Raw genomic sequence first — 113,482 nt, forward strand, 5'->3', positions numbered from 1 at the left:
TCGCCCGTCACCGTCGCCGTATTGCTGATGTTGCGCGACACATTGACCAGCGCCTGCGGCTCGATCGCCTTGCCGCGCAGCCGATCGATGATGACGGCCTCCACCTCCTGCTGGGTGCGGCCGGCGACCTGTATCCGCCCGGCGTAGGGAACCGTCACCGAGCCGTCGCGCCCGACCGTCTGATCGGGAATCGCCGCCGAGCGCGAGCCCGGACTGGTTCGGTCCGTCGCCGGCGAGGAGAACAGGCCGCCCGAGGCCGCCTCCCAAAGAGTGATCTGCAGCGTGTCGCCGACGCCGATCGGCTGCGAGGCCGGCGGACGATAATCGCCGAAGGAGCCGCGCAGGCCGGGCGCGCCATGCCTGGCCAGCGCCGCCACCACTTGGCCGTCGATCTCGACGAGGGCGAAGGCCGTCTCCGGCTGCGATTCGCTCGGCATGCCCGCGGTCATCACCGCATCGCCCGAAGGGCCGCTGCCCGGAAGCAGGCTGCAGCCCGAAAGCGAAGCAGCCGCCAAAACCCCGAAAATACGAAGCGTCTTCAAAACCACGCCGCCCCCGACCAATGCTCCGAGCCGCTCCCGGAGCTTCGCCGCGCGCCCAAATGACCCCGTCTCTTTGGCGAAGACAAGGCCCGACGCGCCGCGCCGGCTCTTTATCGCGCAGCTGTGGCCCGTTCGCTACAGGGCATGGTTAACAAAATGCAGGCGCCTCGAGATCGGCTGTCTCAAAAGGAATTCGGATTTCGGGCGCGAATTCCGACCGATCGGAGGATTTTCGCTCGCGAGAGAGCGCTCAAGCGGCCGCGACGGCGGCGTCCGTGAAAATATCACCATATATATCGATGGTGCGCCGAAAGCCCTCGGCGATGCCGATGCGCGGACGCCATCCCAGCGTCTCCAGCCGCGTCGTGTCGGGGGCGGAACGCTGAACCACGCTCGGCAGATAGCCCGAGAGCGGAACGCTCGAGCGCAGCGACAGGCCGCGCTCCGGATAGAGACCCACCAAAGTCTCGGCGAGGCTGCGGACGGAAGTGACCGCCTCGCCATTGCCGACATTATAGGCATGGCCGGCCTCGCCATTCAGCAGCACCGCGAAGAAGGCGCGCGCGGCGTCGGCGAGATAGCAGAAGGCGCGCTCGGCCGATCCGTCGCTATTGAGGACGATGTCCCGCCCCGTCACAATGTCGCGCACGAAATCCGCGAAGACGCGGCCGTCGTCGAGCCGCATGCCCGGCCCATAAGTATGGAAGGGCCGCACGATGACGGCTTGCGTCCCATATTGCGCGCAATGGGCGACGCAGAGCGTCTCCCCCATGCGCTTCGACTCGGCGTAGCAGGCGCGCTGCGTCGCCGGATCGAGCCGGCCGAAGACCGTCTCCTCCACCGGCTGGGCCTGCGGCGGCAGCGCGCCATAGACCTCCGAGCTGGAGAAATAGAGGAAACGGGAGGCGTTCTTGCGCCGCGCCAGATCGAGCAGGCGCGAGGTCCCGATCACATTGGGCGCCGCCGTGCCGACCGGATCGACTCCATAATAGCGCGGGCTCGCCTGGCTGGCGGCGTGGACGATCATATCGACCGCGCCGGGCGGATCGAAGGGCTCGACCACATCGCCTTCGGCGATCGTCAGAGCGCGATTGTCGAGATGCGCGCGAAAGCGGCGTTCGGCCTTTTCCCGCGAGCGGACCAGCGCCAGCACATTCGGGCCGATGTCGGGGCGGCTCTCGGCGAGGGCGAGCAGAGCGTCGACCATCATCGCCGGCAGAAAGCCATTGGCCCCAGTCACGAGAATGGTGCGCCCGGCGAGCCGCTCCCAGGGCAGATCGGCGGCGAGAATATCGGCGATATCCGCGCGATAGAGCGGATGATTCAGCAGAAGCGCGCCATCGGGAGCCGCATTCATGCGCGCGCTCCGATCTTGCGGGCGCCGCAGCCTGCGATGAGCGCGCGCGCCTGCGCGGCGATGGCGGCGGGATCGAGCCCGGCGCGCCGGCGCAGCGTCTCCGTGTCGCCGACGAGGCTCGGAAACGCCTGCGGAGCGGTGAGATCGACGAAGGCCTCGCCCATCCCGCGCGCGAGAAGAGCCTCCATGACGCCGACCGACAGCGGATTGCCGCGATAGCCCTCGAAGACCGACACGACCGGCGCGCCAGTCAGCAGCGCGGCGAAAGCCTCCATCGGGAAAGGCTGGACGATCGGAACGCTGACGACAGCGGCCTCGATCCCCTCCCCCGCCAAAGCCTCCGCGGCCGCGAGACATTGCGTCACCGAGCCGCCGCTCGCCGCCAAGGTCACATCCCCTCCACGACGCGCAGCAAAGGCCGCTGTCTGCGGCGAGAAGATCGGCGCGCCATAAGATGCGCCGCTCTCGCGGGCGATGCGGAAATAGGCGGGGCGCGGATCGTCGAGCAGCGCCGCGTAACAGCGATCGAGCTCGGCGGCATTGCCCGGATTGGCGACGACGAGATCGGGCAGCGCCGCCATGATCGTGGCGTCCTCGAGCGCGTGGTGAGACGGCCCCAGCGTCCCATAGGAGAAGCCGGCGCCGACGCCGATCAGCCGCACGGCCCGGCGCTGATAGCAGATGTCGTTGCGAATCTGCTCGAGGCAGCGCGCCGTCATGAAGGGCGCGATGGAATAGGCGAAAGGCCGGAAACCGCTGGCGGCCAGCGAGGCGGCGACCGAGACCATATTGGCCTCGGCGACGCCCATATTGACGAAGCGCTCGCCGAGCGCCTGCTCGAGCGGCTCAACAAAGGAGAAGCCGAGATCGCCGGTCAGAAACACGATTCTGGGATCGACGCTGGCGTCGGCCTCGATAAGCTCGATGATCCGCTTGCGCATCAGGCGAGCTCCAGATCCGCGGCGAGCGCCGGCTTGTAATGTGAGGCGACGGTGTTCTCTATGCGGGCGACGCCCTTGCCCTTCACCGTATGGGCGAGGATGACGCGCGGACGCCCGCGCGAGGGCCGCTCGAGCGCCGCGACGAGCGCTGCCCAATCATGGCCGTCGAGCTCGATCGTCTCGAATCCGAAGCTGCGCCATTTGGCGCCGAAGGGCTCGAGGTCCATCACCTCGCGCGTCGGCGCCAGCGATTGAATGTGGTTGTAATCGACGATGGCGGTGAGCGAGGAGAGCTTGCGCGCGCCGGCGAAGAGCGCCGCCTCCCAGATGGAGCCCTCGTCGCATTCGCCGTCGGAGAGAATGCAGAAGACGCGATGATCGCTTCCGCGCAGACGATGGCCGAGCGAAAAGCCCGTCGCCAGCGATAGGCCATGACCGAGCGAGCCGCTGGTGGCGTCTATGGCGGGGACCGCCTCGGTGAGGCCGACATGGCCCCAGAGCGGCGTGCCATTCTGCAGATAGGCGTCGAGCAGGCTCGGCGCGACGAGTCCATATTGCTCGAGCGCCGCGTAATAGGCCATGGCCGCATGGCCCTTGGAGAGAATGACGCGATCACGCTCCGTCGCGCGGGCGGTCGCCGGACGCAGATCGGAGACGGCGAGCACGGCGTCGAGGATTTCGACGACGCCGAGCGAGGAGCCGAGATGCGCGGAATTGGCGCTATAGGACATGGAAATGACGCGTCGCCGCGCTGCAGCGCAACGCGCGGCCGCCGCCGCGCCGTCCTGCGATAGGGGCGAATGTTTCCGGCCCCGCGCCGAGCCTGCTCTCGCCATCGGTCATGTCCTCGCCATTTTCACGGCCACTATGCCTTTCGAAAGGTTAACGCTTGGCTTAAGGCCGGCGACTCTCGCTCGGGCTTGCGCGCCGACGCCGATATGCGACAATGGTAAAATCGTCCGAAGCGCAAACGATCGAGCGGAGACAACCGCGGAGTGCGTCGCACATGAAGACCGCCGATCATAAGGCCGGGCATTATCAGAGCTTTCTGGCTCCGGCCGAACAAAGGCTCGTGCGCGCGATCGTGATCGAGCTGCCGGAATCCGTGACGCCTCTGCAGCTGACCCGCATCGGATTGTTCGGCGCCTGCGTCGCCGCAGTGGCGCTCATCGGCTGCCGCTGGTCGGCGCTGTGGATGCCCTTGATTCCGCTCGGCGTCTTTCTCAACTGGTTCGGCGCGGCGCTGGACGGCCGGCTGGCGCTGCATCGCAAGACCGCCGATCCGCGGCTCGGCCTCGTCGAGCACACATTCGATCTCTTCTCGCAAATATTGCTGATCGTCGCCTTCGGCCTCTCGCCCTTCTTGTCGATCGAGTCGGCCTTCGTCGTCCTGATCTGCTATCTGCTCTTCTCGGCCTATACTTATATTCGCGCGATCGTCCGCCACGTTCAGCAAATGGCCTATATCGGCCTCGGCGCGACCGAATTCCGCCTGCTGATGGCGCTCTGGCCCTTCGCCGCCCACGCCATGGGAATAGACGAGACCAATGACGTCGGCGTGTCCCGGCTCGACGCCGCCATCATGATTTTGGCGGGCTTCGCCATTTGCGGGCTCGCGATCAAGGCGCTCTCCGACGCGCGCCGCGTCGCGATGGACGAGAGCGGCCGGGGCGTCTGAGCCCCGCCGCCCGCCGCGGCCATCTCCTCCAAAAAATCGGCTTTGGCTCGAAAGTCTTCGCGCGCCGGCGCGAACGTCGCTATGGACGCCTGCCGAGGAGAGAGGAAAATAGTTTCCGAGCATTTTCTGATTCGCGTCCCGTCGGCGTGCATGTTTTTCCCGCTGGCGAGACGATGCGGATAGAATTGTCTCGGCGGCCGAGACGGGAGAGACGGACCAAGATGAAACTCGATTCGAGAAGCTGGGCTTTGGTCGCGGGCTGCGCGCTCGTCGCGGCTGCAGGCGTGTTCGCTCTGAGCCAAGCCGGCTTTTTCTCGACGCCGGACCCCTCCTCGCTCTGGTCGTGGTCGCTCGACAATTGGGAGACGACGGCCGTCGGCGCCTCCGGTGAGCGCTTTCGCGTCGCCCATGAGCCGCTCGCCCTGGCGCGCAATCTGGCGCTGATCTCCGTCGCCTTCATCGGCGTCGTGCTGGGAACGCCGCGCGTGGTGGAGATCGTCACGCGCTCGGGGCGCGGCGGTGGCGCAGTCGCAGGAGGGGCGCCGGAGGATTTCGCCAAGACGCGCCGGCTGATCGACGGCGAGCTCGGCACGATTCTCACGCTGGTGCGCTCGCATCTCGACAGCAACAAGACCTATTCCGCGGCCCTTGTGAAAGGCCATAAGGAGCTCACCACGACGACGAGCCCGGATCAGATCCGCGCCGCCATCGTGCTGCTGATCGCCGAAAATCAAAAGATGCTGCGCGAGACCGAGGAGCATCAGCGCCGGCTGGAGGACTCGCAGCGGCAGATCACCGAATTGCGCGCCGAGCTGGCCGAGACGCAGGAGCTCAATGTCCGCGACTCGCTGACGCAAGTTTTCACGCGCCGCCATTTCGACGACACGCTGGCGCGCGAGGCGAAGATCGCGGCTTCGTCGGCGAGCTCCTTGAGCCTCATCATGGCCGATATCGATCATTTCAAGAAGATCAACGACGGCCACGGCCATCTCATCGGCGACGAGGTGCTGAAGAACTTCGCCAGGACGATGACCAAGCATGTCGAGGAGAAGGACACGGTCGCGCGCTATGGCGGCGAGGAATTCGCGATCATCATGCCCGCCGTCTCCTTCGCCGAGGCGAAAATGGCGGCCGAGCGCATTCGCGCCGAATTCGAGAATAAGAAATGGGCGATCAAGGGCGGCGCGCCGATCGGCCGCATCACCGCCTCCTTCGGCGTCGCCCAGCTGGCCCCGCATGAGAACGCCGAGAGCCTGATCCAGCGCGCCGACGCCAAGCTTTATGTCTCCAAATCGCGCGGGCGCAATCTCGTCACTGTCGACGCCGATCTCTCGCCCCGTTGAATATTTCGACCAGACTGGTAGATTTATCCGGCGTGGCGCGCGAGGCGCTTTTTTCCACCGAAGGCGACGAGCATGGAGACGAGCCGTTCCGGCGCTCCGGCCGACAGCGCGGCGACGATCGCCGAGCTTTTCTATCTGAAGCCGACCGACACAAAGCCGGTCTCCTATACATTCGAGCCGCCGCCGGGCGCGGGCTGGCAGAGCGGCGAATATTTGCCGCAGCAGACCAAGATCGCCGATGCGCGCCGCCACGCCGCGGACGCCGCCATCGATCGCGAAGGATTCCAGCTCCTCGAGGCGCCGACTCTGGTCGAGGATTTCTGGAGCGAGGCGCAATTGCGCGCGATCTATTATCCCGAGACCGAGGCGCTGCTGAAGCGAGCGCTCGGCGCGCGCGACGTCCATATCTTCGACCATACGCTGCGCAAGCGCATGCGCCCCGGCCCAATGAGCTTTCGGCGCTCGGTCGACGGCTCGCCGCGTGAGCCCGTGGGCCGCGCCCATGTCGATCATACGCACCACTCCGCGCCCAAGCGCCTGCGCGAGATCATGGGGGATGCGGCCGAGCGCTTCTCGCGCCCACGCTTCGCCATCATCAATGTGTGGCGGCCTTTGTTCGGCCCGGTGGAGGATGCGCCGCTCGCCGTCTGCGACGCGCGCAGCGTCGCGCCGGGCGATCTCGTCGCCTGCGATCTCGTCTTCCGCGACCGGCGCGGCGAGACCTACGCCCTCGCCTATTCGCCGCAGCAGCGCTGGTTCTATTATCCGCGCATGCGGCGCGGCGAGGTTCTGCTGCTCAAATGCTATGATTCCCGCGCCGATGTGGCGCGCTTTTCGCCTCACACGGCCTTCGACGATCCGGCGACGCCGCAGGGCGCCCGCCCACGCGAGAGCATAGAGCTGCGCTGCTTCGTCGCTTTCGACGACTGACCCTCGCCGCGCATGCGGCCGAGCCTCGAGGACGAAAAATGAACGATATTCCCTATCGCGCCGCGCTCATCGTCGGCGCCGGCCCCGGCGTCGGCGCCTCGCTGGCGCAGCGCTTCTCGACCGCCGGGCTGAAGGTTGGCGTGGTCGCCCGCGACGCGCAGCGGCTCGCTCCCATCGCGGCGGCGACCGGCGCCGAGGGCTTTTCCGCCGACGCCACCGATCCCGCTTCGGTCGAGGCGCTGTTCAAAGCGGCGGAGGGCAAGCTCGGCGAGATCGACGTCGTCGTCTACAATGCCGGCGCGCGCATCCGCGGATCGCTCGCCGACCTCGATCCGGAGGCGGTGCGGCGCGCTTTCGACGTCAACGCTTTCGGCGGATTTCTCGTCGCGCGCGAGGCGGCCAAGCGCTTCGAGAAGCTCGGACGCGGCGCGCTCTTCTTCACCGGCGCGACCTCGAGCCTGAAGGCCTATGCGATCTCCGCCCCCTTCGCCATGGGCAAGTTCGCGCTGCGGGCGCTGGCGCAGAGCGCGGCGCGCGAATTGGGGCCGAAGGGCGTGCATGTCGCCCATGTCGTCATAGACGGCGTGATTCGCGACGCCGGCCGCGTCGATCCCGCCGACGCGACGCTCGAGCCCGACGCCATCGCCGACGCCTATGTCGATCTCTTGCGCCAAAAGCGCAGCGCCTGGTCCTTCGAGGTCGAGCTTCGGCCCTGGTGCGAGAAATTTTGACAAAAGCTGAATCTGCAGCGCGACAAAATGTCGCAAAGTGGACCAAGGCGTGTTATCGTGAGCCGTCGACCCAGGGCGAGCGCCCGCTAGGCACGGCGCGCTCGTCCCCATAACGACGAATAAAACGGGGAAAGCGCTCATGAACACGATTACGGCTATCCTATCGATCGTCGCGACCTGCGCCGCCGTCACTGCCGCGATCACCGCTTTCGCGAATATGTGACCGCGAATATCTGACTTTGAGCAGTCGTTCGGAGGGCCTGCGAGCGTTCGCTCCTTTGCGCAGCCCGCCTCATTCAGGTCTCGCCGACGCAGATGCGCCGGCGAGGCGCACGGCCGTGAGTTCGGCCCCAGCGTGTTGACGTCCGCGTCTTTTACAACCGCTTTCAGCTTGCCATCTAGCGAGAGCGACGAGCGGTCGCGGCTCAGGGAATTTCTTCCACATCCGCGAGCCAAGCCGCGGCGCTCGAATCGCTGGGCGCGCGCCAGTCGCCGCGCGGCGATAGAGAGCCGCCGGAACTGACCTTCGGTCCATTGGGCAGCGCCGAGCGCTTGAACTGGCTCGTCGCGAAGAAGCGCCGCGCGAAGACGCCGAGCCAATGCTTGATCTCCTCGACGTCATAGGCGCGGCGTTCATTAGCCGGAACATCGACGGGCCAGCGCCCGGCCGCGGCGTCGCTCCAGGCGTGAAAGGCGAGGAACGCCGTCTTGGACGGCGCGAAGCCGTAGCGCGTCGTGTAGAAGAGATTGAAGTCCTGCAGCGCATAGGGACCGACGACATCCTCCGTGCGCTGCACGCTCGCGCCCGGCACCAGCTCCGGCGAAATTTCCGTGCCGAGAATATCGCGCAGCACGGCGACCGTCTCGGCGCCGAAATGAGCGTCGCGCGCGCACCAGCGGATGAGATGCTGGATCAGCGTCTTCGGCACCGAGGCGTTCACATTGTAATGCGACATTTGATCGCCGACGCCATAGGTGCACCAGCCGAGCGCGATCTCCGAGAGATCGCCGGTGCCGAGCACCAGCGCGTCATGTCGATTGGCGAGGCGGAACAGGAGAGAGGTGCGCGCGCCGGCCTGCACATTCTCGTAGGTCGTGTCATAGACGGGCTCGCCGCGGGCGGCGGGATGGCCGATGTCCTCGAGCATTTGCCGGCAGGCGGCCGTCACATCGATCTCCTGCGCGGAGACGCCGAGCGCGCGCATCAGCCGCCAGGCGTTGGCCTTGGTGCGATCGGTGGTGGCGAAGGCCGGCAGCGTATAGGCGAGAATATTCTCGCGCGGCAGGCCCAGCGCGTCGAAGGCGGTGACGGCGACCAGCAGCGCGTGAGTGGAATCGAGCCCGCCCGAGACGCCGATGACGAGGCGCTGAAAATTCGCCGCCGCGAGCCGCTGGCGCAGGCCGTGCGACTGAATATTGAAGGCCTCGAAGCACAATTCTGCGAGGCGCGCCTCGTCATCCGGCACGAAGGGAAAGCGCGCCACCTCGCGCAGCAGGCCGAGATTCTTGTCGCGCGGCGCGTGCAGCTCGAAGGCGATGCGGCGAAAGCTGGTCGCGCCCGCCTCTATGTCCGCGCAATCGCCGAAAGTGACCTGGCGCATGCGCTCGGCGGCGAGCGTCCCTAAGTCGATGTCGGCGAGAATCAGCTGCGGCTCATCGGCGAAACGCTTCGCTTTGGCGAGCAGCGCGCCATTCTCATAGATCATCGCCTCGCCGTCCCAGGCGAGATCGGTGGTCGACTCGCCCTGCCCCGCGGCCGAATAGAGATAGGCGGAAAGGCAGCGCGCCGAATGGGCAGAGCAGAGCGTCGCGCGATAATCGGATTTGCCGACGATCGCATTGCTGGCCGAGAGATTGAGCAGCACGGTCGCGCCGGCGAGCGCCGCCCGCGTCGAGGGCGGGATCGGAACCCAAACGTCCTCGCAAATTTCCGTATGGATCACGAGGCCGGGAAAATCGCTCGCCTCCAGCAGCACGTCGGAGCCGAAAGGCGCAGTCTGGCCGGCGATCTCCATCTCCTCGCCGGCGATGAAGGCGCCGGAAGCGAAATGGCGCTTCTCGTAGAACTCGCGATAATTGGGCAGATAGATTTTCGGCGTGATGGCAAGTATCTCGCCGCGCCGCAGGATCACCGCGCAATTATAGAGGCGCCCGCGCCAGCGCAGCGGCGCGCCCACCGCGATCAGCGGCTGCAATGCGCGGCTCGCCTCCAGCAATCGCCCGATCGCCGCTTCCACGGCGTCCAGCAGCGCCGTCTGATGCAGGAGGTCGTCTATGGCGTAGGAGCTGAGCCCGAGCTCGGGGAAAAGAACCAGCGACGCGCCTTTCGCGTCCGCCTCGCGGGCCATGTCGATCGTGCGCGCGACATTGAAAGCGGGATCGGCGACGCGCGTGCGCGGGCCAGCCACGGCGACGCGAACGAAGCCATGCGAATGGAGCGAGAAGAAAGGATGCGTCATGCGCGCGATTATAGGGCCGCGGCGGCCATGACGTGAAGGCGCGGCGGCGCGCCTAATTCACTGAGATTAGTTTCGGTGAGATTATTTCGACCATGCGTCCAGCGCATCGGCGAAGACGCGCTCGCCGCCGGGGCCTTTCTCGAGCGAGATCGTCGCCGCACGGCCGTCCTCGAGCTGCAACGGCAGATCGAGCACCATGGGGGAGCGCAGCAGCACGACATTGCGCGCCTCGCGATTGCCGCGCAGCAGGCCGATGAGAAAGGCGTTGTCGGTGATCGGCACGGGAACGCCGGCGACCTGCTCGCCCGACTGCGCCTCCGGCCGGCGCATCTGAATCGGCCCGATCGCCTTTATGCGCTTCAGCTCATTGCCCGCCCCGAGATTGAACGACAGATTCACCGTATGCGAGGCCGAGAGCGTCGGATCGAGATTCTTCTGAATGACGATCGTCGTCTTCAGCTTGGCGGTCGGGAAATCGATCTCGCCGCGGATCGCCGGCGAGACCGGCTGGCCCGGTCCGGCCGGCATGCTGTCCAGCCGCCAGACGACGGTGCCGGGGAATGTCTTGACCTTGGCGGCCTCCTCCGGCGCGGCGACCCAGAGCTCGGCCTTTTGCGCGACGGCGACCGGCTGGCTCCGCTGCTCCGAGGGCGCGCGCGACGGCGGCGGCGACGCGTCGCTCTCGCCGCCGATGCGATCGGCCAGCTTGCCGCCCTCGCCGCTCTCCACGGCGGAAGGCTCCGGCTGCAGCTTGGCGAGATCCTCGGGCCGCTCGCGGAATTGAAGCGCCAGAACGGCGACCAGCGCCACCACAGCGGCGAGCACGCCGCCGATGACGATGACGCGGCGCGAGACGCTGGTGGGCTCCGGCAGAGGCGGCAGCGGCGCGGGAGGCCGCTGCGGCTGCGTCGGCGCGTCCTCCAGTGAAGCGGGCTTTTCGGCCGACGGCGCTTTCTCGGCGAGAGGCGCGTTCTCGACGGGGACAGGCTTTTCCGGCTTCGGCTCGACGGGCTCCGCGCTTTTGAGCGGCTCTTTCGTCTCCGGCTCGGGAGCGCGCTTCTCCTTGGGCGCCGGCGCGGCGACGGGCTCTCGCCCGCTCTGCTCGCGGACGACCTCGAGCTCGAGGCGCGCGATGGCCTCGTCCAAAGCGCGGCCTTCGGCCTCTATATCCTCCTCGGCGACGGGAGGCTGAATGCTGCGAAGCTGGTTGAACAGCGCCTTGCGGGCTCGTTCATAGACCGCTTGCCGCGATTCCGGCGCGGATTGCGGCAGAGCGGCGACCGCGCGGGCGAGCAGCGAATAATAGTCGGCCATGGGGCTTCTAAGACCACCTCGGGCGATTCTCGTCAATCCTCGAAAGGATTACGCACGAGAATCGTGTCATCGCGCTCGGGGCTTGTGGAGAGGAGCGCGACCGGAGCGCCGATCAATTCCTCGATGCGGCGCACATATTTGATGGCCTGCGCCGGGAGATCGGCCCAGGAGCGGGCGCCGCCCGTCGTTCCCTGCCATCCCTCGATCGTCTCATAGACGGGAACCACCCGCGCCTGCGCCGATTGCGAGGCCGGCAGGCGATCGATGCGGACGCCGTCCAAAAGATAATGGGTGCACACTTCGATCGTCTCGAGACCGTCGAGAATATCGAGCTTGGTCAAAGCGATCCCGTCGATGCCGGAGGTCTTCACGGCCTGGCGCGTCAGCACGGCGTCGAACCAGCCGCAGCGCCGCCGGCGCCCGGTGTTGGTGCCGAACTCATGGCCGCGGTCGCCGATCAGCGTGCCGATCTCGTCGTGCAGCTCAGTGGGGAAAGGCCCGCCGCCGACGCGCGTCGTATAGGCTTTGGCGATGCCGAGCACATAGCCGATCGCCCCCGGTCCGAGGCCGGAGCCGCTGGCCGCCGAGGCGGAGACCGTGTTGGAGGAGGTCACGTAAGGATAAGTGCCGTGGTCGACATCGAGCAGCACGCCCTGCGCGCCCTCGAACAAAATGCGCTTTCCGGCGCGGCGGAGATCCTCGAGCAGCTCCCACACCGCATCCATGTAAGGCAGCACCTGCGGCGCGACGGAGAGCAGCTCGTCGCGCACGCTCGCCGGCTCGATCTCCGGCAGACCGAGACCGCGGCGCAACGGATTGTGATGGGCGAGCAGGCGGGTGATCTTTTCGTCCAGCGTATCCGGCTCGGCGAGATCCATCAGGCGGACCGAGCGGCGGCCGACCTTGTCCTCATAGGCGGGGCCGATGCCGCGCTTGGTGGTGCCGATCTTCACGCCATTGCCGGACGCCTCCTCGCGATAAGCGTCGAGTTCGCGATGCAGCGAGAGGATGAGCGGGGCGTTCTCGGCGATCTTGAAATTCTCGGGGCCGATCTCGACGCCCTGCTCGCGCAGTCGCTCGATCTCGCCGACGAGAAAATGCGGATCGACGACGACGCCATTGCCGATGACCGAGAGCTTGCCCGGCCGCACTATGCCGGATGGCAGCAGCGCGAGCTTATAGGTCACGCCATTGATGACGAGCGTATGGCCCGCATTGTGGCCGCCCTGGAAGCGCACCACCACATCTGCCTCGAGCGAGAGCCAATCGACGATCTTGCCCTTGCCTTCGTCGCCCCATTGGGCGCCGACCACGACTACATTCGCCATGGCGCTTCAGTCTGCTTTCTCGCGTGAGCCCAAGAAAAAACCCCGGCGGGTAACGCCGGGGCTCGTTACGGCAATCGTTTAGCGCAAATCGCGGAAAGGGTCAAAGGCGGCTCGCGCGTGGGGCCGGCCGGACGCAGAAAGCCTGAGCGCGAACGCCGGATCAGAAGCGGCCGCTCTCGCGCCCCGGCGGCTGTGGCTCTTCCCCTTTGATCGCCGTGCGAGTCATCAATCTCCCACTCTCTGGATCATAGGGGGTCACGCGATGCATAACGCCGGTATTGTCCCAGATCAGCAAATCGCCGACCTGCCACTGGTGCCGATAGACATAGCGAGGCCGCGTCGCCCATTCCATCAGCTCGCGCAGCAGCATGCGGCCTTCATCCGTGTCGGCGCCGTCCACATGCGAGGCGGTGCAGCCGAGCATGAGCGATTTGCGGCCCGATTTTTTGGTCCAGACCAGCGGATGGACCTTCGGCGCATGACTGCGCCAACGACGCAGCTCCTCATAGGAGGGCGTGGGATTGACCAGCCATTGCGCCGTCTCGACATTGTGGACCACATAAAGATCGCCGACAGATTTCTTCACCGAGTCCGGCATTTCCTCCCAGGCGACGCAGCTGTTGCAGAATTCCGTCTGCCCTCCCGTCGTGGACAGCCGCTTCGCATTGAGGACAGAGGCGGCGGTCGGCGCATCGTCGGTGGCGCCGTCTATATGCCAATGGAAGGAGCCCTTCAGATATTCGGCCGCGGCCGGGTTCGCCGCCTGGTCGAGCGTTATCCGCAACAGGCCGTCATCGCCCTGCGGCAAGAGCTCGCCGATCGTTCGGGTGAAGGCGCGCTGCTGCGCGTCGTCGAGATGGAGCCCCCGAAAGACGAGGATGCCGCGTCGCTCCAAAAGATCGCGAATCTCTGCCGCATGACGTCCGCTCATCAGAGCCGCGACATCGATCGCGACCTCGGAGCCGATATGCGGCGTAAGATCCAAAACCTCCAATTTCGCTTCGGCCGAGGGCGACCTCATGGGATGATTCTCCTGGCGGCTGCGAGCCAGAGGGTCGGATCGGCGAGCCTGCCCGGCTCGAGATAGGGCGCGGAGGCGAGCCGGCATCGGCCCCCTCCTCGTCCGAGGCGGGCGCTCGCCCTTCGCCTCACTGCGGCAGGATTAGCACCCATCTTAAAAACCGTCTAGATGGTTTGTTTTTGTGGCAGCCGCATTTCTGCGGGCTTTCTCACATAAAATCAGCAGGCTGCTACTCTCTCGGCCCGGACGGCGCCGGGGAGCCATCGGCATTTTCGGACAGCTCGTCCCAAGAGGCCTCGTCGAGCAGGCGCTCGAACAAGCGGTCGCGCTCCTCCTCGCTGAGCGGGCACATGCCCAGCAGGGCGCTCAACGCCAAGCCGCGCGCCGCCGCCCAGCGCAGCAGCGCCAAATCCGGATCTTTCGCCTCCGCCTTGATCGCCTCCAAAGATTCCGCATCATTCTCGCGCGTGATGGCGAGGAGGCTCGGATCCTGCCCGAGGGCGCCGAAAATAGCGAAAGCCACGGAACGCGGCTCGATCAGCGTTTGGCGCAGCGTCGCAATTTGCGCGGCGAGGCGGGGCGCGGCCTGCCCGGCGCCGTGCTCGGCCATATAGGCGCGCGAAAAATCCGCGAAATATTCGATCTGATGCTCGAGCAGAGCCTTGAGCACGGCTTCCTTGGTGCGGAACTGATGCATCAGCCCGCCCTTGCTGACGCCGCTCTCACGGGCGATCGCGTCCAGCGTCAAGCGCCCCGGCCCGTCGCGCGCGATGATCGCCAGCGCGGCCTGGATGACCGCCCTGCGGGTTCGTTGCGACCTCGACGCATTATCCATGGCCCCTCGCGTGATCTGCGCCCGCGCCACAGGAAAGCCGGCGCTCTCGTACATATAGAGCACTCTGCGATCCTATTGGATCGGCGTTCTCACATTGGAGCCGATTCCGTTCGATCGGAAGGCGAAACATCACGGAAAACACTTACCGAAGGCCGCGAGCAGCCGTGGGTCGCCGCGCAGCCTGATCTCGAGTGTGACCAGCGCCCATAGCAGGCTCCGCTCCTTGCGCAGAAAGCGCAGCCAGCTCTGCGCATCGGCGCGGATCACGAGATCCGCCTTTCCGATCAGCCCCTCCCCGACCTCGAGCCGGCCATTGTCGATGCGCACGGTGAGGTCCTTGCGCTCCGCGCCGCTGAAGGCGAAGTGATAGACCGCCGAGAGGCCGGCCGCGCGCTTCTTCTGAAACCGCAGCGACAGGCCCCGCGCGAAGCTCGCTATGGAGGCGGCGCGCATGCCATTGGCGACGCGCTTCACCCTCTTGTGCGGAAAGCGGCGCTTCACATAATCCTCGGCGTCCGATAGCGGCGTCACATAGATTGTCTCCTTCTTCTTCTTCAGCGGATCGACGATGCTCTGCAGAAAACCGCTTCGATCGCCGCGATAAGCGCCGATCACATCCTCGCCCGCCGGACAGACCGCGAGACAATAGGCGGCCTTGTAATTCGGCCCATAGGCGAGGCTCTGCCACATGGAGACGCTCTCCGCATCCTCGACCTTCTCGCGATAGCCGGCGGCGCTTTTCGCATCGGCGATCGTCTCCACCCAATCCATGAAGCCGCCCATGAACTCGCGATAATTATGCGTGTAGCAGGCGGCAAAATCGAAGCCGCCGTCCGGCGCTATCGCGCCCGTCGGACAGACGGCGACGCAGAGCTTGCAGGAGAGACAGGGATTGTAATCGAGCGGGCGCGAATAGGAATCGAGCGCGACATCGACGACCACCGTCCCGAGCAGAATGAAATTGCCGAATTTCGGATGAATGACATTGCGATGCACGCCCATCTTGCCGAGCCCGGCGGCGACGGCGACGGGCTTATGCGAGACGACCCACATTTTGGCTGGCCAGCGCGCCGCCTCCATCGGAAAGGCCATTGCAGGATAGGCGGCGCGCACGCCCATATCCTCGAGCATTCGCGTCAGCCGATGCGACACCGCATCGGTCTCGTCGCCGACGCGGTGAAACTCCACATTGGCCAGCGAGCGCGCCGGGCTGCGGATATTCTCGCGATTCATCCGCATCACGAAAGAGACGAGCGTTCGCGCATAGGGAAAGGCGGCGAGAATCTCCGCGCGCTCGAAAGCGATCGCCGGATCGTCGATGGAGACGAAGCCGACATCATCCGCGCCGGCGGAAAGCGCCATCTCGCGCAAGCGTCGCGCCTCGAACGGTTCTCGCGCCGGCGGCGAAGCGATCTCATGAGCCTGCATAGACATGTGCATATGCCCCTTTTTGCGCGTGAGCCGTGCGATGCGCGCGCCTCACGAAAACTGGACCGCGAGCCTTCAGGCACGCTCTCGTTCGCCAAAGATACGCGTCAATCGTCCTGAACCGCCGCGGCGAGCGCGCGCAACTCGCCGACGAGATGCGCCAATCTCTCGGCGCCGAATTTCTCTTCCGCCTTGGTTTGCGCCGCGCGCCAAAGCGGCAGCGCAATGGCGAGAATGGCGCGGCCCTGCTTGGTCAGCGTCACCTCGCGCGTGCGGCGATCCTCGCCGGCCTTCACGCGCAAGAGCCCCCGCTTTTCCATCACCGCCAGATTGCGCGCGAGCGCGCTGCGATCCAGAACGAAAACCTCCGCCAGCTTGCTGACTGTCCAACCTTCCGCCAGCGAGCAGGCGACGAGCAGCGAATATTGCGTCGGCTCGAGATCGAGCCCGGAAAGACTCTCCGCATAGAGCTTGCCGATAGCACGCGCCGCGCGTCGCACATTGGCGACCGCGCAGCTCGCGGCGCAGGCTCTGACTTCGGCCGGATCGGGCTCGTTCATAAGATAGATGCATATGCCCCTATCGTGCCGACGTCAAGCGCGAGCGTCCGCGCCATCGACGAGCGAAGGCTCAGAACGGCAATGGCGCGCGGTCCGGCTCCACCCAGGCCCGCCGGGCGGCGACGCTGAACAGAGTCTCGCGACTCCAATAGGACAAGAGCCAGTCTGGATGACCGAGCGGCGAGGCCATGAGCGATAGAAGCACCGCATGAAGCGGCGCATCCGGGGAGTGAGCGCGCAAATGTTCGGCGGCGGCCCGCATCGAAGCCAGCGTGATGGTGTGATGATAGCCGCTCGCATCCGTATTGGCCGTGTTCGTCGCCTCATTGTAGCGCGTTATGATTTCGCGGATTTCCAGGGGCGTCGCGAGGTCGGGCCGGTTCCGCAAAAGCCATAGCGCCGTCGCGAAATGCGCCGCATGGGTCCATTCCGCCTTCGGCAAGCTTCGATCGATCACTTTCGAAGCGAGCCGTTCGATCGCATCGTCCTCGGATAAAGCCATCGCATCTGGTCCTCTATGAGGAGCCGCCCGTCCATCGTCACGAGCGTCGCGACGAAATCACGTCACCACCGTCAGCTTGCGCGCGGCGCGCGTCACGCCCGTATAGAGCCAGCGCGCGCGATGCTCACGAAAGGCGAAGGACTCGTCGAACAGCGCGACATCGTCCCATTGCGAGCCCTGCGACTTGTGCACGGTGAGGCAATAGCCGAAGTCGAACTCATCCGAATCCTTGCGCTGCGCGTAAGGAATCTCGGCGTCGCCGCCTTCGAAGAATTGCGGCAGCACGCCGACGCGCTGGAATTTCCCCGCCGTCTCCTCCGGCTCGACCAGCAGCCGCACCTTGCCGCGCCGCACCGCGCCGGCGCTCTTCACCTTGAACAGCGCGCCATTGAGCAGGCCCTTCTTGCGATTATTGCGCAGACAGACCAGCTTCTCGCCCGATTGCGGCAGCGAGCCTGTGAAGCCGCGCAATTGCCGCAGGCGATTATTATAGGCGCGGCGCGTGCGATTGAGGCCGACGAGCACCTGATCGGCATTGGTGATGAGCGCGGGATCGAGCGCGTCGCGCCGCACCACCTGCGTCTCGCCATAGACGCCATAATCGAGCCGTCCGCCCTCGCGAATGATCATGGAGAGACGCACGATCGGATTATCCGCCGCCTGGCGATGGACTTCCGTCAGCATCACATCCGGCTCGGCCTCGGTGAAATAGCCGCCGCCCTTCACCGGCGGCAATTGCGCCGGATCGCCCAGCACCAGCACTTTCTTGCCGAAGGAGAGAAGATCGCGGCCGAGCTCCTCATCGACCATGGAGCATTCGTCGATGATGATGAGCTTGGCTTTCGCCGCGTCGCTGTCCTCGTTCAGCTCGAAAGCCGGCTCCTCCGTCTCCGTATCGGTGGCGCGATAGATGAGGCTGTGAATGGTGCGCGCATCCTTGCACCCCTTGGAGCGCATCACCAGCGCCGCCTTGCCGGTGAAGGCGCCGAAGGCGACATCGCCATCGACGCTCTCGGCGATATATTGCGCCAGCGTCGATTTGCCCGTGCCGGCATAGCCGAACAGACGAAACAGCTGCGCCTTTCCGTCCTTCAGCCATGCGGCGACGGCCGAGAGCGCGCGCTCCTGTTCATTGGTCCAGACGGGCATGGGAAATTTTTCGACTCGATCGATTGTATCGCGGCCAGGATGGCGGAAGCGGCGGAGTGCGGCAAGTGTCAAAACAATTCACCGCGCCGAATGGACGCCCGCACCGCCCTTGACAAGCTGGTCCCGGGAAAATCAAATAGTTCAGGTTCAACAAAAATAGATTGAGAGCGGCCATGCGAAGTCTGTGGTGCGGAATAGCTATGCTTTTTGTGACTCCTCTACACGCCGACCCTGTCGATTTCGACGCGTTCTTCAACGAAGCAGCGAGCTGCCGTCAATCACAAGCTTTCACGACTCTCCATAAAAATATCGGAGATCGCTACGGCAATGACGCAGACTCCAAGAATACGAAAGTAAACCAGTCGGTTAGCGTAAAAATTCCTCCCGAGATAAGAGCCGGAATTGGCAAAGCGCGATCCGTCAACAAGGGAGAATATACGCAGGTCGTGGTGCCGCTGGACGGATTTTGGCGAGGACTCAAGTTGCAAGAGCTGGAGTTCGCAGTGGGAAATGAAAACGGCGTACAGCAATGGCGGATTCGATTCTCGGAACCGCGTTCCGCGGTGCTCCGCGTTTTCGGAACCGAAGTTTCGGCGGCAAACCGCGCTCTAAAGACGGACCCGGATCGCGCTCCCTTTGGTCATTCCGCCAAAATTCCGAAGGGATCCAGCGGCGAAATCGTCTGTGACTTTTCGACCTGATCAATAACAGAGACGAACGAGAGATCGCCTATCTGGGCGTTCCCTTCACCAACTTCGCTATTTGTTCAGCTTCCCCTTCACGACCTTCGTCCCCGCCTTGCCCGCCATCGACCGCGGCGCGGGACGCGACAGCGGCCGCGCTTCGCCGCCGCCGAAATTATGCGGACCCATATCGGCGTCGGTCGGCTTGTGCGCGCGTGTGCCGGAGATCGCAGGCGCCTCCCCTCCCCTTCCGCGCGGACGCATCAGCGGATTGGCCTCGGCGAGAAGCTCGGCGCGTTGCAGGCGGGAAATCTCGTCGCGCAGCCTTGCCGCCTCCTCGAAGGCGAGATCGGCGGCGGCCGCCTTCATGCGCTTCTCGAGATCGGCGAGCGTCGCCTGCATATTGTGGCCCGGCGCCAGCTCGGAGAGGCCAGCGTCCACCGTCACATGATCCTGCTCGGCGAGCGAGCCGAGAATATCGGCGATGTCGCGCTTTATGCTCGCTGGCGTGATGCCATGCTCGGCATTATAGGCCTGCTGCTTGGCGCGGCGGCGGTCGGTCTCGTCCATGGCGCGCTGCATGGAGCCGGTGATGTGATCCGCATAGAGGATCACGCGTCCGTCGACATTGCGCGCGGCGCGGCCGATCGTCTGCACCAGCGAGGTCTCGGAACGCAGAAAACCTTCCTTATCGGCGTCGAGAATAGCGACGAAGCCGCACTCGGGAATGTCCAATCCCTCGCGCAGAAGATTAATGCCGACCAGCACGTCGAAGGCGCCGAGCCTGAGATCGCGAATGATCTCGATACGCTCGATCGTGTCTATGTCCGAATGCATGTAGCGCACGCGCACGCCATTCTCATGCAGATATTCGGTCAAGTCCTCCGCCATGCGCTTGGTCAGCACGGTGACGAGCGAGCGATAGCCCGCGTCACTCACCGCCTTCACCTCGCCGAGAAGATCATCGACCTGCGAGCGCGCCGGACGTATCTCCACCGGCGGATCGATAAGGCCGGTCGGACGAATGACCTGCTCGACGAAGACGCCGCCCGTGCGCTCCATCTCCCAATTGCCCGGCGTCGCCGAGACGGCGACCGATTGCGGGCGCATCGCATCCCATTCCTCGAAGCGCAGCGGACGATTGTCCATGCAGGACGGCAGGCGAAAGCCATATTCGGCGAGCGTCGCCTTGCGGCGAAAGTCGCCCTTATACATGGCGCCGATCTGCGGAATGCTCACATGGCTCTCGTCGGCGAAGACGATGGAATTGTCCGGCAGATATTCGAACAGAGTCGGCGGCGGCTCACCGGGCCTACGCCCGGTGAGATAGCGCGAATAATTCTCGATGCCGGCGCAAGAGCCGGTCGCCTCCATCATCTCGAGATCATAGCGCGTACGCTGCTCCAATCGCTGCGCCTCGACGAGACGTCCGGCGTTGTTCAGCTCGCCGAGCCGCCCGCGCAATTCGTCCTTGATCGCTTTGATCGATTGCAGCAGCGTCGGACGCGGCGTCACATAATGCGAATTGGCGTAGACCTTCACGAATTCCAGGTCCTGCGTCTTCTTGCCGGTGAGCGGATCGAACTCGCAGATCGACTCGACCTCATCGCCGAAGAAGGAGACGCGCCAGCCGCGGTCTTCATAATGGGCCGGGAAAATATCGACCGTATCGCCGCGCACGCGAAATGTGCCGCGCGTGAAATCGGAGCCGATACGGCGATATTGCAGAGCGACGAGATCGGTGACCAGCTGACGCTGCTCCAGCTTCTCGCCCATGCTGACGCCGAATGTCATCGCCGTATAGGTCTCGACCGAGCCTATGCCGTAGATGCAGGAGACAGAGGCGACGATGATGACGTCGTCGCGCTCGAGCAGCGCGCGCGTGGCGGCGTGGCGCATGCGGTCGATCTGCTCATTCACCGAGGATTCTTTCTCGATGTATGTGTCGGTGCGCGGCACATAGGCCTCGGGCTGATAATAATCGTAATAGGACACGAAATATTCGACGGCGTTGTTGGGGAAGAAGCTTTTGAACTCGCCATAGAGCTGGGCCGCGAGCGTCTTATTGGGCGCCAGCACCAGCGCCGGCCGCTGCGTGCGCGCGATCACCTGCGCCATTGTGAATGTCTTGCCGGAGCCGGTGACGCCGAGCAGCACCTGATCGCGTTCATTCGCCTCTATGCCGGCGACCAGCTCCTCGATCGCCTGCGGCTGGTCGCCGCGCGGCTGATAATCGGAAACGAGATCGAATTTGACGCCGCCTTCGCTCTTTTGCGGCCGCTCCGGCCGATGCGGCGTCCAGGGCTTTTTCTCGCGCAGATTGGGATCGCCGAGCTTCAGCAGCTGCTCGAGGCTCTCCATCGTCGCCGAGACGCCGCCCGCGCCACCGAGATCGAGCCGTTCGGCCAGCTCCCCATCGACCGAGCCGACGTCATAGGCCGCCTGAGGCGCCTCCTCGAAGCCGGCCTGCCGCTCGGCGAGGCCGGGATTGAGCAGCGCCTGCAAATGCGGCGCGATCGGCGACACCTCGGGCTTGGCGGCCTTGGCGCGCGTCGGGCGAGCAGGGTTTTTCGGCTTTTTCGGAGCAGAGGCCATGGCCGCGAATATGGCCCCGGAATCACGAGGATGGAAGCGCGAAGAAACGCCCCGCGCCACCGCCGGCGCTACAGGCCGCCCAAAAGCTTGGCGAGCAGCCGGTCGAGAGTCTTCTGCTCGTCTTCCGTCAGCGCGGACAAGATCGTAGCTTCGGCCTTCACATGGCGGGGCAAGACCTCGTCGATCAGCGACCTCCCCTGCTCGGTCAGCCCCACCAACGCGGCGCGCCGATCCGTCGGATGCTTGACGCGCGCCACATGGCCGGCTTTTTCCAGCCGATCGATACGCGCCGTCATGCCGCCAGAGGAGATCATCGTCGCCTCATAGAGCGCCGTGGGCGTCAGCGCATAGGGCGGGCCGGCGCGGCGGAGCGTCGCCATTACGTCGAAATCCCCGTTCTGCAAGCCGAAAGCGGCGAAGACGGGAGCGAGCCGGTCGCGAGAGATCCGCGACGCCAGCTCGAGCAGCCGACCCAGCGCCTCCATCGGAAAAGTGTCCAAATCGGGCCTTTCGCGGCTCCATTGCCGAGCGGCCAGCGCAGCGCGGTCCTGGTTCATTTTGTGAGTCCGCCCATATATCTTGACATAAAGATACTTATCATCGAGATATTATCCGCCGAATGAATTTGCCGCAAGCGCGCCTCGCCTCCCTTGAAATTGCGAGTGAACACATGACCGTCCCAGCCGATATCGCCGCCGCCGCCGCTTCCGAAACCCGCGCCCGAAACGAGGGGCATGGCTTCACCCTGATCGCGATCCTGTGCCTCGCGCTCAATCTCCGGCCGATCATGGCCGGACTCGGGCCGATTCTCGACATTATCGAAAATTCCGCGGGGCTGTCTTCGGCGCAAGCCGGACTGCTCACGACCTTGCCGGTGTTTCTCATGGGCGTCGGCGCATTTGCAGGACGGCGTCTGACGCGGCTTCTCGGCGCGAAGACCGGCGTCGCGATCGGAATCGCGATCATTTCCCTCGCCTGCGCGAGCCGATCGGAATGGGCCGACGCCGCCGGAATGCTGATGACGGCGGCGGCGGCTGGCCTCGGCGTCGCCATCGTGCAAGCGCTTCTGCCCGGTTTCGTCAAAGGGCGCTTCGGAGCCGGCGCCGGCCGCGTCATGGCGCTCTACACGACCAGCATAATGGCCGGCGCGGCTTTGTCCGCCGCCACCGCCGCCGGGCTGGAGCGCGACTTCGGCCTGCCCGCCGCGCTGGCCGTCTGGGCGATCCCGGCTTTCGTCGCCGCGCTCGTCTGGCTGCTGCTCCCATTCCCCAGGAGAGGCGCCGGCGGCGGCGTGAGCCGAGCGACCGAGCCCCTGTGGCGTCACGGCCGCGCCTGGACGCTGATGCTGTTTTTCGGCGTCGGCACCGGCGCCTTCACGCTGGTCCTCGCCTGGCTGCCGCCCTATTACACGAGCCTCGGCCAGAGCCGCGCCTATAGCGGCTATCTGCTCGCCGGCGTTACCCTCGCGGAAGTGGCCGCGAGCCTCGCTGTCTCCGCTTTCATTGCGCGCTTTCCCGATCGCCGCGGGCCGCTTTTCGTCGTGCTGACGAGCATAACGGCAGGCTTGATCGGCGTGGCCGTGGCGCCTCTGTCGCTCGCATGGCCGGCGGCGATTCTGCTAGGACTCGGCCTCGGCGCATTGTTTCCACTGTCCTTGATCGTCACGCTCGATCATGTCGACGATCCGTCCCGCGCCGGCGAGCTCGCAGCCTTCGTGCAGGGAGGCGGATATATCATCGCCAGCCTGACGCCTTTCGCCGCCGGCGCGATCCGAGACCGTTTCGCCGATCTCACCGGGGCTTGGGAAGCAATGGCGGTCGGCGTTTTTCTGACGATCGCCATCGCTATGCGCTTTTCTCCGCAAAGCCGCCTGAGCGATGATCGCGGCGCGACGCCCCGCTAGAGTGTTTTCGAGCGATGTGGGAACCGGTTCGCGTGAAGAAAATACGACCGAACAAGGAGATCCAGAGTCATTCCGGTTCAATCTGAACCGGAATGACTCTAGCGCTCACGCGGGCAATTCCACCGTCTCGCGTCGCTCGGCCTCGCCGCGCGGCGAGCCTTCCTCATCCGCCTGACGCTGGCGGCGCCACATGGCGGCATAGGCGCCGTTCTTCTCCAACAATTGCAGATGCGCGCCGCGCTCCACGATGCGGCCGTGATCGAGGAACAGAATTTCATCCGCGTCCACCACGGTGGAGAGACGATGCGCGATCACGAGCGTCGTGCGGCCGCGCGAGACGCGCGCCAACGCCTCTTGAATCTCATGCTCCGTGAAGCTGTCGAGCGCGGACGTCGCCTCGTCGAGAATGAGCAGCGGCGGGCCTTTCAAAATCGTGCGCGCTATGGCGACGCGCTGCTTCTCGCCGCCCGAGAGCTTCAGCCCGCGCTCGCCGACCTGGGCGTCATAGCCATCGGGAAGCGAGCGGATGAAGCTGTCGATCTGCGCGAGACGCGCCGCTTCGCGCACCTCCTCCATGCTCGCGTCCCAACGGCCATAGCGTATGTTGTAGGCGATGCTGTCGTTGAACAGCACCGTATCCTGCGGCACCATGCCGATCGCCTCGCGCAGCGAGCGCTGCGTCACCGCGGAAATATCCTGCCCGTCGATGGTGATGCGGCCCGCTTGCGGCTCATAGAAGCGGAACATGAGCCGCGAGATCGTCGATTTTCCGGCGCCCGAGGGGCCGACGATGGCGATGGTCGCGCCGGGCTCCGCGGTGAAGCTCACGCCCTGCAATATTGGCCGCTTGCTGTCATAGGCGAAGACCACATCGTCGAAGACGATGCGCCCTTCCCGCACATCGAGGTCCGCGGCGCCGGGACGGTCGGCGATCTCCGGCTGCTGCGACAGAATGGCGAACATTTTCTCGATATCGACGATCGCCTGGCGCGTCTCGCGATAGAGCGTGCCCATGAAATTGAGCGGCTGATAGAGCTGGATCATCATGGCGTTCACCAGCACGAAATCGCCGACGCTGTTGCGCCCGCTGCGCACGCCCTGCACGCACAGGACCATCATGACCGCTAGGCCGATCGTGTAGATCACCGCCTGCCCGGCGTTCAGCAGCGCGAGCGATATGTAGGAGCGTATGCTGGCGTTCTCATAGATCGCCATGGATTTGTCATAGCGCTCCGCCTCGCGCCGCTCGGCGACGAAATATTTCACCGTCTCATAGTTCAGCAGGCTGTCGATCGCCTTCACATTGGCGTCGACGTCGCTATCGTTCATCGAGCGGCGAATGGCGATGCGCCAATTGGTGGCGATGAGCGTGTAGCCGAGAAAGGCGGCGATCGTCGCCATGGCGACCAGCGCATAATCCCAATCGAATTGCACGCTGAGCACGCCGACGACGAGCGCGAACTCGACGATGGTCGGGACCGCCGTCGACATGACGAGCCGGGTGAGCGTCTCTATGCCGTCGCGGCCGCGCTCCAGCACGCGCGTCAAGCCGCCGGTCTTGCGGCCGATGTGAAAACGCAGCGACAATTGATGCATATGCACGAAGACATGATTGGCGAGCCGCCGCACCGCATGCATGGCGACGGCCGCGAAAAGCGCGTCGCGCGCCTGCGTCAGCAGCGCATAGAGCGCGCGCAGCACGCCATAGAGAATGGTGAAGCCGACGGCGCCGCCGAGAATGCTCGGAACGGCGGCGTCCGCAGCGAGGCCATCCGCCGCCCATTTGAAGGCGAAAGGAACGGCCATATTCACCAATTTTCCGACGAGCAGCAGAGCGAGCGCGATCAGCACGCGTCGCTCGAGGTCGCGGCGGCCTTTCGGCCATATATAGGGCCACAGGTTGCGAATGGTCGCGACGATGGAATCGCGCCGAAGCGGCTGTTCCTGCGCCTCGACCGTCCCATGTAATGAAACTTGCGCCGAAACCTGTTCTTCTTCGCTATCGACCTGTCGCATCACCCTCTTCCGATCCTTCGCACGGAGGCGCCGCTATGACATCTGGCTTTCATATAAGGGGTTTGAAGAGCGAACGCACGAGCGCCACGCTCACGCCGGCGACATCCACCGGCCTTGACGCGGCCACACCGGCGGGCCATCAAGCAAAAATGAACGACATTCGAAAAATCGAACGTGTCTGCGTCTATTGCGGCTCCTCCACCGGCGATGATCCCGTCTACGCCCATGCCGCGGAAACGCTGGGCGCGGCGCTGGCGCACGAAGGCATGGAGCTCGTCTTCGGCGGCGGCTCCTGCGGCCTGATGGGCGCCGTCGCGAGAGCCACGCTGGCGCAGGGCGGCAAGGTCACTGGAATTATTCCGAGCTTTCTCGACGAGCGCGAAATCGCGCTCTCCTCCGTCACCGAGCTGGAAGTCGTGCCGGACATGCATACGCGCAAGCGTCTGATGTTCGAGAAGTCCGACGCTTTCGTGGCGCTGCCGGGCGGCATAGGCACGCTCGAGGAGCTGACCGAGCAATTGACCTGGATTCAGCTCGGCCGCCACAGCAAGCCGCTCGTCATCGCCGACATAGGCGGCTTCTGGAAGCCGCTGCTCTCGCTCTTCGCGCATATGCATAACGCCGGCTTCATCCGCCCTGGCTATGAGGTGCGCTATATGGTCGCCGAGCGCATAGAGGATGTGATCCCCATGCTGCGCGCGACGCGCGTCGCCAAGAGCGAAGGCGAAGAAACGGCGATAGAAAAGCATTTTTGATCGTAGCGCGCTCCCTTCTTCCACAAAGTGGGAGAAGGAAGAGCTGCTAGACCGCGCCAGACCTCACCAGCTTATAGACGATCGCGTCGACCAGCGCCTCGAAAGAAGCGTCGACGACATTGGGCGAGACGCCGACGGTGGACCATATCTCCCCTTTGGCGTCCGCGCATTCGACCAGCACGCGCGTCACCGCATCGGTTCCGCCCTGGAACACGCGCACGCGATAATCGACGAGCTTCACATCCTCGATGAAGGATTGATATTTGCCGAGATCCTTGCGCAGCGCGACATCGAGCGCATTGATCGGGCCATTGCCCTCGGCGGCGGAGATCGTCGAGCGCCCGTCGATGCGCAGCTTGACGATCGCCTCCGCGCCCGCCTCTTCCGCGCCGAGATTGGCGCCGAAGCGGCGATCCACGGCGACGCTGTAACGCTCAATGTCGAAATAATGCGGAACATCGCCGAGCACGCGCTTGGCGAGCAGATAGAAAGAGGCGTCGGCGCCTTCATAGGCGTAGCCTTGCGCCTCCTTCTCCTTCACCTCGTCGAGCAGGCGCGTCAGGCGCGGATCGTCTTTCGACAAAGCGATTCCCAATCGCCCCAGCTCGGCGACGATATTGGACTTGCCCGCTTGATCCGACACCAGCACGCGGCGCTGATTGCCGACGCTCTCCGGCGGCACATGCTCGTAAGTGCGCGGATCGGTGAGCACGGCGGAAGCGTGAATGCCGGCCTTGGTGGCGAAGGCGCTGGCGCCGACGTAAGGCGCGTGACGATTGGGCGCGCGATTGAGCAATTCGTCGAGCGCATGGCTGGTGCGCGTCAAATGCGTCAGGCTCTCGCGCGTCACGCCGATCTCGAAGCGATCCGAAAACTCGCTCTTCAGCAGAAGATTGCCGATGATCGTCGTCAGATTGGCGTTGCCGCAGCGTTCGCCGAGCCCGTTGAGCGCGCCTTGGATCTGCCGCGCGCCGCCGCGCACTGCGGCGAGCGAGACTGCGACCGCCTGCCCCGTATCATCATGCGCGTGAATGCCGAGCTTGGCGCCCGGAATGACGCGCGCGACTTCGGCCACGATGCGCTCTGCCTCATTGGGCTGCGAGCCGCCATTGGTGTCGCAGAGCACGATCCAGCGCGCGCCGGCCTCATGCGCGGCATTGGCGCAGGCCAGCGCATAATCGCGATTGTCCTTATAGCCGTCGAAGAAATGCTCGCAATCGACGAGAACTTCCTTGCCGCGCGCGACGGCGGCGGCGACGGATTGGCGAATGCCGTCGAGATTATCCTCGAGCGTGGAGCGCAGCGCGACGCGCACCTGATAATCCCAGGCCTTGGCGACAAAGGTCACGCAATCGCAATCGGCGTCCAGCAGGGCGGCGACGCCGGGATCATTGGAGGCGGAGCGGCCCTGTCGGCGCGTCATGCCGAAGGCGGCGAAATGCGCTCTCAAGGGCGGGCGCTTCGCGAAGAATTCCGTATCGAGCGGATTGGCGCCGGGATAGCCGCCCTCGATGTAATCGAGGCCGAGCTCGTCGAGCATTGCGGCGATCTGGCGCTTGTCGGCGAGCGAGAAATCGACGCCGGTCGTCTGCGCGCCATCGCGCAGCGTGGTGTCGAAGAGCGTCAGCCTCTCCCGTGTCATTGCGTTGCAGCCTTGCTCTCGAGTGTCTTCTTCATCGTGGTGTTGCCGAGCCATTCGCCGCGCAGCTCGCGCATGTTGCGTTGATGGGCGACATAGCCGCGCGCGGCGAAGAAATCGCGCGCTGCGTCGGAAGCGTCGACGCTGATCTCGCGCGTTCCACGCGCGGCCGCGAGCTTTTCCATCGCGTCGGCGAGCGCCGAGGCGACGCCGCGCCGAGCCGCGCGCGGATGCACATAGAGCATGTCGAAGAGCTTATTGTCGCGCAGCGCGGCGAAGCCAGCGATCTCGCCGTCGAGCGAGGCGACGAGTGTGAGCGCGCCGGCGAGCTTCTTGGCGAAAGCCTCTTCGTCATCGGCCGCGGCGGCCCAGGCGGAGAGCTGATCCTCGCCATAATCTTCGGCCGCCAGCGTCTCGACGCTCGCGCGAAACAATTGCGCGAGGCGCGGCGCATCGGTCGGCAAAAAGGGACGAAGCCCGGGAGCGGAAGCGGCGCGCGCCATGGCTAGATCAGCTCGAAGGCCGCGAGCACATGCCATGCGGCGATGGCTGCGAGCGCGAGAATGATGAGCTTGAACACGAGATAAGACGCCCAATGCCCCGGAAAGGGCAGAAATCTGCGCCAGTCGTTCTTAAGCATGGGCGTGGTCTCCTCTCACGAAAGACGGAATCTTCGTGCGCGTCTCCTTCTCCCACTCGGGGGAGAAGGTGGCCCTCGCGTCAGCGAGGGTCGGATGAGGGTCCGCGAACATAGCCAACGATTCCAGCCGCCGCAGCGAGCCCTCATCCGACCCGGCCAAAAGCCCGTCGCTTGCGACGGGCGTCCTCTCGGACGCCCTATGGCCGGGCCACCTTCTCCCCCAAAGCGGGAGAAGGAGTCGCGCGTCTTGATTATTGGATAATGCTCGAGCGCAGTGAAGCTTCATCGCTTCACCTCCCATGTCGTCGTGCCGTCCTTATTGTCCTTCAGCGCGACGCCCATCGCCGCGAGCTCGTCGCGAATGCGGTCGGACTCGGCCCAGTTTTTTGCCGCGCGGGCGGCGAGGCGACTCGAGATCAATGAGGAAACCTGCTCCGCATCGACCGCCTGTTTCGTCTCGCCTTCGACCCATTGCCGATAGGCGCAAATGTCTATGCCGAAGAGCTTCAACGCTCCGTCGAGCGCCGCGGCGTCCAGCTCATGCAGCGATGCGAGCGCGAGTGGCGTATTCAGATCATCGGCGAGCGCATTCAAAACCTCGCCCGCTGCCGCAGGCGCAGCGGAAACCGCGCCGATCTGCGCGCTCCATTTGCGCAGGCTCGCCTCCGCCTCCTCGAGCGCCTTCACGGTAAAATCGATCGGCTGGCGATAATGCGTGCGCAGCATGGCGAGGCGCAGCACCTCGCCGGGCCATTTCCGCCCGCCGAAATTCTCCGTGTGCAGCAGTTCGTTTATCGTCACGAAATTCCCCAGGCTCTTGGACATTTTCTCGCCCTCGACCTGCAGGAATCCATTGTGCATCCAGTAATTCGCCATCGCCTCGTGACCGAAGGCGCAGCGCGTCTGGGCGATCTCGTTCTCGTGATGCGGGAAGACGAGATCGATGCCGCCGCCGTGAATGTCGAACACCTCGCCCAAATGCTTCCACGACATGGCCGAGCATTCGAGATGCCAGCCGGGCCGGCCGCGCCCCCAGGGCGAGTCCCAGCCGGGCTCGCTCTCCTTTGACGGCTTCCACAGCACGAAATCCATGTCGCCGCGCTTATAGGGCGCGACATCGACGCGGGCGCCGGCGATCATCTCGTCGAGCGGACGACGCGACAAGCGGCCATATTCGGCCATGGACGGCACATCGAACAGCACATGACCATCCGCCGCATAGGCGTGGCCGGCGGCGATCATCTTCTCGATGAGCGCGATCATCTCGGCGATATGCTCTGTGGCGCGCGGCTGCACGCTCGGCTCGAGGCAGCCGAGCGCCTTCACATCCTCCTGGAAGATTTTATTGGTGCCCTCAGTCAGTTCGCGGATCGTGATTCCACGCTCGGCGGCGCGCGCGTTGATCTTGTCATCGACGTCGGTGATGTTGCGGACGTAAGTGACATGATCGGCGCCATAGAGATGGCGCAGCAGGCGAAACAGCACGTCGAAAACGATGATCGGCCGCGCATTGCCGATATGGGCGTAGTCATAGACCGTGGGGCCGCAGACATACATGCGCACATTCGCCGGATCGAGAGGACGGAACTCCTCCTTGGCGCGCGACAGCGTATTGTAGAGCTTCAGAACGGGAGCTTCGGACGACATGAATTTCCCTCGGCCTGCCGGCCCGGGGCGTCATTGCGTGTCATGAAGAGAGACGTGACGGCTCCGGCCAGCTTTTGCGCTAGCTGATAATGATCCGACAAAGGATGCAGGAGTGGAGCGTGCTCGTCATAGCGCTAACATGCGCGCTCCGGGGCCGTCCGTCAAGTCGCAGACTCGGCCCTTCGGTCCCTGCCCCAGCCCCTCGCCAGAACGCGCCGCAGCCGCGAGCGCGGGCTTGCCAGATACATCGTTACACGATATGAATTTGATCGTAGAACGACGCAATTGCTGGCGCGCTCCCGCGTCGGCGATCGCGCCCGTTCGCATCCTGACGGCTCATCGCCGGCGGCCGCCCGTTATTCCCTCTCCAGGCGACCGGTCCGCGGAGAAAAGCGGGATGTGGCGCGCGCCGCCTTCGACCGCCCCGCAGGTCGAAGGCGGCGCGCCTGAAACGACCGAAGAAGGCCCGGACGCCCTCGCGATCGTCGCGAGCGACGTTTCGAGAGGCCCGCAATTGGAGGAAACGACAATGAAAATTCGCCTCGTCTTCACCCTCGTCCTCATTGCCGCAGCGGCCGGCGCCGGCCTCGCCCAGGCGACGCCCCATCGGGTCGGCGACCTCGGCTTCTCGCCGCGGCCGATCGAAAAAGTGAGCTGCGACAATCGCGGCGACGACAAGCAGGCGCACTGCATGGAGAGCTGCGACGAGGTCTGGATCAAGGCGTCGCAGGCCTATAATGGCAATATCGACAAAGCCAAGGTCGAGAAGAAGTCCTGCGAGGCCAAATGCGGCTGCTGAGCCGCTGAGCCGTCGTCGCCTCGGGGGAAGGCTTTCCTTGATCCCTTCGCCGGAATAAGTCACAACAGCGCGCGCTGCGGCCCTGCGCCGCGGCGCGAGTCCTTTTTCCGGAACAGGGTCAAATGGCGGAAATTTTGCGCGTCGGCGTCGCGGGCTTGGGCACGGTGGGCGCTTCGGTCGTGCGGCTGCTGCAGAGGCAGGCGCAAGCGCTGGCGGCGCGCACGGGGCGCGAGATCGTCGTCACGGCGGTTTCCGCCCGCGACAAGGGCAAGGACCGCGGCGTCGACCTCGCCGGCGCGACCTTCTATGACGATCCGATCGCCCTCGCCGCCTCCGACGGCATAGATCTTTTCGTCGAGCTGATCGGCGGGTCCGAAGGACCGGCGCGCGTCAGCGTCGAGACCGCGCTCGCCAAGGGCAAGTCGGTCGTCACCGCCAATAAGGCGCTGCTCTCCGCCCATGGCTCGGCGCTGGCCGAGCTGGCCGAGAGCCGCCATGTCGCGCTCGCCTTCGAGGCGTCGGTCGCCGGCGGCATCCCCATCGTCAAGACGCTGCGCGAAGGCCTCGCCGGCAATTCGATCGAGCGCGTCTATGGCATTCTCAACGGCACCTGCAATTACATCCTCTCGCGCATGGAGGCGGAGCGCCTCTCCTTCGAGGAATGTCTGAAGGAGGCGCAGCGCTTGGGCTACGCCGAGGCGGACCCGACATTCGACATTGGCGGGTTCGACACGGCGCATAAGCTGTCGATTCTCGCCTCCCTCGCTTTCGGCGCGCGCATCGCGCCCGAGGCGGTCGAGATAGAAGGCATAGAGCGCGTCACCTTGGCCGATATTGACGCGGCCGGGGAGCTGGGCTTCCGCATCAAGCTGCTCGGCGTCGCCCAACGCACGGCCCAGGGCATAGAGCAGCGCGTGCATCCCACAATGGTGCGCAAGACCACCGCCATCGCCCAGGTGATGGGCGTCACCAACGCCGTCACCATAGACGCCGACGCCGTGCATGAGCTGACCTTGGTCGGTCCCGGCGCCGGCGGCGACGCCACCGCCTCCGCCGTCGTCGCCGATGTCGCCGATATCGCCAAAGGCGTGCGCTCGGCTCCCTTCGGCCTGCCGAGCGCCGCGCTACGCAAGCTCGAGCGCGCCCCGGCGGCGCTGCATGAGGGCGGCTATTACATCCGCCTCGCCGTGCCGGATGTGCCGGGCGCCTTCGCCGCCATCGCCACGGCCATGGCCGAGCGCAAAATCTCGCTCGAGAGCATCATGCAGCATGGCGCGCGCGCGGCGCGGCGCAGCGGCGCCGCCCATGTGGGCGCGCAAGTCGGGGTGATCCTCATCACCCATGCGACGACAGAACGTCTGGTGCGCGAAGCGCTCGACGCCATCTACGCCGACGGCGTCATCGCCGAGCCGGCGCAGGTCATCCGCATCGAGCGCGAATAGCGCATCGCCGGAGAAAAATGCATGGCGCGCCCCGCATCGGCCGCAGAAAAATCCCTCGATCGCAATCTGACCCTCGAGCTCGCCCGCGTCACCGAGCGGGCGGCCGTGGCGGCGGCGCGCTGGCGCGGGCGCGGCGATGAGATGGCCGCCGATCAAGCCGCCGTCGACGCCATGCGCAGCGAATTGGGCCGGCTGGCGATTCGCGGTCGCGTCGTCATCGGCGAGGGCGAGCGCGACTCGGCGCCCATGCTGTTCATCGGCGAGGAAGTGGGCGCTGGCGGCGGCCCGCGCGTCGATCTCGCCGTGGCGCCGCTCGAGGGCTCGACGCTCTGCGCCAAGGATATGGCGGGCGCGATCTCCATCGTCGCCATCGCCGCGGCCGGCTCGCTGCTCTATGCGCCGGATGTCTATATGGACAAGATCGCCATCGGCCCCGGCTATCCGCCGGGCGTCGTCGATCTCGACAACGAGCCGGGCGCCAATATCGCCGCCCTCGCCGCGGCCAAGGGCGTCGCGGCGCAGGACGTCACTATCTGCATTCTGGACCGGCCCCGCCATGCCGAGCTGATCGCGCGTTGCCGTGCGGCGGGCGCATGCGTGCGGCTCATCAGCGACGGCGATGTGGCGGGAATCATCTTCACCGCCCAGCCTGCGGAGACCGGCGTCGACATGTATCTCGGCGCCGGCGGCGCACCGGAGGGCGTGCTGGCGGCCGGCGTGCTGCGCTGCGTCGGCGGCCAGATGCAGGGCCGCCTCGTGCTCGACAGCCCGGCCAAGACGGCGCGCGCGGCCGAAATGGGCGTGCGCGATCCGCGCAAGAAATATGAGCTGGAGGAGCTGGCCTCCGGCGATGTGGTGGTCTGCGCGACCGGCGTCACCGACGGGCCGCTGCTGTTCGGCGTGGTCTTCGGCAAGGATGCGATCGAGACAGAGACGCTGGTCTATCGCTCCTCCACCGGCACGGTGCGGCGCATCAGCGCCCAGCATCGCGTGAGCGGGAAATTCGAGCTAGACTAAAAATCCTTCGCCCGCGACGCTTTCTTTTCCAGCCGAGGAATTGACGATTTCCGCGCCCATCTCCGATCGCACCGGCGAGCTTCTGCGCCACCTCGCCGCGAGGCCGGGCCACGATGAAGTGAAGGCCGATTTCCGCGAGCTTCTCGTCGAGGAGTTCGACGTCGAACGCAGCGCGCTCGAATTCGAGCGGCGCGTCCCCGAGGTGCGCGGACGCCTGGACGCCCTCATCGGCCGCACCGTCTTCGAGGCGAAATCGGACCTCGCGCGCGAGTGGCCGGATGTGGAACGGCGCATGCCGGACTATCTCGCCGACCGCGAGCGCGAGGAAAGGCAGAAATTCGTCGGCCTCGCTTCGGACGGCCAGAAATGGGCGGCCTTCGAGCTGGCCGAAGGGACGCTGACCCTCATCAAGGAAACGCTGCTCGACCCGGAGAGGCCCGAGGCCTTTCTCGCCTGGCTCGACGGCGTCGTCGCGCTGAAGAGCTCTCTGCCGCCGGACCCCATCACCATCCGCGCGGAGCTGGGCCAGGATTCGCTGGCCTTCCGCCGCGCCCATGCCGAGCTGGCGGCGCTCTGGACCGCGCTGGAGAACGACCCCGCCGTCGCCCTCAAGCGGCAATTATGGGCGGAGCTGCTCAAGCTCGTCTATGGCCGCGAGGTCGAGAATGAGGCGCTGTTCTTCCAGCACAGCTTTCTCGTCATCGTCGCCAAATCGATCGCGCTCGCCGTGCTGGGGCTGCGGGAGGACGATCCCGCCCGGCTGCTCTCGGGCGAGGCCTTCGGCGCCGCCGGCATTCAAGGCGCGGTGGAGAGCGATTTTTTCGACTGGGTGGTCGCCGATGCGCGCGGCCGGGCGCTGGTGCGCCGCATCATGGCGCATGTCCGGCGCTTTCGCCTGCATGAGGTCGAGAGCGACGTCCTCAAAATTCTCTATGAATCGCTCATCGACCGCGACGAGCGCCACGGCCTCGGCGAATATTACACGCCCGACTGGCTCGCCGCCAAGGTCGTCAAGACAGCGGTCGCCTCGCCTCTCGAGCAGCGCGTGCTCGATCCCGCCTGCGGCTCGGGGACCTTCCTCTTTCATGCGATTCGGCTGTTTCTGGCCGAGGCGGAGGACGCCGGCCTCGATCCGGCGCGGCGCGCCTTCGAGGTGTCGCAGCATATCGCCGGGACCGATATTCACCCGGTCGCCGTCATCATCGCCCGCGTGACCTATCTTCTCGCTCTGGCCCCGGCGCTGGCGGTGCGGGCCGGATCGATCTCCGTTCCGGTCTATCTCGGCGATGCGATGCAATTGTCGATCAGCCAGCTGATGGCGGGCAAGGAGCTGACCATTCGCGTGCCGCCGCCGCCGGCCGGCCAGGGCCGCAGCGGCGAGGTGGACGCCAACGGCCGCGAGCAATTGGATTTTCCCGACACTTTCTGCCGCGACCCGGCGCTGTTCGACAAGGCGATCGAACGTATGCGGACAGGCTCCGAGCAGAGCATGACGCGCGCGCAGATCGAGAAGGCGCTCTACCGCATCACCGAGCAGCATTACCGCGCCGATGTGACGCGCGAGCAGGAATTGGCCATCGCCGACCTCGGCAAGACCTATGTGACCTTCGACCGCCTGCGCCGCGAGGGGCGCGACTCGGTCTGGGCCTATGTGGCGCGCAATCTCTCGCGCCCGCTCGCCTATTCGGCCGGGGGCGGCTGGGCGCATGTCGTCGTCGGCAATCCGCCCTGGGTCGCCTATCGGCATATGAGCGTCGATCTGCAGAAGCGGTTCAAGGAGCTGGCCAAAGGCGAGCGGGTGCATGTGGCGCGCGTCCCGTCGCAGAACGACCTCTGCGCACTCTTTACCGTACGTGCGGCTTCGCTCTATTTGCGCTCTGCTGGTCGCATTGGCGTCGTATTGCCCTTGGCGGCATTGACCCGGGGACAATTCGAGCCCTTGCGAAAAGGGTCGTTTGAAAGCGTTCGGATCGCCTGGGACGCAGCTTGGACGATGGACGAGTCGGTCCAGCCGCTATTTCCCGTGCCTTCGTGCGCTCTCTTCGGACGACGACGTGCGACCTCGAGTCCGATCCCGGAAACGGTTCGCGCATATTCGGGAACATTGCCTTTCCGTGACGCATCCGAAGAAATTGCTGATGAGAGATTAAAAGTTGTCGAAAATGCACCGTCATTAGAGACGGCCAAACATCGAGGAGGCTCGCCCTACCGGACAGCGTTTCGAAATGGAGCTACTCTGTTTCCACGAATGCTCGTGCTCGTCGAACGAAAAAGCATGGGGCGCCTTGGTTCGGACACCGCCGCGCCTGTTGTCAAAAGCCGCAGGTCGACGCAGGAAAAAAGGCCTTGGAAGGACTTGCCTGGGATTGAAAGTCGCGTCGAGGCCGAATTCCTGCATCCCTTGTTGCTCGGTGAGAGCATATTGCCCTATCGACCGTGGAATCCATTGGAAGGTGTCGTTCCCGTCAACGAATCCGGTGTCGTGCTCGACTCAGAAGCAGCTCTAAGCCAGGGTTTCGACGGCTTAAACGGCTGGATGCGGAAGGCAGAAACGCTGTGGGATGCAAACAAGCGCTCGGAATCCGTGACGCTCGCGCAGCTATTCGACTATTTCGGTCAACTCACCGCGCAGTTTCCACTCGCTAAGCTGCGGGTCGTGTATGCAGCCTCCGGCTCGGCTCCCGCCGCCTGTATCGTGCGAGATTCGCCTGCCGTGATAGAGCACAAGCTCTACTGGTCTGCGCCCGCTTCCGAAGCCGAAGCGCGCTATCTCTGCGCTATTCTCAACTCGGAGACGACACGCGCCCGCGCGGAAGCTTGGCAGTCACGAGGCCAATGGGGCGCGCGCGATTTCGACAAGGTGATCTTCAACCTTCCCATCCCCCGCTTCGATGCGAAAGACGCCACCCATGCCGGTCTCGCCAAAACGGCGGCGAAGGCGGAAAAGCTGGCTGCGGGACTGGTTCTGCCGGAGGGCGTCAAATTCCAGCGCGCGCGCCGGCTGGTGCGGGAAGCGCTGGCCGATGCGGGCGTGGCGCAGGAGATCGACGCGCTCGTCGCCCATCTGCTCGACTCATAGGCTAGGGAGCTTTTCTTGTCCGTGAAATTTGTTCTGGCGCCCGTCTTCGCTCTCGTCGCACTCGCTCTGGGGCTGCTCGTCGCTCTCGCGCTGTCGCGCATTCGCGCGCTGCGGGGCAAAGTGGTGAAGCCGGCGGATATAGCGCTCAATCGGAACTGGCCTGACCAAATCGCCCAGCTCGCCAATTCCTACGCCAGCCAATTCGAGCTGCCCGTGCTGTTCTACGCGCTGGTCGCGCTGACGCTGGTCACGGAGAAAGCGGACCTTTTATTCGTCGCGCTGGAATGGGCCTTTGTCGCGACGCGTTACGCGCACGCCTCTATTCACGTCACCAGCAATCATGTGCAGCGGCGATTTTTCGCCTTCGCGGCGGGCTTCGCGCTGCTCGCCCTCATGTGGGCGATCTTCGCCGCGCGGATCGTCTTTTCCTGACGATCCGCGGCCGCGAGCTCGAGGCCGAATGACATTCGCTGGCCGCATTATTCATGTTCGGCGGAACATGAATAATGCCTCGTCGCTATCGACTAGAGCGCTTTCCGATCGAACGGAATCGTTCGATCGATCAGAACCACGCGAGAATCTAGCGCTTTTCCTGCCGAAGTGGATGCCGGTTCGGCGTTGGAAACGCGTCGATCAGGATCTTTCCGCGTTTCGATGAAACATGGAAAGATTCTTCTAGCCCCGACCGGCGGGAAAGGCGTTGCGCAGGCTCCGCTGGAGGGTGCGAACGGACACGCCCAGTTCCTCCGCCACCTCCTGTACCTGCGTCTTCTCCTGCCGTATGGCTTCGAAAGCGTCAGCGATCTGATCGGGGCTGAGCGATTTTGGCCGCCCGAGCGTGCAGCCGCGCGCCCGCGCAGCGGAGAGCCCCGCCCGCGTTCTTTCGCTGATGAGGGAACGCTCGAACTCGGCCAGCGCCGCCATCATATGGAACATCAGCCGGCCGCCCGATGAGGTCGTGTTGATGTTCTCGGTCAGGGACTGAAAATTAATCCCTCGCTTTCCGAGCTTATCCATCAACGCGACGAGACCTGGCAAAGACCGGCCGAGCCGATCCAGGCGCCAGACGACCAAAGTGTCGCCGGACTTCAAACTCTGCATCGCTTTCTCCAGACCGGCGCGACTGAAATCAAGTCCTGATCGCCCATGATCCGTAAAAATTTCATCACATCCTACCTTTTCTAAGGCTTTGAGCTGCAGATCGAGTTTTTGCTCGTCTGTTGATACTCGCGCATAGCCGACGATCATTATTTGTTCTCGTGTCTCGATGCCAAAACGGCGCTGCCACGTCGTAAAGAATCGGTTTTTGTCTACCAAACTATCTCATTACGAGACAGAAAGGCTTGACAAAATCGGTCCTTTGTGACCATAACTAGCGCGTAAAAATCCTGTGACATCGTGCGCATGTTAGCATTGTAATTACAGGATTATTTTAACCGAGCGCATATTTCAAGGCGCAGGCAAGAAAGGACCGTTTATGCCGCAGAATCGGGAGTTCGACGCTGCAGCCCTGCGCCGACGCGGGGATGAAAAAATGTCTTCTTTCCCTTCGAGCTTCGGCGGCGACGGGCTTGCAGTCCCGGACGAGCGCGCGGCCCACCGCGACCTCGAGGCCAGGGATATCCGCGTGTCTGACACTGTCACCGGAATGATGATCGCCGCAGTCTCCGGCGCGGTTGTCGGGTTTCTGACTGCCGGAGGAGTTGCTTGCGCGGCTCTGGTCTTCGTGTCGGCGATTGTCGGCGCCTATGCGGGCTGGCAGGCGCGAGGCGGCGAATGATGGCGGACCATTCCACACGCGGCTCCGGCGTGGCGCCTTTCGGACGGCGTGGCCTGCGCCGCGACGACGAGCCGGGCAGCCGGCGCCGATCCGGGGACGAGCAGAGCAAGTATCGGCGCGTCAGACTGCGGACGCTCGGCGCGGAGCTGACGCTCGTCTATGTCGCGGACTTTCAAGGCCTGGCGCCGCAGTTTCTGGTGCGGTTCGACGAAGACGGGCCATATCTTTCCGTCGGGGATCCAGTCGCGTTTTCACTGGCGTCGAAGGAAGAGCCGATCGGTCGTGAATCACCCCGCCGTCCTCGCGTCCTCTCCGACGCCGATTCCGAGCGGAACCGAATCCTGCTCATAGCCGGAGACGAAGACGCGATCGATCGCGCCGCCGCTCAGGCTCCTCAAAGTCGTGGACAAATTCCGCTCGACACAGCGGATATAGCCGTGGACATGCTCATCGGCTATTCGATCGAGGCCGTCGAACGGCGGCTCGTCCTGCGCACATTGCGCCGTTTCAACGGCGATTATCGACAGACTGCCTTCGCTCTGGGACTGTCCACGCAAGAATTGTCGGCAAAACTGCTGGCGCTGCTCTACGCGGACGCATCCTCGACCGCGGAATGACGCTGCGGAACGATCTTCGCCGCAGCGGATCGTCTTTTCCTGACGATCCGCTGCGGCGAAGCGAAGCTCAGTATTTGCGGCCGGTCTCGAGCTGCGTCTTGGCGTCGAGCGGCTTCTTCGGCGGCGGGGTCAGGTCGGGCTGCGACTGAGCCGCGCAGGCGGCCAGCGAGAGAGCGAGCAGAATAGCGGCGAACGGACGAAGAGAGCGCATCTTTGGCTTCCGACGGTGTGTGTGGAAAACGCCGTGGCTTTCGCGGCGCAGCATGACTTCAGCTAGGCCATTGGGGCCAGATTGTGGCCGTGAGCTCTACCATGGCGATTTTCTGAGACTTTTTGCTTTTCCATGCGCTATCTCACCTCTCGAGGCGCACTGGCGCTGGCCTGCCGGCCCGCGAGGCCGTAAAGCAAAAGCGACATGACTCCCGCCGCACAAGTCTCCGCCGCCATTGAAATCCTCGCCGAGCTCGCCGAGCGCCGCCGTCCGGCCGCCGATGCGATCAAGGATTGGGGACTTTCGCACCGATTCGCCGGCTCCAAGGACCGCGCGTCCATATCGAGCCTCGTGTTCGACACGCTGCGGAAACGCGCCTCGGCCGCTTTCCTGATGGGCGATGAATCGCCTCGCGCCGTCGTCATCGGCGCGCTGCGCGAATCGCACGGGCTTTCCGTCGATGAGATCGCGGCGCTGTTTTCCGGCGAGGGCCACGCCCCCGCCCCGCTCACGGCCGAGGAGCGCGAGCGCCTCGCCACAGCGACGCTCGAAGGCGCGCCGGCGCATATTCTCGGCGACTATCCCGAATGGCTGGCCGAGCGCTTCGACGCCGCCTTCGGCGCGGCCGCCGCCGAGGAGGGCCGCGCTCTCGCCGCGCGCGCGCCGGTCGATCTGCGCGCCAATATTTTGAAGGCCTCGCGCGAGGACGCGCTGCGCCGTCTCGCGCATCTCTCGCCGGAGCCGACGCCTTTGTCGCCGCTCGGCCTGCGCATCGCGCCGCCGGCCAAGGGCCGCGGCCCGGCGCTGACGGCCGAGCCCGCCTATGTCAAAGGCCTGGTCGAGCCGCAGGACGAAGGCTCGCAGCTCGCCGCCCTGCTCTGCGCCGCCGAGCCGGGCGAGCAGGTTTTGGATCTCTGCGCCGGCGGCGGCGGCAAGACGCTGGCGCTGGCCGGGCAGATGCACAATCGCGGGCAGATCTACGCCTATGACGACGACGGCCGCCGCCTCACCCCCATCTATCCGCGGCTCGAGCGGGCCGGCGCGCGCAATGTGCAGGTCCGCGCCCCGCGCGGGAAGACGGATGTGCTCGTCGATCTCGAGGCGCGCTGCGGCCTCGTGCTGATCGACGCGCCCTGCACCGGAACCGGAACCTGGCGCCGCCATCCCGACGCCAAATGGCGCCTCGCCCCAGGCGCGATCGAGCAGCGCATCGCCGAGCAGCGGGAGCTGCTGGACAAGGCCCCGCGCTTCGTGAAGGCGGGCGGGCGCGTGGTCTATGTCACCTGCTCGCTGCTGATCGACGAGAATGAGGCGCAGATCGCGCGCTTTCTCGAGGGACATGCGGAATTTTCCGCCGTTCCGGCGGAGGAAGCGGCGGCCAAGGCCGGGCTGCCGGAGCTAGCGCAATTCGCCTCGCCGCATGGGGCAGGCATTCGCCTGACGCCGCACACGGCAGGGACGGATGGATTCTATGTGTGCGTGCTGAAGCGCGGGTGAATAGCGAAATTTGTCAAAGCTCGTTATTGCGCTATCTTTGGCCGAAGAAACCTTTGTCCCCGAGCGAGCCCATTGCGAGCGACCCCATGAATGTGAGCCTCACCCCAGAGCTTGAGCAGCTGGTGCATCAGAAGGTGCAGACCGGCCGCTACACATCCGCGAGCGAAGTGGTGCGCGAAGCGCTGCGCCTGATGGAGGAGCGCGACCGGCTGGAGGCCTGGCGCAAGGATGAGATCCGCGCGCAGATCGCTGCGGGCCTCGAGTCGCTGCGGGCCGGAAAAGGCGAGGACGGCGAGGACGTGTTCGATCGGCTGGAAGCGGAGATCGACGCCGAGGAGCCGCGCGGCGCCGAGTGAGCCGCTTTCGCCTTTCGCCGGAAGCCCAGAGCGACCTCGACGCCATAAGGCGCTATCTGACTCGCCGAGGCGGACCGACGCTCGCCCGGCATGTGCTGGGCGAAATTCGTCGCGCGCTGCGCGTCATCGCCGAGAGCCCGGGGATAGGGCATAAAAGAGAGGACCTCACCGACGAGAAGGTGAAGTTTTGGCCGGTCTTTTCCTATTTGATCGTCTATGAGCCGTCGATGCGTCCAATCGGAATCGTGCGCGTCATTCACGGAGCACAAGACGTCGAGACGATGTTTTCCGAGAAGCCCCCGCAAATGTGAGCGGCGCTCCGCGCCAGAGCCTTCGCCTTTCGTCTCACAACATCCCGAGGGGGCGCGCCGCGCTCTTGCGCATTGCCGACGACGAGAGGTAGTCACTAGCTCTCACGCGCCCCCACACACGAAAGACCAGCATGACCGCCACTGAGAGCTTCCACCACGACATCGCCGATCGCCACGACAAGCTGCTGATCGTCGATTTCGGCTCGCAGGTGACGCAGCTCATCGCGCGGCGCGTGCGCGAGGCGGGCGTCTATTGCGAGATCGCGCCCTTCCAGAGCGCCGAGCGCGCCTTCGCCGAAATCCGCCCCAAGGCGGTGATCCTCTCCGGCGGCCCCTGCTCCGTCACCGAGGACGGCTCGCCGCGCGCGCCGCAGAGCATTTTCGACGCGAAAATCCCCGTGCTCGCCATTTGCTACGGCGAGCAGCTGCTGGCCGCGCAATTGGGCGGCGCGGTGGAGGGCGGCCATCATCGCGAATTCGGCCGCGCCGAGATCGGCGTCGTCGAGGAGAGCCCGCTCTTTGCCGGCGTGTGGGAAAAGGGCGGCCGCTATCCCGTCTGGATGAGCCATGGCGACCGCGTCACCCGCCTGCCGGAAGGCTTCCGCGTCATCGCCGCTTCCGAGAACGCCCCAATGGGCGCCATCGCCGACGAGGCGCGCCGCTACTACGGCGTGCAATTCCATCTCGAGGTGGCGCATACGCCGGACGGCGCCAAGCTCATCTCCAATTTCGTCCACAATGTCGCGGGGCTGAAATCCGATTGGACCATGTCGGCCTTTCGCGGCGAGGCGATCGAGGCCGTGCGCCGCCAAGTGGGCGCGGGCCGCGTGCTCTGCGGGCTTTCGGGCGGCGTCGATTCCGCCGTCGCCGCCGTGCTGATCCATGAGGCGATCGGCGATGCGCTCACCTGCGTCTTCGTCGATCACGGCCTGTTGCGCGGCGGCGAGGCGGAGGAGGTCGTCACCCTCTTCCGCGATCACTACAACATCCCGCTCGTGCATGTGGAGGCGCAGGAGCTGTTCCTGCAAGCGCTAGAAGGCGTGGAGGACCCGGAGGTCAAGCGCAAGACGATCGGCCGCCTGTTCATCGAGACTTTTGAAGAAGAGGCGAAGAAGATCGCCGCCGACGGGCGCGGCGCGCCGCAATTTCTGGCGCAGGGCACGCTCTATCCAGATGTGATCGAGAGCGTGTCATTCTCCGGCGGGCCTTCGGTGACGATCAAATCGCATCACAATGTCGGCGGCCTGCCCGAGCGCATGAATATGAAGCTCGTCGAGCCCTTGCGCGAATTGTTCAAGGACGAGGTGCGCGCGCTCGGCCGCGAGCTGGGCCTGCCGGAGGCTTTCGTCGGCCGCCACCCCTTCCCCGGCCCCGGCCTCGCGATCCGCTGCCCCGGCGGGATCAGCCGCGAGAAGCTGGAAATTCTGCGCAAGGCGGACGCCATCTATCTCGACGAGATCCGCAAGGCCGGGCTCTATGATGTGATCTGGCAGGCCTTCGCCGTGCTGCTGCCAGTGCGCACAGTGGGCGTGATGGGTGACGGCCGCAGCTACGACCATGTCTGCGCCCTGCGCGCGGTGACGAGCACCGACGGAATGACCGCGGATTTCTACCCCTTCAACATGAATTTTCTAGGCCGGGCGGCGACGCGCATCATCAATGAGGTGCGCGGGGTGAATCGCGTGGTGTACGACGTGACCAGCAAGCCGCCGGGGACGATCGAGTGGGAGTGAGGAGGCGAGCGGCCGGCCCATTGAAATCAGCGCGGCGCGCGGCTATGTTTGACAAACTAGAAATTCGTACAACATAGAGGCGCCGTCATGGCAAAGCCGTCAAAGAGCGAGCCCGCAATCGAAGGCGCGAAGCAATCCGCTCGAGCCAAGGGCGAAAGCGTGACAGGACGGGCGATGGCGGCAAGCCACGGCGTCAATCAGGCTCGATTCGACGCCATCATGCAGGCCGCGGAGCGATCCGGCCTGCTCGCGGAAAAGAGCGGCCGCATCGGCGGGCGCGTCAGTCCAGTTCTGGTCGCCCAGGCGAAGCGGAGGACCGGCATAGAGACGGACACCGATCTCATCGAATTCGCCCTTGCCTCCATCGCGCTCGAGGACGATTTCGCTGAAACGTTCAAAAAGTCCCGCGGCAAGATCGATCCGGATTTGAAGCTCGGCTTCTGACGTGACGGCATTCGATTTCGATGCGGCTCTACGCTGGGTTCGGCTCGATGCTCGGCGGACGCTCGCGCGGCGAGCGGACGGCGAGCTTCCCTTCGTCGATGCGAGCCGCATCGGTGGGCAAGGGCTGCTGCTCGACACTTGCGTCTATATCGATCAGATGCAGGACCGGACGCCGCAATTGCTAGACGATCTGATCGCGCGCCGGCAGGTCAATCATTCGACGGTCGCGATACAGGAGATGATGCATACGGTCGGCGCGCTGCAGCCCACAGACACGCGCACCGGCGCAGTCGTCGCCGAAATCCGCAAGCAGATTGCCGCCATGCCACCGCATCGGATTTTTACGCCCGATGCGGAGGTTCTGGGAAGAGCGGCGCTGCTGTCCGGCGCGCTCTGCCGCCTCCGAAGCTATCAGAAGGATGGCAGGCTGCGCGCGCTTCAGGACTGTGTCCTGTTCCTGCAGGCGCGAAAGCTCGGATTGGTCGTGCTGACCGCGAATATCGGCGACTTCGACCTGCTGCTCCAGCTCGTCCCCACGGGACGGGCTTTATTCTACCGCCGCAAATAAGCGCCGCTATCTCCGCCATGCCGGAACGCGGCGCGGCAGTTACGGCGCAGACGCAGCCTCACGACAGCCGCCCCAGCCGCGCTCGCCCCCATCACATCCCCGTGACCACCGGCTCTCCGGCCTTCTGCCAGCCGATGATGCCGCCGCCGAAATGCGTGCTCACGTCGCGGCGGCCGAAGAGGCGGGCCTGCTCCATGGCGTTCACCGAGCGCTTGCCGGAGCGGCAATAGACCACGACCTTCTGACCCTCGGCCGGAGCCGGAATCTTGCTCGGATCGAAGGCGGACAGCGGCACGAACAAAGCGCCGTCGATATGGCCCTGGGCGTATTCGTCCGCCTCGCGCACATCGACGAGAATGATCGATTTGTCGGCGATGCCGCTCTTCAGATCGTCGAGGCTGATCTCGCTATACCACTCGGCCATTTCGCTCTTCCCAAAATCTCTGCGCGGCCACGCGGGCTTTGGCCGCAGCCGCAAAGGCTCGGGCAGCGGCTTGAAGCGTCGCGCGGGCGCGTTAGGTGGCAAGCCCTCGGGGGCGTTGTTTCCGCCATTTGACACAGGAGCTCCACAAATGTCCAGGAATGCATCGCTCGCGCTCGCGGCCACTGTCGCGCTCGTCGTCGCGGCCTCGCCCGCCTTCGCCGAAGTGCAGATGTTCAAGGGCGATCTCTCCGGCGGCGCGGAAAATCCGCCGAGCGCGAGCAAGGGCGTCGGCTCCATCGCCGTCACGCTGGATCCCAAGACGCGGAAAATCAGCTGGAAGGGCTATTTTGTCGGCCTCGAGGGCCAGGAGCTGAAGGCGCATTTCCACGGTCCCGCCAAGGCCGGCGAGAAAGCCGCGCCGGTGCTGCCGGTCGAGGCCGTGGAGGAGACATTCCAGGGCTCGGCGACGCTCGACGCCAAGCAGGTCAAGCAGCTCGAGGACGGCCAATGGTATTTCAACATCCATTCGGCCAAGCATCCCGAAGGCGAGCTGCGCGGACAGCTGAACCGCGTCCGGTGACGCCCTGCCCTATTGCGGATTCTCGAGGCTGAAGGTCTGCGCGCCTTCGTCATAGGCGAAAATCTCGCCATAGCGGCCCCAGGTGGTGACGCTGCGCAGCGTCATCTCCGCATAATCCTCGCTCATGTAATCCTCGAGCTCCTCGCGGAAGCGGGTGGCCGGCGCGTAATGCGACGGCCGCTCGTCCAGCACGCGGCGGATGCGCTGCGCCAGCGGCACATAGGCGAGCAAATGGTCGCCGAACAGCTTCTTGCGCTGGTCGACGTCCATCTCCGCGAAGCGCTTGCCGGCCGTCGTCAGCTTTATGTCGCCCTCGGCGAGCTCGGCGAAACGCAAGAGCTGCAGCGTTTCGGCGACGGGGAAGAGATCGTCGATCTCGAGCTGCAGGCTGTCGGCGAGCGCAGGGAGATCGGCCTTGCCGTCATAGGGCGGCGCGGCGACCTCCTCGATCATGCCGGCGAGCGTGTTGGTGGAGACCGTCGGCAGCGCCATGCCGAGGCCGAGCCCGGGGAAAGTCCCCTCGCGCTTGGGCGGCTCGGCGCGGCGCGTCATCAGCGCGTAAATCTGGTCCACGAGCTGGCGGAACTCGGGATCGAGCCGATTGCGCGGATGCGCCAGCGTCACGCGAATTTCCGCGGCGATGCGGCCCGGATTGGAGGAGAGCACGACAATGCGGTCGCACATCAGCACCGCCTCCTCGATATTATGCGTCACCATCAATATCGATTTGATCGGCATGCGGCCTTCGACCCACAGATCGAGGAGATCGGTGCGCAAGGTCTCCGCGGTCAGCACGTCGAGCGCCGAGAAGGGCTCGTCCATCAAGAGAATATTGGGCGCGACGACGAGCGCGCGCGCAAAGCCGACGCGCTGGCGCATGCCGCCGGAAATCTCCTTGGGAAAAGCGTTCTCGAAGCCGTCGAGGCCGATGATGTCGATCGCCTTCAGCGCGCGGCGGCGCGCGTCCGCCTCGCGCACGCCCTTGGCGCGCAGGCCGAGCTCCACATTGGCGAGCACGGAGAGCCAGGGAAACAGGGCGAAGCTCTGAAACACCATGGCGACGCCATCGACCGGGCCGGCCACTTTCTCGCCGCGATAGAGAACGTCGCCCCCCGTCGGCCGCGCCAGGCCGGAAACGATGCGCAGCAGCGAGGATTTGCCGCAGCCGGAACGCCCGAGCAGGCCGACGATCTCGCCATCGTCGAGCCGCAGCGAGATATCGTCGAGAACGAGCGGGCCTTTTTCGCCGGAAGAGCGGCCATAGGCCTGGAAGACATTGCGGAGCTCGAGCAGAGGCGCTTTCGTCGCGGACATGGCGGAACCCTTCAGGAGAGGCGCAGGCGCCGTTCGACGAAGCCGAACAATTGGCGCCAGAAGAGACGGTTGAACAAAATGACGACGACGCTCATCAGCGAGACGCCGAGCACGATCTTCGGATAGTCGCCGGCCGCCGTCGCCGCGGCGATATAGGCGCCTATGCCCTGCGCCTCGATCGTGTCGTCGCCCCATTTCACATATTCGGCGACGATGGAGGCGTTCCAAGAGCCGCCCGAGGCGGTGAGCGCGCCGGTCACATAATAGGGGAAGATCGCCGGCAGAATGACATTCTTCCACCAGGTGAAGCCGCGAATGCGGAAATTCGCGGAGACCTCGCGCAGATCGTTCGGAAAGGCCGAGGCGCCGGCGATGACATTGAACAATATGTACCATTGCGTGCCGAAGATGATCAGCAGCGACAGCCATATGTCGGGATCGAGCCGGAAGGTGAGAATGCCGACCACCGCTATGGGGAAGAGCACATTCGCCGGAAAGGCCGCCAGAAATTGCGCCAGCGGCTGAATCTTCTCGGCGATGCGTGGACGCAGGCCCACCCAGACGCCGATCGGAACCCAGATCAGCGTGGCGAGCGCGATCAGCACGACGACACGGATCAACGTGTAGAAGGTCAGCAGCAGCGCATGGCGAAGCTCGTCCAGGCTGACGGCGCTGCGCACGAATTCGAACACGAGATAGAGCGAATAGAAGAACACCGCGCCGATCGCCGCGAACCAGACGATATCGAAGAGGACGGAGGCCCGCCGGCTCTGCGGCAGGCGCGGCGCCGCAAAGGGCAAGGCCATTTTCCAAAGCGAAGCGCGGCGCAGCAGCGAGGCCGGCCAGGAGGCCGCGACGCGCAGCCAGCGCGTGCGCACGAAGAGATCGCGCACCCAGCTCTCGGCTTCGTCCTGCGAGGCGGAGAGCTCGACGCGGAACTTGCCCGAGAAGGCGACGATGGGCCGAAACAGCAATTGGTCATAAGCGAGAATGATGAGCGCCACCGCGACCACCGCCGCCACGACGCAATCGATGCGCTTGCTCTCGATCGCGAGGGCGAGATAGGAGCCGACGCCCGGCAGACGCACATTCACGTCGCCGACGGTGATCGCCTCCGAGGCGACGACGAAGAACCAGCCGCCGGACATGGACATCATCATGTTCCAGATGAGGCCCGGCATGGCGAAGGGCGCCTCGAGCTGCCAGAATTTCTGCCAGGCTGTGAGACCGAAGCTCTTGGCCACCTCGTCGAGATCGCGCGGCACGGTGCGCAGCGACTGGTGGAAGGAGAAGGCCATGTTCCAGGCCTGACTGGTGAAGATGGCGAAAATCGCCGCGCCCTCCGCGCCCAAAGTCGAGCCGGGGAAGAGGCCGAGGAAGAAGGTCACGGTGAAGGAGAGAAAGCCGAGCACCGGCACCGACTGCAGCACATCGAGCAACGGCACGAGGATCATCTCGGCGCGCCGGCTCTTGGCGGCGAGAGTGGCGTAGACGAGCGTGAAGAGCAGCGAGAAGCCGATCGCCGCGAACATGCGCAGAGTGGTGCGCAGGCCGTAATAGGGCAGCGCCGAATAATCGAGCGACAATTGCGCCGTCTCGGGCGCCTCGAGCGGCAGCGCCATGCCGCGCCAGCCGAAAGCAGCGAGCGCGAAAACGCCGAGGACGAGCGCGAGGGCGACGATATCCCACAGATTGGGCAGAGTGCGGCGGCCGAGCGAGGTGAGCGCGACGAAATTATTGAGCATGAACGACCGGCTTTCGGCGAAGCGAGGCGCAGAGATGGCCGGCGGCTGGGGCTCCGGCGGGAGAGCATGTCGCACAGCCGGATATCGCCGTCACCTCCCGAAAGACGGGAATCGAGCGGCCCCTACGCTACGCGTCGCCGTCCAATGGCCAAGCCAGATGACAATTGCGTGTCGCCGCCGAGCGGGATCGCGGAAAAGCGGTTTCAGGCCGGCTCAGAAATTATTGGGAAAGGAATTCCGAGCGCTCAGCGCGCCCCCATGGGCGCGGCGCGGGAGTCGCGGCGGGCCTCTCCCTTGGGCAGAGAGCCGGTCGGCGCGGGATCGATGCGCGCGCTGTCGAGCCGATCGAGCCTTTGCTCGAGCCGCTCCAGCCGCGAGGCGCCCGAATCGCGCGCCGTCTCCAGCGCGCGCAGCCGCGCCCCGGCGCGCAGCGCCTCCTCGTCATGGCGTAGCGATTCGATCAGCGCCCGCGTCGCCCGCGCCTCGTCCAGCAGGCGGGCGATCTCGCGACGCTGCTCGAGCCCGAAAGAGACTTCCGGCTTCCAGTCGAGCGCCTTGGCGAGAGTCTGGCCGTCTATGCTCTGCGCGGCCTGCAGCGCATTTTTGACGCCGGTGCGCGAGCCCAGAGAAAAGCCGGCCGCTGCGCCTGCGCCGATCGATACGGCGACGACGACGAGAAGCCGGGACATTCGGAGGCCATTGGGCCGCGAAGGGGGCGCTGCGCGGCGCGCTGCCATCGACATGAGAGACCTCCTGAGCGACGCCGAGGCAATGTCTCAGTGGTCCGAGTGTCCGCGCCCATGGTTAACGGCGCGTTAAGCGCGAATGGCCGCCGGCGCGAGACGCGTCCGACGGCCGGAACGATGCGTTTCGAAGAGCGCTTCGTCAGTGCGCGCGCTGCTTCATGGCGCGATGCGGAATGTCGCTATAGGGCGCGATGCCATGGCCGCCGACCGAGGAGCGCCACTGATTATTGTAGGAGCGGCCTTGGCTGGAGGAGGAGCGGCCCTGGATCGCCGAACGGCCCTGCGAGCCGCTCTGGCCGGCGACGCGCGCCTTGCCGGAGGCATTGCCATATTTGGAATTTTTCTGAGACGACCAGCTTCCGCCCGCGGCGGAGGAGCGGCCTTTCGCCGCCTTGGAGGCGCGCGAGCCCGGATAGTCCTGATAACGAGCCTTGGCGATATCTGAGGCCGCGCCGGCGGCGAGCGCCGGAACCGCCGAGGGCAAAGCAAGCGCCGGAGCCGTCATCGCCGGTAGAGAGATGGCCAGCAATCCGAGCGCGACCGCGCCCATTGTCAGATTCGTGAGGTTCATTTGCACACTCCCGTATCGCGAGCCCTGCGTGAGGTCCCGCGGCGGCCCCCCAGGGCGTCACAACGTGCGGGACGCGGGTCGGTTCCCTCGGCTCTCGTCGCGCCCCGCCGCGCTGGAGCCCACCCGAAGGGGCGGCGGAGCGCAAGATTGCAAGTGGAGGCGACGCTACCTATAGTCCGCGCCAATTCCGGCCGCGATCATCAGGTAAAGAGCCGGAGCCCCGCAACGCCCAAGGGAAGCCCCAAATCATGCTGGAAGGCCTGCGCATCGCCTCGCAACATCGGATCGGCCGCATCATCCTCGGGCTCGTCATGGGCTTTATCGCGCTGAGCTTCGCGGTGTGGGGCATAGGCGACGTGTTCCGCGGCTTCACCTCCACGCGCCTCGCCAAGGTCGGCGCGGGCGAGATTTCGGTCGAAGCCTATCGCAGCGCCTATCAGAACGAGCTGCGCCGCCTGCAGCAGCGCGCCCGCCGCGCCATCACCAATGAGGAGGCCCGCCGCTTCGGCCTCGATCAGCAGGTGCTGCAGCGCATGATCACCGATCTCTCCCTCGACCAGAAGACGAAGGCGCTCGGCCTCGCCATCTCCGAGGACGAGACCTTGCGCCTCACCCGCGACGAGAATGTCTTCAAGGGGCCGACCGGCAAGTTCGACTCCGACCGCTTCAAGCAGCTCATTCGCGACGCCGGCTATACGGAGCGCAGCTTCCTCCTCGAGCAGAAGGGAAGCTATCTGCGCAAGGCGCTGACCGATTCCATCGTCTCCGGCCTGGAGCCGCCGCGCCTCGTGCTGGAGGCGCTGCATCGCTTCCGCAACGAGGTCCGCGAGATCGACTACTTCCTGCTCCCCGCCTCCGCCGTCGGCGAGATCGCCAAGCCGAGCGAGGAAGAGCTGAAGAAATATTTCGCCGATCGCGAGCAGAGCTTCCGGGCCCGCGAATATCGCAAGCTCGCGCTCCTCGCCGTGACGCCGGCCTCGCTCGCCAAGCCGCAGGAGGTCGCCGAGGCCGATGTCCGCAAGCTCTATGACGAGGTGAAGGCCAAGCGTTACGGCACGGCGGAGAAGCGCCATTTGCGCCAGATTCTCTTCGCCTCGAAAGACGAAGCCGAGAAGGCGCTGGAGCGTCTGAAGGGCGGCCTCTCCTTCGACGCGCTGGCCGGCGAGCGCAAGCTCTCGCAAAAGGACATAGACCTCGGCCTGCTCGAGGCGCACGACCTCGGCGACAAGCAGATCGCCGAAAAAGTCTTCGCCTCGCGCGAGCCGGGCTTCGTCGGCCCGCTGCAGACGGCTTTCGGCTCGGCGATATTGCAGGTCGAGAAGATCATCCCCAGCGTTTTCACCCGCAGCTATGAGGAGGCCGCCGAGGAGCTGCGCCGCGAGATCGCGCAGGAGCGCTCGGCGCCGTCCGTGCGCAAGCTGCATGACGCGATCGAGGATCAGCGCACCGGCGGCAAGACGTTGGCCGAGGCCGCCAAGGCCGCCGGCCTCGATGTCGCGACGATAGAGGCTGTGGATTCGACCGGCCTCGACCCCGCCGGCAAGAACGTTCCCGGCCTCTTCGGCTCCGAGGATCTGCTGAAGGCGGTGTTCGCCTCCGATGTCGGCGTCGACAATGACACTGTGCCGACGCGCGACGGCGGCTATGTCTGGTTCGAGATCGCCAAGGTGGAGCCGGCGCGCCAGCGCAGCTTCGACGAGGTGAAGGAAGCCGTCGAGACCGCTTTGCGCGGAGAGAAGCAGCAGAAGGCGCTGACCGAGCGCGCCGATGCGCTGACCGCGGAGCTGCGCGGCGGCAAGGCGATAGAGGATGTCGCCAAGGGCGCCGGCGCCGAGGTCCGGCATGTGAGCGATGTGAAGCGCGCGCCGCATCCGGAACTGTCGACCGCGGCCATCGTCGCCATTTTCGACGTGGCGTCCAAGGGCGCCGGCTCCGCCGCCGTCGATGGCGGACGCCTCGTCTTCGAGGTGAAGAGCGCATCGACGCCGGCCTATGATCCCTCCTCCATCGAGGCGAAGGCGGCGGCGGACCAGCTGCGGCCGGCCTTCACCAATGATATTCTCGAGCAATATGTCGGCGCGCTCGAGAAGGTCTTCAACGTCTCGATCAACGAGCATGCGTTGCAGGCGGCGACCGGCGGAGCGGAACAGAACCAGTGAGCGCATTGTCCGAACCTTCGTTCGACGAATTCGCCGCCGCCCATGAGACGGGCCGCGCGTCGCTGGTGGCGACGCGGCTCGTCGCCGATCTGGAGACGCCGGTCGCGGCCTATCTGAAGCTGACGCGCGCGCGGACGGCCAATGTCTTCCTGCTCGAATCGGTGGAGGGCGGCGCCGCGCGCGGCCGCTACTCGATGATCGGGCTCGATCCCGACGTCGTGTTCCGCATCCATGGCGAGAAGGCCGAGATCAATCGCCGCGCGCTGCGTGACGCGAATGCTTTCGAGCCCTGCGCGAAACCGCCGCTCGATGCGCTACGCGAGCTGCTCGCCGAATCTGAGATCGACGAGGTCGCGCATCTGCCTCCCATGGCGGCGGGCGTGTTCGGCTATCTCGGCTATGACACTGTGCGGCTGATGGAGCGCCTCGCCCCGGCCAAGGACGATAAGATCGGCGTGCCCGACGCGATCTTGCTGCGGCCGACCGTCATGGTCGTCTTCGACAATGTGCGCGACGAGATCATCGTGGTGACGCCCGCGCGCCCGGCGGCCGGCGTTTCCGCCCAGGCCGCTTATGAGGCGGCGCTCGCGCGGCTCGATTTGGTGGTCGCGACCTTAGAGGCGCCGCTCGAGCAGCGCGAGGCGGAGGCCGATCCGCATCTTCTCGCCGAGGAGCCGGTCTCCAACACGGCGCCCGGGCGTTTCCTGGAAATGGTCGAGCGCGCCAAAGATTACATTCGCGCCGGCGACATCTTTCAGGTCGTGCTGTCGCAACGCTTCACCGCGCCTTTCGCTCTGCCGGCCTTCGCGCTCTATCGCGCATTGCGCCGCGTCAATCCGGCGCCCTTTCTGTGCTTTCTCAATTTCGGCGATTTCCAGATCGTCTGCTCATCGCCGGAGATTCTGGTGCGCGTCGCCGAAGGCAAGGTGACGATCCGCCCCATCGCCGGCACGCGCTGGCGCAGCGCCGTGAAGGCGGAGGACGAGCGCCTCGCCGCCGAGCTTCTCGCCGATGAGAAAGAGCGCGCCGAGCATTTGATGCTGCTCGATCTCGGACGCAATGACGTCGGCCGCGTCGCCGCGACGGGAAGCGTGCGGGTGACGGACAGCTTCACCATCGAGCGCTACAGCCATGTGATGCATATCGTCTCCAATGTGGAAGGCGCGCTCGATCCCGCGCGCGACTGCATAGACGCGCTCGCCGCCGGCTTTCCGGCCGGCACGGTCTCCGGCGCGCCCAAGGTGCGCGCCATGGAGATCATCGACGAATTGGAGACGGACAAGCGCGGCATTTATGGCGGCTGCATCGGCTATTTCGGCGCCGGCGGGCAGATGGACACTTGCATCGTGCTGCGCACGGCGATCGTGAAAGACGGAAAGATGCATGTGCAGGCGGGCGCCGGCGTCGTCTATGACAGCGATCCCGATTACGAGCATCGCGAGACGGTGAACAAATCCAAGGCGCTGTTCCGCGCCGCCGAGGAAGCCGTGCGCTTCGCAACGCGCGCGCGGCGCGGGCAGTAGAGCCGGAGCGAAAGAGGCGGCGCGTGACCGAGCATACGCTCTATGAGGAGGCGGACGACCCGCACCGGCCGATCCGTCTCGGCGACGCGGGCGCGGCGGGGCAGTCGGCGCGCTGGGGCCATATGCTCACGCTGTTCATGCGCGTCATGGCGCTATTCTGGCTGCTGCAGGGCGTGATGCAATGGGTCATCGTGCTCACCGCGAGCAAGCCCATATTCGACGAGACGCCGACCAACGCCGCCATCGCCGTCGTGTTCTTCGCCGTGCTCGATCTCGTCGCCGGCGTCGGGCTCTGGCTGGCGACGCCCTGGGGCGGCGTGCTGTGGCTGCTCATCGCCGGCGCGCAAATCTTCGTGACCTTGAGCGTGCCGGGGTTTTTCGCCGGCGGCTATTGGCTCATCGCCCTCGATCTCGCGCTCATCGGCCTCTATTTCTTCCTCACCTTCGAGGCCGGCCGCGATTATGAGGCCCAGCGCCTGCGCGAGAAGCGCCGCCGGCGGCGCGGTCCCGAGGCCGAGGCCGTCGACGGCCGCTTCAGCCGCCTGCAACGGCAGGCGCGCGCGCTTCTCGCCCGGCTCGGCCGGTGAGGCGCGCGGCTCACGCCGCGACACGGCTAATACAATTCTAACGATTTGATTCACCACCCATTTACCGCATCGACGGTAGTGGAAGTAAACGACGGATTCAGGCTGTTGTTTAAAGCGGTCTTCATTCGCGGCGGATAGGTTCTGGTCCATCGAGACACGGACCGGACTTTCGAATATCCGGCGCAAAAGACGAGACGGAGCTTGTTCATGAATACGGCGTCGAAGACCGAGGCGGCGCAGGTCCGCTCGGAGAAGATCAACGAAATTCGTCCGATCTATCTCGAATCCCTCACTCTGGTGGAGCGTCTGCACCGCCGGCTGCTCGATGTCATCAAAGACGAGTTCGACCGCCGCAATCGCGGCGACGTCAATTCCGTGCAGGCGCTCCTGCTCTACAATATCGGCGACAAGGAGCTCACCGCGAGCGAGCTGCGCACGCGCGGCTATTATCTCGGCTCCAACGTCTCCTACAATGTCAAGAAGCTCGTCGAGATGGGCTATCTCCACCACGCCCGCTCGCGCGTCGATCGTCGCTCCGTGCGCATCAGCCTCACGCCCAAGGGCAAGGAGGTTCATGATATCGTCGCAGCCCTCTACGAGAAGCATGCGACCACGGTGGAGCAGATCGGCGGCGTTTCCACCGCCGAGTTCCGCACCGTCAACACCGCCCTGACGCGCCTCGAGCGCTTCTGGACGGATCAGATTCGCTATCGCCTCTGACGCTTCCTCCTCCTAGACTTTCTCCGCTCCACTCGGGCGATCTTCGCTTCACGCGTCGATCGCCCTTTTTCTTGGCCGCATATCGCGGATTCCTGGCCGAATGTCGCGGATTTCTGCTATGAGGAACCGTCGCGGACGTCACGTCGATAGCGAGGCCTCTTCCATGCGCTGGTCGCTCACGCTCGGCTCGTTCAAGGGCACGGCCGTCCGCATTCACATCACTTTTCTGCTGCTGCTCGCCTGGATCGGCTTTTCCGCCTATCGCAGCGGCGGCGTGCAAGCAGCGCGCGACAGCGTGATCTTCATCACGCTCATTTTCGCCTGCGTCGTGCTGCATGAGTTCGGTCATATTCTGATGGCGCGGCGCTTCGGCATTCTCTCGACCGAGGTCACGCTGCTGCCGATCGGCGGCGTCGCCAATCTCGACCATATGCCGGAAAAACCCTCTCAGGAATTGCTCGTCGCGCTCGCGGGGCCTGCGGTGAACATCGTCATCGCCACAGTCCTATTCGTTGCGCTCGGCGCCTTCCAGCCGGAGACGCTGACGCAGCTCGACGATCCGCATCTCAATGTCCTCGCGCGTCTCGCCGCCGCAAATCTGTTTCTGGCGCTGTTCAACATGATCCCGGCCTTCCCCATGGACGGCGGCCGCGTGCTGCGCGCGGCGCTCGCAATGTGGCTGCCGCGCGGAAAGGCGACGCGCATCGCCGCCTCCATCGGCCAGGGCTTCGCCTTCGCGCTCGGCTTTTTGGGGCTGTTCGGCAACCCCATGCTCGTCTTCATCGCCATTTTCGTCTACATCGCCGCCAGCGGCGAGGCGCAGATGACCGTGGCGAGCGAAGCCGCGCGCGGCCTCACCGTCGCCGACGCGATGGAGACCCGCATCGCCGCTATTGCCTGGGGCGCCGACCTCGGCGAGGCGGTCGAGACTCTGCTCGCCACCTCGCAGGATCAGTTTCCGGTGGTCGCGGCGGATGGCCGCTTCATGGGTCTGCTCGACCGCTCGGACATAATCGAGGCGCTGAAGGCCGACGACCGCAGCGCGCCGATCGCGCCCCATGTGCAACGCGACGCCCCCACCGTGAGCGCGGCTGCGCCGCTCGACGAGACGATCGAAAAATTCGCCGGAGCCTCGGCCATGGGCGTGCTGGGCGCCGATGGCGCGCTGGTCGGCCTGCTGACACGCCAGAGCATCGGCGAGATCATGCTGATCGCCAATCTGCGGCCGGACTGGCGGCTGGGCCGGCGCGACTAGAGGAGCCGGCTCCCCAGCCGAGCGGGCGCGAATGAATTGACTTGAGCGGCCGAAGAGCCGAAAAAATCGAGCCGCGGTGGGAGAGCAAGCCCACGCCGCCGAGAACCGGACCCAAGCGCGAATGACAAAAGTCACGCTCATCGACAATTACGACAGCTTCACCTTCAACCTCGTGCATTATTTCGGCTCGCTCGGGGCCGAGGTGACGGTCAAGCGAAACGATGCGGTCTCGGTCGCCGAAGTGCTCGCCGCCGGCCCGGAGGCGATCGTGCTCTCGCCCGGCCCCTGCACGCCCAAGGAGGCGGGCATCTGCCTCGATCTCATCGCGGCGGCCTGGGCGAAAATTCCGATCTTCGGCGTCTGCCTCGGCCATCAGTCCATCGGCCTGTCCTTCGGCGGCGATGTGATCCGCGCGCCCCTGCCCGTGCATGGCAAGATGGCGACCATACTGCACAAGGGCGAGACGATCTTCCGCGGCATAGAGGGGCCGTTCCAGGCGACGCGCTATCACTCGCTGATCGTCGCGCGCGAGACTTTGCCCTCCTGCCTGCGCGTCACCGCCGAGACGCCGGATGGGCTCATCATGGGCCTCTCGCATGAGAGCGCGCCCGTGCATGGCGTGCAATTCCATCCCGAGAGCATCACCTCGGAGCATGGGCACAAGATTTTGCGCAATTTCCTCGATCTCGCGCAGGAGTGGAACGCGACGCGACGCCCCGCCAAAGTCGCGTGAATCGCTGCGAGCCTGAAGGCTCGCGGTCCAGAGCCCGCCTTGGACCGCGAGCCTTCAGGCTCGCATCCTTCAACCGAGATCTTCGGCCGTGACCGACCTCAAGCCCTATCTCGCCGCCCTCGCCGCCGGCGCGACGCTCTCCCGCCAGGAGGCGCGCGCGGCGATCTCGACCGTGCTCGAAGGCGGCGCGACGCCGGCGCAGCTCGGCGCCTTTCTGATGGGCCTGCGCCAGCGCGGCGAGACGGTGGACGAAATCATCGGCGCGGCGGAGGCCATGCGCGCGGCGATGGCGCCGGTCGCGGGCGCGGAAGATGCGATCGACATTGTCGGGACCGGCGGCGACGGCGCCGGCACCTATAATGTCTCGACGCTCGCGGCGATCATTGTCGCCGGCTGCGGCGTGCGCGTCGCCAAGCATGGCGGAAGGGCCGCCTCCTCGCGCTCCGGCGCCAGCGATGTTCTGGCGGAACTCGGCGTCAAGGTCGGCGTCACGCCCGAGCATGCCGCAATTTGCCTCGCGCAAACAGGTATTTGCTTCATGGCGGCGGCGACGCATCACCGCGCCATGCGCCATGCCGCGCCAGTCCGCGGGGAACTCGGCCTGCGCACGATTTTCAACCTGCTCGGCCCGTTGTGCAATCCGGCGCGGGTGGAAAAGCAGCTGCTCGGCGTCTCCTCGCGCGCGCTGCTCGAGCCGCTGGCGCGCGTCTTGGCGGAGCTCGGCTCCAAGCGCGTCTGGCTCGTCCATGGCGAGGACGGGCTCGACGAATTGACGACGACCGCGCCCTCTCTCGTCGTCGCGCTCGAGGACGGCGCCGTCAGAGGCTTCGTAGTTTCGCCCGAGGAGGCCGGCTTGGCGCGGGCGGAGCCGCAGGCGCTCGTCGGCGGCGATCCCGCCCATAACGCCCGCGCGCTGCGGGCCGTGCTGGCCGGGGCGCGCGACGCCTATCGCGATATCGCCGTGCTCAACGCCGCGGCGGCGCTGACGGTGGCGGGGGCGGCGGCCGATCTTCGCGAAGGCGCGCAGCTCGCCGCGCGGGCGCTGGACAGCGGCGCCGCGCAGGCGAAGCTCGAGGCGCTCATTCGCGTCTCCAATGCGTGAAGGCGCCGCGCCGCCCGAAAAGACTGCGGCGCGCCGCCGCGCTGGCGGGAAATGCTTCGTGTCCTTCGTGTCTTCGTGGTAGAAAACCTCTTGAAGGCGCGAAGGACCACAAGCGGCATGACCGACATTCTGAGCAAGATCGAAGCCTATAAGCGGACCGAGATCAACGACGCCAAAGTGCGCATGCCGCTGGCGACGCTCGAGCGCAATGTGCGCGACCACGATCCCCCGCGCGGCTTCGTCCATGCGATCGAGGCCAAGCTCGCCGAGGGGCGCATCGCGCTGATCGCGGAAATCAAGAAGGCGAGCCCGTCCAAGGGCGTGCTGCGTCAGGATTTCGATCCGCCGGCGCTGGCGCGCGCCTATGAGGCCGGCGGCGCCGCCTGCCTCTCGGTGCTGACCGACGGCCCCTCCTTCCAGGGCAAGCTCGAGGATCTCGAGGCCGCGCGCAAGGCGGTAAATCTGCCGGCGATTCGCAAGGATTTCCTCTACGACCCCTATCAGGTGTTCGAGGCGCGCGCCCATGGCGCCGATTGCATTTTGATCATCATGGCCGCCGTCTCCGATGAGGAGGCCGCGCGCCTCAACACCACTGCGCATGATCTGCGCATGGATGTTCTCGTCGAAGTTCACAATGAGGAAGAGCTGGATCGCGCTCTGGCGCTGGAGACGCGGCTCATCGGCGTGAACAATCGCAATCTGCATACGTTCGACGTCACGCTGGAGACGACAGAGCGGCTCGTCGAGCGCATTCCCAAGGACAGGATCATCGTCGCCGAGAGCGGCATAACGAGCCATGAGGATTGTCTGCGGCTCGAGAAGGCCGGCGTCTTCACATTCCTCGTCGGCGAGAGCCTCATTCGCAAGGACGATGTGACGACAGCGACGCGCGAGCTGCTGCATGGCTCGGTCAAGGGCGATCACAGGCGGGCGCGCGCATAGATGCTGACGCATCTCTCGAACAAGGGCGAAGCGCATATCGTCGACGTCTCCGACAAGGCGGAGACGAAGCGCGTCGCCATCGCCCGCGGACAGATCGTGATGGACGCCGCGACGCTCGCTCTCGCGGTCGAGGGGCAGGCGAAGAAAGGCGACGTGTTCGGCGTCGCGCGCGTCGCCGGCATTATGGCGGCCAAGAAGACGCATGAGCTGATCCCGCTCTGCCATCCCCTGCCCGTCACCAAGATCGCGGTCGATCTCGAGCCGGACGCCAGCCTTCCCGGCGTGCGCGCGACGGCGGAAGTTTCGGTCACGGGCAAGACCGGCGTGGAAATGGAGGCGCTGACCGCGGTCGGCGTCGCTTTATTGACGATCTACGACATGCTGAAGGCCGTCGATCGCGGCATGCGCATCGAGGGAATCGAGCTGGTCGAGAAGCGCGGCGGACGCTCTGGCGAATGGCGCCGCGACGAAATGGACAAAAATGGCTGACGACAAATTGCTGTCCGTGGACGAGGCCCTCGCCCGCGTGCTCGCCGGCGCGACCCGGCTCTCGGGCGAAGAGGAGGTTTCGCTCTCCAAGGCGCTCGGCCGCACTTTGGCGAAGGATCTCGTCTCGCGCCGCACGCAGCCGCCGGTCGCGGTCTCCGCCATGGACGGCTATGCGCTACGCGCCGCCGATCTTTCAGCGCCCGGCGCGCGTCTGAAGCTCGTCGGCGAGAGCGCCGCGGGCCATGGCTATCACTTGGCCCTCGGCGCCGGCGAGACCGTGCGCATCTTCACCGGCGCGCCGGTTCCCGAGGGCGCGGATACGATCCTCCTGCAGGAGGACGCCACGATCGACGCCTCCGGCGTCGGCGCCGCCTCCCCGCCCCCGGCCGGCCGGCATATTCGCGAGCGCGGGCTCGATTTTCGCGAGGGCGACCCTGCCCTCTTCGCCGGAACGCGCATCGGCCCCAGCGAGCTGGCGCTCGCCGCCGCCATCAATCATCCGCTGCTTCCCGTGGCGCGGCGCCCGCGCGTGGCGCTGATCGCCTCGGGCGACGAGCTGGTTCCGCCCGGCGCCGAGCCCGGCCCGGCGCAAATCATCGCCTGCAATGGCTATGCGGTGGCGGCCATCGCCGAAGCCGCCGGCGCAGAGGTGATCGACCTCGGCATTTTCCGCGACGACATCGCCGAGCTGGAAAAAGGCCTGGAGCAGGCGCGCGCGGCCAAGGCCGATATTGTGGTGACGCTGGGCGGCGCCTCGGTCGGCGATCACGATCTCTTGCGGCCGGCCCTCGCCCGCCAGGGCATGGCGCTCGATTTTTGGCGCATCGCCATGCGGCCGGGCAAGCCGCTGATCCATGGAACGCTGGGCGAGGCGCGCATTCTGGGCCTGCCGGGCAATCCGGTCGCGGCTTTCGTCTGCGCGCTGGTCTTCCTCGGCCCGCTCGTTCGCACGCTGCAAGGTGATCCGCGCGCGGGGGCGGACGAGACCGAGGCCGCCGTCGCCGGCGCGCCGCTGAAGCCCAATAAGGGCCGCCGCGACTATATGCGCGCGACGCTGACGCGCGACGCCGAGGGGCGGCTCACCGCCACGCCGCAGGCTTTGCAGGATTCCTCGCTGCTGACCGAGCTGGCGCGCTCGCAGGCGCTGCTCATCCGCGAAGCGGGCGATGGCGCTGTGGCGGCGGGCGGCCCCTGCCGGATCTTGCGCTTGCCAGGGGCTTTCGTCGCCGAGGCGCCCGGCCGAGAGGACCAACGATCCCCCTCATGCTGAGGAGGCGCCGCAGGCGCCGTCTCGAAGCACGAGGGGCTCCAGAAGGCGGACCGAATGGCTCCGCGCGCTTCGAGACGCCCGCGTCGCGGGCTCCTCAGCATGAGGGAGACTCGGCGGCTTTGTGCGAGATATTGCGAGGCCGTCGCCTGTCTTTCTGGGACGGCGTTGCGCCAGAAGCGGGCCTCGGGAGCAAGCGAGGACGGAACTGTCATTTGACATTTGCTACGACGTCCTGATGATGATCCTCGTTCTATGGAGGATTGAATGGCTGTTAATCATACGCAAAGGGCGGCCCGCGCTTGGCCTATCCTATGTAAGTGTGCGAAGCAGCGCTCTACCATCACTTATGGCGAACTCGCTCTCAGAATCGGAATTCATCATCGCGCAATTCGGTTCGTAGCGGGCGAAATCCAAGAATACTGCATGGTCGAACGTCTGCCAGCGCTGAATGTGCTCATCGTCAATGCACAGTCAGGCATTCCAGGTCATGGATTTGTTGCCCGCCCGGACGACGAGTTAGAAACGGCTTTCGACGAGGTTTTTCAGTTCGATTGGAGCAACGTGCCGAACCCCTTCGACTACGCACGCGATGGAACGACCGAAACCGCCCTTGTCGATGCCATATTGCTGGGAACTGAAAGCCGACGTAAGGAGATTTACTCGAGGGTTAAAGTGCGCGGGGTCTTACAACGTATATTCCGTTTAGCTCTGATGAGAGCCTATGACGGACAATGTGCATTCTGTGGACTTTCTTTCGAGGAGGCGCTTGAGGCAGCGCACATTGTGCCATGGACGGAAGCTACGCACCTGCAGCGTTTGGACCCAGCAAACGGACTTCTATTATGCGCAAATCACCACAGGCTATTTGACTGTGGGTGGATGACACTGGGCATCAGCGGAACGATTCATTATTCTGATCCGCACGCACAGGACGGACCATACACGGCGTCGGATCAGACATCGTCCGTCGCTTTGCATGGTGAGAAGGCTTGGCTGCCTAGCAAGCCTGAGCATCGACCTTCGGTGGAGTCCTTACGCCATCACCATAGCGCTCATGCGTGGGAAGGCCCCATGCTGTGACCGTGTTGGCAACGATGCAGTCGGCGTCCAGAGCACACGAAGGTCGCATTAGGGCCATGTCCAGCCGATCAAGCTAGTCCCATCCATCCACCACGCTGCTCGTGGCGGGCGCCTATCTCCCCCGTTCATGCGCGCGCAGCCGTCAGCCCGCCCAATCCGTCACCATCAGCCCCGGCACGCGCGCGAACTCGCGGCCGTTCGCCGTCACCAATATCGCGCCGCGGCGGCGCGCCTGCGCGGCGATGAGATAATCATAATGGCCGATCGGCCGCCCCGTTTTTTCGAGATCGGCGCGAATGTCTCCGGCGTGACGCGCGTCCTCCTCCTCGAAAGGCAGGACAGCGATCCCCGGCGAGAGAAACTCTGCGAGCAAGGCTTCCATATGAGGCTTTCTATCGCTGCGCGCATAGCCGTAGCGAAGCTCGTACAAAACGATGACGGGCAGGCCGATCTCGACGCGCTGCGTCAGCGCCTCGCCCATGCGACGCGCGACATCGGCGTCGCGGCGGTTGATCACCGCTATGACGACATTGGTGTCGAGGCAGATCATTCGTCGATGAATTTGCGCGGATCGGGAGCGCTCGGCGGATCCTCCGGCGGGCCATCGGGCAGAAAGTCGAGCGCGCCGAGAGCGTCGAGCCGCGCGAACCACGCCTCGACATCGAAAGGCCCCTCGTGAAGCGGCTCCAAAATCACCTTGTCGCCGATCTTGGTGACTTTGACCTCCTTGCCCTCGAAACGGCAGTCCTTGGGCAGGCGCACAGCCTGGCTGCGGCCATGCATGAAGAGCTTGGCTGTGCCGCTCATCGTTGCAACTCCGTATGATATCTACTACATGATAGATATCGCGCGCCGACACATTGGTCAATTCGACCGCCGAGCCGGCGCGCCGCTCGGTTTTTCGTGCTTTCTCCGCGTCTTTCGCGGTAAAAACAATGCTATCGAATCGAGCCGTCATCCCGCCCTGCCCGAGGAGCCCAAACCCGCATGACCGACACCGAAGACGGAGCCGCCACGCCGCAAGAATATGGCGCGGATTCGATCAAAGTGCTGCGCGGCCTCGACGCCGTCCGCAAGCGCCCGGGCATGTATATCGGCGACACTGATGACGGCACCGGCCTGCATCACATGGTCTATGAGGTCGTCGACAACGCCATCGACGAAGCGCTCGCCGGCCATGCGACTCTCGTCACCGTGACGCTGAACGCCGACGGCTCCTGCACCGTCACCGACAATGGCCGCGGCGTCCCGACCGGCATTCACAAGGAGGAAGGCGTCTCCGCGGCCGAGGTCATCATGACTCAGCTGCACGCCGGCGGCAAATTCGACCAGAACTCCTACAAGGTCTCGGGCGGCCTGCACGGCGTCGGCGTCTCGGTCGTCAACGCCCTCTCCGTTTGGCTGAAGCTGCGCGTCTGGCAGGAAGGGCGCGAGCATTTCATGGAATTCGCCAATGGCGATTCCGTCGCGCCGCTCGTCGCGGTCGGCGCCGCGCCGATCGAGGACGGCAAGCCCAAGCGCGGAACGGAAGTCACCTTCCTGCCGTCGCTCGAGACATTCAAGACCGTCGTCGAGTTCGATTATGCGACCATAGAGCATCGCCTGCGCGAGCTCGCCTTTCTGAACTCGGGCGTGCACATCGTGCTCACCGACGCGCGCCATGCGGAACAAAGGCGCGAGGACCTCTATTATGAGGGCGGGCTCGAGGCTTTCGTGCGCTATCTCGATCGCGCCAAATCGCCGCTGATCGGCGCGCCGATCCTCATCCACGGCCAGCGCGAGCACATCAATGTCGAAGTCGCGCTGTGGTGGAACGATTCCTATCACGAGAATATTCTGGCCTTCACCAACAACATCCCGCAGCGCGACGGCGGCACGCATCTGGCGGGCTTTCGCGCCGCGCTGACGCGGCAGATCACCGGCTATTCCGAGCGCTCCGGCCTCACCAAGCGCGAGAAGGTCGATCTGACCGGCGACGATTGTCGCGAGGGCCTCACCTGCGTCGTCTCGGTGAAGGTGCCGGACCCGAAATTCTCCTCGCAGACGAAGGACAAGCTCGTTTCGTCCGAGGTGCGTCCGGCGGTCGAGAATGTCGTCAACGAGCTGCTCGACCAATGGCTGGAGGAGCATCCGCAGGAGGCGAAGAGCGTCGTCTCCAAAGTCTGCGAGGCCGCCGCCGCGCGCGAGGCGGCGCGCAAGGCGCGCGAGCTGACGCGGCGCAAGGGCGCGCTCGATGTCGCCAACCTTCCCGGCAAGCTCGCCGATTGTCAGGAGCGCGATCCGGCGAAGGCCGAGCTCTTCATCGTCGAGGGCGATTCCGCCGGCGGCACGGCCAAGCAGGGCCGCAATCGTGAGTTTCAGGCCGTGCTGCCGCTACGCGGCAAGATTCTCAATGTGGAGCGCGCGCGCTTCGACAAAATGCTGTCGTCCGAGCAGATCGGCACGCTGATAACCGCGCTCGGCACCGGCATAGGCCGCGACGAGTTCAACGCCGACAAGCTGCGCTATCACAAGATCATCATCATGACCGACGCCGACGTCGACGGCGCCCATATTCGCACGCTGATCCTCACCTTCTTCTATCGGCAGATGCCCCAGCTGATCGATCGCGGCCATGTGTTCATCGCGCAGGCGCCGCTCTACAAGGTGACGAAGGGCAAATCGACGCAATATTTGAAGGACGAGCGCGCGCTCGAGGATTATCTCATCGACTCGCTGCTCGACGGCGCCGTGCTCCGCTGCGGCAATGGCGAGGAGCGCGCCGGCAAGGATTTGCGCGCCGCGCTCGAGGATGCGCGTTCGTTCCGCACCATCATGAGCAGCCTGCATTCGCGCTACGACCGCAATGTGGTGGAGCAGGCGACGATGGCGAATGCGCTGCAATCGCCGCCCGACGAAGCGAAAGCGACCGAGGTCGCCGAGCGCCTCAACGCCATAGCGGAGGAGACCGAGCGCGGCTGGACCGGCGAATTGCGCGAGGGCGGCTATGTCTTCCACCGCACTTTGCGCGGCGTCGCGCAAGCGGTGACGCTGGATGCGGCGCTGCTCGCCTCGAGCGAGGCGCGCAAGCTGCAGGAGCGCGCCGAGAGCCTGCGCGAAATTTTTGCCGGCCCGGCGGCGCTGGCGCGGCGCAGCGACGAGACCGCGCTCTCCGGCCCGCTCGCGCTCTATGACGCAATGGCGGCGCAGGGCCGCAAGGGCCTCACCATTCAGCGCTACAAAGGCCTCGGCGAGATGAACGCCGAGCAATTGTGGGAGACGACGCTCGACCGCGAGGTGCGCTCGCTCTTGCAGGTGAAGGTGAAAGAGGCGGCGGAGGCCGAGGATATTTTCGTGAAGCTGATGGGCGACATCGTCGAGCCGCGCCGTGAGTTCATCCAGGAGAATGCGCTGAACGTCGCGAATTTGGACGTGTGATGGCCGAAACGCCCTGCGTCAAAATCTGCAAGATCGACCAGCCGACCGGCTTTTGCATCGGCTGCGCGCGGACGATGGCCGAGATCGCCGGCTGGCGCGACGCTTCCGAGGCGGAGCGCGAGCGCATTCTCGCCGCCCTGCCGGCGCGACGCGCGCGCTTGCGGAAAGAGCCTCACGCCTCGCCGCAGCCGAAGCGGTCATGAAGCAGAAGAACGCCTTCGGCTGCGCGGCGCGGGTTTCGCAAGGCTGGGCGGGGCGCCCACTTGCCAAGGGCGGAGCGTTCAGCCTATAGCTGATCCAATCGCCGGCGGACGGCCGCAGGAACGGGACCTGCGCGAAAAAGCGCTCGATCTTTTTGATTGTATTCCAGAAAACTTCTTCCCTCTCGCGACCTGCCGCCGCCAATTCATCCCTCGACCGAAAGGCGAGACATGACGAAAATTCTGCCGGTCATAATGTGCGGCGGGGCAGGCACGCGCGTATGGCCAGAATCGCGGGAGACGCTCCCGAAACAATTCATTCCGCTCGTCGGCGAGCTGTCGACCTTCCAGACGACCATTCAGACGCTGTCGGACGAGGCGTTCGACAAGCCCGTCATCATCTCCAACGCCGATTATCGCTTCCTCGTCACCGATCAGCTGCGCGCCATCGGCGCCTCGGCCGATGTCGTCCTCGAGCCCACCCGGCGTGATTCGGCCGCCGCGGTCGCCGTCGCCGCCGGCGTCGCCGCGCGCCGCTCGCCGCAGACCATCGTCGTCGTGCTCGCCGCCGATCATGTCGTGCGCGACCCACGAGGCCTCGTCGCTCTGTGCAAAAAAGCGGCGGCCGCCGCCGCGGACGGCTATATCGTCACGCTCGGCGTCAAGCCCGACAATCCGGCAACCGGCTATGGCTATATTCGCACCGGCGAGCGCATCGCCGGCGATGTTTTCAACCTCGAGGCCTTCGTCGAGAAGCCCGATCGCGAGACCGCGCAGCGCTATATCGACGCCGGCTATTTGTGGAACAGCGGCAATTTCATCTTCCGCGCCGATGTGATGCAGGCGGAGATCGCGCAATTCGAGCCGGCGATCGCCGATGCGGCGGAAAAGGCGATCGACGCCGGCCGCAGCGATCTCGATTTTTTGGTGCTGGACGCAGAATCTTTCGCCCGCGCGCCCAAGACCTCCATCGATTACGCCGTGATGGAGAAGACGCGCAAGGCCGCGGTGATCGAGGCCGACATAGGCTGGTCGGACGTCGGCAATTGGCGCGCCGTGTGGGAGCTGACCGAGCGCGACGAACAGGGCAATTCTGTGCGCGGCAATGGCGTCGTGCGCGATTCGCGCAATGTGCATGTGCGCTCGGACGAGACGCTGACGACCGTCGTCGGCGTCGACGACGTCATTGTGGTGACGACGCCGGATGCGGTGCTGGTGCTGGGTCACGAGCATGGCGACAATGTCAAGCAGCTCGTCGATCAATTGAAGCGCGAGAACCGCCGCGAGGCGGGCGAGCACAAGCGCATCTTCCGCCCCTGGGGCTTCTACCAATCGGTCGATTCCGGCGATCGGCATCAGGTGAAGCGCATTGTGGTGAAGCCGGGCGCGCGCCTGTCGCTGCAGAAGCATTTTCATCGCGCCGAGCATTGGATCGTCGTCAAGGGCACGGCCGAAGTCGGCCGCGACGAGGAGACGCTGCTCGTCCATGAGAACGAGTCGGTCTATCTGCCGATCGGCTGCATTCATCGCCTGAGCAATCCGGGCAAGATCGACCTCGAGATCATCGAGGTGCAGACCGGCTCCTACCTCGGCGAGGACGATATCGTGCGCCTCGCCGATTTGTATAGCCGCGCCTAGATCGTCTATAGACGGCCGCTCGGCCGATGTTGAAAGCCGCGAAAGTGGATTGAATTAAGAGGGGTGCATGACGAAACGCGCGCTGCTGACGGGCATTACCGGACAGGATGGGGCCTATCTCGCACAGCTTCTGCTCGGCAAAGGGTATGAAGTCTATGGCGTGATCCGCCGCTCCTCGCATCGCGGCGTCGAGGACCATCGCCTGCGCTGGCTCGGCGTCGCCAATGACGTGCAGCTGCTCGACGGCGATCTCGGCGATCTCTCCAGCCTGCTGCGCATCGTCCAGGAGGTGAAGCCCGACGAGGTCTACAATCTCGCCGCGCAATCCTTCGTCGCCTCCTCCTGGCGCCAGCCCATTCTCACCGCCAACATCACCGCCGTCGCCGTCGCCAATGTGCTCGAGGCGCTGCGCCTCGGCGCCCCCGGCGCGCGCTTCTATCAGGCCTCCTCCTCCGAGATGTACGGCCTCATTCAGGAGCCGATGCAGAGCGAGAAGACGCCCTTCTATCCGCGCTCGCCTTACGCCGTCGCCAAGCTCTACGGCCATTGGATCACGGTCAATTACCGCGAGAGCTTCGGCATGCACGCCTCCTCGGGCATTCTCTTCAACCATGAGAGCCCGCTGCGCGGCATAGAATTCGTCACCCGCAAGGTGACAGACAGCGTGGCGCGCATAAAGCTCGGCCTCGCCAAGGAGCTTCGCCTCGGCAACATAGACGCCAAGCGCGACTGGGGCCATGCGCGCGATTATGTGCGGGCCATGTGGCTGATGCTGCAGCAGGAGACGCCGGACGATTATGTGGTGGCGACGGGCGTCACCACCACAGTGCGCGACATGTGCCGCATCGCTTTCGCGCATGCGGGCCTCGATATGGAGGCGCATGTGGTGATCGATCCGAAATTCTACCGCCCGGCGGAGGTCGATATTCTGCTCGGCGACTCGAGCAAGGCGCGCAAGGCGCTGGGCTGGGCGCCCGAGACCTCGCTCGACCAGCTCATCCGCGAGATGGTGGACGCCGATCTCGAGCGGCTGAAGCAGGCGAAAGCCTGAGGGCGCACGTGACCGGGTCGAAAAGTGAGCAGCGAGACGGCGTGGCCTTGTCCTCGGACAGCCTCGCCGCTTTCATTTCTACGAAAGGCGCGGAGCTGCAATCGCTGCGCACGCGCGACGGCGTGGATTATCTCTGGGCCGGCGAGCCGAGCTGGCCCAAGCATAGTCCGCTGCTGTTTCCGATCGTCGGCCGGCTGGCGCAGGACCGCTATGATTATCGCGGCCACAGCTATGCGATGACGAAGCACGGCTTCGCGCGCGACAGCCTGTTCTCCATCGTCGAGGCCTCTCCGCATTCGGCGCGTTTCGCGCTGCGCGCCAGCGACGCGACGCGCGCGGTTTTCCCTTTCGAGTTTCTGCTCGAGGTGGAATTCACCCTCGACGGTCCGCGTCTCGACATTCGCCATGGCGTGACCAATCTCGGCGACGCGGACATGCATTTTTCCATCGGCGCGCATCCGGCCTTTTGCTGGCCGCTCGGCGACGCCCCCAAGGCGCAGAGCCGCATAAATTTCGAGCGCCATGAGCCGGCGCCGATCCGCAAGCTCACCGGCGGGCTTCTCGGCCGCATGAAGGATTCGCCCGTCGAGGGGCGAACGCTGCCGCTGCGGGAGGAGCTGTTCACCGATGACGCGATCATCTTCGACACTCTGGCGAGCAAAAGCCTCGTTTATTGCTGCGGCAGCGGACGATCCGTGCAAATCGCCTGGGAAGGCTTCCAGCATCTCGGCCTCTGGTCCAAGCCGGGCGCGGATTTCCTCTGCATAGAGCCGTGGCATGGCTATGATTCGCCGGTCGGCTTCGCCGGCCAGCTCGACGAGAAGCCCGGCATCGCGCATGCGCGCCCCGGCGAGACGCGCGATTTCACTCTGCGCATAGAGATAGACTGAGCATGGGCGTCGCCAAGCGCCATGCGATCAAGCTGCTGCGGCGCTCGCTCGGCCTTCCGACCGGCGATCTCGACATCGTCGGCCGGCTGGACGGCGCCGCCGATGGCGTCGTTCACGGCTGGGCCTATTGTCCCGCCCATTCGGGCCGGCGCGTGCTCGTCGATATTTTCGCCGATGGCGTCTTCGTCGCCCAACAATTGGCGGATCGGCCGCGCGACGATCTCGCCGCCCATGGTTTCGGCGACGGCCGCCACGGCTTCGACGTCAAAATTCCGTCCGCTCTCCTGCGCAGCGCCGAGACGCGAATTCGCGTCCTCGCCCTCGCCGAAACACCGCTCGAGCTGACCGCGACGGAAGGGCGCCCGCTCCTCGCGCGTCGCCTCGGCCGCGACGATTATCTGCGCGCGACTTTCGCAGGCGCCTTTGGCGACGGAGCCCTCGCCGGCGACGACGCCGCGCGCGCCGCGCGCTCGCCTCTGCGCAGGACGGAGCTTTTGTTCGCGCCGACGCCCGTCCCCGCCCCGCCGCCTATTCTCGGCGAGACGCTCTGCGCCTATCTCGACCAAAATCGCTACAAATGGGACCTCGCCGATAAATTCGATGCGACCGTCTCGATCGCCGATCGCGAGGCTTTTCTCGCGCATTATGTCGAATTCTACGGCCGCGCGCGCCGCCCTCTGCGCATACCGCTCTCCGCGCGCGACATAGACTTTCTCTATGAAGGGCCGACGGCGCAGGATCGCCTCGCGCCGAGCCGGGCGATGCGCCTCTTCACGCAGACGCCTCGAGATGCGAGCGCGGATGCGCGGCTCGAGGAGATATTCCGCTGGGCCGCTTACGGCGCCGCCGCCTTCAATGTCGAGGATTGCCTCATCGCGCCGGCGCATGAGGCGCTGCTGCGCTCACATGAGGACACGGGCGCGCGCTTCCCGCTCTCTGTTTTCATGACGCGCTTTCTCGACGCGCATCCGATTCTGCGCGGCGCCGATCTCGCGCAGGAGAGCGAGCGGCGCGCGGCCTATTTCGCCGTGCTTCTCTTCGCCGCTCGCGCGCCGCATTATCTGCGCTTTATTCCGCCAGATTGGCTCGAGACGTTTTTGACGCCGCAGGCGGGCGCCGCGCCCTTCGATGAAGAGTCGCGACGCCTCTTCGGCGCCCGCGGCGTCGATATCGCGCATTGGCGCACCGCGATCGAGACACTGGGCTATGATTTCGGCGCGCGGAGCTTTCGTTCGCGCACGCCCTCCGGCCATCGCGCGCATTCGGCGACGCTGCCGGCGCCGGGCGGCGAGAGCGTGGACATTCAGCTCATCGGCCCTTTCAGCCGGCAGCTCGGCATAGCGGACAGCTGCCGCGCGCTCGCCGCCGCGCTCGAGCGCCTCGATTATTCGCTGCGGCTCTGTGACTTCACTCTCGATTATCCCAATCGCATTCGCGAAGACGCCGCGCCGCTGCCGACGACGCTGCAACGCGCAAAGATCAATATTCTCCATCTCAATCTCGAGGAGCTGCCGAGCGCCATCGCCTATCTGCCGGACATATGGTCCGAGGGCCGGCTCATCGGCTTTCCCTATCTCGAGATGGCGACGCCGCATCCGGCGCAAATGCTCGGCCTGACGCTCGTCGACGAGCTCTGGTCGGCCTCGGACTTCACAAAAGATACGCTGGCCGTCCATCGGCCGACTCGTACGGTCGGCACATCGGCGCGGCCCGTGCGCAAAAAGGGTCGCGCGGCGGCGCGCACGCTCGCCTATGCGGACATTGCGCGCGCCGACGAATTCGTCTTTCTCGCCTCCTGCGATGCGCTCTCCGGCGTCTATCGCAAGAATCCGCTCGGCGTGATGCGCGCCTTTCTCGCCGCCTTTCCGCACGAGGCGAAAGTCAAGCTCGTCATCAAGACGCATAGCGTCGATCGCGTGCGCGCGCCGCGCGAGATGGATGTGTGGCGCTCCATTCGCAATGTCGTGGCCGAATGCGATCGTATCGCGCTCGTCGATCGCATTCTCGACGATGAGGAGCAGATGGCGCTGATCGAAGGCGCCGATTGCTATGTCTCGCTGCATCGCGCCGAGGGCTTCGGCTATCATATGCTGGAAGCGATGGCGCTGGAGACGCCGGTGATCGCCACCGCCTATTCCGGCAATATGGAATTTTGCGACGATCGCACGGCGTTTCTCACGCCCTATCGCCTCGTTCCGGTCGGTCCTGGCGAATATCCGCGCATGCGCGGCGATCAGCTCTGGGCGGAGCCCGATCACACGGGCGCTGTCGCGGCGATGCGCGCCGTCTTCCATGACCGCGCGGCGCGCGAGGCCAAGGTCGCCGCGGCGCGCCTGCTCGCCGAGACGCGCTTCTCGACCGACGCTTTCGCGCAACGGCTCGACGCGCGCATAAAGGAGATCATGCGTCGCGGCGCGTTCCGCTGAGCAGGCCGCGCGCGCTCTTCTCGAGCGCCATGCCCGCTAGCATGGCGACGACGAAGAGGATGATCTGCGGATCGAGAAAGGCGAGATCGACGATCGCCGGTCCGGGACAGACGCCGCCGAGCCCCCAGCCCACGCCGAATATGGTCGAACCGAGCAGCAGCGGCGCGTCTATGGCCTTGCTCGTCGGCAGGCGCATCTCATCGCCGAGCAGCGCGCGCGAGCGGGTTCGGGCGAAGCGAAAGGCGATCAGCCCGACTCCTATGGCGCCGCCCATGACGAAGGCGAGCGACGGATCCCAAGCGCCGGCTATGTCGAGAAAGCCTTTCACCTTGCTCGGCAGAATCATGCCGGAGACGCGGAGTCCGAGGCCGAACAACAGGCCGATGGCGAAAGCGGCTATGGTCGATCTCGTCATGGCTCAACCCATTATGTGACGCAGAATGAAAACAGTGAGCGCGCCGCTCGTCATGAAGGCGGCGGTCGCGGCGAGCGCGCGCGGCGACAGGCGCGACAGGCCGCAGACGCCATGCCCGCTGGTGCAGCCGCCGCCGAGCCGCGCGCCGAAGCCGACGAGCAATCCGGCGAGGATGGTCGCGCCATAGCCTATGTCGAAGATCGGCGTTTGCACCGCGCCGAGAAGACGTAGAAGCGCGGCCGATGCGAAGAGGCCGAGGACGAAGGCGAGGCGCCAGGCCGCATCGCCCTTTACGGGTTGCAGCAGCCCGGCGACAATGCCGCTGATCCCCGCTATGCGTCCGAGCAGCAGGATCAGGAGGCCGGCGGCCAGCCCGATCGCAACGCCGCCCGCCGCCGCGCTCCACGGCGTGAAATTGGCCCAATCGATCTGCATCCTCGTCCCCCGTTCCCCGCCTCGGCTCAATAGCCGCGCGCCGATCCCGCCGCGGAGCGCGGATCATTGACGCCGGTCATCGCGCCTTCGCTGATCTCTATCGCCTCCGATGCGCCGAAGGGCGCGTGATCTTCTATTCTATGCCCCATCGCCTCGAGCCGCCGGCGCGTCTCCGCCGAGAGCGCGCCGGGCTCGGACAGCACGACATCCGGCAGCCATTGGTGATGAAGGCGCGGCGCCGCCACCGCCTGCGCCAGCGACATGTGATGATCGATGACATTGAGCGCCGTCTGCAGCGTCACCGAGATGATGCGCGGCCCATTGGGGCTGCCGAGAACCAGCGCGACCTTGCCATCCTTCATCACAATGGTCGGCGACATGGAGGAGAGCGGCCTTTTGCCGGGCGCTATGGCGTTGGCGCTTCCCTGCACGAGGCCGAAGCCGTTTGCGGCGCCGGGCGCGGCGGAAAAATCATCCATCTCGTCATTGAGCAGCACGCCCGTCTCGGGCGCCATCACCTGCGCGCCGAAATAGCCGTTGAGCGTATAGGTGACGGAGACCGCGCCGCCCTCGCCGTCGACGATGGAATAATGCGTCGTCTGCAAACGCTCGCGCGGCGCGGCGCCTTGCGCGAGATCGACGGAGCGCGTCGCATGATCGGGAGAAATGCTCGCGCGCAGCTCCGCCGCATAGGATCGCGAGGTGAGACGCGCGACGGGATTGCTGACGAAGTCGGGATCGCCGAGCGAATTATTGCGATCGAAGAAGGCGCGACGCTCCGCCTCGACGAGAAGATGCGAGGATTGCGGCGTGTGAAAGCCGAGCGCGGCGAGATCATAGCCTTCGAGAATGTTCAATATTTCGCACAGCGCGACGCCGCCCGAGCTCGGCGGCGCGGCGGAATAGAAATCATAGCCGCGATAGACGCAATGAATCGGCGTGCGCTCCATGACCTCATAGATCGCGAAATCCTGCTCCGCGATCACGCCATTTTCGGCATGCGCGGCGCGCTCGATCGCCTGCGGAATGCGCCCCTCATAAAAGGCGCGCGGCCCCTGCGCCGCGATCTCCCGCAACAAACGCGCGAGATCGCTCTGAATCAGCCGATCGCCCGCCTGCAGAGGCGAGCCGTCGGCGCGGGAAAAAATCTTCGCCGCCGCGGGATTGTCCTTCAGCCGCGTCGCCGCGCGCAGCACGCGAATATCGGCCTCCTCGAGAACAAACCCCTGCTCGGCCAGCGCGATCGCCGGCGCGATGATTTTCTCGCGCGGCAGGCGGCCGTATTTGGCGTGGGCGGTCTCGAGGCCCATCACCGTCCCCGGAACCGCCACGGCGCGATAGCCGTTGCGGCTCGCATCCTTGTCGACGGCGCCCTTCGCGTCGAGAAAGAGATCGGCGCCGGCGGCCGCGGGCGCGGTCTCACGAAAATCCAGGAAGCGCGCGCCCTGCCCCGGCAGCTGCGCCAGCAGAAATCCGCCGCCGCCGAGATTGCCGCAGCACGGATGCGCGACGGCCAGCGCATAGCCGACGGCGACGGCGGCGTCGATGGCGTTGCCGCCCGCCTTCAATATGTCGAGCCCGATGTCGCTGGCGAGATGATGCTCGCTCACCACCATTCCGCGCCGCCCGGTCGCGACCGGCTCGGCGGCGGCGGCGAAGGCGAGAGCGGAAAAGCAGAGAGCAAGAATAGATCGCATTCGCACGTCGCTCATTGCCCGCCGCCTATTCCCGCCGGCGGGCCGATGAGCACGAAGCCGCGGCTGCGTCCTTCATTGCCGGCGTCGACCGTGTTCATCGCGTCGAAGAGCTCGGCGGCCGCGATCCACACGGGCGGATATTTGTAGCGCGCGACATCGAGCAGCAGGAAGCGATCCGTCTTGGCGTCATAGGCGGCGAGCGGCGAAATGTGCCCGCTGCGCGTCTGGCCGAGCGCGGCGCGCTGATAATTGACGACGACATGCCGCCGCTTGCGCGAGAGCTGCTCGATCGCGCTGGCGCGAAACGCCGCGAGCGAGCTCTGCGCCGCATGCGTGACCTTCGCCTCGAGGCCGAAGCTGGCGACGAGGCCGCCGAACTCGTCCAGCGTCATGCCCCGGCGCAGAATGTTCTCCTGCTTCACCACCGCCTCGGTCTTCTCGCTGAACAGATTGTCCTGCGAGAAGCTCCCCGGCCCCTCGCCGCCGGCGGGCGCGGGAATGTCGAGCGCATTGAGCAGCATCGCCAGAGTGGCGACGCCGCAGAAGGAGCCGTTCTTCTGCGTGACGAATTCCGACGAGAGCGGCCAATAGGCCTCGCGCGCCTCCGATTCGAGAAACCATTCGCGCCCCTGCGCGCTGCGCAGATCGACGAGATTATCCGAGAGCGGCAGCCGCTCCGCCAGCGCCGGCGAGACTGCGGCGGCGATTGCGCAAAAGAGAAGCGCGAAAATGGCGGTCATGCGCCGCTGCGGGATCGGCCGTTTCGTCATTTCGTCCTCGAAAGCAGCGGGAGCGCGGGCGCGGCGCGGGAAGCGCGATGAGCCCATGCAATTCTTGTCCCGCAAAGGCGGCTTTATTGCGCCTCGAGCGCGGCCAATAGGCTCGCCTGATCCGGCGCCGCGGCGACGCGCACATTGGCGCAGCCGGCGGCGCGCAGCACGCGCGCGACATCCTCGGACAGAGCGAAATGCGTGACGCGCGTGCGAAGCGTGGCCGGGGCGCCGGCCGCATCCGCCAGAGCGAGGAAGATCGATGCACTGCGCGCGGAATAATGCAGCGCGGCGTCGATTTCGCCAGCGGCCAGAGCGGCGCGGGCTTCTTCCCCAAGAGCGGCGACGGCGCGCGCCTCATAGGTCTCGACCACTGTCGCCACATGTCCGCGCGCGCGCAAAAAACTTTCGAGATCGTCCTTGCGATCATGGCCAGCGAGATAGAGAAAACGCGCCGGCGCCGCGAAGCGCGCGCCGAGCAGAAGCGTCAGCGCCGCCACATCGGGCGCGCTCGCCTCCACCTGCGCGCCGCGCGCGGACAGCGCCTGCGCCGTCTTGCCGCCGACGACGAAAAACGGCGCGCTCGAGGCCGCGAGCCCTTCCGCAAATTGAATCGCGCGGGCGCTGGTCGCCAGAACCGCGTCGAAGCGCTCGGCCGGAATCGGCGCGCCCGTGGCGGCGATCTCCAGAACCGGCGCGATCAGCGGCGCAAAGCCCCGCCGCCGCAATTCTTCCGCCGTGCGCTCGGCGTCCTCTCTCGCCCGCGTGACGAGAACGCGCCTCATGTGAGACCCGCGACTCCATTGGGCAGGCGCAGCAAAATCTCATTGGCGGCGGCGTCGCCGATCAGCGCCGCATCCATGGACGGCCCGCGCCGGCGCGCCTCATAGACTTGCGAGCCATCCGCCCGCAGCGCCATGCCGTGGAATTCGATCTCCTCGCCGTCAAGCTTGGCATGGGCGGCGATGGGCGTGCGGCAGGAACCGTCCAGCACGGTGAGAAAGGCGCGCTCGGCGGCGAGCGCGGCGGCGGTCGCCGGATCGAGAATGGCGGCCAGAGCCGCGCGGACGCTCGCATCGCCGGCGCGCTTGGTGACGGCTATGGCGCCCTGTCCGGCGGCAGGAAGAAAATCCTCTATCGGCAGAATGGCGGTGGCGTGGCGCTCGAGGCCGAGCCGCTTGAGCCCGGCGAGCGCCAGCAGCGTGCCGTCCACCTCGCCGCTCTCCACCTTGCGCAGCCTGGTCTCGACATTGCCGCGCAGCAGCACGATGGAGACATCCGGCCGCAGCCGCTTCACCTGCGCGCCGCGCCGCAGCGAGGCCGTGCCCACCACCGCGCCCTTCGGCAGCGCGTCGAGCGTCGCGCCATTGCGGCCGATCCAGGCGTCGCGCACATCCTCGCGCGGGAGATAGCCGGCGATGGCGATCTGAGGCGGCAGATGCGTCGGCAAATCCTTGGAGGAATGCACGGCGAGATCGATGCGCCCCTCGATGAGGGCGACGTCCAGCTCCTTGGTGAACAGCCCCTTGCCGCCCGATTCCGAGAGCGGCCGGTCCTGGATCATGTCTCCCGTGGTGCGGATGACCTCGATCGGCAGCGTCTCCGCCTCGAGGCCGAGCGCCGCGGCCAGCAAGGCCCGCAGCTGCCGCGTCTGCGCCAGAGCGAGAGGGCTGCCGCGTGTGCCGATGCGCAATTGTGTGGTCGTCATAGCCTCGTCCGCCGTGGGAATTGTCGAGGCGGACTATAGGGAAAAGCGGCCGGGCTACAAGCGGGCGGGAGGGGGTCGGGGAGTTTCGGAGAGGGCGTTAGGAGGGGACGCTCTGGCAGGAACGTCTTAACTCCAACCTAAACGGCTAAACAGCGATCTCTCGACCGGCAGGACCAAACGATCGTCCCAATTGATCGTTTTTGTTCTCAGCTTTTTTGAGCCATCCGGCGCCACAATCGAGAGTTCGCCTTCATCGCGAAGGAACGCAATCTGACGACTAAGAATGTCTGAGGTAACTGGTGTATCATTGCAGTTCCCTGCAAACAGATCCTCGACGACGAGTCCCGTACCGTCACGGTTCGCTGCATGGATCATTCGGGGAAGCTGTTCCAAGACGGCCGCTTCCGAGCGCTTCATCGCGTCATCGTCGAACATAAAAGACATAACATCCTGCCGGAGATCTTTCGACGGATCGAAACCGAGCGCACGGAATCCAGCGCCGCCGTGATGTTGAAAATGGTTTTTTAGCCGCCAGTGCAGCTTTCCCATCTCATCTCGAGCCTGCCGATGATTTGAAAAATGCAATAACCAGTATGATCGGTGCGCCTCCACCGAATGAATAAAGAAAGGCGTGTAAAATCGTGACCCAGTCCGGCTTTGGACATGACGATATAGACCATTCTGAATTAGGTGGCGCCACCCTGCTTGGGTCTTCAGTTCGGTCAACGCCCGAACATCCTCGCGATCAAGATCGATATTCAAGAGCGCTTGTGCGTCTGCTGTCTTCACGGACAAGAAGTCGATGAGGGCATCGACAGCGAATGTCAGCAGGATTTCGGGTTTTTTCAACGTGGCCAGGATCGAACGGATCGTTTGGAGTCGAACGTCGCTCCAGCCATACTGGTCCAGAAAAAATAGGGAGCGGTTTGCGGAACCCTTATTCTGAATGTGGGCAATCAAGTTGCCGCTGACGTCCTCGAACAGGGCTTCATGGATAAAAATGTTCTTTCCGAGACGAGACCCGTAGCCGCGCTTCTCAAGCAAGTCTCTGAGAAAGGCCACGTGATAGGGGTTGGCATCGACAAAGAAGAAATCTACCTTGAGGTCAAAGCCTTTCGCACGGACCGCTTTCAGCTCCCTTTCTACGCTCTCAACAGCTGCCAACAAACGTAGTGGAGAGCCATCTACTTCGGCGGCGCCTCTTCGATAGAGTCCGCCACCGCTGAAGCCATCAACGATGGTCAGATTGAGCATCGTCTGGCTCGGGTTACGTGTTAGCCGTTCGATATAGACTTTGATGTATTGTTCGAATATATCGTGTTTCGCGACGCTGTGAGCGCCAAGATCAGGAAGCGGCTCCCCTATCCTCCAGGCATAGCTCATCGCGTAGAGTGCTCCGTTCCTTGTCGCCAACTTCGTAGAGCTCTATTATCGGAAACGCGTCGACGCGATACGCACAATTCTAGACTAACTCATTACTAAATACTATGACGAAACCAACTCTGTTTACGTCAGAAATATTCTTGGGCTGGACGCTCCAGATGGGCGCTCAGAGTGAGACGGAGGCGTTCGGAACTTCGTCCCAAACCTTGTCACGATATACGCGTCCGTTGGCCTTTTTGGAACGACGTTTATTGTCTTTTCCCCACGCCCCCCACTGCTTGAAAAAAAATGCCGTGTTGTACGTCGCACAACTATCGAAGATTTCGTCAATCCACTCCTCGCGGATTGGGCGAGCCCACCTCCCGCTCTCTCCGCCGACGATTGCCCAGTGAATCTCATGCAGATCGACAGCTCCCAGCGAGCCTATCAGCGGCTCAAACGAAATAAAACGAATTGCCGCTGGCACGGCGCGGAGACAATCGATGCGCTCGGCGACCTCAGCATTCTCCACACTCGTGCCCAACCATACGTTTGGCAGAACTTCGCCGATCTTGGAGCGAACAAGGGCGCCCATTCGTTCTGGGCGTTTGGTGAGGATTTGATAATGGTGGCGTGGAGTCGCGCGCATTACCTCCCACACTTTCAGAATGAAAGTGTCTGTCACACGTTCGTGAAATAGGTCGGACATCGAGTTTACGAAGATTTTTCGTGGCTTCTTCCAGTTCAATGGAATACCCAATGAAACTTCATCTTCGCGCACGATTCCGTTCCAAATCGCTCGCTTTCCACTGTGCCGAGTAAGTCCCCTATACTTCGGTACGCCCATCGCTTTAAGACGACTTGCCATCTCCATGGCATAGCAATTCGTGCAGCCGGCGCTGACGAGAGAACAGCCTGCAACCGGATTCCAGGTCGCGTCCGTCCACTCAATTTGAGTCTCAGCCATGACCGTCCCTTCATCACACTGTTGATGACGTCGATCTTTGAACGCGGTCAATAGCAGTTTGACGGTTAATAGCGAGTTCGGACGGGACCACTACGAGCTTCAGGGCATGAACAAACTTCCTTGACACATCCTGAAAATATTCCTATATCCCTCCCACTCCCGCCCACAAAGGGCGCGCTCCTCGGGTCGTGGGGCGCGGGCGGGGGGCGGCTCCATCCGGGATGGCGACCCCCGTCCATGGACAGGCAGCGCGTCGCCGGGCGGCGTTCTTCTCCCGTCCATAGGGAGAAAAAAGAACCGCTCCGTGATCCCAGGCCGTCGGACTCGATCGCGTCTTGATCGAGAAACCCCAGGATTCGCGGGTTCGACCAAGCCTCGGGATGTCGACGAGAACGACAACCGCGTTTCGGGACGCTCTGGACCCGATCGAATTTTTTCGCGCAACGGCCGTAAGGGGCCGGAGCGTCCCGAAACGCCCTTTCCCACCCCCGCGCAGCAAAGCGCCGGGGCGCGCTCGCGCGGGCGCGTAAACAGTCCCTCACCCTGAGGAGCCTGCGCAGCAGGCGTCTCGAAGGGTCGGCCGCCGCGCGCGGAGCATCCTTCGAGGCTTTTTGCGTTCCCGCAAAAAGCGCCTCAGGATGATGGGATTATTTTCCTACATCACCAAAAGCTCTGCGGATCGACATCCACAGCCACGCGCACGCCGCCGCGCTCCTTGGGCGCCGCCGCCAGCATGGCGCGCAGATAGGCCTGCAGATCGGCGCTCTTGGGCGCCTTCACCAGCAGGCGGAAACGATAGCGCCCGCGAATGAGCGAGATGGGCGCCTCGGCCGGGCCGAGCACCACGATCTCATCGGCCTCCGGCAGGCCGCCGGCCGGGGCGACGCGATAGCGATCGGTGGAGGGCAGCGAATGCCCCGCCCGCGCCAGAGCGCGCGCATGGGTCTCGGCGGCGCCGGCGTCCTTGGCCGAGACGATCAGCGCCGCGAGGCGTCCGAAGGGCGGCAGGCCGGCGCGCTCGCGCAATCGCGTCTCCTGCGCGTAGAACGCCTCCGCCTCGCCGGAGAGAATGGCGCGAATGACCGGATGGTCGGCCTGCCAGCTCTGAATCAGCGCGCTGCCCGGCTTGTCGCCGCGGCCGGCGCGGCCGGTCACTTGGTTCAGCAGCTGAAAAGTGCGCTCGGCGGCGCGGGGATCGCCGCTGCCGAGCCCGCTGTCGGCGTCCACCACGCCGACCAGAGTGAGAAAGGGGAAATTATGCCCCTTGGCCACCAATTGCGTGCCGATGACGATATCGAAAGCGCCGGCCGCGATCTCGGCGAGCTCGCGGCGCAAGCGCTCCTGCCCGCCTGGAAAATCCGAGGAGAGCACCAGAGTGCGGGCGTCCGGGAAGAGGATCGCCGCCTCCTCCGCCAGCCGTTCGACGCCCGGCCCGCAGGCGGTGAGCGAATCCTCCGCCTCGCATTCCGGGCATATGTGCGGGCGGCGCTCGACATGGCCGCAATGATGGCAGACCAGCGCGCGGCGAAAGCGATGCTCGACCAGCCAGGCGTCACAATTCTCGCAGCGGAAGCGATGGCCGCAGCTGCGGCACAGAGTGAGCGGCGCATAGCCGCGCCGATTGAGGAAGAAGAGAACCTGCTCGCCGCGCGCGATCGTCTCCTGCGCCTCCGCCACCAGCCGCGGCGCGAGCCAGCGTCCGCGCTCCGGCCCATTGGCGCGCATGTCGATCGCCTCTATCCGCGGCATGGGCCTCGCATTGGCGCGGGCGGTGAGGCGCAGATAGCCGTAGCGGCCGGTCTGCGCATTGACGCGCGTCTCGATGGAGGGCGTGGCCGAGGCGAGCACGATGGTCGCGCCCTCGAGCCTCGAGCGCACCACCGCCATGTCGCGGGCGTGATAGGCGACGCCATCCTCCTGCTTATAGGCGGCCTCATGCTCCTCATCGACGACGATGAGCCGCAAATTCGAAAAGGGCAGGAACAGCGCCGAGCGCGCGCCGGCGACGACCTTCACCTCGCCGAGCGCGACGCCGCGCCACAGCCGCGCGCGCTTGCGCTCGGAGACGCCGGAATGCCATTCGGCGGGCTTGGCCCCGAAACGCGCGGCAAAGCGCTCGAGGAATTGCGCGGTGAGCGCGATTTCCGGCATCAAGACCAGCGCCTGCCCGCCGGCGCGCAGAGCCGCCGCGACGGCCTCGAAATAGACCTCCGTCTTGCCGGCGCCGGTGACGCCCTCCAGCAGAAAGGGCCGATAGCCGCCCTGCTCCACAGCGCTCGTCAGCGCCTCGGCGCCCGCGAGCTGCTCGGCCTCCAGCGGCGCGCGCGCGAAATCGGGATCCAGCGCGCCGGCGACGGGCTCCGGCGGCAGAGCGACGGCCTCGAGCGCGCCGGCGTCGACCAGCGCATCGACGACACCATTGGAGCAGGCCGCCGCGCGGGCGAGCTCGCCCTTGGAGAAAGTGAGGCCGCCCTCCGCCGCCTCTATGACGCGCGCCCGCGCCGCCGTCATGCGCTCGGGCGGCGGACCGGCGAGCCGATAGCCGACGCGGGGCGTCTCCGGCGCCGCCTCCTCCACCGCGCGGGTGGCGAGGCGCAGCGCCATGCCGCGCGGCGCCAAGGTCCAGCGCGCCACCCAATCGACGAAGCTGCGCAACGTCTCGCCCAGCGGCGGCCGGTCATATTTGGCGATGACGGATTTGAGATTGCCCGGCCCGGCGGCGCCCGCCGGCGCGACCGACCAGACGACGCCGAAGGATTTGCGCGTCGCCAGCGGAACCTCGACGCAATCTCCCGGCGAAAGCCGCAGCGCCGGCGGCGCGTAATAGGAATAGGCCATATCGACGGCCACCGGCAGCAGGATCTCGACGATCTGCGCCCCTTCCCTCGTGTCCGCCTCGCCGCTCATGGGCGTTGTCTTAAAGTGTTTTCGAGCGAAGTGGGAATTGGTTCGCTTGAAGAAAACACGACCGAAGGACGAAGCTCCGATATTTTGGGCGGCGGGCGCTCAGCGGGCGGCGATCCGCTTCGCCGCGTCGCGGCGGGGCTGGGCGAATTTCGTCCGGCTCCGCTCGCTCACCGGCCTCTCGCTCGCCGGCTTGGCGCTCACGGGCTTGTCGCTCGCAGGCTTGTCGCTCGCGGGCTTGACGGCGGCCGGGGGCGCTCCCACATCCAGCTCGCTGGTGAAATAACGGGTCAATTCGGAGACGATCATCGACTTCACATCGGCGCCGAGCGCGGTGAGGACGACACGATAGCAAGCGCTCGGAGGACCATAGACCTCATGCGTCTTTTGATCGATCAGCTCGTCACGCCGCATGATCTCGACCAGCTTCTTCTCTTCCAGAGATTTGTCGATGACGGCAAAGAGGCGCGTTCGCGCATCGGCTCTGTCATAGTCGCATTTGACCGCATCGGCGCCGAGCCTGTCCATGCTCGCGGCGTCGAGCGGAAGAAGATGGATCAACCGCTCCACCTCGCGCGGCCCGAGGTTTCGCGCGCGGGCGATGAGATCGCCCATGGAGTTCTTTTTCGCGCCGAGATCGGGGTTGATCTCGAAAGCCTTTTGTCCGAGCGCAAGCTTGAAATCGCCGATCTCGACCGACTGAACCTTGGAGAGCAGCATCAGCGCCGAGTCGGGCCGCTCATAGACGAAGACCCCGGCTGCGGCGGTCGGCGCGCCGATCGCCGTCGCCAGGGTCACGCTCTTGATGAAATCAAAAAGGTTCTTGGCAAAATCGGTCATCGCAATGCTCCGTCCCAATGTCTCTTGCTCGTTTCGAACGCTGAGATATTGCGGGACGGGGCTCCGAGCTTCTGTGCTCGCGCGCACAAGCCGATGAACGAAGCGTTAAGAAATCTCCGGGGGCCGGCGGCCGAGAGCGCGCGAGGGCCGCGCGCGCAAAAGATCGATCTCCTTCGACAGCGGTCCGCCGCGATCGAAAGCGAGCTGCGCGAGCGGCGCGATGAGCGTGTGGCGCGCGCCTCCGCCGAATGCGAATTGCGTGACGCACATCACAGATTCGCCGGTCTCGAAAATAGAGGTGACGATGCAGTCGGGAGAGAGAGCGCCGGTGTGAACGAGGGATTGCGCCTTGCGCCGCAGAATGGGACGCATCCGCGCGCGGGCTGGAAGATAGAGCGACAGGTCGCGCCAGCCCCCCTGGGCGTCGCGCGAGACATGATCCATCTCGAAATCTCCTTTGGGCAAATCTCTCGTGATCCGAGCGTCGCCGATGACCGAATGGACGCCATCATAGATCAGCGCCCTGTCACCGTCCTGTCGGGAGAGCGTATCGTCAAAGGAATTTTTGGAATTTTCGGCTGAAAATCATGTTACGCGAAGGTTATGCGAGGTTCGTGTGAGCTTCGTGAAATATTCGCGTTACGTTATACGCGCTATTACGGAGACGGGCGGCGCGGCTGCTCGCGCGCCGCGCCCATCGACGGCCGCTCAGACGAGCATGGCCGCCGGATGCTCGATCAGCCGCTTGAACTCCGCGAGCAGCGTGGCGCCCAGCGCGCCATCGACGGCGCGATGATCGACGGAGAGGGTGACGCTCATGATCGTCGCCACGGCGGGCGCGCCATTTCTGGCGATGATGCGCTCCTCGCCGGCGCCGACGGCGAGAATCGTCGCATGCGGCGGATTGATCACGGCGGCGAAATTCTTGACGCCGAACATTCCGAGATTGGAGACGGCGGTCGCGCCGCCCTCATATTCATTGGGCTTCAATTTTCGTTCGCGCGCGCGCCGCGCCAAATCCTTCAGCTCGATCGCGATCTCGCGGAAATTCTTGGTCTCGGCGTTGCGCACGATGGGCGTCACCAGCCCGCCGGGGATGGAGACGGCGACGCCGACATCGGAAGATTTGTGCTTCAGCATCGCCGTCTGCGTGAAGGTGACATTGGCGTCGGGAACCTTCTGCAGCGCCAGCGCCATGGCCTTGACGATGATGTCGTTGACCGAGACCTTCCACTCGGGCTCGCCATTCGCGCCCTTGGGCGCGGCGCTGTTGTAATCCTCGCGCAGATGCAGCAGCGCGTCGATCTCGCAATCCGTCTGCAGCGCGAAATGCGGAATCGTGCGCACCGCCTCGACCATGCGCCGCGCGATCGCCTTGCGCATCGAATCATGAGGAACCTCGGTGAAGGAGCCGGGCGCGAAGAGCTGGCGCACCACGGCGTCCGACATTCCGACCGGCGCCTCGATCACCGGGGCGGAAGACGGCGCCGCCACGGGCCGCGCGCCGGAGCCGAGCGCCGATTTCACATCGCGCTCTATGATGCGGCCATGCGGGCCGGAGCCCTTCAGAGCGGAAAGATCGAGTCCGCCTTCCCTGGCCAGCCTGCGCGCCAAGGGGGAAGCGAAGATGCGTCCGTCGGCTCCGCCGGGGGCGAGCCGCTCGTCTCCAGAGAGAGCCATGAGGTCACCTATAGAGAACAGCCTTCGCCGCCGCGATCACATCGGCGACGGAAGGCAGAGCCAGCTTCTCGAGATTGGCGGCATAGGGCATGGGCACGTCCTTGCCGGTGACACGCAGAACGGGGGCGTCGAGATAATCGAAGGCCTCCTCCTGCACGCGGGCGGCGATCTCCGCGCCTATGCCGCATTGCGGCCAGCCCTCCTCCACCGCCACGCAGCGGCCGGTCTTCCTCACCGATTCGATGATGGCGGGAACATCCATCGGCCGCAGCGTGCGCAGATCGACGACCTCCGCCTCTATCCCCTCCTTGGCCAGCGCCTCGGCGGCCGAAAGACAATGGATGACGCCGATGGAGAAGGAAACGAGCGTCACATCCGTTCCCGGCCTCGCGATGCGCGCCTTGCCGATGGGAATGAGGAAATCCTCGAGCATGGGCGTGTCCCATTGCTTGCCGTAGAGAATCTCGTTCTCGAGGAAGACGACGGGATTGGGATCGCGAATGGCGCTCTTCAAGAGCCCCTTGGCGTCGGAGGCGTTGGAGGGTGCGACGACCTTCAGCCCCGGCACTTGCGAGAACCAGGCCGCGTAATCCTGGCTATGCTGCGCGGCGACACGGGCGGCGGCGCCATTGGGGCCGCGAAAGACGATGGGGCAATTGATCTGCCCGCCGGACATATAGAGCGTCTTGGCCGCGGAATTGACGATGTGGTCGATCGCCTGCATGGCGAAATTGAAGGTCATGAATTCGCAGATCGGCCGCAGCCCAGCGAAGGCGGCGCCGACGGCGAGGCCGGCGAAGCCATATTCGGTGATCGGCGTGTCGACGACGCGGCGCGGGCCGAATTCCTGCAGCAGGCCCTGCGTGACCTTATACGCCCCCTGATATTCCGCGACCTCCTCGCCGATGACGAAGACATTTTGGTCGCGGCGCATCTCCTCGGCCATGGCGTCGCGCAGAGCTTCGCGCATGGTCATGGGGAGGAGCGTCGTATCGGCCGGAATTTCGGGGACGGCGACTGCGGGCGAAGGAGCGGCGGGCTCGGCCGCAGTCGCGGCCGGCGCAGCGGGGACGGCGGCGGCGGCAGCCGCCTCCTGCGGAGCGGAGGCTGGAATATCCGGCGCCTTGGCGGGCGCAGGCGCGGCGTTCTCGGTGGGGGCGGCGGCCGGCGTCGAAGGCGGAGCCTCCGCGGGGCCGATCTCCTCGCCCTCCTCGGCGATGACGGCGATGGGCGTGTTGACGGCGACATTCTCGGCGCCGCCCGGCACGAGGATGCGGGCGAGCACGCCCTCGTCCACGGCCTCCACCTCCATCGTCGCCTTATCGGTCTCGATCTCGGCGATGACATCGCCGGCCTTGACCTTGTCGCCTTCGTTCTTGAGCCATTTGGCGAGCTTGCCCTGCTCCATCGTGGGCGACAGCGCGGGCATGAGGACATTCACGGTCATGGATTTATCCGCACAATAAAGAGGGCGCGCGCTCCCTTCTCCCACTTGTGGGAGAAGGTGGCCCGGCGAAGCCGGGTCGGATGAGGGCTATCGCTGCAACAACCGCCTCGGGCCGTAAGTCTCGAAGGAGCAGAAAAATCGCGGGCCCTCATCCGACCCTCGCTGACGCGAGGGCCACCTTCTCCCGCAAGCGGGAGAAGGAGAAGAGCGCGATGAGCCCGCCCTTCCCTCATAGAACCACATCCGTCCACAATTCGCTTGGATCTGGCTCTGGATCATTGGTCGCGAAATCCGCCGCCTCGGACACGATGCGGCGCACGGCGGCGTCGATCTGCTTCAACTCGTCCTCGCCGATCCCGCCGGCCAGCAGACGGGCGCGCACCTGCTCGATGGGATCATGCTCCTCGCGCACGCGCTGCACTTCTTCCTTGGAGCGATATTTGGCAGGATCGGACATGGAATGGCCGCGATAGCGATAGGTCTGCGCCTCGATGAGGAAAGGCCCCTTGCCGGCGCGGCACCAGTCGAGCGCCTCGCGCGCAGCGGCGGCGACGGCGCGCACATCCATGCCGTCGATCTGCCGGCCGGGAATGTTGAAAGCTGTGCCGCGCATGGAAAAATTCGCCTGCGCGGAAGAACGCTCCACCGACGTTCCCATAGCGTAGCGATTATTCTCGACGATGAAGACGATGGGCAGCTTCCAGAGCTCCGCCATATTGAAGCTCTCGTAGACCTGGCCCTGATTGGCGGCGCCGTCGCCGAAGAAGGTCAGCGAGACGGAGCCGTCGCCGCGATAGAGATCGGCGAAAGCGAGGCCGACGCCGAGCGGGGCCGGCGCGCCGACGATGCCATGGCCGCCATAAAAATTCTTCTCGCGCGAGAACATGTGCATAGAGCCGCCCTTCCCTTTGGAATAGCCGCCCCGCCGCCCGGTGAGCTCCGCCATCACCCGCCTCGGCTCCATGCCGCAGGCGAGCATATGGCCGTGGTCGCGATAGCCGGTGATGAATTGATCTGTGGATTTCGCCGACATTCGCGCGCCGACGACCACCGCCTCCTGGCCGATGTAGAGATGGCAGAAGCCGCCGATGAGGCCCATGCCATACATTTGGCCGGCCTTCTCCTCGAAGCGGCGGATCAGCAGCATCGCCCGATAGGCGGATAGCTCCTGCTCGCGCGTGAAGGCCAGAATGCCGCCCTCGGCCTGCGCGCCCTCGGCGGCGCTGGCCACATCGGCGATTTTCGCGTGTCTGTCCGCTGCCGGCATGGCCGCCCGTCCTCGTCGTCGTTTGACAATATCTGGGAGCGCGTGAGGCGAAGAGCGAGCCCTCGTCCCTCCCGCATCGCGGCGAGGGCTCCGCCTTCGGCAGAATAGCTCGAGCGCGCGCCGAAAACGAGCCGTCTCGCGGCGCTGTCCTCAGCGACGCGGCGGCGACGCAGGCGGCGTGAGGATTACAATGTCGTTGCGATGCGCGCGGCCGAGCACCAGGCGCGCCTCCTCGTCCAGAATATCGGCGTCGACGACATCGCCGCGCACCAGCGCCAGCTTACGCTCCCATTGGGAACGTTCGGCCTTCAGCCCGCCGAGCTCGGCGCGCAGCTCGGCGATGCGCTGCTCATATTCGACGCCGGTCTTGAGCCCGCGCTGGCCGTTGACGCCGTGCCAGACGAAATAGCTCGCCACGAGCCCCGCCGCTCCGTAGAGCAGCAGGGGGATCAGAAAGGAGCGCAGAACATGACGAGCGAACATGCCGCCACTTTGCGCGAACATTGTATAAGCGCCGTTAACGGCCTGGGTCTCGCCGAATCGGGCGGTCAGCGCCGCCCGCGCGCCACCCGCTCGATCTCCGCGCGCACGAGGCGCTCGACGAGATGCGGAAGATTGTCGTCGAGCCATTGCTTCAGCATGGGCCGCAACATGTCCTGCGCATAGCGCTCGATGAGATCGGCCTCGCTGATGACGATGCTCGCCGCCAGAGCCTGGAAATGCGCGCCGATCGACATGGCCGCATCGGTCGAGACCAGCGGCGTCGGATCGTCATTGGCAGGCTCGAACGGGCTCGGCTCGATGCTCGCGATCATCTGCTCCTCGACCGGCTCATCCGCTATGTCCTGCACATAGGGCTCCTCGGCCGCCGCGACGACGGGCTCGTCGAGCGTTTCATCGACGACCTCCTCCGCCGTGTCCTCGGACCAGCGGCTCTGATCCGCCGATTCGGGAGCCGGCGCGGCTTCCTCTTCGGGAGCGGCGGACGGCCGCAGCCAGAAATCGGCGGGCTTGGCGGGCTCGACCGCGGGAACGGAGACGGGAGCCGGCGCGGCGACGACCGGCGCAGGGGCCGCGGGACGAGCGGCCACAGGCGCGCGCGCGGCGGGCGCAGGCGCGAGCGGCGCCTCCTCGCGCTGCGGCGGCTCGGCCGGGCGCTTCTCCTTGTCGCGCCTCGCGGCCGGCAAAGCGTCGTCGTCGGCGATGATGCGCCGGATCGATGCGAGGATCTCCTCCATCGACGGCTCGTGCGACCGGCGCTCGGCGTCGAGCGCCGGCGCGGTGATCGAAGCGTTCACTGCGCTCATGAGATGTGCTGCTTCCCGTCTCGCGGCGACGGCTCCGCAATATCATCGCCGCGCGCTATTCTTGTCCGCTCACTTCGAGCGTCGAGTCGCATCATCCGATGATTCCCCCCTTTGGTAAAACCACAGGGGTTGTGCGTAAGGGAGTTTGCACACGATTTTTTACGCAGCGCGGCCTTATCGCGCGGCGCTCAGCGCTCGGCGGGCGTGTCGACGCCGATCCACATGCCGCGCACCTGCTCGAAATGCGTCGTCGGATCATAAGCGACGACATCGAGCTTCAAGCTGTCGGCCGAGAGGCGCCCGATGGAGCCGAGCGCCGCGTAAGACGCGACGACGCGATCGCGCTGCGCGATGATGAGCGAGACGCGCGCATTGAGCAGCGCATATTGCGCATTGAGCACATCGAGCGTGGTGCGCTGTCCGACCTGCGCCTCCTCGCGCACGCCGCGCAGAGCGATTTCCGCCGCCTTGACAGCAGCTTGACCGGAGAGAATCGAAGCGCGCGCAGTGTCGAGCTGCGCATAGCTGGAGACGACGCTGGCGCGCACGCTGTCGCGCTGCAGATCGGCGTTGAAGCGCGCCTGGCCCAATTGCTCCTTGGCTTGTCGAATCGATGCGTATTCGGAGCCGCCCTGATAGATCGGCACGTCGAGCCGTCCGCTCGCGCCGGCGGAGAATTGCCGAGTCGCGGGCGATCCGAGAAAGGAATCATATTGCTGAGAGAGCTGCGCGGCGACCGAGAGAGTCGGCGCCAGCGCGCCTTCCGCCACCTTCACCGCAGAAGCGGCGACATCCACCTGATGCTGCGCGGCGACGACGCCCGGATGCTCGACAATGGCGACGGCGATCGCCTGATCGAGCGATTTCGGCAACAGCGATTCGACCGATTGCGCCGGCTGCAGATTTTTCGCCTCGGCGCCGATGATCTGGCGATAAGTGGCGACGCTGGTCTTCAATTGCCCCTGGGCGCCATAGAGCTCGGTGCGCGCCTGAGCGAGAGTCGATTCGGCCTGGGCGACATCGGTGCGCGTCACCTCGCCCACTGCGAATCGATCCCGCGTGCGCTCGAGCTGCTGCTCCAGCACGGCGACATTGTTCTTGCGCAGATCGAGCACCGCCGTGTCGCGCAGAACATTCATATAGGCGGTTGCGCCATTCTGCAGCGTCGCCTGCTCGGTGAGCCGCATCCCCTCGCGCGCGGCGTAGACGCCCGATTCGGCCTGGCGCACGGAATTGCCGGTGCGGCCGCCGTCATAGAGAGTCTGCGACAGGCTCAGCGTGGCGCCGCGCGGATAGCCGACATATTCGTCATACATATAGGTGCGCTGGCCGGTCAGCTGGCTGCGGCCGGCCGGAATCTTGATGTTGGAGTTCTGCGGCCCAGCGCTCGCCGAAATGCTCGCTTTGGGACGCATTCCGGCGGCGGCCTTGGGCGCGTCCTCGTCCTTGGCGCGCACATTGGCGCGCTGCTGATTCATGTCTGGATTGCCGCGATAGGCGCGCGCCAGCGCCTCCTTCAGCGTCTCCGCGCCGGCGGCGGACGGAGCCGCGAGGCCGAGGGCCAAAAGCCAAAGCCCGAGCCAGGACGACGGACGCAATTCGACGATACGCATTCCACAAAGACCCGCTCTGGAACAAAGCGCGCCCGGCGCTCGACGAGAGCGCGGGGCGAGCCCTACGGCCTACTCACGGAACACGACGCTCGAAACAGGGCGAATCCAAGCCGAAACAACGAAGGCTTTGGACTGATCGCCCTCAGAACACGAAACCCGGCGCTTTTTCAAAGCCCTCCAGAACGGGAGCGGAAGCGTCGAACAAAGCGCGCGCGCCGGCCGGAGCGCCGCCGGAGCGGTCGAAGCGGGTGACGGCCCAGCCGGCGTCCGGCTCCGCCTTGGCGATGGCGAGCAGCCGGCCGTCAGGGGTGAGCTGCTCGAAGAGACGATCGAGCCCCTCCTCGACCGCGCCTTGCACGACGATGACGTCGAAGGGCGCGGCGGCGGGAACGCCGGCCGTGAGCGGGCCGGTCTCGACGCGCACATTGGTCGCGCCGATGAATTGCAGATAGGAGCGCGCCGTCGCCGTGAGGCGGGCGTCGTCCTCGAGGGCGACGATCTCGCGCGCCAGCGGCGACAGCAGCGCCGAGGAGTAGAAAGTGCCGCCGGCGATATCGAGCACGCGATCGGTCTCGCGAATGCCGGCGTCCTGCAGCAGGCGGGCGAGCACCAGCGGCGGCAGCAGCGCCCGGCCGGGACGGCCATTCTCGTCCTCGAGCGTCAGCGCGAGATCGGAATAGGCGAGCGGGGCGAGGTCGTGCGGCAGGAAGAGCTCGCGCGGCACGTTGAGGAAGCGCCGCAGCAGCGGCAAATCCGTCACATCGAATGTGCGCAGCTGCCGCTCGACCATCGTCTGGCGCAGGGTCGCGGTCGCCGCGCCTTGTTGCGAATTCGTCTCTGCGTGGAGCTCAGCAGCTTCGGCCATCGACCTTCCGGCGTCGCGCCGGCCTCTCGCGGGGGGTCTCGACGACGGCCGCCGGTCCGCCGCGGGCGCCCCGCCTCATGAAAGACGCCAAAATTCCAAAGAAGGCGTTCGGACGGGCCGGCACCTCTCGCCGAACGCATTCGCTTCGCCGCGCTGCAAGAGCTCGGCCGTGCGCTTTATAGGTTCGCGCCGCGCCCATGTCCATGGCGGCCCGGCGCGTTCCCCCCTCAATTCCGCTCGAGCTCGCCGAGCAGAGCGCCGGCGGGATCGTCCTGGGCGAGGGCGCGCATCTGCGCCAGCGTGCGATTGTCCAGCACATTGGCGATGGCGTCGCGGGCTTCCAGCATCAAGAGGCGCACGGTGCAGCGGGCCTCGTCCTCGCAATCGTCGCAGCGGCGATAGACGGTGCGGCTGGCGCATTGGATCGGCGCCAGCGGCCCGTCGAGCACCCTTATGATGTTCCCGACGCGTATCTCCTGGGGCGCGCGCGCCAGCGTGTAGCCGCCGCCCTTCCCCTTCTTGGAATGGACGAAGCCGGCGTTGCGCAGCTCGCCGAGGATGGCGTCGAGAAATTTCTTGGGGATTTGATTCGCCGCGGCGATATCGGTGACGAGCGCCGTCCGCCCCGGCTCGAAGCCGGCCAGATAGACCATCGCCTTCAATCCGTATTTCGCTTTCTTCGTCAACATCGAGCGGCGTCTCCTCGCATCCGCCTCGCCGGCGTCAGGGGTTATTTTTTCTCCGGCGAACGAATTCTACAGCAAAATGGCGCCATTGCGCGCCCATTGTCCACTCGCGGCCCACTTCCCGGCGCCCGCCGGCGCGCGGAGCCGAATGACGGTTTTCTTCTACAGCCTATAAAATACATCGAAAAATCAGACCGAAAGCCCATTCGCCGGCGCGCCGACCGCCTCGCCGCTCTTCACGCGCCAATTCGGCGGCCAGGCCGAGGATTCGTAACGCTAGGGTCACAGCCGCGGCCGACCGGCTCGAGCGTCGCTTCTTACCTTGACATGTTATAGTATTTTTGTGGACTATAGGAAAATCATTCTCGAACGCCACGGACGAGCCAATGGACGCCATCGATCGGCACATTCTTTCGATTCTGCAGGAGGACGCCTCCCTCTCCATCGCCGACATAGCGGCGCAGGTCGGGCTGTCGCAAACGCCCTGCTGGAAGCGCATTCAGCGGCTGGAGGCGAGCGGCGTTCTGCAGGGCCGGGTCGCCCTGCTCTCGCCCGAGAAGCTCGGCCTCGGCCTCAGCGTCTATGTCTCCATCGTGGCCGGCGAGCATTCGGACGCCTGGCTCGACCGCTTCACCGGCGCCGTCGCGGCCATGCCGGAGGTGGTGGAGTTCTATCGCATGGCCGGCGACGTCGATTACATGCTGCGCGTGGTCGTGTCCGACATGGTCGCCTTCGACGAATTCTACAAGCGGCTGATCGCGGTCGCGCCTCTGCGCAATGTCGTGTCGCGCTTCGCCATGGAGCGGATCAAGGCGACGACCGCTCTGCCGCTGGAAACCGCCCCGCCCATCGCTTTTCCCCGCGCGCGCCGGGTGGCCGAAGAAGCCGTTGCAGGATAAGCTCTGCGACAAGCGCGTCAGCGACCAACACTATATTCGAGGAGCAACTCATGTCAGAGGCAGTATCGGCGCCGATTTACATCCCTTCGGAAAAACCGGGGCGCGGCCGCATTTATGATTCGATCACGCAGACCCTCGGCGATACTCCGCTGGTGCGTTTCGACCGTCTCGCCAAAGAGAAGGGCGTCAAAGCCAATCTTCTCGGCAAGCTCGAATTCTTCAATCCGCTCGCCAGCGTGAAAGACCGCATCGGCGTCAATCTCATCGACTCGCTGGAGAAGAGCGGCCGCATCGCGCCGGGCCGCAATCTGCTCATCGAGCCGACCTCCGGCAACACCGGCATAGCGCTCGCCTTCGTCGCCGCCGCGCGCGGCTACCGCCTCGTTCTGGTGATGCCGGAATCCATGTCGATCGAGCGTCGGCGCATTCTCGCCGTGCTCGGCGCCGAGCTGGTGCTGACCCCCGCCGCGCAGGGCATGAAGGGCGCCGTGGCCAAGGCCACCGAGCTCGCCGCCGAAAATCCCGACGCGGTCATTCCGCAGCAATTCGAGAATCCGGCCAATCCCGAGATCCACCGGATCACGACGGCCGAGGAAATCTGGAACGACACCAAAGGAGAGGTCGATTACTTCGTCTCCGGCGTCGGCACGGGCGGCACGATCACCGGCGTCGGCCAGGTGCTGAAGCCGCGCCGGCCCGGCCTCAAGGTCGTCGCCGTGGAGCCCGAGGATTCGGCGGTGCTCTCCGGCCGTCCGCCGGGACCGCATAAGATTCAGGGCATCGGCCCGGGCTTCGTGCCGCCGATCCTCGACCGCACGGTCATCGACGAGATCATCACCATCGGCAATCAGACGGCCTTCGACACAGCGCGCCAGCTCGCCAAATTCGAAGGCATTCCGGTCGGCATCTCGTCCGGCGCCGCCGTCGCGGCCGCGCTCGAAATCGCCGCGCGTCCGGAGGCCGAGGGCAAGAATATCGTGCTGATCATCCCCGACTTCGCGGAGCGCTATCTCTCGACCGCGCTGTTCGAAGGCGTCTGATCCCGGCGGGCGCGATCCGGACATCGGTTCGGGTCGCGCCGCTTCGAGGTCGAGGAGCTTCGAACATGCCGAACGCCGCTCGCAGTCGCGCGATCGCGTTTTTCGCCGCCTTATGCGCGATTCCGGTCATTCTTCACGCGGCGCTCGACGAGCCGAAAGGCGCGGCGCCCGGCGTGGCCGAAGACACGCTCCTCTTGCGTTACGAAAAAGTCGAATTCTTGAATATCCAGCAGTTGCACCCCGACACGACGGGACTTCCTCCGACGATCGACGCGTCGTCGATGATGGTCGAGTTTTATTTTTCGCGCGACGAGCTGTCGCGGATCGAGAAATTTTCGACCGATCACAAGCTGCGCCGAACGGATGTTACGATCGACGATATCGTCGTCGCCTCCGACCTGTTCAGCCCGTTCGCGGGATTGCGCGAAATCGTCGAGCAGGGCCACGCATATCTGGCCGTCGCCACAGGCTCCTTCGACCAGCAAAGGCTGATCGAAGGAAAGGCGCAGCTGCGAATTCGGGTTCGAAAGCCGTAATCCCGGCCGTTCACGTCACATGCGGCGGCGCCGCCTTGCCGCGTCGCTCCAAATGGCGACGACCGAAGCGGCCGCTCCAATAAGCGACGAAGACGATGAAGAAATAGATCAGCAGCATCCAGGGCCAGCGCTCGCTGGCGCTCTCCGCCTTGTCGGAGAATTTGATCCAGCCTTCGAAGAGATATTCGACGCCGAAGCCGAAGATGAAGGTGAGGATCAGCACGGTCTTCCACCAGGACAGGCGAAAAAAGCCGATCGTGAGCGCGACCATCAGGGCGACGACGCCGACGCCATTGATGAACTGCTGCAACAGGCCTTCGAAGAACAATGTGATCAGGCGAACGACCAAGACCATGCGGCGCCCCTCTGCGATCGACGAAACACGCGCATACTACACATTCGGCAGATGCTGCGCGAGCGCCTCCAGCACCGCCATGCGCACGGCGACGCCCATTTCTACCTGATCTCTGATGAGCGAGCGGGGGCCATCGGCCACGCTCGAGTCGATCTCGACGCCGCGATTCATCGGGCCTGGATGCATCACCAGCGCATCGGGCGCGGCATAGGCGAGCTTCTCCTCGTCGAGACCGAAGAAATGGAAATATTCGCGGCTGCTCGGCACGAAGGCGCCATTCATGCGCTCGCGTTGCAGCCTCAGCATCATCACTATGTCCGCGCCAGCGAGCCCAGAGCGCATATCGTGGAAAACCTCGACGCCGAGCCGCGACAGCGAATCGGGCGCGAGAGTGGAGGGGCCGACCGCGCGCAGCCGCGCGCCCAGCGCGCTCAGCAGAATGATGTTGGAACGCGCGACGCGCGAATGCAGCACATCGCCGCAGATCGCCACCGTCAGCCCCTCGATGCGGCCCTTGTGGCGGCGGATCGTCAGCGCGTCCAGCAGCGCCTGCGTCGGATGCTCATGGGCGCCGTCGCCGGCGTTGACCACGGCGCAATCGACCTTGCGCGCCAGCAGATGCACGGCGCCGGCGCGGGCGTGGCGCACCACCAGAATATCCGGCCGCATGGCGTTGAGCGTCATCGCCGTGTCGAGCAGCGTCTCGCCCTTCTTCTCCGAGGAATTGGCGACCGACATGTTCATGACGTCGGCGCCGAGCCTTTTGCCTGCGATCTCGAATGAAGCCTGCGTGCGGGTGGAAGATTCGTAGAAAAGATTGACCTGGGTGCGTCCGCGCAGAGTGGCGCGCTTCTTCTCCACCTGGCGGGAGACCTCGATCGCCTCCTCGGCCATGTCGAGCAGAGTGAGAATGTCGATGCGCGACAGCCCCTCTATGCCGAGCAGATGGCGGTGCGGAAAAGCGGGATGCGGTTTTTGCGGCATGCCGCCGTCTATAACAGTTTCCCACGCGCTGGCCAGCCTTCCCGCCGGACGCTCATGGTTGAGAAATCCTCGAGCCGATCGCTCGAAAGCGACGGCGGAACCAAAGGGGATGAAAAAGAGTTCTCGCCTTTGCCCGTCATAGAGACGCTCTTTCCCAGAATTCTTCGCGAAACAGGAGATCGCCATGCACATTCGGCTCGGCTCGCCGCTCCTCGCGGCGGCCCTCTCCCTCTGCGCCGCCACGGCCATGGCGGCGACCACCGTCGCCACCGACTTTTCCAACATGCGCTCCGGCCCGGGAGCGCGCTGGCCGGTCATCGCCCAAATCCCGGCCGGCGCCAAAATCCGGCTCGACAATTGCGGGCCGGGCTGGAAACACGATTGGTGCCAGATCCGCTACAAGGGCAAGCGCGGCTTCGTCGCCGCCAACACGCTCGAGCCGACGATGAAGAATGTCGTCGTCGCGCCGCTCGTCACCCGCGACACCACGGCCGTGCGCTCCGGCCCCGGCGGAAATTGGAAGGTGGTCGCCAAGATCCCGCCGGGCCAGAAGGTTGCGGCGTCCGCTTGCCAAAAGGGCTGGATGACCAGCTGGTGCAAAGTCACCTATGAGGGCAAGTCCGGCTATGTGGACCGCAATTATCTGAAGCGGAAGGGCGCCGTCTTCGCCCGCTAAAGAGATTTCCCCCCGCGACGAGACAGCCCGCGGCCGCGGGCTTTTTCTCGCGCTTATGCTCTCGAAAGACTATCTTAGACGAAGCCCGCTCACGCGCCCTCGAGCCGATTGACATATGCTCAGTGAGAGCATATCTGTAGCGCGAAGAGTGGTTGGCGAGGGTTGCTCAATCCCGCCATGACACTTAAGCTACAAAATAAGCCTCCGTCGGGCGGCGCCCGAAGGAGTTTTTGATCGACCGACTTATGCTCGAATTGAGCATAAGTGAGGATGGAGCAAGGTCCATGACCCTCACCTTCCCCGAGAAGAAGCGCCTCGATGCGCCCGCCATCGGCGCGCTCGTCGGAGCGGAGCAGCGCTTTCCCGTGCTGCCCATGCCCAATCTCGCCTGGAACAAGGAGGTCGAGACCGCGACCGCCCATCTCTATGAGCGGGTGGCGAAGGTCATGCCGGCGATCGAATGGGCGTTCCATGCGCCTTATGTGAAGGCGATCAACGAGCTGAAGCGGGAACGCAACGCCGTCATCCTCGCCCACAACTATCAGACGCCGGAGATCTATCACTGCGTCGCCGATTTCGTCGGCGACAGCCTGCAGCTCGCCAAGCTCGCCGCCTCCTCGGACGCCGAGATCATCGTGCAGGGAGGCGTGCATTTCATGGCCGAGACCTCCAAGATTCTGAGCCCCGAGAAAGTGGTGCTGATGCCCGATCTCGAGGCCGGCTGCTCGCTCGCCGCCTCCATCACCGCCGCCGACGTTCGCGCGCTGCGCGCCGAATATCCGGGCGTGCCGATCGTCGCCTATGTCAACACTTCCGCCGAAGTGAAGGCGGAGGTCGACATTTGCTGCACCTCCTCCAATGCGCTGAAAGTGGTGGAGAGCCTCGGCTCCGACCGCGTCATCATGCTGCCGGACCGCTATCTCGCGGAGAATGTCGCCGCGCAGACCAAGGTGAAGATCATCGCTTGGCGCGGCGCCTGCGAAGTGCATGAGCGCTTCACCGCGGAAGAGCTCGAGACCTATCGCGCCGATCATCCGGGCGTGAAGATCATCGCCCATCCCGAATGTCCGCGCGAGGTGGTGGAGATTTCCGATTTCGCCGGCTCGACCGCGGCGATGATCGATTATGTGCGCACGAAAAAGCCGGCGCGCGTGCTGCTCGTGACCGAATGCTCCATGGCCGACAATGTCGCCGCCGAGACGACGGGCACCGAGTTCATCCGCCCCTGCAATTTCTGCCCGCATATGAAGCGCATCACACTGCCGAAGATTCTCGACGCGCTGGTCCATATTCGCGAAGAGGTGACGGTCGATCCGCTGATCGCCGCGCGCGCGCGCGTCTCCGTGCAGCGGATGATCGATCTGGGTTGATGGACGCCCTTCTCCCGCTTGCGGGAGAGGGATACTTCAAGGAGCGCGGCCATGACGGCTCGATACGAGGCTTTGATCGCAGCGATCGACGCCGCCAACGCCGACGATCCGCGCAAGGTGACGATCGACGGCGCCGAGCGCGCTTTCGAGATCGTCTATGCCGAGCGCATGACGGCGCGCCTCTCCGCGCTCTATCCCGAGGCCTCGGAACTGCTGCAAATCGCGACGCGCGCGCAGCATTTGCGCCGCTGGGACATTCCGCGCGAGAATTTCCCGCTCGGCCGCCACGGCTATAATGATTGGCGCAAGGAGTGCCGCGTGCATCACGCGCGCCGCGTCGGCGAGCTCATGCGCGCGCAGGGCTATGAGGAAGAAGAGATCGCCCATGTCGGCGCGATCATCCGCAAGGAAAAGCTGAAGAAGGACCGCGACTCCCAGGCGCTGGAGAATGTCGCGGCAATCGTCTTCCTCGAGCATTATTTCGACGATTTCCACGAGAAATACAAAGATTACGACGATGAGAAGATCGTCGACATCCTCGGCAAGACGCTGTGCAAAATGTCGCCCAAGGGCCATGGCGCGGCGCTCGCCCTGCCCTTGCCGGAGCGCACGCGCACGCTGGTGGCGGCGGCAATCGCCAAGGAGAGCGAGGCGCTCGCCAAGCTCGCAACCGTAGCGATCGACTAATGACCGCCGCGCCCCCTCCCCACTCCTCCCCCGCTTCGCGGGAGAGGGCGCAGATTCGGCGTGTCATCGAATTTTCGCGCAACGCGCCGCGCGCATGGGGCTCGCAGTGACGCAGTCTTCTCCCATCCTCATCGTCGGCGGCGGCCTCGCCGGCCTCTTCTGCGCATTGAAGCTCGCGCCGCGTCGCGTCGCTGTGCTGACGCCGGGCTCCATCGACGAAGGCGCGGCCTCCTTCTGGGCGCAGGGCGGCGTCGCGGCGGCGGTGCTCGACACGGATTCGCCAGAGCGCCACGCCGAGGACACGCTGAAGGCAGGCGCCGGCATCGTCGATACAGAAGTCGCGCTCGGCATGGCGCGAGAGGCGCGCGCGCGCATCGAAGACCTTCTCTCCTATGGCGTGCCCTTCGATCGCGCCGACGGCAAATTTACGCCCTCGCGCGAAGCTGCGCATTCGGAGCGGCGCATCGTGCGCGTGAAGGGCGACACGGCCGGCCGCGCGATAATGGAGACGCTCGTCGCCGCCGTCCGCGCGACGCCCTCGATCGAATTATTGGAAGGCTTTTCCGCGCAGGAATTGCTGACCCATGACGGCCGCGTCATCGGCCTGCGCGCATGCGGCCGCGACGGCCTGCTGCGCGATTTCTTCTCGCCCACCACAGTGCTGGCGACGGGTGGAATCGGCCATCTCTATCGCGTCACCACCAATCCGAATGAGGCGCGCGGAATCGGCCTCGCAATGGCGGCGCGCGCCGGAGCGCTCGTCGCCGATGCGGAATTCGTGCAATTCCATCCGACCGCGATCGACATAGGCGTCGATCCGGCGCCTCTGGCGACGGAATCGCTGCGCGGCGAAGGCGCGATCATCGTCGATCGCTCCGGCCATCGCTTCATGGCCGAGATCGACCCCGCCGCCGAGCTCGCGCCGCGCGATATCGTCGCGCGTGGCGTCTTCGCTTCCATCGCGGCCGGAGGCGGCGCTTTTCTCGATGCGCGCGCCACGGTTGGCGCGGAGTTTCCCACGCGTTTTCCGACCGTCTATGCGAGCTGCATGGCCGGCGGCGTCGATCCCGTGACCGCGCCCATTCCGATCGCGCCCGCTGCGCATTATCACATGGGCGGCGTCGCCACCGACGCGCGCGGGCGAACGTCGCTCGCAGGACTCTGGGCGGCCGGAGAAGTCGCCTCCACCGGCGTGCATGGCGCCAATCGCCTCGCCTCCAACTCCCTGCTCGAGGCGGTGGTGTTCGCAGCGCGCATCGCGAACGACATAGGCGAGCAGAATGTCGAGGCCACGCCCGCCCCTGCCCCATCGTCCGACGCAGCAGACGCGCCCGAGCAGAGCCTCGTCGACGAGCTGCGCGATGTGATGGCGCGCGATGTCGGCGTCATCCGTGATGCGATCGGGCTCACGCGCGCGGCGCGGGCGATCCTGCGCATAGAGGCGGAAACGCCCCATGCGCAATTGCGCAATATGGCGCTGACCGCGCTATTGGTGACGAGCGCGGCGCTCGCGCGGCGCGAGAGTCGCGGCGCGCATTTCCGCTCCGATTTTCCGCAGGCGGAGGACGCTCTCGCGCATCGCTCCTATATGACCATGGCGCAAGCGCGCGCCATAGCCGAGGAGGCGCTGAAATGACGGCCGCCCCCTGGACGCTCCCAGCTCCGCTCGTCGAAGATGTCGTGCGCGCCGCTCTCGCCGAGGATTTCGGCCGCGCCGGCGACATCACCACTCAGGCGACGATCCCCGAGACCGCCCGCGCCCGCGCCGTCATCGCCGCGCGCGAGGATGGAATCGTCGCGGGCCTCGGCGTAGCGGCTTGCGCCTTTCGCCTCGTCGATCCTGCCGTCACCTTCAGGCCTGCGATGCTGGATGGCGCGCGCATCGGCAAGGGCGATGTGCTCGCCCGTATCGAAGGCCCCGCCCGCGCCATTCTCTCGGCGGAGCGCGTCGCTCTGAATTTTCTCGGCCGGCTCTGCGGCATCGCATCGCTCACGGCGCGCTACGCCGAAAAAATCGCGCATACGAAAGCCAAGGTCTGCGACACGCGCAAGACGACGCCGCTGCTGCGCGCTTTCGAGAAATATGCGGTGCGCTGCGGCGGCGGCGCCAATCACCGCTTCGGCCTCGATGATGCGCTGCTGATCAAAGACAATCACATCGCCGTCGCCGGAGGCGTGGGCCGGGCGCTGCGCGCCGCCAAAGCCTTCGCCAGCCATATGACGAAGATCGAGATAGAGGTCGATACGCTGGAACAGCTCGAGGAGGTACTCGCCGAAGGCGCGGATATCGTGCTGCTCGACAATATGGCGCCCGAGCTGCTGCGCGCCGCGGTCGCGCTGATCGGCGGACGCATGCTCGCCGAAGCTTCCGGCGGCGTCACGCTGGAGACGATCGCCGCTGTCGCGGAGACGGGCGTCGATCTCATCTCCGTCGGCGCGCTCACGCATTCCGCGAAAACGCTGGATCTCGGCCTCGATATAGAGATCGGCTGATTTTCGACACGAAGGGGATCACACCTCGCGTCTGAGGCGCGCAAGCGCGGCGCTGCGATTGATCATCACCTCCTCGAAGCGCGATGAGAGCAGAAAGGCGAGCTCCTGCTCGCGCGTCACCGTCACCGGGTCTTGCGCGCGCAAATCCTCGTCGACGCGGCCGGGATGGCACATCACGAGATGCCGCTCGCCCGGCGCGCGCAGATAGGTTTCGAATTGCGCGGCGTAATCGCTCTGCGGATCGAAATCGGAAAAACCGGCGAAGCCTTCGTTGAGCAGAAATCCGCGCGCCACCGCCTCGCGCCGATAGCCACGGCCGATGGCGCGCACCACCAGCGCCTTGCGCATGTCGGAGCCGCGAATCACGATGCGATGCATCCGATCGCCGGCGTCGCGCAGCCAGAGCTTTTCGCCCATGAGGCCGCGCTTCTCCAGCGCGTCGAACAGCGCCGTGCGCACGCCGGGCAACGCATGAACATGCTGGTGCCCGTCGAGATGGTCCGGCGCGCGGCCCATCACCGCATAGTAACGGTCGATCTGGCGGTCGATCTCGGCGCTGATCTCCTCCATCGGCAGCTTTCCGCGCATGGCGGCGCGAATCACCTCGCGCAGCGGCGGAAACACGCCTCCGGGCGCGAATTTCGGCATATTGGTGAGCGGACGCCCAAGCGTCAGATTGAAATGCACGCCAATGTCGGCGTCATGGCGGCGGCGCGCCAGTTCCCGCCCCATGGCCGGCCAGCGATCGACATTGGTGAGCGCGGAGACGGCCGTCAGCCTGCCGGCGTCCAGCGCCTCGAGAATGCCGAGGCTGACGCCCATAGAGAGGCCATAATCGTCCGCGCAGAGCGCGATCGAGCGTTGCGCCGCCATTCGTTGTTCCCTTCCCCGCCCCTCTGACGCGCTTGCGCATTTTCGCGCGCCCGCCTAGGTCTTGCCCGGTTCGAACCTATAAGGCGAGCGATGGACGATAAAGCCGAAAATCCGCCTCCGGAGATATCCGTAGCCATCCCTGTCTTCAATGAGGCGGCCAATCTTCGCCCGCTCATCGACAGGCTGAAGCCCGTGCTGGAGCGCTCCGCCGCCTCTTTCGAGATCGTCTTCGTCGACGACGGCTCCTCGGACGAAACGCTCGCGGGATTGCGCGAATTGCATAAAGAGGACGCCCGCGTCAAAGCGGTGTCCTTCAGCCGCAATTTCGGCAAGGAGATCGCCATAGCCGCCGCGCTGGACCATTCCCGTGGCGCGGCCGTGGTGCTAATGGACGCCGATCTGCAGCATCCGCCGGAGACGATCGCGCAATTCATCGCCAAATGGCGCGAGGGATATAAAAACGTCTATGGCGTGCGCCGCGACCGCGCCGGCGAGCCGCTGCTGCGTACGCTCTTCGCCAATCTGTTCTACGGCCTGTTCGATCGTTTCGGCGAGACGCCTTTGCCGCGCGGCGCCGGCGATTTCCGCCTGCTCGATCGTCAGGCGATCGACGCGCTCTCGCGCATGCGCGAGCGGGCGCGCTTCTCCAAAGGGCTGTTCGCCTGGATCGGCTTCAAATCGATCGGCGTGCCCTTCGAGGTCGAGGAACGCGCCTCCGGCCGCTCCAAATTCAATTACGCCAAGCTCATCCGCTTCGCGCTCGACGGGCTCATGTCCTTCTCCTCCGTGCCGCTGAAGGTCTGGGCGGTGGTGGGGATCATCGTCTCCACCTTCGCGCTCGCCATGGCCGCTTATTATTTCTGGCGCACGGTGTTTTATGGCGTGGATGTCCCCGGCTACGCCTCGCTGATCGTCTCCATCGCCTTTCTCGGCGGAATGCAGCTGTTCTCGCTCGGCGTGCTCGGCGAGTATATCGCCCTCATTTTCGGCGAGGTGAAAGGACGCCCGCTCTATCTCGTCGCGGAGCGGGTGGGGGTGGAAGAACAATGACGATCCAGCACGCGCGCGCCACCTCCCTCTCGAGGGCCATTGAAAGCACACATCCTCGCCCCCGCGACGTCATGGCCGGGCTTGTCCCGGCCATCCACGCCAGGACGCCGAGGCGGCTTAAGAAGTTTGGCCTGACGCCGAAGCTCCGGCGGCGCCCGCCGTGGGATGAATCCGTCGATAGCGGGCGCTTTCCTTCGGTTTCTCAGCTGCTTGGCGTGGATGGCCGGGACAAGCCCGGCCATGACGGCCACAGCGTCTCGCAATGTGTGAATCTGTTAGCCCTCGAGGGGAGTGTGTATCGCGGGCGCCGCCGCCGATGATTCGCAATCTCCTCTCCGTCGGCGGCTTCACGCTGCTCTCGCGCATCACGGGCTTTCTGCGCGATGTGATGCTGTCCGGCATTCTCGGCGCCGGGCTCGCGGCGGATGCTTTCTTCGTCGCCTTCAAGCTGCCCAATCATTTCCGCGCCATTTTCGGCGAAGGCGCCTTCAACGCCGCTTACGTCCCCTGCTATTCCAAGGCGCTCGAGCAGCAGGGAAAAGACTCGGCGAAAGAATTTTCGAGCGAGGTGTTCACGCTTCTGCTCGCCTCGCAGATCGTGCTGCTCGTTCTGATCTACGCATTCATGCCGCAATTTGTGGCGCTGCTCGCGCCGGGCTTCGACGATCGGCCGGAGAAATTCGAGCTCACCGTTTCGCTGACGCGCATCACCTTTCCCTATCTGCTGTGCATGACTCTGGTGACGCTGCATCAGGGCACGCTCAACGCCAATGGCCGCTTCGCCGCGCCCGCCTTCGCGCCCAATCTGCTCAATCTCTCCATGATGGCGGCGCTCGCGGTCGCCTTTCTATTTCCGAGCGCGGCCTATGCCGCCGCCTGGGGCGTGACCATTTCGGGCGTCTTGCAGCTCGCGCTGCTGATGGCCAACGCGCGCATGATCGGCGTGATGGAGGGCCTCGCGCGGCCGCATTGGACGCGCGTGCGCGAATTCTTCCTGATGCTGGGGCCGGCGGTGATCGGCTCGGCGAGTGGGCAGATCGCCATTTTCGCCGATACGATCATCGCCTCTATGCTGCCCGATGGCGGCGTCTCCTCGATCACTTACGCCGATCGCATCTATCAGCTGCCCAATGGCGTCATCGGCCTCGCGGCCGGCACTGTGCTGCTGCCGGAGATGAGCCGCCGCATCGCCGCTGGCGACGAGGACGGCGCCCATGCGGCGCAAAATCGCGTGATGGCGCTGACCATCGCGCTGGCCGCGCCTTTCTTCATCGCCTTCGTGACAATCCCCGAGCTGATCATGAGCGGCGTCTTCCTGCGCGGCGCCTTCACCCACACCGACGCCGTGGCCGCCGCCGATGTGCTCGCGGCCTATGGCGGCGGGCTGATGGCGCTGGTGCTGATCGCCTCGGCGCGCGCGAGCTTTCAAGCGCATGGCGACACCAAGACGCCCATGTATATCGCGCTCGGCGCCGTCGTCGTGAATGTGGGGCTGAAGATCGCGCTCTATGAGCCCATGGGCGCGCCGGGCCTCGCCACTGCGACCTCCGTCGGCCTCTGGATCAATCTCGCGGCGCTGATCGGCCTGGCGCTGCATCGCGGGGCGATGCGCTTCGACGAGACGTTTTTGCGTGTTTCGATCGCGAGCCTTTGCGCCAGCTTACCGCTGCTGGCGACCGCGCTCTATGGCTATGGGCCGGCGATGGCGCTGGCCGGGCGCCTCGGGCCATTGCGCGACATCGCCGCGCTGCTGCTGCTCGGCGCGGCGGGAGCGCTCGTCTATGGGAGCGTTCTCGCCGTCTGCCTGCGCGCATTCGGTCTGCGCCTGTCGCAGCTGCGACGCAGACAACGCTAACTCGCTTCTGTCCACCGGCTGGACGCTCGGACGAGAGCCGTCTCACAAAAACTGCGACAGCCCCGGCACCGAATCGGTAATTTCCTTCAGCTTCTCCTTGCCGACTAGCCCCTCGGCGTGAGCGAAGAACTCCTTGGCGAGCGCCTGGCTCTGATCCATGGAGAGGCCGACGCTGGAGAGCCGTCCGGCGAGCGCCATCAGATCGCCCTTGGAGCCGCCAACGAGGCCGCCGAGCCCGCCCAGCAAGCCGCCGAGCAGCCCGCCATCCGCAGCCGGAGCCGCCTCGGCCGCGGCGATCGCCTCCTCGGCGCCGGGCAGCTTGGCGATGAGATCGGCGGCCGGACCGTCCGGGAATTCCTTGCGGAAGAAGCCGAGCACATGGCCGGCGGCGAGGCGCGCCGTCTCGGGCTCGACGCCGAGCGCTGTGGAAATGCGGGCGATCAATTCTTCCATGCTCGGCTCCTATTTTTAAAAAGCTCAGTCTCGACAATTACGCGGCGATTGCGACGAATTCGCAGCCGGCCTCACTCGGCGTCGAGGCCGTAGAGCGAATGCAGCGTGCGGACGGCGAGTTCTGTATAAGCGGCGTCGATCAGCACGGAGAATTTGATCTCCGATGTGGTGATGGCGCGAATATTGACGCCCTTGTCGGCGAGCGCCTTGAAGGCGCGGGCGGCGACGCCGGCATGGCTGCGCATGCCGATGCCGATCGCCGAGACCTTCGCCACATCCTTGGCGCCGGTGAGCCCGGCATAGCCGATCGAGGGCTTGGCCTTCTCGAGAATGGAGAGGCAGCGCTCATATTCGGCGGCCGGCACGGTGAAGGTCATGTCGGTCATGGTCGCGTCGGAGGCGACCTGCACGATCATGTCGACATTGACGCCGGCCTCGGCCAGCGGCACGAAGACGGCGGCCGCCACGCCCGGCTTGTCGGCGACGCGGCGAAGCGTGATCTGCGCCTCGTCGCGCGAGAAGGCGATGCCTGTCACGACCTGGGCTTCCACTATATCCTCCTCTTTGCAGATCAGCGTGCCGCTGTTGGGACGGGCCGGATCGTCGAAGGACGAGCGGACGAAGGTGCGGACCCCATGCACCATGGCCACCTCGACCGAGCGCACCTGCAGCACCTTGGCGCCGAGCGAGGCCATCTCCAGCATCTCCTCGAAGGCGATGCGCTCCATGCGCCGCGCCTTGGGAACGACGCGCGGATCGGTGGTGTAAACGCCGTCGACATCCGTATAAATGTCGCAGCGATCCGCCTCTATGGCGGCGGCGACGGCGACGGCGCTGGTGTCCGAGCCGCCGCGGCCGAGCGTGGTGATGCGGCCGCTCGGCTGGTGAACTCCCTGGAAGCCCGCGATGACGGCGACCTCGCCCCGATCGAAGCCGGCGCGCAAAGCGGAGCCGTCGATAGATTGGATGCGCGCCGAGCCATGGGCGTCGCTGGTCAGGATCGGGATTTGCCAGCCGAGCCAGGAGCGCGCCGGAAGACCGAGATTCTGCAAGGCGATGGCGAGCAAGCCGGCAGTCACCTGCTCGCCCGAGGCGACGACGGAATCATATTCGCGCTGATCGTGCAGAGCGGCGGCGTCCTTGCACCAGGCGACCAGCTCATTGGTCTTGCCGGACATGGCCGAGACCACGACAGCGACCTTATATCCCGCCTCCACCTCGCGCTTCACATGGAGCGCGACATTGCGGATGCGCTCCACATTGGCGACCGAGGTGCCGCCGAATTTCATCACCAGACGAGCCATGACCGACCTAGATTGGAAACACGGGCCCGGCTCGGGCGAGCCGGATGGCCGCTCGCATCCGACCAAAAGCGGGCGTATATGTGACGCCCCCGCCGCCGGTGTCAACGCCGCGGCGGGGTTCCGCGTGCTTCGAGACGCCCGCTACGCGGGCTCCTCGGCATGAGGAGCGCCACTGGTGAAGGGAGCAATCCTCTCCCTCATGCTGAGGAGGCTCCGAAGGAGCCGTCTCGAAGCACGAGGGAGAGCTCCAGATCGCGAGAGCGGCCGCCGAGGCCGAACAAAAGAGGACAAGCGTGCCGCAGCATCATGACCGCCCCCATTCCGCCAGCATCGACCCGAAAGACGTCGACCGTTTCGACCGGCTCGGCGAGCTGTGGTGGGACGCCTCGGGCAAGATGGGCATTTTGCACGACATCAACCCGGTTCGCGTCGACTACATCCGCGACCACGCATGCCGCCATTTCCGCACGGATGGTGCGCCGCGCGACCGTCATGACGCGCAACCGCTCGAAGGGCTGCGGCTCGTCGATATCGGCTGCGGCGGCGGCATATTGAGCGAATCCCTGGCTGAGCTGGGCGCGAAGGTGACAGCCGTCGATCCCGCGCCCAATAATATAGAGGTGGCGCGCCGCCATGCGGAACGCTCCGGCCTCGACATCGCCTATCGCAACAGCACCGCCGAGGCGCTGGCCGCGGAAGGCGCGCGCTTCGATATCGTCGTCGCCATGGAGGTGCTGGAGCATGTCGAAGGACAGAGCGACTTCATCGCGACGCTCGCCTCGCTGGTCGAGCCCGGCGGAATGCTGTTTCTCGCCACGATAGACCGCACGCTGAAGAGCTATGCGCTGGCAATTCTCGGCGCCGAATATGTGCTGGGCTGGGTGCCGCGCGGCACGCACAACCACGACAAATTCGTCCGGCCCGACGAATTATCCGCCTGGCTGCGCCGCGCCGGACTGCGCGAGATCGACCGCTCCGGCATGAGCTTCCAGCCGCTGACGCGCAGCTGGCGCAAGAGCCACGACACCGATGTGAATTACATGATGGCGGCGAAAAAGGACGGCTGACGTTCCGCGTCCGAGCGAGCCTCGGCGCGGATGAAGCGCCAGGCAAGCCTGACGACAGCTCCGCGCGGCAGACTATGTCCCGTTTGTTTCGGGAGCATAGCCGCATGAGTCTGCATATTTCTCCGCCGTCGCCGCCGGACCTCATCGACACGCTCGGCGTCTGGCGCGCGCGCTTTCCTCGTTTCGCTGAAATGATGGACGCCGGCGAATCGCCGGTCAAAGCATTGCGCTATCTCGGCCTCGGCCTCTGGCAGGAGGGCGATGTGACCGGCGCCGTCGCCGCTCTGACGACGGCGGCCTCGCTGACGCCCGAGGACGCCCATCTCCTCGCCGATCTCGGCGCTGTGCTCTGGCTCGACGGCCGCAAGGCCGACGCGCTGCAATGCTTCATCGCCTCGCTCGAGCGCGATCCGAGCCGGGTGCAGGTCTGGCTCACCGTCGCCAGCCTCTGCAACGAGATCGGCGAGACCGCCACCGCCGAGCATTCCTATCTCGCAGCGCTCGATCTCGACCCCGCCTGCGCCGAGGCGGCGACAGGGCTCGGCCTCATCTGCCTCGAGAGCCGCCGCTATGACGAGGCCGTCACGCTGCTGCGCGGCGCGCTGGATCGCGGCGTCGCCACGCCCGGCCTCTACGCCTGCTACGGCCAGACGCTCTATCTGATCGGCGAGTTCGCCGCCGCACGCGCCGCTCTGGAACAGGCCGCCGTCGCTCTACCGGAGGAAGCCGCGATCGTCCGCAAATATGCGCTCGCCGCTTGCGTGGAAACGGCTTTGGAAGCCTCGCCCGAGGAAGCCTTCGCCGCCTACCGGCGCGGCGCCGGGCTTCACGCGGAGGAGGATGCGCGCATCGGCCGCACCGTCTTCCGCGCTCTCTGCGGCTTCGGCCATAAGGAGGCGGCGATTCGCTTCGGCGAGGCGCTGCTGCGCGCGGCGCCTGATGATCAGATCATCCCCTTCCATCTCGACGCGCTGCGCGGGACGCCGCGCGACCGCGCCTCGCCGGCCTATATCGCCGCCTGCTTCGATCTCTATGCGCCGGACTTCGACCGTCATCTCACAGAGACGCTCGGCTATCGGCTGCCGGAGACATTGCAGCCGCTGCTGGCGGAAACCGCACGCAGCTTTCCGCGCATTCTCGACCTCGGATGCGGCACCGGCCTCGCGGCGCCCATGCTCGCCGGCTTCGGCGCGCAGATCGTCGGCGTCGACCTCTCCCCGCGCATGCTGGAAAAAGCGCGCGAGCGCGGGCTCTATGCGCAGCTCGTGGAACAGGACGCGCAGGCGTTCCTGGCCGACTGCGACGAGCGCTTCGATCTCGTCGTCGCGCTGGATTTGCTGATCTATCTCGGCGATCTCTCGGCGCTGTTCGACGGCGTGGCGGCGCATCTTGCGCCGGGCGGCGTCTTCGCGTTCAGCTTCGAGACCGGCACCGGCGCGGATTACACGCTCGATCCCGCAGGCCGCTTCACGCATGACCCGGCCTATATAGAGACGCTCTCTCAGAAGGACTTCGTCCCGCTCGTCTCGCGGGCGACGACGATCCGCATAGAGGCCAACCAGCCGGTCGATGGCCGGCTGGTCCTGCTGCGGCGGCGCGAAACTCTATAATTCGTCGAGCGCCGCCTTCGCCTGCTTCAGCAGCGCGTCGGCGGCGATGATCTTGTCCTTGTCGGGATCATGGGCGATCGCGTCGAAATCCTTGGCGAGCGCGGCGCTGAAGGCCAGCGCCGCGATCTTCTCGCGGGGATCGCTCGACCATTTGATGGCGATCTGCGCGTCTCTGCCGCCGATCGCCGCGGCCAGCTCCGGCGACAGCGCCGCAGCGGTGTCGCGCTCCGAGAAGCGAATGTCGAAGCCGGCGTCCTCGCCGTCGTATGTGCAGGGCAGATAGCCCTCGACGGCGAAGGGCGCGTAGTCGTGATCCAGCGCGACGCCGATCTTGGCGGCGTCGATCGCCTTTTGATGAGCGGCGCGGTCCGGCAATTTGCCGCGCTCGATATAGAGAATGTGCCGTCTGGCCATGGAAACATCCCGTTTCGCGCGCGTCTTTCGCGCGCCCGCGCCAAGCAGGAAACATTCCAGCGATCGGCTTTCATCTGCGACGCCGCCACTGGTTCGCCACAGGCTCGGACGATAGAATTCACGCTATGATTCGCCCTTCTGTCCTCCCCCTCCTTCTCGCCGCCGGCCTCGGCCTCACTGTCGCGGCGCCGGCGCTCGCCAAAGAAAAGCCGGCGGCCGAGGATGCGGCCGCCGAAACCAAGGCCGATAAGAAGAAACCCGCCAAGTCGGAGGCAAAAAAGCCGGAGGCGAAAAAGGCCGAGCCCGCCAAGCCGGGCGAAGCAAAAAAGCCGGACGCCGCCAAAAAGCCCGCGGACGCGAAAAAAGCCGCCGAGGCGAAGAAGCCTGCGGACGCGAAAAAGGCCGCGGCCGCGGATGATTCCGAGGAGCCTGACGCCAAGCCCGCCAAGGACAAGAACGGCAAGCCCGCCAAAGGCGGCAAGGACCAGGCGAGCAAGGACAAGGACGCCAAAGCCGGCAAGGACAAGCCGGCCGAGAAGGAGAAGGCCGGCGCCAAGACGCCGACCGCCATCGGCTCCTATGGCGATTGGAACGCCATGACCGCGCATGGGCAGGGCAAGGACAAGACCTGCTATGCGCTCGCCGAGCCGAAGGATCGCCAGCCGGCGAAGCTGCAGCGCGACAAGGCCTATGTCTTCATCTCGACGCGGCCGGCCGAAGGCGTTCGCAATGAGGTGGCGATCATTCTGGGCTTCGCGGCCAAGGACGGCGGCGCCGCCAGCGCCGACATAGACGGCGACAATTTCGAGCTCGTGACCAAAGGCGCCAACGCCTGGGTGAAGAATCCGGCGAAGGAGAAAGAATTCGTCGAGGCTCTGAAGAGCGGCTCCAAGCTCATCGTCAAGGCGCCTTCGGCCAAGGGCAATGCCACGACCGATACTTACTCGCTGAAGGGCCTCTCGGACGCGCTCGGCCGCGTGCAGAAGGAATGCCCGTAGAGGCGCCGAACGTCCCCTCTCCCCCGCAGCGGGCTATCGGATTCGCGCATCGCGAGACACTGCCGCCGTCATGGCCGGGCTTGTCCCGGCCATCCACGCCAAGCAGCTGAGAAAACGAAGGAAAGCGCCCACCATCGACGATCTCACGTCGTGCGCCGCCGGAGCTTCTGCATCACGCCAAACTTCTAAGACGATTCGGCGCGTTGGCGTGGATGGCCGGGACAAGCCCGGCCATGACGTCGCGGCGGCGAAGGTCGGCGAGAATCGCGCGACTCACTTCACGCCGACGACCATCGAATCCGGCCCGAGCAAATGCTCGACGCGCGTCTCGAAGAACCCGGCTTCGCGCATCCAGCCCTGGCAATCCGCGCCTGTGTAATCGAAGCCGCCGGGCGTCTCGATCAGCATGTTGAGGCTCATCAGCAGGCCGAAGGCGTTGGTCTTGCGCTCGTCATCGATCAGCGCCTCATAGACGATGAGCGCCCCGCCCTTCGGCAGCGCCTCATAGGCCTTCGCCAGCAGCAGGCGCTTCTCCTCGAGATTCCAATCGTGGAGAATATGCCCCATGACGATGACGTCGACCTTGGGCAGCGCATCCTTGAAGAAATCGCCCGGATAGAAACGCAGCCGATCCGATAGGCCGTTCTGCGCAACGAAATCGTCGAACACCGGCTGCACTTGCGGCAGATCGAAACCGCCGCCCGTCAGATGCGGATGCGCGCGCGCGACCGTGACGGGAACCATGCCCTGCGCGCAGCCGACATCGATGAAGCTCGCATAATCCTTCCACGGGAATTTCGCGGCGATGGCCTGCGCCGGACCGGCGCTTATGCCGCTCATCGCGGTGAGGAAGCCGCGCAGCTTTTGCGGATCGGCGTAGAGAGCGCCGAAAAAATCCCCCTCGGCGGCGTTCTCGCTCTGCGCCGCGCCGGTGCGCAACGCATCGGTGAGGCGGTTCCAGCTCGAGAACAAGCGCAGATTGGACATTTCCAATATTTGCCCGACATAGCTCGGCTTGGCGCGATCGAGAAAGAGGTCCGTCTCCGCCGTGTTGCGATAGAGGCCGTTTTCGCGCTCGAGCATTCCGAGCGCCACCAGCGCATCGAAGAAATCGCGCGCCGAACGCTGATGCAGGCCGAGGCGGGCGCGCAGCGTTTCGTCGTCGGCCGGGCCTTCCGCCAGAACGGTGAACAGGCCGAGCTCGACCGCCGAGAGCAAGACTTTCGAGTTCCAAAAGGCGAAGCCGAGACCGAGGATTTTTTCCGGTGAGAGCTGGCTCATCTTTGTCCTCACAAACGAATCTCGCCGCGCGCATCTAAAATAGCGGCTCGTCTTACCATTTCGCGCCACGGCGGTCGACCGCGCCCCTACTGGTTCGTTCGCGTAAACCATTCCTCTTCGCTGATGACCTCGACGCCGAGCTCCTTGGCCTTGGCCAGCTTGGAGCCCGCGCCCGGCCCCGCCACGACGAGATCGGTCTTTTTCGACACGGAGCCGGAGATTTTCGCGCCGAAACGTTCGGCCTGCGCCTTGGCCTCCTCGCGCGTCAGCCGCTCCAGCGCGCCGGTGAAGACCACCGTCTTGCCGGCGACGGGCGAAGCGCTTTCGATCTGCGGCATGGGCTCTAGCGTCACATGCGCGAGAAGCGCTTCGATCTCGTCCTCATTGTGTTTCTCGGCGAAGAAGTCATAGAGCGCCTCGGCGACGACGCCGCCAATGCCTTCGATCGATTCGATACGCTCGCGCGCTTCGCTTCCCGGCGCGGCCTCGCGCGCAGTATCGCGAAGGCTCGCAAAATCGGCGAAATGCCGCGCGAGGCGCTTGGCGTTGGTCTCGCCGACATGGCGAATGCCGAGCGCGAACAGAAAGCGATTGATCGGCACGCTGCGCCGCGCGTCGATCGCGACGAAGAGATTGCGCACCGAGGTCTCGCCATAGCCCTCGCGATTCTCGAGCTTGGTGAGGCTCGCTCGGTTTCGTTCGGCCAAAGTGAAGATTTCGGAGGCCGTGCGAATAAGGCCTTCCTCGAAGAAAGCCTCGATCTGCTTGTCGCCGAGCCCTTCTATGTCCATGGCGTTGCGCGAGGCGAAATGCTTCAGCCGCTCGATCGCCTGCGCCGGACAAACCAGCGAGCCGGTGCAGCGGCGCACGACATCTGCCTCGCCGGTCTTCTCATCGATCTCGCGCACCGCGGCCGAGCCACAGGCCGGGCAGACATGCGGAAACTCATAAGGCTTCGTCCCCTCCGGCCGCTTGTCGAGAACGACCTCCACGATCTGCGGAATGACGTCGCCGGCGCGCTGCACGACGACCGTGTCGCCGACGCGAATATCCTTGCGCGCGATCTCGTCCTCATTGTGCAGCGTGGCGTTGGAGACGACGACGCCGCCGACCGTCACCGGCTCCAGCCGCGCGATCGGCGTCAACGCGCCGGTGCGGCCGACATTTATGTCTATGCCGCGCACGATGGTCTTGGCCTGCTCGGCGGGAAATTTATGCGCCACCGCCCAGCGCGGCGCGCGCGAGACGAATCCGAGACGGATTTGCAGGCCAATGTCATCCACCTTGTAGACGACTCCGTCTATGTCATAGCCGAGCGTGGCGCGGCGCGCTTCTATGTCGCGGAAATGCGCGAGCATCTCCTCGGCGCTGACGCAAATTTTGGTGAGCGGATTGGTCGGCAGGCCGAAGCTCGCCAGCGCCTGCACCATGCCATATTGCGTGTCGGACGGCATGACGCTCACCTCGCCCCAACTATAGGCGAAGAAGCGCAAAGGCCGGCTCGCCGTCACTTTGGGATCGAGCTGGCGCAGCGAGCCCGCGGCGGAATTGCGCGGATTGGCGAAGAGCGGCTTATTCGCCGCCGCCTGCCGCTCATTGAGCGCGAAGAAATCCTCGCGCCGCATATAGACCTCGCCGCGCGCCTCCAGCACATCCGGCCAGCTCTCGCCATGCAGGCGCTGCGGAATTTCTTCGAGCGTGCGGATGTTGGCGGTGATGTCCTCGCCCTCATAGCCATCGCCGCGCGTCGCGGCATAGACGAGCGCGCCTTTCTCATAGCGCAGCGAGCAGGAGAGGCCGTCGATTTTCGGCTCGGCGGTAAAGAAGAGCGGCGCCTCGTCGGAAAAGCCCAGAAAGCGCCGCACGCGCGCGACGAATTCATGGACCTCCTCCTCCGCGAAGACGTTGCCGAGCGAGAGCATCGGCACGACATGTTTTATTTTCGCGAATTTCTCCGCCGGCGCCGAGCCGACCTTCTTGGTCAGCGAAACGTCGGACGAAAGCTCGGGAAAGGCTTTTTCCAAAGCCTCATAGCGCTGGCGCAGCGCGTCATAGTCGGCGTCGCTGACCGCGGGGGAGTCTTCCTGATAATAGCGGCGGTCATATTCGGCGAGCTCTTCCGCGAGCCGCGAATATTCGAGCTTCGCCCGCCGCGGCGAGAGATCTTCGATCGGCGTCAGCGGTCTTGGTCCGCGCTTGCGGGAAGGAGCGTCATCAGAGGCCATGACAACATCCGAGCATCAAAAACCAGCGCGCGCCCCTTCTCCCACTTGTGGGAGAAGGTGGCCCTCGCGTCAGCGAGGGTCGGATGAGGGCTCGCGCCGATCTCGCCGTTTACGATTATTTGCGCGATGACGCAAAGCGTATGGATATTCGAAAGGACCCTCATCCGACCCGACTTCGTCGGGCCACCTTCTCCCCGAGTGGGAGAAGGAGAGTCCCAGCCCTACGCCGCCTCGGGCGCCGCGCCCACCAGCCTTCGCGCCTCCATCGGGCTGATCGGGCGGCCGAAGGCATAGCCCTGCGCATAGGCGCAGCCGAGCTGATAGAGCTCGATAGCGTCCGATTCGGTCTCGGCGCCCTCGGCGACGACATCCATGCCGAGATCATGCGCCAGCGAGATGAGCGAGCGCAGAATCACCGCGCGCGAGCCCTTGCCGGTCTGGCGCGTGAAGGAGCGGCCGATCTTGATCGTGTCGAAGGGGAAGCTCTGCAGATAGGCGAGCGAGGAATAGCCGGAGCCGAAATCGCTCATCGCGAGGCCGGCGCCCAGCTCCTTGATGCGGCCCAGCATTTGCGCGGCATATTCGGGATTTTCCATCACCAGCCCCTCGCCGAGCGCGAGCTTGAGGCTGCCTTTGA

Annotated in this window: 108 protein-coding genes and 1 pseudogene (1 of these 109 cut by a window edge); 51 read left to right on the top strand and 58 right to left on the bottom strand. The window is 65.3% G+C overall.

Annotated elements, in window-relative coordinates; all coding sequences use genetic code 11:
• The 4 genes from EDE12_RS09895 to EDE12_RS09910 all read right to left on the bottom strand — a co-directional run.
• A partial coding sequence (locus EDE12_RS09895) for a polysaccharide biosynthesis/export family protein (protein WP_245511932.1) occupies positions 1-449 on the bottom strand: 449 nt, incomplete at its 3' end.
• 343 nt (positions 450-792) lie between these two features.
• A complete protein-coding gene (locus EDE12_RS09900) occupies positions 793-1,899 on the bottom strand; it encodes an NAD-dependent epimerase/dehydratase family protein (RefSeq protein ID WP_051592503.1) in 1,107 nt (368 codons plus the stop codon).
• On the bottom strand, positions 1,896-2,840 hold the full coding sequence (locus EDE12_RS09905; protein WP_051592504.1) for a transketolase C-terminal domain-containing protein: 945 nt from the start codon (positions 2,838-2,840) through the stop codon (positions 1,896-1,898). Before EDE12_RS09905 ends, EDE12_RS09900 begins: the two co-directional genes overlap by 4 nt.
• Positions 2,840-3,676 carry a transketolase gene (locus tag EDE12_RS09910; protein ID WP_084768543.1) on the bottom strand — a complete coding sequence of 279 codons (837 nt, stop codon included), beginning with the start codon at positions 3,674-3,676 and terminating at the stop codon, positions 2,840-2,842. The genes EDE12_RS09905 and EDE12_RS09910 overlap by 1 nt, the downstream gene beginning before the upstream one ends.
• A gap of 170 nt (positions 3,677-3,846) precedes the next feature.
• On the opposite strand from EDE12_RS09910, the gene EDE12_RS09915 reads away from it, so the two are divergent.
• The 4 genes from EDE12_RS09915 (at position 3,847) to EDE12_RS09930 (ending at position 7,522) form a co-directional block, all read left to right on the top strand.
• A complete protein-coding gene (locus EDE12_RS09915; protein WP_026598906.1) occupies positions 3,847-4,518 on the top strand; it encodes a CDP-alcohol phosphatidyltransferase in 672 nt (223 codons plus the stop codon).
• Between the two features lie 221 nt (positions 4,519-4,739).
• Complete coding sequence (locus EDE12_RS09920; RefSeq protein ID WP_026598907.1) at positions 4,740-5,861, top strand: GGDEF domain-containing protein; 1,122 nt, start codon at positions 4,740-4,742, stop codon at positions 5,859-5,861.
• 72 nt (positions 5,862-5,933) lie between these two features.
• Positions 5,934-6,791 carry a CmcJ/NvfI family oxidoreductase gene (locus EDE12_RS09925; protein WP_026598908.1) on the top strand — a complete coding sequence of 286 codons (858 nt, stop codon included), beginning with the start codon at positions 5,934-5,936 and terminating at the stop codon, positions 6,789-6,791.
• A 38-nt stretch (positions 6,792-6,829) separates the two neighbouring features.
• Entirely contained in the window at positions 6,830-7,522 is a 693-nt protein-coding gene (locus EDE12_RS09930) for an SDR family NAD(P)-dependent oxidoreductase (RefSeq protein WP_026598909.1), read from the top strand.
• A gap of 425 nt (positions 7,523-7,947) precedes the next feature.
• Here the strand turns inward: EDE12_RS09930 and EDE12_RS09935 are convergent, their stop codons facing one another.
• The 9 genes from EDE12_RS09935 to EDE12_RS09975 form a co-directional block, all read right to left on the bottom strand.
• Positions 7,948-9,981 carry an NAD(+) synthase gene (locus EDE12_RS09935; protein ID WP_026598910.1) on the bottom strand — a complete coding sequence of 678 codons (2,034 nt, stop codon included), beginning with the start codon at positions 9,979-9,981 and terminating at the stop codon, positions 7,948-7,950.
• Between the two features lie 81 nt (positions 9,982-10,062).
• Positions 10,063-11,295, bottom strand: a complete 1,233-nt coding sequence (locus tag EDE12_RS09940; RefSeq protein ID WP_026598911.1) for a hypothetical protein — start codon at positions 11,293-11,295, stop codon at positions 10,063-10,065.
• Between the two features lie 32 nt (positions 11,296-11,327).
• Positions 11,328-12,623: an adenylosuccinate synthase gene (locus EDE12_RS09945; protein WP_024880360.1), complete on the bottom strand. Its 1,296-nt coding sequence runs from the start codon at positions 12,621-12,623 to the stop codon at positions 11,328-11,330.
• A gap of 160 nt (positions 12,624-12,783) precedes the next feature.
• Positions 12,784-13,644 (bottom strand): TauD/TfdA family dioxygenase, encoded by an 861-nt coding sequence (locus EDE12_RS09950; RefSeq protein ID WP_024880361.1) that lies wholly within the window; start codon positions 13,642-13,644, stop codon positions 12,784-12,786.
• A gap of 229 nt (positions 13,645-13,873) precedes the next feature.
• On the bottom strand, positions 13,874-14,479 hold the full coding sequence (locus tag EDE12_RS09955; RefSeq protein ID WP_024880362.1) for a TetR/AcrR family transcriptional regulator: 606 nt from the start codon (positions 14,477-14,479) through the stop codon (positions 13,874-13,876).
• A 129-nt stretch (positions 14,480-14,608) separates the two neighbouring features.
• Positions 14,609-15,913: an SCP2 sterol-binding domain-containing protein gene (locus EDE12_RS09960; protein ID WP_024880363.1), complete on the bottom strand. Its 1,305-nt coding sequence runs from the start codon at positions 15,911-15,913 to the stop codon at positions 14,609-14,611.
• A gap of 101 nt (positions 15,914-16,014) precedes the next feature.
• Positions 16,015-16,467, bottom strand: a complete 453-nt coding sequence (locus EDE12_RS09965) for a MarR family winged helix-turn-helix transcriptional regulator (RefSeq protein ID WP_024880364.1) — start codon at positions 16,465-16,467, stop codon at positions 16,015-16,017.
• A gap of 70 nt (positions 16,468-16,537) precedes the next feature.
• Entirely contained in the window at positions 16,538-16,969 is a 432-nt protein-coding gene (locus EDE12_RS09970; protein WP_024880365.1) for a hypothetical protein, read from the bottom strand.
• A gap of 57 nt (positions 16,970-17,026) precedes the next feature.
• Complete coding sequence (locus tag EDE12_RS09975) at positions 17,027-18,118, bottom strand: AAA family ATPase (protein WP_024880366.1); 1,092 nt, start codon at positions 18,116-18,118, stop codon at positions 17,027-17,029.
• Positions 18,119-18,318: 200 nt separating this feature from the next.
• Between EDE12_RS09975 and EDE12_RS09980 the strand changes: the two genes are divergently transcribed.
• Positions 18,319-18,819, top strand: coding sequence for a hypothetical protein (locus EDE12_RS09980; RefSeq protein WP_134188072.1), 501 nt, complete (start codon positions 18,319-18,321; stop codon positions 18,817-18,819).
• A 57-nt stretch (positions 18,820-18,876) separates the two neighbouring features.
• Here the strand turns inward: EDE12_RS09980 and uvrB are convergent, their stop codons facing one another.
• Positions 18,877-21,396 (bottom strand): excinuclease ABC subunit UvrB, encoded by a 2,520-nt coding sequence (uvrB, locus tag EDE12_RS09985; protein ID WP_026598914.1) that lies wholly within the window; start codon positions 21,394-21,396, stop codon positions 18,877-18,879.
• Positions 21,397-21,464: 68 nt separating this feature from the next.
• Complete coding sequence (locus EDE12_RS09990; protein WP_024880369.1) at positions 21,465-21,953, bottom strand: MarR family transcriptional regulator; 489 nt, start codon at positions 21,951-21,953, stop codon at positions 21,465-21,467.
• Between the two features lie 113 nt (positions 21,954-22,066).
• Here EDE12_RS09990 and EDE12_RS09995 point away from each other — a divergent pair, with 113 nt between their 5' ends.
• A complete protein-coding gene (locus EDE12_RS09995; protein WP_198029885.1) occupies positions 22,067-23,299 on the top strand; it encodes an MFS transporter in 1,233 nt (410 codons plus the stop codon).
• Positions 23,300-23,404: 105 nt separating this feature from the next.
• On the opposite strand, the gene EDE12_RS10000 is transcribed toward EDE12_RS09995, so the two are convergent.
• Entirely contained in the window at positions 23,405-25,315 is a 1,911-nt protein-coding gene (locus EDE12_RS10000; protein ID WP_026598915.1) for an ABC transporter ATP-binding protein/permease, read from the bottom strand.
• 149 nt (positions 25,316-25,464) lie between these two features.
• On the opposite strand from EDE12_RS10000, the gene EDE12_RS10005 reads away from it, so the two are divergent.
• Positions 25,465-26,070, top strand: a complete 606-nt coding sequence (locus EDE12_RS10005) for a TIGR00730 family Rossman fold protein (protein ID WP_036291640.1) — start codon at positions 25,465-25,467, stop codon at positions 26,068-26,070.
• 46 nt (positions 26,071-26,116) lie between these two features.
• On the opposite strand, the gene cimA is transcribed toward EDE12_RS10005, so the two are convergent.
• The 4 genes from cimA to cysS form a co-directional block, all read right to left on the bottom strand.
• A complete protein-coding gene (cimA, locus tag EDE12_RS10010) occupies positions 26,117-27,712 on the bottom strand; it encodes a citramalate synthase (RefSeq protein WP_026598917.1) in 1,596 nt (531 codons plus the stop codon).
• Positions 27,709-28,212: a GNAT family N-acetyltransferase gene (locus EDE12_RS10015; RefSeq protein ID WP_024880374.1), complete on the bottom strand. Its 504-nt coding sequence runs from the start codon at positions 28,210-28,212 to the stop codon at positions 27,709-27,711. Before EDE12_RS10015 ends, cimA begins: the two co-directional genes overlap by 4 nt.
• A 2-nt stretch (positions 28,213-28,214) precedes the next feature.
• The gene (locus EDE12_RS22460) at positions 28,215-28,349 is read right to left on the bottom strand and encodes a hypothetical protein (protein ID WP_256380986.1); all 135 of its coding nucleotides are present in this window, start codon (positions 28,347-28,349) and stop codon (positions 28,215-28,217) included.
• A 282-nt stretch (positions 28,350-28,631) separates the two neighbouring features.
• The gene (gene cysS, locus EDE12_RS10020; RefSeq protein WP_024880375.1) at positions 28,632-29,996 is read right to left on the bottom strand and encodes a cysteine--tRNA ligase; all 1,365 of its coding nucleotides are present in this window, start codon (positions 29,994-29,996) and stop codon (positions 28,632-28,634) included.
• 529 nt (positions 29,997-30,525) lie between these two features.
• On the opposite strand from cysS, the gene EDE12_RS10025 reads away from it, so the two are divergent.
• The 5 genes from EDE12_RS10025 (at position 30,526) to EDE12_RS10045 (ending at position 36,765) form a co-directional block, all read left to right on the top strand.
• Positions 30,526-30,795, top strand: coding sequence for a hypothetical protein (locus EDE12_RS10025; RefSeq protein ID WP_024880376.1), 270 nt, complete (start codon positions 30,526-30,528; stop codon positions 30,793-30,795).
• Between the two features lie 122 nt (positions 30,796-30,917).
• Entirely contained in the window at positions 30,918-32,237 is a 1,320-nt protein-coding gene (locus tag EDE12_RS10030; protein ID WP_026598918.1) for a homoserine dehydrogenase, read from the top strand.
• Positions 32,238-32,258: 21 nt separating this feature from the next.
• Entirely contained in the window at positions 32,259-33,254 is a 996-nt protein-coding gene (gene glpX, locus EDE12_RS10035; protein ID WP_026598919.1) for a class II fructose-bisphosphatase, read from the top strand.
• Between the two features lie 40 nt (positions 33,255-33,294).
• A complete protein-coding gene (locus EDE12_RS10040; RefSeq protein ID WP_084768545.1) occupies positions 33,295-36,333 on the top strand; it encodes an N-6 DNA methylase in 3,039 nt (1,012 codons plus the stop codon).
• 21 nt (positions 36,334-36,354) lie between these two features.
• The gene (locus EDE12_RS10045; RefSeq protein WP_348630679.1) at positions 36,355-36,765 is read left to right on the top strand and encodes an MAPEG family protein; all 411 of its coding nucleotides are present in this window, start codon (positions 36,355-36,357) and stop codon (positions 36,763-36,765) included.
• Positions 36,766-37,008: 243 nt separating this feature from the next.
• Here the strand turns inward: EDE12_RS10045 and EDE12_RS10050 are convergent, their stop codons facing one another.
• Entirely contained in the window at positions 37,009-37,581 is a 573-nt protein-coding gene (locus EDE12_RS10050) for a recombinase family protein (protein ID WP_026598921.1), read from the bottom strand.
• Between the two features lie 229 nt (positions 37,582-37,810).
• On the opposite strand from EDE12_RS10050, the gene EDE12_RS10055 reads away from it, so the two are divergent.
• Positions 37,811-38,113 (top strand): hypothetical protein, encoded by a 303-nt coding sequence (locus tag EDE12_RS10055; protein WP_026598922.1) that lies wholly within the window; start codon positions 37,811-37,813, stop codon positions 38,111-38,113.
• A 29-nt stretch (positions 38,114-38,142) separates the two neighbouring features.
• Positions 38,143-38,730 (top strand): hypothetical protein, encoded by a 588-nt coding sequence (locus EDE12_RS10060; protein ID WP_208326065.1) that lies wholly within the window; start codon positions 38,143-38,145, stop codon positions 38,728-38,730.
• A 67-nt stretch (positions 38,731-38,797) separates the two neighbouring features.
• Here EDE12_RS10060 and EDE12_RS21850 read toward each other — a convergent pair whose 3' ends face one another.
• Positions 38,798-38,941, bottom strand: a complete 144-nt coding sequence (locus EDE12_RS21850) for a hypothetical protein (protein ID WP_018266023.1) — start codon at positions 38,939-38,941, stop codon at positions 38,798-38,800.
• 204 nt (positions 38,942-39,145) lie between these two features.
• On the opposite strand from EDE12_RS21850, the gene EDE12_RS10065 reads away from it, so the two are divergent.
• The 6 genes from EDE12_RS10065 (at position 39,146) to EDE12_RS10090 (ending at position 43,850) form a co-directional block, all read left to right on the top strand.
• Positions 39,146-40,438 (top strand): RsmB/NOP family class I SAM-dependent RNA methyltransferase, encoded by a 1,293-nt coding sequence (locus tag EDE12_RS10065; protein WP_026598924.1) that lies wholly within the window; start codon positions 39,146-39,148, stop codon positions 40,436-40,438.
• 86 nt (positions 40,439-40,524) lie between these two features.
• Complete coding sequence (locus EDE12_RS10070; protein WP_024880384.1) at positions 40,525-40,794, top strand: type II toxin-antitoxin system ParD family antitoxin; 270 nt, start codon at positions 40,525-40,527, stop codon at positions 40,792-40,794.
• Positions 40,791-41,105 (top strand): type II toxin-antitoxin system RelE/ParE family toxin, encoded by a 315-nt coding sequence (locus EDE12_RS10075; RefSeq protein ID WP_051592505.1) that lies wholly within the window; start codon positions 40,791-40,793, stop codon positions 41,103-41,105. The genes EDE12_RS10070 and EDE12_RS10075 overlap by 4 nt, the downstream gene beginning before the upstream one ends.
• A gap of 131 nt (positions 41,106-41,236) precedes the next feature.
• Positions 41,237-42,838 (top strand): glutamine-hydrolyzing GMP synthase, encoded by a 1,602-nt coding sequence (guaA, locus tag EDE12_RS10080; RefSeq protein ID WP_051592506.1) that lies wholly within the window; start codon positions 41,237-41,239, stop codon positions 42,836-42,838.
• A gap of 174 nt (positions 42,839-43,012) precedes the next feature.
• On the top strand, positions 43,013-43,282 hold the full coding sequence (locus EDE12_RS10085; protein WP_036290993.1) for a hypothetical protein: 270 nt from the start codon (positions 43,013-43,015) through the stop codon (positions 43,280-43,282).
• A 1-nt stretch (position 43,283) separates the two neighbouring features.
• Positions 43,284-43,850, top strand: a complete 567-nt coding sequence (locus EDE12_RS10090; RefSeq protein WP_026598927.1) for a DNA-binding protein — start codon at positions 43,284-43,286, stop codon at positions 43,848-43,850.
• Positions 43,851-43,941: 91 nt separating this feature from the next.
• Here EDE12_RS10090 and EDE12_RS10095 read toward each other — a convergent pair whose 3' ends face one another.
• Positions 43,942-44,274 carry a rhodanese-like domain-containing protein gene (locus tag EDE12_RS10095; RefSeq protein ID WP_024880404.1) on the bottom strand — a complete coding sequence of 111 codons (333 nt, stop codon included), beginning with the start codon at positions 44,272-44,274 and terminating at the stop codon, positions 43,942-43,944.
• Between the two features lie 148 nt (positions 44,275-44,422).
• On the opposite strand from EDE12_RS10095, the gene EDE12_RS10100 reads away from it, so the two are divergent.
• Entirely contained in the window at positions 44,423-44,854 is a 432-nt protein-coding gene (locus EDE12_RS10100) for a CHRD domain-containing protein (protein ID WP_024880405.1), read from the top strand.
• A 9-nt stretch (positions 44,855-44,863) separates the two neighbouring features.
• Here the strand turns inward: EDE12_RS10100 and EDE12_RS10105 are convergent, their stop codons facing one another.
• The 4 genes from EDE12_RS10105 to EDE12_RS10120 form a co-directional block, all read right to left on the bottom strand.
• Positions 44,864-46,168, bottom strand: a complete 1,305-nt coding sequence (locus tag EDE12_RS10105) for a nitrate/sulfonate/bicarbonate ABC transporter ATP-binding protein (RefSeq protein ID WP_024880406.1) — start codon at positions 46,166-46,168, stop codon at positions 44,864-44,866.
• An 11-nt stretch (positions 46,169-46,179) separates the two neighbouring features.
• On the bottom strand, positions 46,180-47,913 hold the full coding sequence (locus EDE12_RS10110) for an ABC transporter permease subunit (protein ID WP_026598928.1): 1,734 nt from the start codon (positions 47,911-47,913) through the stop codon (positions 46,180-46,182).
• A gap of 245 nt (positions 47,914-48,158) precedes the next feature.
• Positions 48,159-48,602, bottom strand: coding sequence for a hypothetical protein (locus EDE12_RS10115; RefSeq protein WP_245275777.1), 444 nt, complete (start codon positions 48,600-48,602; stop codon positions 48,159-48,161).
• Between the two features lie 196 nt (positions 48,603-48,798).
• A complete protein-coding gene (locus EDE12_RS10120; RefSeq protein ID WP_026598929.1) occupies positions 48,799-49,230 on the bottom strand; it encodes a hypothetical protein in 432 nt (143 codons plus the stop codon).
• Positions 49,231-49,478: 248 nt separating this feature from the next.
• Between EDE12_RS10120 and EDE12_RS10125 the strand changes: the two genes are divergently transcribed.
• The 11 genes from EDE12_RS10125 to EDE12_RS10175 all read left to right on the top strand — a co-directional run bounded on the left by EDE12_RS10125 (position 49,479) and on the right by EDE12_RS10175 (position 61,090).
• Positions 49,479-51,389 carry a SurA N-terminal domain-containing protein gene (locus EDE12_RS10125; protein WP_026598930.1) on the top strand — a complete coding sequence of 637 codons (1,911 nt, stop codon included), beginning with the start codon at positions 49,479-49,481 and terminating at the stop codon, positions 51,387-51,389.
• A 5-nt stretch (positions 51,390-51,394) separates the two neighbouring features.
• Positions 51,395-52,912: an anthranilate synthase component I gene (gene trpE / locus EDE12_RS10130; protein ID WP_026598931.1), complete on the top strand. Its 1,518-nt coding sequence runs from the start codon at positions 51,395-51,397 to the stop codon at positions 52,910-52,912.
• Between the two features lie 23 nt (positions 52,913-52,935).
• Positions 52,936-53,499, top strand: a complete 564-nt coding sequence (locus tag EDE12_RS10135) for a DUF6163 family protein (protein WP_024880412.1) — start codon at positions 52,936-52,938, stop codon at positions 53,497-53,499.
• A 207-nt stretch (positions 53,500-53,706) separates the two neighbouring features.
• Entirely contained in the window at positions 53,707-54,219 is a 513-nt protein-coding gene (locus EDE12_RS10140; RefSeq protein ID WP_018266040.1) for a MarR family transcriptional regulator, read from the top strand.
• 163 nt (positions 54,220-54,382) lie between these two features.
• The gene (locus EDE12_RS10145; RefSeq protein WP_026598932.1) at positions 54,383-55,474 is read left to right on the top strand and encodes a site-2 protease family protein; all 1,092 of its coding nucleotides are present in this window, start codon (positions 54,383-54,385) and stop codon (positions 55,472-55,474) included.
• A gap of 121 nt (positions 55,475-55,595) precedes the next feature.
• A complete protein-coding gene (locus EDE12_RS10150) occupies positions 55,596-56,207 on the top strand; it encodes an aminodeoxychorismate/anthranilate synthase component II (RefSeq protein WP_024880414.1) in 612 nt (203 codons plus the stop codon).
• An 88-nt stretch (positions 56,208-56,295) separates the two neighbouring features.
• Complete coding sequence (trpD, locus tag EDE12_RS10155; protein ID WP_026598933.1) at positions 56,296-57,309, top strand: anthranilate phosphoribosyltransferase; 1,014 nt, start codon at positions 56,296-56,298, stop codon at positions 57,307-57,309.
• Positions 57,310-57,426: 117 nt separating this feature from the next.
• A complete protein-coding gene (gene trpC / locus EDE12_RS10160; protein WP_026598934.1) occupies positions 57,427-58,251 on the top strand; it encodes an indole-3-glycerol phosphate synthase TrpC in 825 nt (274 codons plus the stop codon).
• Positions 58,252-58,740: a cyclic pyranopterin monophosphate synthase MoaC gene (moaC, locus tag EDE12_RS10165; protein ID WP_026598935.1), complete on the top strand. Its 489-nt coding sequence runs from the start codon at positions 58,252-58,254 to the stop codon at positions 58,738-58,740.
• Entirely contained in the window at positions 58,733-60,010 is a 1,278-nt protein-coding gene (gene glp, locus EDE12_RS10170) for a gephyrin-like molybdotransferase Glp (protein ID WP_051592507.1), read from the top strand. The genes moaC and glp overlap by 8 nt, the downstream gene beginning before the upstream one ends.
• A gap of 423 nt (positions 60,011-60,433) precedes the next feature.
• The gene (locus EDE12_RS10175) at positions 60,434-61,090 is read left to right on the top strand and encodes an HNH endonuclease signature motif containing protein (RefSeq protein WP_166671849.1); all 657 of its coding nucleotides are present in this window, start codon (positions 60,434-60,436) and stop codon (positions 61,088-61,090) included.
• A gap of 142 nt (positions 61,091-61,232) precedes the next feature.
• Here the strand turns inward: EDE12_RS10175 and EDE12_RS10180 are convergent, their stop codons facing one another.
• Both EDE12_RS10180 and EDE12_RS10185 read right to left on the bottom strand, forming a co-directional pair.
• On the bottom strand, positions 61,233-61,640 hold the full coding sequence (locus EDE12_RS10180; RefSeq protein WP_026598936.1) for a type II toxin-antitoxin system VapC family toxin: 408 nt from the start codon (positions 61,638-61,640) through the stop codon (positions 61,233-61,235).
• Entirely contained in the window at positions 61,637-61,897 is a 261-nt protein-coding gene (locus EDE12_RS10185) for an AbrB/MazE/SpoVT family DNA-binding domain-containing protein (RefSeq protein WP_026598937.1), read from the bottom strand. The genes EDE12_RS10180 and EDE12_RS10185 overlap by 4 nt, the downstream gene beginning before the upstream one ends.
• A 180-nt stretch (positions 61,898-62,077) precedes the next feature.
• On the opposite strand from EDE12_RS10185, the gene gyrB reads away from it, so the two are divergent.
• From gyrB to EDE12_RS10215, 6 genes are all read left to right on the top strand, one after another.
• On the top strand, positions 62,078-64,507 hold the full coding sequence (gyrB, locus tag EDE12_RS10190; protein WP_026598938.1) for a DNA topoisomerase (ATP-hydrolyzing) subunit B: 2,430 nt from the start codon (positions 62,078-62,080) through the stop codon (positions 64,505-64,507).
• Positions 64,507-64,710 carry a DUF1289 domain-containing protein gene (locus EDE12_RS10195; RefSeq protein WP_026598939.1) on the top strand — a complete coding sequence of 68 codons (204 nt, stop codon included), beginning with the start codon at positions 64,507-64,509 and terminating at the stop codon, positions 64,708-64,710. Before gyrB ends, EDE12_RS10195 begins: the two co-directional genes overlap by 1 nt.
• Before the next feature lie 228 nt (positions 64,711-64,938).
• Entirely contained in the window at positions 64,939-66,345 is a 1,407-nt protein-coding gene (locus tag EDE12_RS10200) for a mannose-1-phosphate guanylyltransferase/mannose-6-phosphate isomerase (protein WP_026598940.1), read from the top strand.
• 67 nt (positions 66,346-66,412) lie between these two features.
• Entirely contained in the window at positions 66,413-67,396 is a 984-nt protein-coding gene (gene gmd / locus EDE12_RS10205; protein WP_024880421.1) for a GDP-mannose 4,6-dehydratase, read from the top strand.
• 41 nt (positions 67,397-67,437) lie between these two features.
• Positions 67,438-68,286, top strand: a complete 849-nt coding sequence (locus EDE12_RS10210; RefSeq protein ID WP_026598941.1) for an aldose 1-epimerase family protein — start codon at positions 67,438-67,440, stop codon at positions 68,284-68,286.
• A 2-nt stretch (positions 68,287-68,288) separates the two neighbouring features.
• Complete coding sequence (locus tag EDE12_RS10215; protein WP_026598942.1) at positions 68,289-70,712, top strand: glycosyltransferase; 2,424 nt, start codon at positions 68,289-68,291, stop codon at positions 70,710-70,712.
• Here the strand turns inward: EDE12_RS10215 and EDE12_RS10220 are convergent.
• The 11 genes from EDE12_RS10220 to EDE12_RS10270 form a co-directional block, all read right to left on the bottom strand.
• Complete coding sequence (locus tag EDE12_RS10220) at positions 70,687-71,127, bottom strand: YeeE/YedE family protein (RefSeq protein WP_026598943.1); 441 nt, start codon at positions 71,125-71,127, stop codon at positions 70,687-70,689. The genes EDE12_RS10215 and EDE12_RS10220 overlap by 26 nt on opposite strands.
• Before the next feature lie 3 nt (positions 71,128-71,130).
• On the bottom strand, positions 71,131-71,562 hold the full coding sequence (locus tag EDE12_RS10225) for a YeeE/YedE thiosulfate transporter family protein (RefSeq protein WP_026598944.1): 432 nt from the start codon (positions 71,560-71,562) through the stop codon (positions 71,131-71,133).
• Between the two features lie 26 nt (positions 71,563-71,588).
• Positions 71,589-73,259: a gamma-glutamyltransferase gene (gene ggt / locus EDE12_RS10230; RefSeq protein ID WP_026598945.1), complete on the bottom strand. Its 1,671-nt coding sequence runs from the start codon at positions 73,257-73,259 to the stop codon at positions 71,589-71,591.
• 11 nt (positions 73,260-73,270) lie between these two features.
• Complete coding sequence (locus tag EDE12_RS10235; protein ID WP_084768635.1) at positions 73,271-74,029, bottom strand: phytochelatin synthase family protein; 759 nt, start codon at positions 74,027-74,029, stop codon at positions 73,271-73,273.
• Positions 74,030-74,112: 83 nt separating this feature from the next.
• Positions 74,113-74,814 (bottom strand): uroporphyrinogen-III synthase, encoded by a 702-nt coding sequence (locus EDE12_RS10240; RefSeq protein ID WP_026598947.1) that lies wholly within the window; start codon positions 74,812-74,814, stop codon positions 74,113-74,115.
• The gene (hemC, locus tag EDE12_RS10245; protein ID WP_026598948.1) at positions 74,811-75,737 is read right to left on the bottom strand and encodes a hydroxymethylbilane synthase; all 927 of its coding nucleotides are present in this window, start codon (positions 75,735-75,737) and stop codon (positions 74,811-74,813) included. The genes EDE12_RS10240 and hemC overlap by 4 nt, the downstream gene beginning before the upstream one ends.
• A gap of 126 nt (positions 75,738-75,863) precedes the next feature.
• On the bottom strand, positions 75,864-77,120 hold the full coding sequence (locus EDE12_RS10250) for a three-Cys-motif partner protein TcmP (RefSeq protein ID WP_084768636.1): 1,257 nt from the start codon (positions 77,118-77,120) through the stop codon (positions 75,864-75,866).
• Between the two features lie 166 nt (positions 77,121-77,286).
• Positions 77,287-78,066, bottom strand: coding sequence for a DUF5131 family protein (locus tag EDE12_RS10255; protein ID WP_026598950.1), 780 nt, complete (start codon positions 78,064-78,066; stop codon positions 77,287-77,289).
• Positions 78,067-78,726: 660 nt separating this feature from the next.
• Complete coding sequence (locus EDE12_RS10260) at positions 78,727-80,973, bottom strand: primosomal protein N' (RefSeq protein ID WP_024880433.1); 2,247 nt, start codon at positions 80,971-80,973, stop codon at positions 78,727-78,729.
• A gap of 99 nt (positions 80,974-81,072) precedes the next feature.
• Complete coding sequence (locus EDE12_RS10265) at positions 81,073-81,810, bottom strand: hypothetical protein (RefSeq protein ID WP_024880434.1); 738 nt, start codon at positions 81,808-81,810, stop codon at positions 81,073-81,075.
• A gap of 105 nt (positions 81,811-81,915) precedes the next feature.
• Positions 81,916-82,254, bottom strand: a complete 339-nt coding sequence (locus EDE12_RS10270) for a hypothetical protein (RefSeq protein WP_024880435.1) — start codon at positions 82,252-82,254, stop codon at positions 81,916-81,918.
• Here EDE12_RS10270 and EDE12_RS21855 point away from each other — a divergent pair.
• Positions 82,246-82,392, top strand: a complete 147-nt coding sequence (locus EDE12_RS21855) for a hypothetical protein (protein WP_157096215.1) — start codon at positions 82,246-82,248, stop codon at positions 82,390-82,392. The two genes, EDE12_RS10270 and EDE12_RS21855, sit on opposite strands and share 9 nt — an antisense overlap.
• Before the next feature lie 126 nt (positions 82,393-82,518).
• Here EDE12_RS21855 and EDE12_RS10275 read toward each other — a convergent pair.
• The 8 genes and pseudogenes from EDE12_RS10275 to EDE12_RS10310 all read right to left on the bottom strand — a co-directional run.
• Positions 82,519-83,451 (bottom strand): annotated as a pseudogene (locus EDE12_RS10275) (2-oxo acid dehydrogenase subunit E2); the annotation flags it as partial.
• Between the two features lie 43 nt (positions 83,452-83,494).
• Positions 83,495-84,937: a pyruvate dehydrogenase complex E1 component subunit beta gene (locus EDE12_RS10280; protein ID WP_024880437.1), complete on the bottom strand. Its 1,443-nt coding sequence runs from the start codon at positions 84,935-84,937 to the stop codon at positions 83,495-83,497.
• Between the two features lie 229 nt (positions 84,938-85,166).
• Complete coding sequence (gene pdhA, locus EDE12_RS10285) at positions 85,167-86,204, bottom strand: pyruvate dehydrogenase (acetyl-transferring) E1 component subunit alpha (protein ID WP_024880438.1); 1,038 nt, start codon at positions 86,202-86,204, stop codon at positions 85,167-85,169.
• Positions 86,205-86,354: 150 nt separating this feature from the next.
• Entirely contained in the window at positions 86,355-86,708 is a 354-nt protein-coding gene (locus EDE12_RS10290) for a septum formation initiator family protein (protein WP_026598952.1), read from the bottom strand.
• A gap of 44 nt (positions 86,709-86,752) precedes the next feature.
• Positions 86,753-87,511, bottom strand: coding sequence for a DUF2497 domain-containing protein (locus EDE12_RS10295; RefSeq protein ID WP_024880440.1), 759 nt, complete (start codon positions 87,509-87,511; stop codon positions 86,753-86,755).
• 188 nt (positions 87,512-87,699) lie between these two features.
• Complete coding sequence (locus EDE12_RS10300) at positions 87,700-89,124, bottom strand: TolC family outer membrane protein (protein WP_026598954.1); 1,425 nt, start codon at positions 89,122-89,124, stop codon at positions 87,700-87,702.
• 142 nt (positions 89,125-89,266) lie between these two features.
• Positions 89,267-89,989 carry a protein-L-isoaspartate O-methyltransferase gene (locus tag EDE12_RS10305; RefSeq protein WP_026598955.1) on the bottom strand — a complete coding sequence of 241 codons (723 nt, stop codon included), beginning with the start codon at positions 89,987-89,989 and terminating at the stop codon, positions 89,267-89,269.
• A 227-nt stretch (positions 89,990-90,216) separates the two neighbouring features.
• Positions 90,217-90,678 (bottom strand): Rrf2 family transcriptional regulator, encoded by a 462-nt coding sequence (locus EDE12_RS10310; protein ID WP_024880443.1) that lies wholly within the window; start codon positions 90,676-90,678, stop codon positions 90,217-90,219.
• A gap of 383 nt (positions 90,679-91,061) precedes the next feature.
• On the opposite strand from EDE12_RS10310, the gene EDE12_RS10315 reads away from it, so the two are divergent.
• Complete coding sequence (locus EDE12_RS10315) at positions 91,062-91,574, top strand: Lrp/AsnC family transcriptional regulator (RefSeq protein ID WP_024880444.1); 513 nt, start codon at positions 91,062-91,064, stop codon at positions 91,572-91,574.
• Positions 91,575-91,624: 50 nt separating this feature from the next.
• The gene (cysK, locus tag EDE12_RS10320; RefSeq protein WP_024880445.1) at positions 91,625-92,614 is read left to right on the top strand and encodes a cysteine synthase A; all 990 of its coding nucleotides are present in this window, start codon (positions 91,625-91,627) and stop codon (positions 92,612-92,614) included.
• A gap of 110 nt (positions 92,615-92,724) precedes the next feature.
• On the opposite strand, the gene EDE12_RS10325 is transcribed toward cysK, so the two are convergent.
• The 3 genes from EDE12_RS10325 to EDE12_RS10335 all read right to left on the bottom strand — a co-directional run bounded on the left by EDE12_RS10325 (position 92,725) and on the right by EDE12_RS10335 (position 94,489).
• On the bottom strand, positions 92,725-93,099 hold the full coding sequence (locus tag EDE12_RS10325) for a hypothetical protein (protein WP_134188075.1): 375 nt from the start codon (positions 93,097-93,099) through the stop codon (positions 92,725-92,727).
• Between the two features lie 61 nt (positions 93,100-93,160).
• The gene (locus EDE12_RS10330) at positions 93,161-93,505 is read right to left on the bottom strand and encodes a hypothetical protein (RefSeq protein ID WP_024880447.1); all 345 of its coding nucleotides are present in this window, start codon (positions 93,503-93,505) and stop codon (positions 93,161-93,163) included.
• Positions 93,506-93,541: 36 nt separating this feature from the next.
• Entirely contained in the window at positions 93,542-94,489 is a 948-nt protein-coding gene (locus tag EDE12_RS10335; RefSeq protein ID WP_026598956.1) for an aspartate carbamoyltransferase catalytic subunit, read from the bottom strand.
• A 184-nt stretch (positions 94,490-94,673) separates the two neighbouring features.
• Here EDE12_RS10335 and EDE12_RS10340 point away from each other — a divergent pair, with 184 nt between their 5' ends.
• From EDE12_RS10340 to nadC, 5 genes are all read left to right on the top strand, one after another.
• The gene (locus EDE12_RS10340; RefSeq protein ID WP_024880449.1) at positions 94,674-95,165 is read left to right on the top strand and encodes an SH3 domain-containing protein; all 492 of its coding nucleotides are present in this window, start codon (positions 94,674-94,676) and stop codon (positions 95,163-95,165) included.
• A 284-nt stretch (positions 95,166-95,449) separates the two neighbouring features.
• Complete coding sequence (nadA, locus tag EDE12_RS10345) at positions 95,450-96,535, top strand: quinolinate synthase NadA (RefSeq protein WP_024880450.1); 1,086 nt, start codon at positions 95,450-95,452, stop codon at positions 96,533-96,535.
• Between the two features lie 51 nt (positions 96,536-96,586).
• A complete protein-coding gene (locus EDE12_RS10350; protein WP_026598957.1) occupies positions 96,587-97,222 on the top strand; it encodes a DUF4202 domain-containing protein in 636 nt (211 codons plus the stop codon).
• Between the two features lie 94 nt (positions 97,223-97,316).
• Positions 97,317-98,858 (top strand): L-aspartate oxidase, encoded by a 1,542-nt coding sequence (locus EDE12_RS10355; protein ID WP_036291005.1) that lies wholly within the window; start codon positions 97,317-97,319, stop codon positions 98,856-98,858.
• Entirely contained in the window at positions 98,855-99,715 is an 861-nt protein-coding gene (gene nadC / locus EDE12_RS10360; protein WP_026598959.1) for a carboxylating nicotinate-nucleotide diphosphorylase, read from the top strand. Before EDE12_RS10355 ends, nadC begins: the two co-directional genes overlap by 4 nt.
• Positions 99,716-99,733: 18 nt before the next feature.
• Here nadC and EDE12_RS10365 read toward each other — a convergent pair whose 3' ends face one another.
• A complete protein-coding gene (locus EDE12_RS10365; protein WP_024880454.1) occupies positions 99,734-100,588 on the bottom strand; it encodes a ChbG/HpnK family deacetylase in 855 nt (284 codons plus the stop codon).
• Between the two features lie 90 nt (positions 100,589-100,678).
• On the opposite strand from EDE12_RS10365, the gene EDE12_RS10370 reads away from it, so the two are divergent.
• Positions 100,679-101,638: a glycosyltransferase family 2 protein gene (locus EDE12_RS10370; RefSeq protein WP_026598960.1), complete on the top strand. Its 960-nt coding sequence runs from the start codon at positions 100,679-100,681 to the stop codon at positions 101,636-101,638.
• Positions 101,639-101,954: 316 nt separating this feature from the next.
• Positions 101,955-103,493 carry a murein biosynthesis integral membrane protein MurJ gene (gene murJ / locus EDE12_RS10375; RefSeq protein WP_026598962.1) on the top strand — a complete coding sequence of 513 codons (1,539 nt, stop codon included), beginning with the start codon at positions 101,955-101,957 and terminating at the stop codon, positions 103,491-103,493.
• A 42-nt stretch (positions 103,494-103,535) separates the two neighbouring features.
• On the opposite strand, the gene EDE12_RS10380 is transcribed toward murJ, so the two are convergent.
• Positions 103,536-103,946 (bottom strand): DUF2267 domain-containing protein, encoded by a 411-nt coding sequence (locus EDE12_RS10380; protein WP_024880458.1) that lies wholly within the window; start codon positions 103,944-103,946, stop codon positions 103,536-103,538.
• A 71-nt stretch (positions 103,947-104,017) separates the two neighbouring features.
• Positions 104,018-105,250, bottom strand: a complete 1,233-nt coding sequence (locus EDE12_RS10385) for an aspartate kinase (protein ID WP_024880459.1) — start codon at positions 105,248-105,250, stop codon at positions 104,018-104,020.
• Positions 105,251-105,543: 293 nt separating this feature from the next.
• Here EDE12_RS10385 and ubiG point away from each other — a divergent pair, with 293 nt between their 5' ends.
• Positions 105,544-106,317 carry a bifunctional 2-polyprenyl-6-hydroxyphenol methylase/3-demethylubiquinol 3-O-methyltransferase UbiG gene (gene ubiG / locus EDE12_RS10390; protein WP_024880460.1) on the top strand — a complete coding sequence of 258 codons (774 nt, stop codon included), beginning with the start codon at positions 105,544-105,546 and terminating at the stop codon, positions 106,315-106,317.
• 104 nt (positions 106,318-106,421) lie between these two features.
• A complete protein-coding gene (locus EDE12_RS10395; protein ID WP_026598963.1) occupies positions 106,422-107,927 on the top strand; it encodes a methyltransferase domain-containing protein in 1,506 nt (501 codons plus the stop codon).
• On the opposite strand, the gene EDE12_RS10400 is transcribed toward EDE12_RS10395, so the two are convergent.
• A complete protein-coding gene (locus EDE12_RS10400; RefSeq protein WP_026598964.1) occupies positions 107,922-108,341 on the bottom strand; it encodes a hypothetical protein in 420 nt (139 codons plus the stop codon). The two genes, EDE12_RS10395 and EDE12_RS10400, sit on opposite strands and share 6 nt — an antisense overlap.
• A 125-nt stretch (positions 108,342-108,466) precedes the next feature.
• On the opposite strand from EDE12_RS10400, the gene EDE12_RS10405 reads away from it, so the two are divergent.
• Entirely contained in the window at positions 108,467-109,339 is an 873-nt protein-coding gene (locus EDE12_RS10405; protein WP_026598965.1) for an invasion associated locus B family protein, read from the top strand.
• A gap of 273 nt (positions 109,340-109,612) precedes the next feature.
• Here the strand turns inward: EDE12_RS10405 and EDE12_RS10410 are convergent, their stop codons facing one another.
• The 3 genes from EDE12_RS10410 to EDE12_RS10420 form a co-directional block, all read right to left on the bottom strand.
• Entirely contained in the window at positions 109,613-110,620 is a 1,008-nt protein-coding gene (locus EDE12_RS10410) for a methyltransferase (RefSeq protein ID WP_026598966.1), read from the bottom strand.
• Between the two features lie 86 nt (positions 110,621-110,706).
• A complete protein-coding gene (gene ligA, locus EDE12_RS10415) occupies positions 110,707-112,845 on the bottom strand; it encodes an NAD-dependent DNA ligase LigA (RefSeq protein WP_051592509.1) in 2,139 nt (712 codons plus the stop codon).
• A gap of 221 nt (positions 112,846-113,066) precedes the next feature.
• Positions 113,067-113,482 carry the 3' end of a sensor domain-containing phosphodiesterase gene (locus tag EDE12_RS10420; protein ID WP_051465428.1) on the bottom strand. Its footprint extends 2,425 nt past the window's final position, so the window shows 416 of its 2,841 coding nt (coding positions 2,426-2,841); the start codon falls outside the window, past its right edge — the gene reads right to left on this strand; it ends in the stop codon at positions 113,067-113,069.

Source organism: Methylosinus sp. sav-2 (genome assembly GCF_004366495.1).
In the GTDB taxonomy this organism is placed as follows: Bacteria; Pseudomonadota; Alphaproteobacteria; order Rhizobiales; family Beijerinckiaceae; genus Methylosinus.

Bases quoted from the DNA above. Each gene is read 5' to 3' on its own strand.
- EDE12_RS10385 (WP_024880459.1), bottom strand. From the start codon at position 105,250: ATGGCTCGTCTGGTGATGAAATTCGGCGGCACCTCGGTCGCCAATGTG.
- EDE12_RS10220 (WP_026598943.1), bottom strand. From the start codon at position 71,127: ATGACGAGATCGACCATAGCCGCTTTCGCCATCGGCCTGTTGTTCGGC.
- nadC (WP_026598959.1), top strand. From the start codon at position 98,855: ATGACGGCCGCCCCCTGGACGCTCCCAGCTCCGCTCGTCGAAGATGTC.
- EDE12_RS10140 (WP_018266040.1), top strand. From the start codon at position 53,707: ATGAATACGGCGTCGAAGACCGAGGCGGCGCAGGTCCGCTCGGAGAAG.
- EDE12_RS09925 (WP_026598908.1), top strand. From the start codon at position 5,934: ATGGAGACGAGCCGTTCCGGCGCTCCGGCCGACAGCGCGGCGACGATC.
- EDE12_RS10000 (WP_026598915.1), bottom strand. From the start codon at position 25,315: ATGCGACAGGTCGATAGCGAAGAAGAACAGGTTTCGGCGCAAGTTTCA.
- EDE12_RS10255 (WP_026598950.1), bottom strand. From the start codon at position 78,066: ATGGCTGAGACTCAAATTGAGTGGACGGACGCGACCTGGAATCCGGTT.
- EDE12_RS09920 (WP_026598907.1), top strand. From the start codon at position 4,740: ATGAAACTCGATTCGAGAAGCTGGGCTTTGGTCGCGGGCTGCGCGCTC.
- EDE12_RS10370 (WP_026598960.1), top strand. From the start codon at position 100,679: ATGGACGATAAAGCCGAAAATCCGCCTCCGGAGATATCCGTAGCCATC.
- EDE12_RS09995 (WP_198029885.1), top strand. From the start codon at position 22,067: ATGACCGTCCCAGCCGATATCGCCGCCGCCGCCGCTTCCGAAACCCGC.
- EDE12_RS10250 (WP_084768636.1), bottom strand. From the start codon at position 77,120: ATGAGCTATGCCTGGAGGATAGGGGAGCCGCTTCCTGATCTTGGCGCT.
- EDE12_RS10380 (WP_024880458.1), bottom strand. From the start codon at position 103,946: ATGGAAGAATTGATCGCCCGCATTTCCACAGCGCTCGGCGTCGAGCCC.
- EDE12_RS09915 (WP_026598906.1), top strand. From the start codon at position 3,847: ATGAAGACCGCCGATCATAAGGCCGGGCATTATCAGAGCTTTCTGGCT.
- EDE12_RS10115 (WP_245275777.1), bottom strand. From the start codon at position 48,602: ATGTCCCGGCTTCTCGTCGTCGTCGCCGTATCGATCGGCGCAGGCGCA.
- EDE12_RS09980 (WP_134188072.1), top strand. From the start codon at position 18,319: ATGCTTTTTGTGACTCCTCTACACGCCGACCCTGTCGATTTCGACGCG.
- EDE12_RS10105 (WP_024880406.1), bottom strand. From the start codon at position 46,168: ATGTCCGCGACGAAAGCGCCTCTGCTCGAGCTCCGCAATGTCTTCCAG.
- EDE12_RS22460 (WP_256380986.1), bottom strand. From the start codon at position 28,349: ATGCTTAAGAACGACTGGCGCAGATTTCTGCCCTTTCCGGGGCATTGG.
- cimA (WP_026598917.1), bottom strand. From the start codon at position 27,712: ATGACACGGGAGAGGCTGACGCTCTTCGACACCACGCTGCGCGATGGC.
- EDE12_RS10395 (WP_026598963.1), top strand. From the start codon at position 106,422: ATGAGTCTGCATATTTCTCCGCCGTCGCCGCCGGACCTCATCGACACG.
- gmd (WP_024880421.1), top strand. From the start codon at position 66,413: ATGACGAAACGCGCGCTGCTGACGGGCATTACCGGACAGGATGGGGCC.
- glp (WP_051592507.1), top strand. From the start codon at position 58,733: ATGGCTGACGACAAATTGCTGTCCGTGGACGAGGCCCTCGCCCGCGTG.
- EDE12_RS09930 (WP_026598909.1), top strand. From the start codon at position 6,830: ATGAACGATATTCCCTATCGCGCCGCGCTCATCGTCGGCGCCGGCCCC.
- EDE12_RS10365 (WP_024880454.1), bottom strand. From the start codon at position 100,588: ATGGCGGCGCAACGCTCGATCGCGCTCTGCGCGGACGATTATGGCCTC.
- uvrB (WP_026598914.1), bottom strand. From the start codon at position 21,396: ATGGCCTCTGCTCCGAAAAAGCCGAAAAACCCTGCTCGCCCGACGCGC.
- EDE12_RS10310 (WP_024880443.1), bottom strand. From the start codon at position 90,678: ATGTTGACGAAGAAAGCGAAATACGGATTGAAGGCGATGGTCTATCTG.
- pdhA (WP_024880438.1), bottom strand. From the start codon at position 86,204: ATGCCGGCAGCGGACAGACACGCGAAAATCGCCGATGTGGCCAGCGCC.
- EDE12_RS10400 (WP_026598964.1), bottom strand. From the start codon at position 108,341: ATGGCCAGACGGCACATTCTCTATATCGAGCGCGGCAAATTGCCGGAC.
- EDE12_RS10225 (WP_026598944.1), bottom strand. From the start codon at position 71,562: ATGCAGATCGATTGGGCCAATTTCACGCCGTGGAGCGCGGCGGCGGGC.
- EDE12_RS10055 (WP_026598922.1), top strand. From the start codon at position 37,811: ATGCCGCAGAATCGGGAGTTCGACGCTGCAGCCCTGCGCCGACGCGGG.
- hemC (WP_026598948.1), bottom strand. From the start codon at position 75,737: ATGACGACCACACAATTGCGCATCGGCACACGCGGCAGCCCTCTCGCT.
- EDE12_RS09910 (WP_084768543.1), bottom strand. From the start codon at position 3,676: ATGGCGAGAGCAGGCTCGGCGCGGGGCCGGAAACATTCGCCCCTATCG.
- EDE12_RS09940 (WP_026598911.1), bottom strand. From the start codon at position 11,295: ATGGCCGACTATTATTCGCTGCTCGCCCGCGCGGTCGCCGCTCTGCCG.
- EDE12_RS10215 (WP_026598942.1), top strand. From the start codon at position 68,289: ATGGGCGTCGCCAAGCGCCATGCGATCAAGCTGCTGCGGCGCTCGCTC.
- EDE12_RS09965 (WP_024880364.1), bottom strand. From the start codon at position 16,467: ATGAACGAGCCCGATCCGGCCGAAGTCAGAGCCTGCGCCGCGAGCTGC.
- EDE12_RS10305 (WP_026598955.1), bottom strand. From the start codon at position 89,989: ATGGCCGAAGCTGCTGAGCTCCACGCAGAGACGAATTCGCAACAAGGC.
- EDE12_RS09905 (WP_051592504.1), bottom strand. From the start codon at position 2,840: ATGCGCAAGCGGATCATCGAGCTTATCGAGGCCGACGCCAGCGTCGAT.
- EDE12_RS10150 (WP_024880414.1), top strand. From the start codon at position 55,596: ATGACAAAAGTCACGCTCATCGACAATTACGACAGCTTCACCTTCAAC.
- ggt (WP_026598945.1), bottom strand. From the start codon at position 73,259: ATGCGATCTATTCTTGCTCTCTGCTTTTCCGCTCTCGCCTTCGCCGCC.
- EDE12_RS10025 (WP_024880376.1), top strand. From the start codon at position 30,526: ATGAAAATTCGCCTCGTCTTCACCCTCGTCCTCATTGCCGCAGCGGCC.
- EDE12_RS09935 (WP_026598910.1), bottom strand. From the start codon at position 9,981: ATGACGCATCCTTTCTTCTCGCTCCATTCGCATGGCTTCGTTCGCGTC.
- EDE12_RS10015 (WP_024880374.1), bottom strand. From the start codon at position 28,212: ATGGCGCGCGCCGCTTCCGCTCCCGGGCTTCGTCCCTTTTTGCCGACC.
- guaA (WP_051592506.1), top strand. From the start codon at position 41,237: ATGACCGCCACTGAGAGCTTCCACCACGACATCGCCGATCGCCACGAC.
- EDE12_RS10145 (WP_026598932.1), top strand. From the start codon at position 54,383: ATGCGCTGGTCGCTCACGCTCGGCTCGTTCAAGGGCACGGCCGTCCGC.
- EDE12_RS09960 (WP_024880363.1), bottom strand. From the start codon at position 15,913: ATGTCTATGCAGGCTCATGAGATCGCTTCGCCGCCGGCGCGAGAACCG.
- EDE12_RS10175 (WP_166671849.1), top strand. From the start codon at position 60,434: ATGGTCGAACGTCTGCCAGCGCTGAATGTGCTCATCGTCAATGCACAG.
- EDE12_RS10120 (WP_026598929.1), bottom strand. From the start codon at position 49,230: ATGAACCTCACGAATCTGACAATGGGCGCGGTCGCGCTCGGATTGCTG.
- EDE12_RS10405 (WP_026598965.1), top strand. From the start codon at position 108,467: ATGATTCGCCCTTCTGTCCTCCCCCTCCTTCTCGCCGCCGGCCTCGGC.
- EDE12_RS10265 (WP_024880434.1), bottom strand. From the start codon at position 81,810: ATGACCGATTTTGCCAAGAACCTTTTTGATTTCATCAAGAGCGTGACC.
- EDE12_RS09955 (WP_024880362.1), bottom strand. From the start codon at position 14,479: ATGGATAATGCGTCGAGGTCGCAACGAACCCGCAGGGCGGTCATCCAG.
- glpX (WP_026598919.1), top strand. From the start codon at position 32,259: ATGGCGCGCCCCGCATCGGCCGCAGAAAAATCCCTCGATCGCAATCTG.
- EDE12_RS10200 (WP_026598940.1), top strand. From the start codon at position 64,939: ATGACGAAAATTCTGCCGGTCATAATGTGCGGCGGGGCAGGCACGCGC.
- EDE12_RS09900 (WP_051592503.1), bottom strand. From the start codon at position 1,899: ATGAATGCGGCTCCCGATGGCGCGCTTCTGCTGAATCATCCGCTCTAT.
- cysK (WP_024880445.1), top strand. From the start codon at position 91,625: ATGTCAGAGGCAGTATCGGCGCCGATTTACATCCCTTCGGAAAAACCG.
- EDE12_RS10260 (WP_024880433.1), bottom strand. From the start codon at position 80,973: ATGAGCGGCGAGGCGGACACGAGGGAAGGGGCGCAGATCGTCGAGATC.
- trpC (WP_026598934.1), top strand. From the start codon at position 57,427: ATGACCGACATTCTGAGCAAGATCGAAGCCTATAAGCGGACCGAGATC.
- EDE12_RS10290 (WP_026598952.1), bottom strand. From the start codon at position 86,708: ATGTTCGCGCAAAGTGGCGGCATGTTCGCTCGTCATGTTCTGCGCTCC.
- EDE12_RS10100 (WP_024880405.1), top strand. From the start codon at position 44,423: ATGTCCAGGAATGCATCGCTCGCGCTCGCGGCCACTGTCGCGCTCGTC.
- EDE12_RS10005 (WP_036291640.1), top strand. From the start codon at position 25,465: ATGAACGACATTCGAAAAATCGAACGTGTCTGCGTCTATTGCGGCTCC.
- EDE12_RS10280 (WP_024880437.1), bottom strand. From the start codon at position 84,937: ATGACCGTGAATGTCCTCATGCCCGCGCTGTCGCCCACGATGGAGCAG.
- EDE12_RS10235 (WP_084768635.1), bottom strand. From the start codon at position 74,029: ATGACGAAACGGCCGATCCCGCAGCGGCGCATGACCGCCATTTTCGCG.
- EDE12_RS10330 (WP_024880447.1), bottom strand. From the start codon at position 93,505: ATGGTCTTGGTCGTTCGCCTGATCACATTGTTCTTCGAAGGCCTGTTG.
- EDE12_RS10295 (WP_024880440.1), bottom strand. From the start codon at position 87,511: ATGAGCGCAGTGAACGCTTCGATCACCGCGCCGGCGCTCGACGCCGAG.
- EDE12_RS10065 (WP_026598924.1), top strand. From the start codon at position 39,146: ATGACTCCCGCCGCACAAGTCTCCGCCGCCATTGAAATCCTCGCCGAG.
- EDE12_RS10315 (WP_024880444.1), top strand. From the start codon at position 91,062: ATGGACGCCATCGATCGGCACATTCTTTCGATTCTGCAGGAGGACGCC.
- EDE12_RS09975 (WP_024880366.1), bottom strand. From the start codon at position 18,118: ATGCCCGTCTGGACCAATGAACAGGAGCGCGCGCTCTCGGCCGTCGCC.
- EDE12_RS10240 (WP_026598947.1), bottom strand. From the start codon at position 74,814: ATGAGGCGCGTTCTCGTCACGCGGGCGAGAGAGGACGCCGAGCGCACG.
- EDE12_RS10110 (WP_026598928.1), bottom strand. From the start codon at position 47,913: ATGCTCAATAATTTCGTCGCGCTCACCTCGCTCGGCCGCCGCACTCTG.
- murJ (WP_026598962.1), top strand. From the start codon at position 101,955: ATGATTCGCAATCTCCTCTCCGTCGGCGGCTTCACGCTGCTCTCGCGC.
- EDE12_RS10095 (WP_024880404.1), bottom strand. From the start codon at position 44,274: ATGGCCGAGTGGTATAGCGAGATCAGCCTCGACGATCTGAAGAGCGGC.
- EDE12_RS10350 (WP_026598957.1), top strand. From the start codon at position 96,587: ATGACGGCTCGATACGAGGCTTTGATCGCAGCGATCGACGCCGCCAAC.
- EDE12_RS10070 (WP_024880384.1), top strand. From the start codon at position 40,525: ATGAATGTGAGCCTCACCCCAGAGCTTGAGCAGCTGGTGCATCAGAAG.
- EDE12_RS10270 (WP_024880435.1), bottom strand. From the start codon at position 82,254: ATGGATCATGTCTCGCGCGACGCCCAGGGGGGCTGGCGCGACCTGTCG.
- EDE12_RS09990 (WP_024880369.1), bottom strand. From the start codon at position 21,953: ATGAACCAGGACCGCGCTGCGCTGGCCGCTCGGCAATGGAGCCGCGAA.
- EDE12_RS10185 (WP_026598937.1), bottom strand. From the start codon at position 61,897: ATGAGCGGCACAGCCAAGCTCTTCATGCATGGCCGCAGCCAGGCTGTG.
- nadA (WP_024880450.1), top strand. From the start codon at position 95,450: ATGACCCTCACCTTCCCCGAGAAGAAGCGCCTCGATGCGCCCGCCATC.
- EDE12_RS10195 (WP_026598939.1), top strand. From the start codon at position 64,507: ATGGCCGAAACGCCCTGCGTCAAAATCTGCAAGATCGACCAGCCGACC.
- EDE12_RS09945 (WP_024880360.1), bottom strand. From the start codon at position 12,623: ATGGCGAATGTAGTCGTGGTCGGCGCCCAATGGGGCGACGAAGGCAAG.
- EDE12_RS21855 (WP_157096215.1), top strand. From the start codon at position 82,246: ATGATCCATCTCGAAATCTCCTTTGGGCAAATCTCTCGTGATCCGAGC.
- cysS (WP_024880375.1), bottom strand. From the start codon at position 29,996: ATGTCGTCCGAAGCTCCCGTTCTGAAGCTCTACAATACGCTGTCGCGC.
- EDE12_RS10085 (WP_036290993.1), top strand. From the start codon at position 43,013: ATGGCGGCAAGCCACGGCGTCAATCAGGCTCGATTCGACGCCATCATG.
- ligA (WP_051592509.1), bottom strand. From the start codon at position 112,845: ATGGCCTCTGATGACGCTCCTTCCCGCAAGCGCGGACCAAGACCGCTG.
- EDE12_RS10335 (WP_026598956.1), bottom strand. From the start codon at position 94,489: ATGCCGCAAAAACCGCATCCCGCTTTTCCGCACCGCCATCTGCTCGGC.
- EDE12_RS10355 (WP_036291005.1), top strand. From the start codon at position 97,317: ATGGGGCTCGCAGTGACGCAGTCTTCTCCCATCCTCATCGTCGGCGGC.
- gyrB (WP_026598938.1), top strand. From the start codon at position 62,078: ATGACCGACACCGAAGACGGAGCCGCCACGCCGCAAGAATATGGCGCG.
- EDE12_RS10300 (WP_026598954.1), bottom strand. From the start codon at position 89,124: ATGCGTATCGTCGAATTGCGTCCGTCGTCCTGGCTCGGGCTTTGGCTT.
- EDE12_RS10180 (WP_026598936.1), bottom strand. From the start codon at position 61,640: ATGATCTGCCTCGACACCAATGTCGTCATAGCGGTGATCAACCGCCGC.
- EDE12_RS10030 (WP_026598918.1), top strand. From the start codon at position 30,918: ATGGCGGAAATTTTGCGCGTCGGCGTCGCGGGCTTGGGCACGGTGGGC.
- EDE12_RS10050 (WP_026598921.1), bottom strand. From the start codon at position 37,581: ATGATCGTCGGCTATGCGCGAGTATCAACAGACGAGCAAAAACTCGAT.
- EDE12_RS10340 (WP_024880449.1), top strand. From the start codon at position 94,674: ATGCACATTCGGCTCGGCTCGCCGCTCCTCGCGGCGGCCCTCTCCCTC.
- EDE12_RS09950 (WP_024880361.1), bottom strand. From the start codon at position 13,644: ATGAGGTCGCCCTCGGCCGAAGCGAAATTGGAGGTTTTGGATCTTACG.
- EDE12_RS09970 (WP_024880365.1), bottom strand. From the start codon at position 16,969: ATGGCTTTATCCGAGGACGATGCGATCGAACGGCTCGCTTCGAAAGTG.
- EDE12_RS21850 (WP_018266023.1), bottom strand. From the start codon at position 38,941: ATGCGCTCTCTTCGTCCGTTCGCCGCTATTCTGCTCGCTCTCTCGCTG.
- EDE12_RS10125 (WP_026598930.1), top strand. From the start codon at position 49,479: ATGCTGGAAGGCCTGCGCATCGCCTCGCAACATCGGATCGGCCGCATC.
- moaC (WP_026598935.1), top strand. From the start codon at position 58,252: ATGCTGACGCATCTCTCGAACAAGGGCGAAGCGCATATCGTCGACGTC.
- EDE12_RS10410 (WP_026598966.1), bottom strand. From the start codon at position 110,620: ATGAGCCAGCTCTCACCGGAAAAAATCCTCGGTCTCGGCTTCGCCTTT.